General features: G+C 34.5%; 130 protein-coding genes, 11 pseudogenes, 3 riboswitches and 1 other annotated feature (1 of these 145 cut by a window edge). Of the genes and pseudogenes, 33 read left to right on the top strand and 108 right to left on the bottom strand.

Annotated elements, in window-relative coordinates:
• Positions 1–296: the 3' end of a response regulator gene (locus tag ACLBWW_RS18280; RefSeq protein ID WP_447614157.1), read on the top strand. Its footprint begins 1492 nt before the window's first position; 296 of the gene's 1788 nt are visible here — the last part of the coding sequence; its start codon lies off the left edge, out of view; it ends in the stop codon at positions 294–296.
• 259 nt (positions 297–555) lie between these two features.
• Here ACLBWW_RS18280 and ACLBWW_RS18275 read toward each other — a convergent pair whose 3' ends face one another.
• From ACLBWW_RS18275 to ACLBWW_RS18260, 4 genes and pseudogenes are all read right to left on the bottom strand, one after another.
• A complete protein-coding gene (locus tag ACLBWW_RS18275) occupies positions 556–2946 on the bottom strand; it encodes a penicillin acylase family protein (protein WP_098222030.1) in 2391 nt (796 codons plus the stop codon).
• Between the two features lie 82 nt (positions 2947–3028).
• Entirely contained in the window at positions 3029–3781 is a 753-nt protein-coding gene (locus tag ACLBWW_RS18270) for a DnaD domain-containing protein (protein ID WP_048544746.1), read from the bottom strand.
• A gap of 337 nt (positions 3782–4118) precedes the next feature.
• Positions 4119–4664 (bottom strand): annotated as a pseudogene (locus ACLBWW_RS18265) (S-layer homology domain-containing protein); the annotation flags it as partial.
• A 258-nt stretch (positions 4665–4922) separates the two neighbouring features.
• On the bottom strand, positions 4923–5504 hold the full coding sequence (locus ACLBWW_RS18260; protein WP_447614156.1) for a TetR/AcrR family transcriptional regulator: 582 nt from the start codon (positions 5502–5504) through the stop codon (positions 4923–4925).
• 224 nt (positions 5505–5728) lie between these two features.
• Between ACLBWW_RS18260 and ACLBWW_RS18255 the strand changes: the two genes are divergently transcribed.
• On the top strand, positions 5729–6979 hold the full coding sequence (locus ACLBWW_RS18255) for an MFS transporter (protein WP_447614155.1): 1251 nt from the start codon (positions 5729–5731) through the stop codon (positions 6977–6979).
• Positions 6980–7122: 143 nt separating this feature from the next.
• On the opposite strand, the gene ACLBWW_RS18250 is transcribed toward ACLBWW_RS18255, so the two are convergent.
• From ACLBWW_RS18250 to ACLBWW_RS18235, 4 genes are all read right to left on the bottom strand, one after another.
• The gene (locus ACLBWW_RS18250) at positions 7123–7581 is read right to left on the bottom strand and encodes a hypothetical protein (protein ID WP_098069131.1); all 459 of its coding nucleotides are present in this window, start codon (positions 7579–7581) and stop codon (positions 7123–7125) included.
• Positions 7582–7736: 155 nt separating this feature from the next.
• A complete protein-coding gene (locus ACLBWW_RS18245) occupies positions 7737–8693 on the bottom strand; it encodes a DUF3994 domain-containing protein (RefSeq protein ID WP_447614154.1) in 957 nt (318 codons plus the stop codon).
• Positions 8694–8748: 55 nt separating this feature from the next.
• Positions 8749–9078, bottom strand: a complete 330-nt coding sequence (locus ACLBWW_RS18240) for a hypothetical protein (protein WP_048544735.1) — start codon at positions 9076–9078, stop codon at positions 8749–8751.
• Between the two features lie 101 nt (positions 9079–9179).
• Positions 9180–9518 (bottom strand): DUF4064 domain-containing protein, encoded by a 339-nt coding sequence (locus ACLBWW_RS18235; protein ID WP_048544733.1) that lies wholly within the window; start codon positions 9516–9518, stop codon positions 9180–9182.
• A gap of 291 nt (positions 9519–9809) precedes the next feature.
• Between ACLBWW_RS18235 and ACLBWW_RS18230 the strand changes: the two genes are divergently transcribed.
• Entirely contained in the window at positions 9810–10517 is a 708-nt protein-coding gene (locus tag ACLBWW_RS18230; protein ID WP_447614153.1) for a DNA alkylation repair protein, read from the top strand.
• A 76-nt stretch (positions 10518–10593) separates the two neighbouring features.
• On the opposite strand, the gene ACLBWW_RS18225 is transcribed toward ACLBWW_RS18230, so the two are convergent.
• From ACLBWW_RS18225 to ACLBWW_RS18175, 11 genes and pseudogenes are all read right to left on the bottom strand, one after another.
• Positions 10594–11061, bottom strand: coding sequence for a DUF6985 domain-containing protein (locus tag ACLBWW_RS18225; RefSeq protein ID WP_048544729.1), 468 nt, complete (start codon positions 11059–11061; stop codon positions 10594–10596).
• A 66-nt stretch (positions 11062–11127) separates the two neighbouring features.
• A complete protein-coding gene (locus tag ACLBWW_RS18220) occupies positions 11128–11556 on the bottom strand; it encodes an SMI1/KNR4 family protein (protein ID WP_048544727.1) in 429 nt (142 codons plus the stop codon).
• A gap of 64 nt (positions 11557–11620) precedes the next feature.
• Positions 11621–12043 (bottom strand): immunity 22 family protein, encoded by a 423-nt coding sequence (locus ACLBWW_RS18215; RefSeq protein WP_048544725.1) that lies wholly within the window; start codon positions 12041–12043, stop codon positions 11621–11623.
• A gap of 19 nt (positions 12044–12062) precedes the next feature.
• Positions 12063–12206: pseudogene (locus ACLBWW_RS18210) on the bottom strand (SecY-interacting protein Syd); the annotation flags it as partial.
• An 8-nt stretch (positions 12207–12214) separates the two neighbouring features.
• On the bottom strand, positions 12215–12853 hold the full coding sequence (locus ACLBWW_RS18205) for a hypothetical protein (protein ID WP_098633725.1): 639 nt from the start codon (positions 12851–12853) through the stop codon (positions 12215–12217).
• A gap of 13 nt (positions 12854–12866) precedes the next feature.
• A complete protein-coding gene (locus tag ACLBWW_RS18200) occupies positions 12867–13130 on the bottom strand; it encodes a hypothetical protein (protein WP_098079549.1) in 264 nt (87 codons plus the stop codon).
• Between the two features lie 70 nt (positions 13131–13200).
• Entirely contained in the window at positions 13201–13752 is a 552-nt protein-coding gene (locus ACLBWW_RS18195) for an SUKH-4 family immunity protein (RefSeq protein ID WP_098633726.1), read from the bottom strand.
• A gap of 172 nt (positions 13753–13924) precedes the next feature.
• A complete protein-coding gene (imm47, locus tag ACLBWW_RS18190) occupies positions 13925–14713 on the bottom strand; it encodes an Imm47 family immunity protein (protein WP_098069136.1) in 789 nt (262 codons plus the stop codon).
• A 61-nt stretch (positions 14714–14774) separates the two neighbouring features.
• Entirely contained in the window at positions 14775–15266 is a 492-nt protein-coding gene (locus ACLBWW_RS18185) for an SMI1/KNR4 family protein (protein WP_048544716.1), read from the bottom strand.
• Positions 15267–15285: 19 nt separating this feature from the next.
• Positions 15286–15552, bottom strand: a pseudogene (locus tag ACLBWW_RS18180) (DUF7021 domain-containing protein); the annotation flags it as partial.
• Positions 15553–15630: 78 nt separating this feature from the next.
• The gene (locus ACLBWW_RS18175; protein ID WP_002110762.1) at positions 15631–15936 is read right to left on the bottom strand and encodes a hypothetical protein; all 306 of its coding nucleotides are present in this window, start codon (positions 15934–15936) and stop codon (positions 15631–15633) included.
• A 663-nt stretch (positions 15937–16599) separates the two neighbouring features.
• Here ACLBWW_RS18175 and ACLBWW_RS18170 point away from each other — a divergent pair.
• A complete protein-coding gene (locus ACLBWW_RS18170; RefSeq protein WP_447614152.1) occupies positions 16600–17217 on the top strand; it encodes a DUF4241 domain-containing protein in 618 nt (205 codons plus the stop codon).
• 234 nt (positions 17218–17451) lie between these two features.
• Here ACLBWW_RS18170 and ACLBWW_RS18165 read toward each other — a convergent pair.
• The 6 genes and pseudogenes from ACLBWW_RS18165 to ACLBWW_RS18140 form a co-directional block, all read right to left on the bottom strand.
• A pseudogene (locus tag ACLBWW_RS18165) lies at positions 17452–17673 on the bottom strand (hypothetical protein); the annotation flags it as partial.
• 83 nt (positions 17674–17756) lie between these two features.
• Positions 17757–18245, bottom strand: coding sequence for an SMI1/KNR4 family protein (locus ACLBWW_RS18160; RefSeq protein ID WP_098123310.1), 489 nt, complete (start codon positions 18243–18245; stop codon positions 17757–17759).
• Between the two features lie 184 nt (positions 18246–18429).
• Entirely contained in the window at positions 18430–18888 is a 459-nt protein-coding gene (locus ACLBWW_RS18155; RefSeq protein WP_048544706.1) for a toxin-antitoxin system YwqK family antitoxin, read from the bottom strand.
• 199 nt (positions 18889–19087) lie between these two features.
• A pseudogene (locus tag ACLBWW_RS18150) lies at positions 19088–19252 on the bottom strand (pentapeptide repeat-containing protein); the annotation flags it as partial.
• 195 nt (positions 19253–19447) lie between these two features.
• Positions 19448–19831, bottom strand: a complete 384-nt coding sequence (locus tag ACLBWW_RS18145; RefSeq protein WP_048544701.1) for a hypothetical protein — start codon at positions 19829–19831, stop codon at positions 19448–19450.
• A gap of 12 nt (positions 19832–19843) precedes the next feature.
• Positions 19844–21025, bottom strand: a complete 1182-nt coding sequence (locus tag ACLBWW_RS18140) for a cytoplasmic protein (protein ID WP_060487697.1) — start codon at positions 21023–21025, stop codon at positions 19844–19846.
• A gap of 58 nt (positions 21026–21083) precedes the next feature.
• Between ACLBWW_RS18140 and ACLBWW_RS18135 the strand changes: the two genes are divergently transcribed.
• From ACLBWW_RS18135 to ACLBWW_RS18125, 3 genes are all read left to right on the top strand, one after another.
• Positions 21084–21467 (top strand): DUF1433 domain-containing protein, encoded by a 384-nt coding sequence (locus ACLBWW_RS18135; protein WP_046957991.1) that lies wholly within the window; start codon positions 21084–21086, stop codon positions 21465–21467.
• 76 nt (positions 21468–21543) lie between these two features.
• Positions 21544–21915, top strand: a complete 372-nt coding sequence (locus ACLBWW_RS18130) for a DUF1433 domain-containing protein (RefSeq protein WP_048544696.1) — start codon at positions 21544–21546, stop codon at positions 21913–21915.
• Between the two features lie 82 nt (positions 21916–21997).
• Positions 21998–22381 (top strand): DUF1433 domain-containing protein, encoded by a 384-nt coding sequence (locus ACLBWW_RS18125; RefSeq protein WP_000758183.1) that lies wholly within the window; start codon positions 21998–22000, stop codon positions 22379–22381.
• Positions 22382–22633: 252 nt separating this feature from the next.
• On the opposite strand, the gene ACLBWW_RS18120 is transcribed toward ACLBWW_RS18125, so the two are convergent.
• Both ACLBWW_RS18120 and ACLBWW_RS18115 read right to left on the bottom strand, forming a co-directional pair.
• Positions 22634–22990: an Imm3 family immunity protein gene (locus ACLBWW_RS18120; protein WP_048544694.1), complete on the bottom strand. Its 357-nt coding sequence runs from the start codon at positions 22988–22990 to the stop codon at positions 22634–22636.
• 96 nt (positions 22991–23086) lie between these two features.
• Positions 23087–23419: a DUF3895 domain-containing protein gene (locus ACLBWW_RS18115; protein ID WP_048566040.1), complete on the bottom strand. Its 333-nt coding sequence runs from the start codon at positions 23417–23419 to the stop codon at positions 23087–23089.
• A gap of 310 nt (positions 23420–23729) precedes the next feature.
• On the opposite strand from ACLBWW_RS18115, the gene ACLBWW_RS18110 reads away from it, so the two are divergent.
• The gene (locus tag ACLBWW_RS18110) at positions 23730–23984 is read left to right on the top strand and encodes a SunI/YnzG family protein (RefSeq protein WP_000900622.1); all 255 of its coding nucleotides are present in this window, start codon (positions 23730–23732) and stop codon (positions 23982–23984) included.
• Positions 23985–24168: 184 nt separating this feature from the next.
• Here the strand turns inward: ACLBWW_RS18110 and ACLBWW_RS18105 are convergent.
• The 27 genes and pseudogenes from ACLBWW_RS18105 to phaZ form a co-directional block, all read right to left on the bottom strand.
• Positions 24169–24432, bottom strand: a pseudogene (locus tag ACLBWW_RS18105) (Imm30 family immunity protein); the annotation flags it as partial.
• A 177-nt stretch (positions 24433–24609) separates the two neighbouring features.
• Positions 24610–25044, bottom strand: coding sequence for an SMI1/KNR4 family protein (locus ACLBWW_RS18100; RefSeq protein WP_048566036.1), 435 nt, complete (start codon positions 25042–25044; stop codon positions 24610–24612).
• A 114-nt stretch (positions 25045–25158) separates the two neighbouring features.
• Positions 25159–25626: an Imm30 family immunity protein gene (locus ACLBWW_RS18095; RefSeq protein ID WP_447614177.1), complete on the bottom strand. Its 468-nt coding sequence runs from the start codon at positions 25624–25626 to the stop codon at positions 25159–25161.
• A gap of 68 nt (positions 25627–25694) precedes the next feature.
• Positions 25695–26150: an immunity protein YezG family protein gene (locus ACLBWW_RS18090; protein ID WP_098137189.1), complete on the bottom strand. Its 456-nt coding sequence runs from the start codon at positions 26148–26150 to the stop codon at positions 25695–25697.
• A gap of 28 nt (positions 26151–26178) precedes the next feature.
• A complete protein-coding gene (locus tag ACLBWW_RS18085) occupies positions 26179–26646 on the bottom strand; it encodes a DUF2004 domain-containing protein (RefSeq protein ID WP_098137190.1) in 468 nt (155 codons plus the stop codon).
• Between the two features lie 72 nt (positions 26647–26718).
• Positions 26719–27372 carry an SMI1/KNR4 family protein gene (locus ACLBWW_RS18080; protein WP_098137191.1) on the bottom strand — a complete coding sequence of 218 codons (654 nt, stop codon included), beginning with the start codon at positions 27370–27372 and terminating at the stop codon, positions 26719–26721.
• 274 nt (positions 27373–27646) lie between these two features.
• The gene (locus ACLBWW_RS18075; protein ID WP_033687094.1) at positions 27647–28135 is read right to left on the bottom strand and encodes a hypothetical protein; all 489 of its coding nucleotides are present in this window, start codon (positions 28133–28135) and stop codon (positions 27647–27649) included.
• A 341-nt stretch (positions 28136–28476) separates the two neighbouring features.
• Positions 28477–29133: an SMI1/KNR4 family protein gene (locus tag ACLBWW_RS18070; protein ID WP_447614150.1), complete on the bottom strand. Its 657-nt coding sequence runs from the start codon at positions 29131–29133 to the stop codon at positions 28477–28479.
• Between the two features lie 175 nt (positions 29134–29308).
• Complete coding sequence (locus ACLBWW_RS18065; RefSeq protein ID WP_001023210.1) at positions 29309–29740, bottom strand: SMI1/KNR4 family protein; 432 nt, start codon at positions 29738–29740, stop codon at positions 29309–29311.
• A gap of 18 nt (positions 29741–29758) precedes the next feature.
• Positions 29759–30250, bottom strand: a complete 492-nt coding sequence (locus ACLBWW_RS18060) for an SMI1/KNR4 family protein (protein ID WP_088067322.1) — start codon at positions 30248–30250, stop codon at positions 29759–29761.
• Between the two features lie 17 nt (positions 30251–30267).
• Positions 30268–30998, bottom strand: a pseudogene (locus ACLBWW_RS18055) (HNH endonuclease).
• A 90-nt stretch (positions 30999–31088) separates the two neighbouring features.
• Entirely contained in the window at positions 31089–31280 is a 192-nt protein-coding gene (locus tag ACLBWW_RS18050; protein ID WP_048544839.1) for a hypothetical protein, read from the bottom strand.
• A 173-nt stretch (positions 31281–31453) separates the two neighbouring features.
• The gene (locus ACLBWW_RS18045; RefSeq protein WP_048544645.1) at positions 31454–32152 is read right to left on the bottom strand and encodes an SMI1/KNR4 family protein; all 699 of its coding nucleotides are present in this window, start codon (positions 32150–32152) and stop codon (positions 31454–31456) included.
• 22 nt (positions 32153–32174) lie between these two features.
• Positions 32175–32435, bottom strand: a complete 261-nt coding sequence (locus tag ACLBWW_RS18040) for a hypothetical protein (RefSeq protein WP_255286872.1) — start codon at positions 32433–32435, stop codon at positions 32175–32177.
• A 399-nt stretch (positions 32436–32834) separates the two neighbouring features.
• Positions 32835–33983, bottom strand: coding sequence for a suppressor of fused domain protein (locus ACLBWW_RS18035; protein ID WP_098078230.1), 1149 nt, complete (start codon positions 33981–33983; stop codon positions 32835–32837).
• Between the two features lie 5 nt (positions 33984–33988).
• Positions 33989–34579, bottom strand: a complete 591-nt coding sequence (locus tag ACLBWW_RS18030) for an AHH domain-containing protein (RefSeq protein ID WP_095205713.1) — start codon at positions 34577–34579, stop codon at positions 33989–33991.
• 122 nt (positions 34580–34701) lie between these two features.
• Positions 34702–35415, bottom strand: a complete 714-nt coding sequence (locus ACLBWW_RS18025) for a pentapeptide repeat-containing protein (RefSeq protein WP_048544639.1) — start codon at positions 35413–35415, stop codon at positions 34702–34704.
• 19 nt (positions 35416–35434) lie between these two features.
• The gene (locus ACLBWW_RS18020; RefSeq protein ID WP_048544637.1) at positions 35435–36214 is read right to left on the bottom strand and encodes a hypothetical protein; all 780 of its coding nucleotides are present in this window, start codon (positions 36212–36214) and stop codon (positions 35435–35437) included.
• Positions 36215–36256: 42 nt separating this feature from the next.
• Complete coding sequence (locus ACLBWW_RS18015) at positions 36257–38134, bottom strand: ADP-ribosyltransferase (protein ID WP_098221703.1); 1878 nt, start codon at positions 38132–38134, stop codon at positions 36257–36259.
• Positions 38135–38167: 33 nt separating this feature from the next.
• On the bottom strand, positions 38168–38494 hold the full coding sequence (locus ACLBWW_RS18010) for a hypothetical protein (RefSeq protein ID WP_001198193.1): 327 nt from the start codon (positions 38492–38494) through the stop codon (positions 38168–38170).
• Complete coding sequence (locus ACLBWW_RS18005; protein ID WP_098078223.1) at positions 38494–39213, bottom strand: DUF5081 family protein; 720 nt, start codon at positions 39211–39213, stop codon at positions 38494–38496. The genes ACLBWW_RS18010 and ACLBWW_RS18005 overlap by 1 nt, the downstream gene beginning before the upstream one ends.
• A gap of 22 nt (positions 39214–39235) precedes the next feature.
• Positions 39236–39541, bottom strand: coding sequence for a WXG100 family type VII secretion target (locus ACLBWW_RS18000; protein WP_098078221.1), 306 nt, complete (start codon positions 39539–39541; stop codon positions 39236–39238).
• A gap of 26 nt (positions 39542–39567) precedes the next feature.
• Positions 39568–39990: a hypothetical protein gene (locus tag ACLBWW_RS17995; RefSeq protein ID WP_098078218.1), complete on the bottom strand. Its 423-nt coding sequence runs from the start codon at positions 39988–39990 to the stop codon at positions 39568–39570.
• A gap of 307 nt (positions 39991–40297) precedes the next feature.
• Complete coding sequence (locus ACLBWW_RS17990) at positions 40298–40498, bottom strand: NETI motif-containing protein (protein WP_000166305.1); 201 nt, start codon at positions 40496–40498, stop codon at positions 40298–40300.
• Entirely contained in the window at positions 40482–41678 is a 1197-nt protein-coding gene (locus tag ACLBWW_RS17985; protein WP_098069029.1) for an MFS transporter, read from the bottom strand. Before ACLBWW_RS17985 ends, ACLBWW_RS17990 begins: the two co-directional genes overlap by 17 nt.
• A gap of 114 nt (positions 41679–41792) precedes the next feature.
• Complete coding sequence (locus ACLBWW_RS17980) at positions 41793–42026, bottom strand: hypothetical protein (RefSeq protein ID WP_048544627.1); 234 nt, start codon at positions 42024–42026, stop codon at positions 41793–41795.
• 61 nt (positions 42027–42087) lie between these two features.
• Entirely contained in the window at positions 42088–43005 is a 918-nt protein-coding gene (gene phaZ / locus ACLBWW_RS17975) for an intracellular short-chain-length polyhydroxyalkanoate depolymerase (RefSeq protein WP_116442965.1), read from the bottom strand.
• Positions 43006–43179: 174 nt separating this feature from the next.
• On the opposite strand from phaZ, the gene ACLBWW_RS17970 reads away from it, so the two are divergent.
• The 3 genes from ACLBWW_RS17970 (at position 43180) to ACLBWW_RS17960 (ending at position 46172) form a co-directional block, all read left to right on the top strand.
• Positions 43180–43596 (top strand): MarR family winged helix-turn-helix transcriptional regulator, encoded by a 417-nt coding sequence (locus tag ACLBWW_RS17970; RefSeq protein ID WP_000343678.1) that lies wholly within the window; start codon positions 43180–43182, stop codon positions 43594–43596.
• A 15-nt stretch (positions 43597–43611) separates the two neighbouring features.
• Positions 43612–44811 (top strand): MFS transporter, encoded by a 1200-nt coding sequence (locus tag ACLBWW_RS17965; protein ID WP_046957969.1) that lies wholly within the window; start codon positions 43612–43614, stop codon positions 44809–44811.
• 101 nt (positions 44812–44912) lie between these two features.
• Positions 44913–46172 carry a serine hydrolase domain-containing protein gene (locus ACLBWW_RS17960; protein WP_447614149.1) on the top strand — a complete coding sequence of 420 codons (1260 nt, stop codon included), beginning with the start codon at positions 44913–44915 and terminating at the stop codon, positions 46170–46172.
• A gap of 420 nt (positions 46173–46592) precedes the next feature.
• On the opposite strand, the gene ACLBWW_RS17955 is transcribed toward ACLBWW_RS17960, so the two are convergent.
• The 3 genes from ACLBWW_RS17955 to ACLBWW_RS17945 are packed head-to-tail and all read right to left on the bottom strand — an operon-like array spanning position 46593 to position 48519.
• A complete protein-coding gene (locus tag ACLBWW_RS17955) occupies positions 46593–47381 on the bottom strand; it encodes an ABC transporter permease subunit (RefSeq protein WP_048544619.1) in 789 nt (262 codons plus the stop codon).
• Positions 47378–48283, bottom strand: coding sequence for an ABC transporter ATP-binding protein (locus ACLBWW_RS17950; RefSeq protein ID WP_098047980.1), 906 nt, complete (start codon positions 48281–48283; stop codon positions 47378–47380). The genes ACLBWW_RS17955 and ACLBWW_RS17950 overlap by 4 nt, the downstream gene beginning before the upstream one ends.
• The gene (locus tag ACLBWW_RS17945) at positions 48280–48519 is read right to left on the bottom strand and encodes a PLD nuclease N-terminal domain-containing protein (RefSeq protein WP_000690908.1); all 240 of its coding nucleotides are present in this window, start codon (positions 48517–48519) and stop codon (positions 48280–48282) included. Before ACLBWW_RS17945 ends, ACLBWW_RS17950 begins: the two co-directional genes overlap by 4 nt.
• A 122-nt stretch (positions 48520–48641) precedes the next feature.
• Here ACLBWW_RS17945 and ACLBWW_RS17940 point away from each other — a divergent pair, with 122 nt between their 5' ends.
• On the top strand, positions 48642–49187 hold the full coding sequence (locus ACLBWW_RS17940; RefSeq protein WP_098047981.1) for a transcriptional regulator: 546 nt from the start codon (positions 48642–48644) through the stop codon (positions 49185–49187).
• 97 nt (positions 49188–49284) lie between these two features.
• Here ACLBWW_RS17940 and ACLBWW_RS17935 read toward each other — a convergent pair whose 3' ends face one another.
• Both ACLBWW_RS17935 and ACLBWW_RS17930 read right to left on the bottom strand, forming a co-directional pair.
• Positions 49285–49761, bottom strand: coding sequence for a hypothetical protein (locus ACLBWW_RS17935; RefSeq protein ID WP_098069026.1), 477 nt, complete (start codon positions 49759–49761; stop codon positions 49285–49287).
• Positions 49751–49879, bottom strand: a complete 129-nt coding sequence (locus tag ACLBWW_RS17930) for a hypothetical protein (protein ID WP_255256184.1) — start codon at positions 49877–49879, stop codon at positions 49751–49753. Before ACLBWW_RS17930 ends, ACLBWW_RS17935 begins: the two co-directional genes overlap by 11 nt.
• A gap of 265 nt (positions 49880–50144) precedes the next feature.
• Between ACLBWW_RS17930 and ACLBWW_RS17925 the strand changes: the two genes are divergently transcribed.
• Complete coding sequence (locus tag ACLBWW_RS17925) at positions 50145–51491, top strand: short-chain fatty acid transporter (protein WP_048544611.1); 1347 nt, start codon at positions 50145–50147, stop codon at positions 51489–51491.
• Between the two features lie 40 nt (positions 51492–51531).
• Here the strand turns inward: ACLBWW_RS17925 and ACLBWW_RS17920 are convergent, their stop codons facing one another.
• The 6 genes and pseudogenes from ACLBWW_RS17920 to ACLBWW_RS17895 form a co-directional block, all read right to left on the bottom strand.
• The gene (locus tag ACLBWW_RS17920; RefSeq protein ID WP_088110341.1) at positions 51532–51759 is read right to left on the bottom strand and encodes an oxidoreductase; all 228 of its coding nucleotides are present in this window, start codon (positions 51757–51759) and stop codon (positions 51532–51534) included.
• A 126-nt stretch (positions 51760–51885) separates the two neighbouring features.
• A complete protein-coding gene (locus ACLBWW_RS17915) occupies positions 51886–52998 on the bottom strand; it encodes an RNA-guided endonuclease TnpB family protein (RefSeq protein WP_098047982.1) in 1113 nt (370 codons plus the stop codon).
• Between the two features lie 253 nt (positions 52999–53251).
• Positions 53252–53392, bottom strand: a pseudogene (locus ACLBWW_RS17910) (group-specific protein); the annotation flags it as partial.
• Positions 53389–53964 carry an NAD(P)H-dependent oxidoreductase gene (locus ACLBWW_RS17905; RefSeq protein WP_098681409.1) on the bottom strand — a complete coding sequence of 192 codons (576 nt, stop codon included), beginning with the start codon at positions 53962–53964 and terminating at the stop codon, positions 53389–53391. The pseudogene ACLBWW_RS17910 and the gene ACLBWW_RS17905, both read right to left, overlap by 4 nt.
• Positions 53965–53987: 23 nt before the next feature.
• On the bottom strand, positions 53988–54377 hold the full coding sequence (locus ACLBWW_RS17900) for an SWIM zinc finger family protein (protein WP_098047983.1): 390 nt from the start codon (positions 54375–54377) through the stop codon (positions 53988–53990).
• 253 nt (positions 54378–54630) lie between these two features.
• On the bottom strand, positions 54631–54948 hold the full coding sequence (locus ACLBWW_RS17895) for a hypothetical protein (protein ID WP_002096439.1): 318 nt from the start codon (positions 54946–54948) through the stop codon (positions 54631–54633).
• A 40-nt stretch (positions 54949–54988) separates the two neighbouring features.
• Positions 54989–55087: riboswitch (SAM riboswitch) on the bottom strand.
• Positions 55088–55209: 122 nt separating this feature from the next.
• Between ACLBWW_RS17895 and ACLBWW_RS17890 the strand changes: the two genes are divergently transcribed.
• On the top strand, positions 55210–55401 hold the full coding sequence (locus ACLBWW_RS17890) for a hypothetical protein (RefSeq protein ID WP_000545003.1): 192 nt from the start codon (positions 55210–55212) through the stop codon (positions 55399–55401).
• Between the two features lie 168 nt (positions 55402–55569).
• Here the strand turns inward: ACLBWW_RS17890 and ACLBWW_RS17885 are convergent, their stop codons facing one another.
• From ACLBWW_RS17885 to rraA, 6 genes are all read right to left on the bottom strand, one after another.
• Positions 55570–56271 (bottom strand): ECF transporter S component, encoded by a 702-nt coding sequence (locus ACLBWW_RS17885; RefSeq protein ID WP_048544603.1) that lies wholly within the window; start codon positions 56269–56271, stop codon positions 55570–55572.
• Positions 56244–57899, bottom strand: coding sequence for an ABC transporter ATP-binding protein (locus ACLBWW_RS17880; protein WP_098633694.1), 1656 nt, complete (start codon positions 57897–57899; stop codon positions 56244–56246). The genes ACLBWW_RS17885 and ACLBWW_RS17880 overlap by 28 nt, the downstream gene beginning before the upstream one ends.
• Positions 57878–58756: an energy-coupling factor transporter transmembrane component T gene (locus tag ACLBWW_RS17875; protein WP_098047986.1), complete on the bottom strand. Its 879-nt coding sequence runs from the start codon at positions 58754–58756 to the stop codon at positions 57878–57880. The genes ACLBWW_RS17880 and ACLBWW_RS17875 overlap by 22 nt, the downstream gene beginning before the upstream one ends.
• Positions 58757–58778: 22 nt before the next feature.
• Positions 58779–59603 (bottom strand): DUF4430 domain-containing protein, encoded by an 825-nt coding sequence (locus ACLBWW_RS17870; RefSeq protein ID WP_447614148.1) that lies wholly within the window; start codon positions 59601–59603, stop codon positions 58779–58781.
• A 147-nt stretch (positions 59604–59750) separates the two neighbouring features.
• Positions 59751–61505: a DUF4430 domain-containing protein gene (locus ACLBWW_RS17865; RefSeq protein ID WP_447614147.1), complete on the bottom strand. Its 1755-nt coding sequence runs from the start codon at positions 61503–61505 to the stop codon at positions 59751–59753.
• Positions 61506–61843: 338 nt separating this feature from the next.
• Positions 61844–62323 carry a ribonuclease E activity regulator RraA gene (rraA, locus tag ACLBWW_RS17860; RefSeq protein ID WP_098069020.1) on the bottom strand — a complete coding sequence of 160 codons (480 nt, stop codon included), beginning with the start codon at positions 62321–62323 and terminating at the stop codon, positions 61844–61846.
• Positions 62324–62523: 200 nt separating this feature from the next.
• Here rraA and ACLBWW_RS17855 point away from each other — a divergent pair, with 200 nt between their 5' ends.
• The gene (locus ACLBWW_RS17855) at positions 62524–63954 is read left to right on the top strand and encodes a YfcC family protein (protein WP_098069019.1); all 1431 of its coding nucleotides are present in this window, start codon (positions 62524–62526) and stop codon (positions 63952–63954) included.
• Positions 63955–64096: 142 nt separating this feature from the next.
• Here the strand turns inward: ACLBWW_RS17855 and ACLBWW_RS17850 are convergent, their stop codons facing one another.
• The 7 genes and pseudogenes from ACLBWW_RS17850 to ACLBWW_RS17820 all read right to left on the bottom strand — a co-directional run bounded on the left by ACLBWW_RS17850 (position 64097) and on the right by ACLBWW_RS17820 (position 69996).
• Positions 64097–64924 carry an endonuclease I family protein gene (locus ACLBWW_RS17850; RefSeq protein WP_048544587.1) on the bottom strand — a complete coding sequence of 276 codons (828 nt, stop codon included), beginning with the start codon at positions 64922–64924 and terminating at the stop codon, positions 64097–64099.
• A 472-nt stretch (positions 64925–65396) separates the two neighbouring features.
• Positions 65397–66275 carry a 5'-methylthioadenosine/S-adenosylhomocysteine nucleosidase gene (locus tag ACLBWW_RS17845; protein ID WP_098069017.1) on the bottom strand — a complete coding sequence of 293 codons (879 nt, stop codon included), beginning with the start codon at positions 66273–66275 and terminating at the stop codon, positions 65397–65399.
• Positions 66276–66450: 175 nt separating this feature from the next.
• A riboswitch (purine riboswitch) is annotated at positions 66451–66554 on the bottom strand.
• A gap of 216 nt (positions 66555–66770) precedes the next feature.
• A pseudogene (locus tag ACLBWW_RS17840) lies at positions 66771–67085 on the bottom strand (alpha/beta hydrolase); the annotation flags it as partial.
• Positions 67084–67215, bottom strand: a pseudogene (locus tag ACLBWW_RS17835) (helix-turn-helix domain-containing protein); the annotation flags it as partial. The pseudogenes ACLBWW_RS17835 and ACLBWW_RS17840, both read right to left, overlap by 2 nt.
• A gap of 349 nt (positions 67216–67564) precedes the next feature.
• On the bottom strand, positions 67565–68023 hold the full coding sequence (locus tag ACLBWW_RS17830; RefSeq protein ID WP_048544578.1) for a DUF2262 domain-containing protein: 459 nt from the start codon (positions 68021–68023) through the stop codon (positions 67565–67567).
• Positions 68024–68150: 127 nt separating this feature from the next.
• Complete coding sequence (locus tag ACLBWW_RS17825; RefSeq protein WP_098048035.1) at positions 68151–69371, bottom strand: MFS transporter; 1221 nt, start codon at positions 69369–69371, stop codon at positions 68151–68153.
• A gap of 49 nt (positions 69372–69420) precedes the next feature.
• Positions 69421–69996 (bottom strand): TetR/AcrR family transcriptional regulator, encoded by a 576-nt coding sequence (locus ACLBWW_RS17820; RefSeq protein WP_098069016.1) that lies wholly within the window; start codon positions 69994–69996, stop codon positions 69421–69423.
• Between the two features lie 215 nt (positions 69997–70211).
• On the opposite strand from ACLBWW_RS17820, the gene ACLBWW_RS17815 reads away from it, so the two are divergent.
• From ACLBWW_RS17815 to ACLBWW_RS17805, 3 genes are all read left to right on the top strand, one after another.
• Complete coding sequence (locus ACLBWW_RS17815; RefSeq protein ID WP_001183897.1) at positions 70212–70355, top strand: hypothetical protein; 144 nt, start codon at positions 70212–70214, stop codon at positions 70353–70355.
• A 65-nt stretch (positions 70356–70420) separates the two neighbouring features.
• Positions 70421–71179 (top strand): MerR family transcriptional regulator, encoded by a 759-nt coding sequence (locus ACLBWW_RS17810; protein WP_048544575.1) that lies wholly within the window; start codon positions 70421–70423, stop codon positions 71177–71179.
• A 12-nt stretch (positions 71180–71191) separates the two neighbouring features.
• Positions 71192–71848, top strand: a complete 657-nt coding sequence (locus ACLBWW_RS17805; RefSeq protein WP_048544572.1) for a GAP family protein — start codon at positions 71192–71194, stop codon at positions 71846–71848.
• A gap of 257 nt (positions 71849–72105) precedes the next feature.
• Here the strand turns inward: ACLBWW_RS17805 and ACLBWW_RS17800 are convergent, their stop codons facing one another.
• The 4 genes from ACLBWW_RS17800 to ybaK form a co-directional block, all read right to left on the bottom strand.
• Complete coding sequence (locus ACLBWW_RS17800) at positions 72106–73122, bottom strand: alpha/beta hydrolase family protein (RefSeq protein WP_048544570.1); 1017 nt, start codon at positions 73120–73122, stop codon at positions 72106–72108.
• A gap of 13 nt (positions 73123–73135) precedes the next feature.
• Positions 73136–74260, bottom strand: a complete 1125-nt coding sequence (locus tag ACLBWW_RS17795) for a helix-turn-helix domain-containing protein (protein WP_098047992.1) — start codon at positions 74258–74260, stop codon at positions 73136–73138.
• Between the two features lie 314 nt (positions 74261–74574).
• Complete coding sequence (locus tag ACLBWW_RS17790; protein WP_447614146.1) at positions 74575–75426, bottom strand: hypothetical protein; 852 nt, start codon at positions 75424–75426, stop codon at positions 74575–74577.
• Between the two features lie 93 nt (positions 75427–75519).
• Entirely contained in the window at positions 75520–75996 is a 477-nt protein-coding gene (gene ybaK / locus ACLBWW_RS17785; protein WP_048544564.1) for a Cys-tRNA(Pro) deacylase, read from the bottom strand.
• A 340-nt stretch (positions 75997–76336) separates the two neighbouring features.
• Here ybaK and ACLBWW_RS17780 point away from each other — a divergent pair, with 340 nt between their 5' ends.
• Entirely contained in the window at positions 76337–77614 is a 1278-nt protein-coding gene (locus ACLBWW_RS17780; RefSeq protein WP_447614145.1) for a histidine--tRNA ligase, read from the top strand.
• A gap of 162 nt (positions 77615–77776) precedes the next feature.
• Positions 77777–78088 (top strand): hypothetical protein, encoded by a 312-nt coding sequence (locus ACLBWW_RS17775; RefSeq protein WP_048544561.1) that lies wholly within the window; start codon positions 77777–77779, stop codon positions 78086–78088.
• Positions 78089–78209: 121 nt separating this feature from the next.
• Here the strand turns inward: ACLBWW_RS17775 and ACLBWW_RS17770 are convergent, their stop codons facing one another.
• The gene (locus ACLBWW_RS17770; protein WP_000340656.1) at positions 78210–78590 is read right to left on the bottom strand and encodes a winged helix-turn-helix transcriptional regulator; all 381 of its coding nucleotides are present in this window, start codon (positions 78588–78590) and stop codon (positions 78210–78212) included.
• Between the two features lie 129 nt (positions 78591–78719).
• Here ACLBWW_RS17770 and ACLBWW_RS17765 point away from each other — a divergent pair, with 129 nt between their 5' ends.
• Both ACLBWW_RS17765 and ACLBWW_RS17760 read left to right on the top strand, forming a co-directional pair.
• Complete coding sequence (locus tag ACLBWW_RS17765; protein WP_048544559.1) at positions 78720–79403, top strand: NAD(P)H-dependent oxidoreductase; 684 nt, start codon at positions 78720–78722, stop codon at positions 79401–79403.
• Positions 79404–79558: 155 nt separating this feature from the next.
• The gene (locus ACLBWW_RS17760; RefSeq protein ID WP_098190693.1) at positions 79559–79846 is read left to right on the top strand and encodes a DUF1292 domain-containing protein; all 288 of its coding nucleotides are present in this window, start codon (positions 79559–79561) and stop codon (positions 79844–79846) included.
• A gap of 145 nt (positions 79847–79991) precedes the next feature.
• Here the strand turns inward: ACLBWW_RS17760 and ACLBWW_RS17755 are convergent, their stop codons facing one another.
• Positions 79992–81062 carry a pyruvate kinase gene (locus ACLBWW_RS17755; protein ID WP_088110342.1) on the bottom strand — a complete coding sequence of 357 codons (1071 nt, stop codon included), beginning with the start codon at positions 81060–81062 and terminating at the stop codon, positions 79992–79994.
• A 269-nt stretch (positions 81063–81331) separates the two neighbouring features.
• On the opposite strand from ACLBWW_RS17755, the gene ACLBWW_RS17750 reads away from it, so the two are divergent.
• The gene (locus ACLBWW_RS17750; RefSeq protein WP_098847457.1) at positions 81332–81808 is read left to right on the top strand and encodes a XoxI protein; all 477 of its coding nucleotides are present in this window, start codon (positions 81332–81334) and stop codon (positions 81806–81808) included.
• Between the two features lie 71 nt (positions 81809–81879).
• Positions 81880–82812 carry a hypothetical protein gene (locus ACLBWW_RS17745; protein ID WP_098069011.1) on the top strand — a complete coding sequence of 311 codons (933 nt, stop codon included), beginning with the start codon at positions 81880–81882 and terminating at the stop codon, positions 82810–82812.
• Positions 82813–82862: 50 nt separating this feature from the next.
• Here ACLBWW_RS17745 and ACLBWW_RS17740 read toward each other — a convergent pair whose 3' ends face one another.
• The 5 genes from ACLBWW_RS17740 to ACLBWW_RS17720 all read right to left on the bottom strand — a co-directional run bounded on the left by ACLBWW_RS17740 (position 82863) and on the right by ACLBWW_RS17720 (position 87386).
• Entirely contained in the window at positions 82863–83573 is a 711-nt protein-coding gene (locus ACLBWW_RS17740; protein WP_098132335.1) for a hypothetical protein, read from the bottom strand.
• 338 nt (positions 83574–83911) lie between these two features.
• Positions 83912–84670, bottom strand: a complete 759-nt coding sequence (locus tag ACLBWW_RS17735) for an SDR family oxidoreductase (RefSeq protein WP_048544550.1) — start codon at positions 84668–84670, stop codon at positions 83912–83914.
• A 56-nt stretch (positions 84671–84726) separates the two neighbouring features.
• Entirely contained in the window at positions 84727–86385 is a 1659-nt protein-coding gene (locus ACLBWW_RS17730; RefSeq protein WP_098132333.1) for a putative ABC transporter permease subunit, read from the bottom strand.
• Positions 86378–87103 (bottom strand): ABC transporter ATP-binding protein, encoded by a 726-nt coding sequence (locus ACLBWW_RS17725; protein ID WP_048544545.1) that lies wholly within the window; start codon positions 87101–87103, stop codon positions 86378–86380. The genes ACLBWW_RS17730 and ACLBWW_RS17725 overlap by 8 nt, the downstream gene beginning before the upstream one ends.
• 88 nt (positions 87104–87191) lie before the next feature.
• On the bottom strand, positions 87192–87386 hold the full coding sequence (locus tag ACLBWW_RS17720; RefSeq protein WP_048544543.1) for a hypothetical protein: 195 nt from the start codon (positions 87384–87386) through the stop codon (positions 87192–87194).
• A gap of 180 nt (positions 87387–87566) precedes the next feature.
• Here ACLBWW_RS17720 and ACLBWW_RS17715 point away from each other — a divergent pair, with 180 nt between their 5' ends.
• Both ACLBWW_RS17715 and ACLBWW_RS17710 read left to right on the top strand, forming a co-directional pair.
• Entirely contained in the window at positions 87567–87926 is a 360-nt protein-coding gene (locus tag ACLBWW_RS17715) for a DUF3796 domain-containing protein (protein ID WP_033656368.1), read from the top strand.
• Positions 87914–88117: a helix-turn-helix transcriptional regulator gene (locus ACLBWW_RS17710; protein ID WP_048544541.1), complete on the top strand. Its 204-nt coding sequence runs from the start codon at positions 87914–87916 to the stop codon at positions 88115–88117. The genes ACLBWW_RS17715 and ACLBWW_RS17710 overlap by 13 nt, the downstream gene beginning before the upstream one ends.
• A gap of 208 nt (positions 88118–88325) precedes the next feature.
• Here the strand turns inward: ACLBWW_RS17710 and ACLBWW_RS17705 are convergent, their stop codons facing one another.
• Positions 88326–89288, bottom strand: coding sequence for a tubby C-terminal domain-like protein (locus ACLBWW_RS17705; protein ID WP_098631195.1), 963 nt, complete (start codon positions 89286–89288; stop codon positions 88326–88328).
• Positions 89289–89460: 172 nt separating this feature from the next.
• Complete coding sequence (locus ACLBWW_RS17700) at positions 89461–90171, bottom strand: YjjG family noncanonical pyrimidine nucleotidase (RefSeq protein WP_098202103.1); 711 nt, start codon at positions 90169–90171, stop codon at positions 89461–89463.
• A 319-nt stretch (positions 90172–90490) separates the two neighbouring features.
• On the opposite strand from ACLBWW_RS17700, the gene ACLBWW_RS17695 reads away from it, so the two are divergent.
• On the top strand, positions 90491–90916 hold the full coding sequence (locus ACLBWW_RS17695; protein ID WP_098222353.1) for a DUF1648 domain-containing protein: 426 nt from the start codon (positions 90491–90493) through the stop codon (positions 90914–90916).
• Between the two features lie 38 nt (positions 90917–90954).
• Here the strand turns inward: ACLBWW_RS17695 and ACLBWW_RS17690 are convergent, their stop codons facing one another.
• The 3 genes from ACLBWW_RS17690 to ACLBWW_RS17680 all read right to left on the bottom strand — a co-directional run bounded on the left by ACLBWW_RS17690 (position 90955) and on the right by ACLBWW_RS17680 (position 93681).
• On the bottom strand, positions 90955–91977 hold the full coding sequence (locus ACLBWW_RS17690) for a tyrosine-protein phosphatase (RefSeq protein WP_098633684.1): 1023 nt from the start codon (positions 91975–91977) through the stop codon (positions 90955–90957).
• A gap of 89 nt (positions 91978–92066) precedes the next feature.
• Positions 92067–92906, bottom strand: a complete 840-nt coding sequence (locus ACLBWW_RS17685) for a hypothetical protein (RefSeq protein WP_048546481.1) — start codon at positions 92904–92906, stop codon at positions 92067–92069.
• 52 nt (positions 92907–92958) lie between these two features.
• A complete protein-coding gene (locus ACLBWW_RS17680) occupies positions 92959–93681 on the bottom strand; it encodes a GNAT family N-acetyltransferase (RefSeq protein WP_048546483.1) in 723 nt (240 codons plus the stop codon).
• 123 nt (positions 93682–93804) lie between these two features.
• Between ACLBWW_RS17680 and ACLBWW_RS17675 the strand changes: the two genes are divergently transcribed.
• Positions 93805–94644, top strand: a complete 840-nt coding sequence (locus ACLBWW_RS17675) for a DUF2785 domain-containing protein (RefSeq protein WP_000355707.1) — start codon at positions 93805–93807, stop codon at positions 94642–94644.
• A gap of 18 nt (positions 94645–94662) precedes the next feature.
• Positions 94663–95112 carry an NUDIX hydrolase gene (locus tag ACLBWW_RS17670; RefSeq protein ID WP_000540482.1) on the top strand — a complete coding sequence of 150 codons (450 nt, stop codon included), beginning with the start codon at positions 94663–94665 and terminating at the stop codon, positions 95110–95112.
• A 75-nt stretch (positions 95113–95187) separates the two neighbouring features.
• Here ACLBWW_RS17670 and ACLBWW_RS17665 read toward each other — a convergent pair whose 3' ends face one another.
• From ACLBWW_RS17665 to ACLBWW_RS17630, 8 genes are all read right to left on the bottom strand, one after another.
• Entirely contained in the window at positions 95188–95568 is a 381-nt protein-coding gene (locus ACLBWW_RS17665) for a VOC family protein (RefSeq protein ID WP_447614144.1), read from the bottom strand.
• A 45-nt stretch (positions 95569–95613) separates the two neighbouring features.
• The gene (locus tag ACLBWW_RS17660) at positions 95614–96654 is read right to left on the bottom strand and encodes an ROK family transcriptional regulator (RefSeq protein WP_048546489.1); all 1041 of its coding nucleotides are present in this window, start codon (positions 96652–96654) and stop codon (positions 95614–95616) included.
• 122 nt (positions 96655–96776) lie between these two features.
• On the bottom strand, positions 96777–97970 hold the full coding sequence (locus ACLBWW_RS17655; RefSeq protein ID WP_048546491.1) for an MFS transporter: 1194 nt from the start codon (positions 97968–97970) through the stop codon (positions 96777–96779).
• Between the two features lie 69 nt (positions 97971–98039).
• Positions 98040–98603: a maltose O-acetyltransferase gene (locus ACLBWW_RS17650; RefSeq protein WP_048546494.1), complete on the bottom strand. Its 564-nt coding sequence runs from the start codon at positions 98601–98603 to the stop codon at positions 98040–98042.
• Positions 98604–98977: 374 nt separating this feature from the next.
• Positions 98978–101467, bottom strand: a complete 2490-nt coding sequence (locus ACLBWW_RS17645) for an FtsX-like permease family protein (protein ID WP_447614143.1) — start codon at positions 101465–101467, stop codon at positions 98978–98980.
• Complete coding sequence (locus ACLBWW_RS17640) at positions 101464–102222, bottom strand: ABC transporter ATP-binding protein (RefSeq protein WP_048546571.1); 759 nt, start codon at positions 102220–102222, stop codon at positions 101464–101466. Before ACLBWW_RS17640 ends, ACLBWW_RS17645 begins: the two co-directional genes overlap by 4 nt.
• Positions 102215–102364 (bottom strand): hypothetical protein, encoded by a 150-nt coding sequence (locus ACLBWW_RS17635; protein ID WP_000256359.1) that lies wholly within the window; start codon positions 102362–102364, stop codon positions 102215–102217. Before ACLBWW_RS17635 ends, ACLBWW_RS17640 begins: the two co-directional genes overlap by 8 nt.
• Positions 102365–102441: 77 nt before the next feature.
• Complete coding sequence (locus tag ACLBWW_RS17630; RefSeq protein WP_098124447.1) at positions 102442–103440, bottom strand: tryptophan--tRNA ligase; 999 nt, start codon at positions 103438–103440, stop codon at positions 102442–102444.
• 43 nt (positions 103441–103483) lie between these two features.
• Positions 103484–103692 (bottom strand) — a binding site (T-box leader).
• 138 nt (positions 103693–103830) lie between these two features.
• On the opposite strand from ACLBWW_RS17630, the gene ACLBWW_RS17625 reads away from it, so the two are divergent.
• Positions 103831–104988, top strand: coding sequence for a 1-deoxy-D-xylulose-5-phosphate reductoisomerase (locus tag ACLBWW_RS17625; protein ID WP_048546501.1), 1158 nt, complete (start codon positions 103831–103833; stop codon positions 104986–104988).
• Between the two features lie 27 nt (positions 104989–105015).
• On the opposite strand, the gene ACLBWW_RS17620 is transcribed toward ACLBWW_RS17625, so the two are convergent.
• Together ACLBWW_RS17620 and ACLBWW_RS17615 are read right to left on the bottom strand one after the other, a co-directional pair.
• Complete coding sequence (locus ACLBWW_RS17620) at positions 105016–106137, bottom strand: AI-2E family transporter (protein ID WP_048546503.1); 1122 nt, start codon at positions 106135–106137, stop codon at positions 105016–105018.
• A gap of 63 nt (positions 106138–106200) precedes the next feature.
• A complete protein-coding gene (locus tag ACLBWW_RS17615; RefSeq protein WP_000539721.1) occupies positions 106201–106449 on the bottom strand; it encodes a GlsB/YeaQ/YmgE family stress response membrane protein in 249 nt (82 codons plus the stop codon).
• Positions 106450–106585: 136 nt separating this feature from the next.
• On the opposite strand from ACLBWW_RS17615, the gene ACLBWW_RS17610 reads away from it, so the two are divergent.
• Positions 106586–107044, top strand: coding sequence for a GNAT family N-acetyltransferase (locus ACLBWW_RS17610; RefSeq protein ID WP_107134949.1), 459 nt, complete (start codon positions 106586–106588; stop codon positions 107042–107044).
• 42 nt (positions 107045–107086) lie between these two features.
• Positions 107087–107229, top strand: a riboswitch (cyclic di-AMP (ydaO/yuaA leader).
• A gap of 96 nt (positions 107230–107325) precedes the next feature.
• On the top strand, positions 107326–107469 hold the full coding sequence (locus ACLBWW_RS17605) for a hypothetical protein (protein ID WP_000945246.1): 144 nt from the start codon (positions 107326–107328) through the stop codon (positions 107467–107469).
• A gap of 54 nt (positions 107470–107523) precedes the next feature.
• Here ACLBWW_RS17605 and ACLBWW_RS17600 read toward each other — a convergent pair whose 3' ends face one another.
• From ACLBWW_RS17600 to ACLBWW_RS17590, 3 genes and pseudogenes are all read right to left on the bottom strand, one after another.
• Positions 107524–110517: a collagen-like protein gene (locus ACLBWW_RS17600; RefSeq protein ID WP_447614142.1), complete on the bottom strand. Its 2994-nt coding sequence runs from the start codon at positions 110515–110517 to the stop codon at positions 107524–107526.
• 149 nt (positions 110518–110666) lie between these two features.
• Positions 110667–111421 (bottom strand): annotated as a pseudogene (locus ACLBWW_RS17595) (class I SAM-dependent methyltransferase).
• A 41-nt stretch (positions 111422–111462) separates the two neighbouring features.
• The gene (locus tag ACLBWW_RS17590; protein WP_141499215.1) at positions 111463–112005 is read right to left on the bottom strand and encodes a CGNR zinc finger domain-containing protein; all 543 of its coding nucleotides are present in this window, start codon (positions 112003–112005) and stop codon (positions 111463–111465) included.
• A 112-nt stretch (positions 112006–112117) separates the two neighbouring features.
• Here ACLBWW_RS17590 and ACLBWW_RS17585 point away from each other — a divergent pair, with 112 nt between their 5' ends.
• On the top strand, positions 112118–113314 hold the full coding sequence (locus ACLBWW_RS17585) for an MDR family MFS transporter (RefSeq protein WP_098068237.1): 1197 nt from the start codon (positions 112118–112120) through the stop codon (positions 113312–113314).
• Positions 113315–113395: 81 nt separating this feature from the next.
• Here the strand turns inward: ACLBWW_RS17585 and ACLBWW_RS17580 are convergent, their stop codons facing one another.
• Entirely contained in the window at positions 113396–114310 is a 915-nt protein-coding gene (locus tag ACLBWW_RS17580; RefSeq protein WP_447614141.1) for a tetratricopeptide repeat protein, read from the bottom strand.
• Between the last annotated feature and the right edge of the window lie 329 nt (positions 114311–114639).

The following is a 114639-nucleotide window of genomic DNA, read 5'->3' as shown; positions in this document are numbered from 1 at the left end:
TTATTCACAAAGGTGGGACACTAATTGATCAGGGAATGTCTCACAAAATATTTGAGAAGTTTGATGAGCAAAAAGAGACACCACAATCAAAAGCAACCGCTTATGAGCTAACAGCTAGGGAGATAGAAATATTGCAGCTAGTAGCAAAAGGACTTCGATACACTACTATAGCATCAAGGTTATATTTATCCAATGGTACGGTCAGAAATTATGCTTCCACAGCTTACACAAAACTAGGAGTCCGTAACAAAGAAGAAGCTGTTCAAAAGGCTCTAGAAATTGGAATTATTGAATAACAAAATGTTTTGCGATGTATAAAAATGAGTAACAAAGAAAAAGAACACTTTGTGTGGTTTCTTTTGTAACAGAGTAAATAAGGCCCGTTATCGTATAAGTAAATGTTAAAACACTTACTGTTTTGTCATAATAAAATTATTGAATCTTATCCTCTAAAATACAATAGCCTACTATCAATTTAACTGATAGTAGGCTTTTAAAATTATTTAAGAACTGGGTTATGTTCTAGTCTATAAGTTTTCATCAGTGGAAATAGTATCACTTCGGCTGTAAACTTAACACCTTACCTTCTATCCCCTCCGTATTCAATGTAGTCGTATGATACGTTCCATTTACCCAATCATCTATTTGATCATGATACCAATCGCTTCTAAAATGTCCTGATTGTCCTGGCCCTACAATATGATAACCGTTTGACATATCTTTCGTATCAATAACAAATCTCCAAGAAGCTCCGTGATTTACAATACCGTTATCTGCGTAATTCGCTGCTTGAACGGTAACTTGGCTTCCGCCAATTGGAATTGGTTTTTCACGATTAAATGCAAGTAGTGCTAACATACTAGATGATTTTGAGATTGGATGTGTAAAAGCAAGTTGATGGTAATCGCCCCACTTCCACTCCGCAACATTCGGTCCATATTCCTTCTGCAATTTCTTCATTACATTTTCGTACGATGTATGCACAACTTCCGTGAAGCCTCCGTACTTCGTAAACCAAGCGCTATTTTCTCCTGCTACTTCTTTTCGAATCAATTCATCAACAACTTGTGACTTTCCTTCAAATAACTCCATCACATCTTTCGGTATTTCTTTTGAAAATAACGTATTCGAAATCTCTTTCATTAACAAATGGAATATTAATGGTGCTGCTTCATCTTTACTATCGTTAAAATTCCACTTTGTTAATTGTTTTACGCCTTCTTTCTCTACTTCATTTAAAGATGCTTTATTTAACTCTTTTAACAATATAGGAGCAAATTCTTTCCCATATAAATTTTTTTGATCCATCTGTAACTCTTCTAAATCTTTCACCGTATACTTTTCTTTCTCTTGTAAAAATTCTTGAATACGCATTTGTCTATATGGCTGCGCCCACATATTACTAATATGGTACGGATAATTATCATCTACAATTTTATTATTCGCAGTTGAAATAAACCCTTGTTTTGGATTTATTACTTTTGGCAGTTGATCATATGGGATATACCCTTCCCATTCATATTCATCTGTCCACCCTGGCACTGGCAAACTCCCGTCACCTTTTTTACGCACTGGTATATTTCCATTCGCTTTATACGCAATTGTGCCGTCATTTGATGCAAATACAAAGTTTTGAGTTGGAGTATGAAAATCTTGAAGTGCCGTTTCAAACTCATTCCAATCTTTCGCTTTATTCATATTTAATACAGCCTTTAATTCAACAGAAGGTTCCAAAGCAGTCCACTTCAAAGCGAATACTGTTTTTGTTTTCTCTTTTCCTTTATCCGCAAACTCTGAAATGACTGGACCATGCCTCGTAACCGTCACATTATACGGAATTGTTTTCCCGCCTTTTACTTTAATAGATTCATCAACAACTGTAGCTTTTTCCCATTTATCGTTATATAAAAATTCATTTTCATTATTAGGATTTCGCTTCTCAATATATAAATCTTGCACATCAGGGCCAGTATTCGTAACGCCCCATGCTATTTTGTCATTGTGTCCTAATATAACACCTGGCACACCAGCGAAAATAACGCCACTTACATTTAAATCTTTCGTTTCAAGTTTTGATTGATACCAAATAGAAGGCGTCGCAAGAGATAAATGAGGATCATCCGCTAAGATTGGCTTACCAGACGCACTCTTCTCACCGCTTATGACCCAGTTATTGCTACCATTAAACTCTGGGGGAATGATTGTTTTTGCAAAACTTTGTGCTACGTCCACATTTGTATTCTTCAGTTCAGCTAGCAATCTAGGTGCATCTTTCGGATATGTAGGAAATAGCTCATTTGCTTGCTCTTTCGGCAAATTTTTCAGCGCCCAATATCGAAACGCCTGTCCGTGCCAATGTCCACCTAAATCAAACGCCATATACTTTCCAATCGTTAACGTATCAACAATAGACCATTCAGCAGGCTCATAGCCTAATATAGTAAACTCAACTGGCAATTTCTTTTCCGCTTTCGCCTCACGTATAAAAGCGTTCACTCCATCAGCAAATGACTGCAAGGCATATTTCGCTTCCCCGTCATATTGACTAACAGACGCTTCGGCTGCTCGTCGTAAACCGAGCGTTCGAAACAACTTATCTCGATCAACAGCTGCTTCCCCTACAACTTCACTCAACATCCCAGAAGCTTGCCTTCTACTTAAATCCATTTGAAACAAACGATCTTGCGCTTGTACATACCCTTGCGAAAAATATAAATCATGTACATTTTCCGCTTTAATATGCGGTACCCCTTTGCTATCTCGCTTTACTTGAACAGCATGTTGTAAATCCTCTAGCTTTATCGTCCCATCTATCTTTGGCACAGAACTAAGCGTATATATGTTCAAAAAAATTACTGTACAAATAACTAACAAAAGAACGACACTACTAGACCAAATAAAAATTCTCTTACCTCTAGTTCGCTTCTTCTTTATGACGACTTCCATATAACCCCTCCTTTCTCAAACTATTCGCTTCTATTTAAGGAAGCACCTTTTAGAAAAGTTGAAAAACCCATACTTTCTCATACTATGGATCATACAAACTACATACTGCTCTCTTATGTAAACCTTCTTTTCCTTCAATGAAATCTACTCGTCCTTTCTTATACCAATTCCTTAAAATCCCCTTCACATAAGCAAGCGTTCGCTTATTCTGTTCAAACGCAATTTTAAGTGCCTCTAGTACTGTCTCTCCTGAAACTATTTGTATCCATTCCTTCAATTCCTTCACGATATATGGAGATAGATTACTTATATGTCGTTCGTAAAACTTATAAACTTCACTATGCGACGTATCCTCTTCTATCTCTTCTTCCTTCTCCTCAACAACTTCTTGTAAACTACTATTATCCTCTTCTTTCGGCATACCAAAATGCTGCAACAACAATGGAATCTTCCATTCTTCTTCCAGACATTTACGTAAAAACATACGTATGAATTCTTTATTTTTTACAGTCTTTAATTCACGCAACACACACTTTTCTACATTCGTGTTTACAATAGGGTTGTAGTGTAGCCAATTTATTATGTATAACTCTTTCGTTTCCGCATCGTATAAAATCTTTCCGTATTCAATAAACCTGTTCAACAATTTCTCAACAGTCTCCATACTGTAGCCTGTTTCAAGCTCTGCCACTCGCATCGGTAATACGTAAATTCCACATTGCTTCGTTTTCGTACCAGTTAACAAATATATGTAAAAATAACGCTCCTCTGGCGTTAAATCTAATATAAATTCATCTTGCCAAAAGTTCACCTGCACATTACGGTACACCGCCATATATTCCCCTCCTCCTTTTATTCATAAAAAGACAGAATTCAACCCTTCAATATACATATAGGAATGAGCGCTTTGTTTTTGCAGTTGAATTCCAACTTTTTTTAACTACTACAACGCGGTTTTATTTTTTCGCGCTTTTTTGTTCTTGTAGTTGTTTTTGTTTTGTATTGTTTTTTCTTAGTGATTTATTACTTGGTAGGTGCTTATAAGGGGCTTGGAAGGGGCTTCATAGAGGCTAAAATAAAAAGGAGCTGTTCCAAATTTTCATTTTGGATAGCTCCTTTAAAACCCTTATTACTTTTTCTTGTACCAGTACAAACTACTACATACAATTCATTTATTTCTGCATAGAGTTTAACATCTTCACTAAAAAGGCAGCTGCTTCACCGCGAGTTGTTGTCCCTTTAGGGTTAAACTTGTTATCTCCAACACCAGTAACTACCTGTAAGCTGTATAATCGCTGAACAGGCTGTTTGTATGCGATCAAATGTTGATCTGTAAATGGTAATGTGACTAAATTACCTGTAACACCTTTATACTGTAATGCCTTGTCAATCATAACCGATGCTTCTTCACGAGTGATTGGTGCATTCGGGTCAAAAATACCTCCACCACGACCGCTAATAATTCCTGCACTTGCACTTCGCTTAATACCATTATGAAGTGACGGATGCGCTTTGTTAATGTCTACAAATGACTTATTTCCTTCTGGTAATTGAAGAGCATTTGAAATTAATGCAGCAAACTCAGCTCTTGTTACATTACGATAAGGCGCAAATACACCATTTCCTTCACCCTGCATAATTCCTAGACTGTTCAGTTTACGAATATGCCCTTCAAACCATCCACCTGTAATATCATCTTTTGGTTTTTTTACTCTCTTCTGCTGATATTGCTAAAGGAGCGCTCCCTAACATTACTAAACTTGTTGATAGTTCCATTACTCTTTTTTATGATTGTATTCATTGCTGTAATCGATACCTACACTGTTCGTGTAAATATCTCAAACCTCTCTTTCTATTCTCACTCTTGCAAGACTATGAATCTACTATATAAATAATTATAACAAGTCGATTTCTTATGTTAATAAGGAATCGACTTTCTTATTATCTAATTTGCTGATTAACACCTCACCCAAAGATCATTTTACTAACGATACTATTATTGATACCGAATTATCTATAACAGAACGTTCTGGACGTGATTTCATTAACACTGTTAATCCAATTAAGGACGTGACTAATGTTTGCGCTACTGCTTTAGCGTTCAAATCACTTTGAAGTTCTCCTGATCGAATTCCTTTCGTAATTAATTCTTGAAAAACAACTGCAAGATACATTTGATGTTCTCTAGTCAGTACTTCAAATTTTTCATTATGAGGAGCAAGTTCGACCATTGTGTTAATACAAAAACAACCTCTACTGAACTCTTTTTTATATTCCTCTTCCACTATATTTTCAAAAAACGTCCGAATTGTTCCTTTTACAGATTGTTCGTTTTGAAGTTTTGTTCGTATATTAGCCGCATGTAAATTTGTGTATCTCCTTAATGCTGCTTCAAATAACCCTTCTTTATCACCAAAGGCTGAATATAAACTCGGCTTTTGTATTTCCATTTTAGCAGTTAAATCGCTTAATGAGGTAGCTGCGTATCCCTTCTCCCAAAAGAGTTGCATAGCAGCATCCAAAGCTTTTTCTTCATCAAATTCGCGTAGTCGTGCCATTTAAAACAATCTCCTTTCTACATCTAGTTATTAAGATTACACATCACCATTTGTGTACCAATCAGTATAGTATATATCGTATTAAATTATAAACGATGTGTCAAAAAATCACATTAACCTCAAAATACACTTGACATATATGTTTCTTCAAGATTATATTTTACTTACAAAATAACATACCGTTCGATACATTATTTTCGATAATCCAAAAAGGAGCTGATTTTATGAATGGTAAAGAAAAAATGATAACTATTCGAAAACATACTCACACTCAGGTACATTCACCTGTTCATGCAACAATGTCTCGTTATATGACTCTATTATTCGCAATAGCTTGCGGAATGGCTGTGGCAAACATATATTTCGCTCATCCACTACTTGATTCTTTATCAAATGAATTTAAGATTAGTCATTCAACTATCGGTATTGTAATTACTATTACTCAAGTTTGTTATGCATTTGGATTACTTTTATTCGTTCCACTTGGTGACTTATTAAACCAAAAGAAAATAATAATTGTCCAAATGCTTTTATCCGTTATCGCTTTAATTATAATTGGAGTCGCCCCCTCAACCATCGTACTTTTTATAGGTATGGCCTTAGTAGGAATTCTTGCAACTGTTACGCAAACACTTGTCGCATATGCATCAATTTTAGCTAATCCAGCAGAACGTGGACGCATAGTAGGTTTCGTTACAAGTGGCGTTGTAATAGGTATACTCCTTGCTCGTACATTTGCAGGCATATTAACGGATTTAGCTGGATGGCGGTCCGTTTATCTCACCTCTGCTATCCTTTTACTCTGCGTAACTTTTTTGTTACACCGAAATTTACCTACTCTTGAACATAAAAAAGTGACAACTATGTCTTACCGAAAATTAATCTACTCTGTTCTCTTATTATTTATAGAAGAACGACTTTTACGCATTCGCGGAATATTAGCATTGCTTATTTTCACTTCATTCAGTATTTTATGGACTTCTTTAGTATTGCCACTAAGTGTTACACCACATAATCTTTCCCATACAGCTATTGGTGCGTTCGGTCTTGCTGGAGTGGCGGGTGCATTAGCTGCTACTAAAGCTGGACAATTAGCTGATAAAGGATTCGGACAAAGAACAACTGGCATAGCCTTATCATTATTAGTACTTTCATGGCTCCTAATTAAATTTATAAACCACTCTCTATTCTTACTAATTTTCGGCATTATCCTTTTAGATTTAGCTGTGCAAGCTGTACATGTCACCAATCAAAGTATACTGTTCACAGTGCGTCCCGAAGCAAGAAGTCGAATCACTGCCAGTTACATGATTTTTTATTCCATCGGTAGTGCAACAGGTGCAATTCTTTCAACAAATACGTATGCAAAATATGGTTGGGATGGAGTATGTATATTAGGTGTATCTGTTAGTGCTTGCGCTCTTTTATTTTGGATAATAACCTTACGGCGATCATCACAGCTGAACGAAGAATAATTCATTTATGTTTCATACGTGTTTTCTACAAGACTATAGAATAGCACTTATTTTTCAATACAAATCAACGGCATTTTCATATAAAAAATGCCGTTGATTCATAATTTCATGATAAGGGACCCTATACTATCGAAATACATCTATTACAAATTCCCTTTAACGTTTTCAACAATCTCATTTATCGTATTCCGATCAAACTTATCACTAATTTCGTATGACTCACGGTCTCCTACTAATTGTACACCTACAATATCATTGCGATCCTTACCATATTGCACTTCAATAATAGCTCCACGCTCTATTTGTTTCCAAACGAGACTTGCTTCATCTTTATTATCTAAAATCATACAGTCCTCAATATTTTCATCAATTCCTATTAACTTGTTGTCATCTATAAATCCAACCTCGTATTGTTGACGCTCTTTCGCTTTGCTACTTACTAATATACCTTTGCTACCATATGAGTAATCCATATAATCCTTTTTCTCAGATTGTACCGCTTTCGTCTCTTGTACTTTAGTTTTTTCAGCATTCCCACAGCCCATGATAAGACTAATTGGCATCACCGTAGTTAGTACTACTCTAGTAAATTTCTTTATCATTTATAAGCAACTCCCCATACTTACATTTAAATTCCGTTTATCAATTTATTAAAAAATAACATGATATAAAATAGGCAAAGCCAACGATAAAATATTCGTTGCATTCCCACAATTTAATTAAGGACCAGGCCATTTAAACCTAGTCCTACATAACTTTACCTTTGCTTCACATACTTAATTGTATTGAATGAAGTCTCATTAAATAATCGTAAGTTTTCCCCATCATAATCTTGAACTTTATATGCTATTTTCTTTTTTTGAATTGTATCTTCTACACCGTCTACTAAACGTTTATTGAGATGTAAATAGATTGTAAAAGCTTCCTTATCATATTCCCAAGTTCCTTCAATATAATTCTTTTTATTTGGATACTCACCTTTACCATACGTTTCAAATGTCTTATCACCTTTTAGAATGAGTGACATAATGAAACCGTCTGTTCCTTTGAATCCCCAATTACCGATTAATTCCGTACCATCTTTCACATTCTTCATAACATTATCCGTATTAATTCCAGCTTTCTTATCTAACTCTTTCAAATCTTTCACAGATACTGTACCATCACCGATTTTAATATCCCCTTCAAGATCTTTGAATGCCTTAAGCCAGTAAATATCTCCTTCTTTCACTAACTTTTCGGATTTCTCGATTAACTCTTTATCAGTTTTATCGCCTTTTTCTCTTTTTTCTTTTCGGGTGAATACTTCATTTATTAAAGAAAAAGACTCTCTAAAATAACCAATTGCTTTTTCAAAATCCTTTTGTTGATTTACATACTCTGCAGGGGGATCTATCGACTCGAATTTATCTAACATTTTATTTAATTCTTTCACACTATCTACTACATCTGATTTCTTTTTCTTACCGTCAAAAACCTCTCTTGTAATATTGTTATGCTCCGCAAACGACTTATCAAACTCTACTCCTAATTTATACACTTTATTAGGATAGTCTTCCTTTGAAACTTTTTCTTTCTTACTATTAGACTTCGATTCTTTTACTTTAGACTCTTCCGTTTTCTCCTGTTTAGAAGTGTTCGTTTTCTCAGACACTCCACAACCAAATAACAACATGACCGGAACTGCTACCCCTAGTAGTTTCTTTGCATTCATGACTGATTTCTCCTTCTACTTAAATAGATTACTCTTACTATACCCATCCTCTTTTTTATCTTGTAAATAAAGTTACAATCGCAATAACTCCTAAAATCGGTCCCCAATATTCCATTTTTATAAAAAATAGTGAATGCTTTTTGTTAAACATAACTTTTTCACCAGTTTCGGCATCTATATAAACTTTCCCATTTGGCTTATTAATATATTTTCCTAAATACCAAGACATAACCCCTGATATAATTAACATTACCGCCATTGGCCAACTATGGTCTTGAAAATATGTAGCGTCCCTCGTTATAGATCCAAAGATAACCTTACCCAAAAGAGTATTAATAATTACAATAATTGCGACTAAAAAACCCCAACCAGACCAAATAATCATCTATTTCTCCTCCTAAAGCGTACAACTTTGTACCTTATGTTAATTTGAACTGCAAACGAAAACGTTTAAAAAACTGAATATTCATACGTTAATAATTACATTTAGCTTACATTCGATTCTAACTTTAATGTTCTAAATGCAAATGAACCAGATATAATTTGTAAAATTGTCGGAATAAGTAAAAAGAATAATGACATAAATAACATAACTATAGGAATCACAATCATACAAACTCCATAAACTTTATTATTAACCTTGTTTACTAAACATGATAAAATAAGCAACCCTATTTGAACCGTTAAAATAATAGAATAATAAGCTAAAAGTTCATAATCAAAACCTTCCATAATATTAAACGCTACAACTATTAATAATATGGAAATAATGATTCCTATAATGCCACCAATTAAACCTAGTACGAATTCAAGCGTTCTTTTCAATTCAATCCCCCTTTTATGAACCACTAACAACTTGTATATTTTTCCCATTCACCATCATACCAAATATTTATTGGAAAAACTATACATACTTTTCATTCTCCCTTACCTTACAGTGACCTACTTACCATTATAGATAGCTTGTAGTAGTTACAAAATCAAAGCCTTCAAAATTACTAACTGGTTTTGATACCTTTAGAAGGTAGACATACCTCTTGAATACAATTAGTATTAACATAAGAAATACGAAAGGCTTAAAAAGGCTTTCACATGAAGAAAGGAAGTTGCACAACTATGGATTTTAAAACAGTTATGCAAGAACTTGAATCTCTAGGTAAGGAACGAACGAAAAAAATATACATATCTAACGGTGCGCATGAGCCAGTTTTTGGCGTAGCTACAGGTGCCATGAAACCAATCGCTAAAAAAATAAAATTAAATCAAGAATTAGCTGAAGAACTTTATGGCACAGGCAACTACGATGCTATGTACTTTGCAGGTATTATCGCAGATCCAAAAGCTATGAGTGAATCTGATTTTAATCGTTGGATGGATGGGGCGTATTTTTATATGCTATCTGATTATGTAGTAGCAGTAACTTTATCGGAGTCAAATATTGCACAAGATGTTGCTGATCAATGGATTGCAAGTGGGGACGAGCTTAGAATGTCTGCGGGCTGGAGTTGCTACTGCTGGCTTTTAGGAAATCGCAAAGACAATGAATTTTCCGAAACTAAAATTTCCGATATGCTTGAAATGGTGAAAAATACGATCCATGATTCGCCAGAACGAACAAAATCTGCTATGAATAATTTCCTAAACACCGTGGCAATTTCATATGTACCACTACACGAAAAAGCAGTCGAGACTGCAAAAGAAGTTGGTATAGTTGAAGTCAAACGTGCTAATAAAAAAAGCAGTTTGTTACATGCTTCCGAAAGTATTCAGAAAGAACTTGATAGAGGAAGACTAGGTTTCAAACGTAAGTATGTAAGATGTTAAACAGATTCGTATCTAGGTGTCAATTCGAGAAAGGTTGACACCTTTTTCATTCAGGTTATATATCCCCTAACTTATATTAAAAAATAATATCCTGATAACCTACTTCCATTACCTTTTCATTTAATAAACGAACTCCTACACCATTTTCTATATCCCACGTACAATTAAATGTAATTCCAACCTCTCGTCCTTCCGTAATATCTGCATACGGAACAACAATACCATCTAAACTGATCATCTCTAGTATTTGATCAGTTGTTTCAACTAATGGATAATTTTCTTGCACTCTAATATCATATCCTAATTCACATCGCCTTTGTTTGTAATAGTCTAATATAGACTGTAATAAACTTATTTGTACCTCTTCCCAATTTTTTATTAATGATTGATACGCTGCATACTGCTCTTCATCAAACATCCCATCTTCTTCACCATCTATCATCAAATCAATCTCAGTTACATTGCCTATAAAAGTTATAGGCATACATTTAGCCCAAGCATAATTATATTCAATCTCTCCAAAAACTGAATCGTTTACTCTCATTTACCCGTCATTCCTCTCACACTTATTACTAAGGTATCCCTACCTATTGTTAACTTCCATCAACACTTAACACTTGAAATACTCTTTCAAAAACACATAAAACGTTGGCCAACTCTCCTTTAATTCTCCATTTAAAAGTAATTCATCTCCACCTTCAAAATTTACTGAGTAAACTTTATCAGTTACACTATCAAGTACCAATGCAGCATTCGCTGTCATTTCCGTTAAAACTAAATACTTATTAGGAAATCCTAGTTCCTGTCGAGCAATAATTGTGTAGTATTCAATATTATTCTCTTCATCTATAATATCAAGTAATTCATAAGGAACGTGCTCGTCCCAAAATGGTCCTGCAAATCGATGATAAAACTCTCTAAATGTATTAGACACTTCTACACCTAACCTATTTATTACTTCATTCACCTGATCTTTATCTTCTCGTTTATATATATCTTCTTCCAAAACTTCTTCTAAACAATTTGGCAAAGCTTGCATTCGTATCCCTCCTTTATAAGGTTTATCCATGTATTTATGAAATAAATTAGCAACTCTGTACAAACTACCTGTACGGCATAGAACCAATAAATGTAACCTCTAAACCATCAAACATATCTTCTCTTTTCGCTTCATTATATTTAAAATCATAAAGAACAATAACAAAGTTAATATCGTTCGCTAAACTATCTCCATTTACTAGCTTTTTTATTTTAGGAATAATTCGTTCACTATAAGAAAAATCACTTAAAATATGTTCAACTTCCCTTTTATTATTCTCATAAAAACAAATTTCAATATTATCTTCATCATAATAACCGAATTCAAAGCTCGTCCCAAACTTTGAATGAACTGAATCACCATCTATCGTGTAATCTATATCGACATAATCCTCAAGATTTTGGAGTGATTTAGAAATTCCAAACCAAACTGAAACCATTCCACTATATTCCACTTTCCCACCCCATCTAGCCGGTCTATAATTCATATAAACATTCTTCACTTTACTATTTTTGTAACCTCAAACTAGAAATTAACTCATTTAAACTATTCGAAACCTCTGTAAACGACCCGCGTTCAAATTCCTCAAATTGAGTCTTTCCACTTACATTATTTAAAACAACTAGTGAACCATTTCCTTCTACCCTTATCTAGTCCCTTAATAACTCGTGATTAAGTCTTCGCCTTCATATCTAGGGTCTTTCTCCACTTTACCATCTTTTGTTTTGATGACTTTTAGTCTACCTAACCACTCTGCTCCGTTATACGTCTCCTCACTTACCCATACATTATGCTTTTTACCATCTACCTCAACTACTAATGTTGGGTGTGTAAATATGAATTCCTCCTCTACATGCCTACCTACTATTTCTGCATGTAATGATGTACCTTCTTCAACTAATTTACTATTCTGATACCCTTCGATAATAGGTAATCCAATAAATACAAAGAATATCAGTCCAAATACGATTACTTTCTTCTTTGTACTCCATTTATTCTTTTCTTTCAATTCCTTTTGTCTTGCTTCTCTTTCTTCGCGTTCATCCAAACTCTCATTTAAAGCGTCTTCCCACACCTTAATTTCTGCTTCGATTTCCGCTTCGGCTCTTGCTAGTTTTTCTAGTTGTTCATCGGTTGCTACCATCTCATATGAGTTATCTCCAACCACACGAATTTCAGCACCATTTTCTTTTACTTTCCGCAAGTCTTTCTCTGTACAATCAAACTCTCGAATAATTTCCCCTTGTGTGTTTACAAGTTTAACGTAAATGTTTTTTTTCTCCTTCTTCTTAAACATCTGAACTCCCCCTTTATTTGTCTCCTATCATAGATAACCCTACTGCAATTAAGAGAAAGAAAACGATAATAAGGAAAGTCTTCCCTTTGCTTACTTGTGTTGTACAACCCTCCAAGACAGCCCATATAAGAATTGGGAAAAGAAGACTACCAAGGAGAATGTCAACCAACTTGTTACTACTCTTCTTTAGTGGTTTTTCTTCTTCTACTATCGGTTTTATCTGAACAGCTTCTTTTCTTATTTGTTTCGGCTTCTTTTTCTTGCGTCTATGATTCACCCAACATACCCCTTTTAGAATAACTTTTTACAACTATAAAAATACCGGAATATCCCCTTTTCACTTCCACTTATTCATATAAGCTCTCAATTTCAATACACCAAAAAGAACCCTTTTCCATACACTTATCATCAATTTTTTTCAATTCTTCCTTCAACCAACTTATTGTACACCCTGGTATATTATTATCGATAAAGGCATCCTCACCATTTATCTCTACTGCCTTATCAATCATTTTTGAATATACTAATAAGCATGCTGCAAATTGTTGTATAGAAGAATTCATAAACACTTCTTTATACGCATCACTATTACTTAGAAATACTATTTTTTCTTGTTTTTCAATTATACAAATTGGATCTCCAGAACTTGTTGTTCCTAAATACCAATATTTTCGAAACTCTTCTGGCATATGAAATACATTTATAATAGACCTTACGAAAGACTGAGATGAAGTAAATTCTAAATATGGTGGCGGTGTTTCCGGTAAGCCTCCTATAGACAAAAATCGTTTCACTTCAGCTGAAAAGTTTTTGTTTATTAATTCTTTTTCAGGAAATGTAATGAGTGGGCCATCTTTATTAACATCCCATTTCTCCCGAAAATCCTCTGGTAGTATCATTTTTTCACCTTCTTAATGTGTTTATATCTTTTAAGATTTAATTGGGCTACTAATTGTTTTTTTACTTTTCCACATAAAAAAATACCTTCTATTAAAGCTTTCCGTTAAAGTAAAAATCACTCCTTAACAGTATGCCATAGAATGTTTTATATTCATCACATATATCGTTTTCTTATACGACTACATGTCCATAAAAATACTTTTTACCAATCTTCCATTCTTTCTTTGTTAGAACATCAATATATGACATCAACTCTCTATTTTTTTCATTTGTTATTATCGTATCGTATTGAATAGGACATTTGATTCCACTCCAAATTGATAAAACGGAAGGTATAGTAACAACATTATAAGTAGTTCGATCTCTTAAAGAACTCATAACTTCCGAAACTAACTCCTTTGCCAAATCTCCAGGAAAAGATAGTCTATTACGATAATAGTATTCTTGCGTATCGTTATTTTCGATAAAACCAAAATAAGCTTCATTAAATTCTTCTAACGATACTTCATAATACTCGTCCTCCATTCCAAGCATCCATGAAAGTTCATTTCTTATAGCTTTTTCAACAAAGGTATCTTCCCACTCTTCTAGTAACGCTAAAAGATATGGTACTACATGATACGAAAGAGTTTCACCAGCACTTACTACAAAATTATGAACTCCATCCTCTGAAGCACTTGAAAGGAATTTCAAATTATTCGTTTCTAATAAATCATCGTGAGTAGCTACTGAACAAAATAGTCTAGTGCATAAATGCAAAACAAGCTCATTTCCAGTACTATTCATAAGTTCAATTAGTAACCCCTTTACGGAGAAATCACCTAACTTTAACAATTCGTTAATTAAAATAAAGCATTCTGTCTCTGTTGTACTATCCCTTAAGTTAGACTTAAGAGTTTCAATTGTATGATTAGAAACTTCTCCATACCAAATATCTTTTTTTAGATGCTCTAAATCCATCGTTCTCCCGCCTTTTATTACTGCTTACATTTATACGAACCATTTCATATTAATAATATTATTAATCATGTAACTTATTTAAAAACTCCGTAAAATTATTAGCAATATAGAATACATTTTCTCTCGCTACTTCCTCTGCTTCCTCAGCCGTAATCCCTTCACTTTCCATCAATGTTTCCTTTTCCCATGCCCCCTCATGTTCCCAAAAGACGACAATTGGATCTTCTTCATGATTTTTATAATCAAAACAAATTAAATTTCCTGCTGGATCAAATGCGAATGGCACCAATTCATTTGGCAGAGTAGAAATATACTGGTTATATACTTTAACGATATATTCACTACTATCTACATCATAAGAAAGTAAAGTTCCAAATACCTTTGTTATCGTATCTATTTCAAATTTATAAGGTAATACAGCTGAACCATTATTATTTGTAGCACATTCTACATAGTCACTTGGAAATATATACCCTATCTCTTTTCCCACATTGTTTATATATTCTGCTGAAACTGGCTCATCCGGTACTGGCCATGTTAAGTCATTTCTCATTTAACTTCACCTCCTAACAAATCACATCACGTTTATCCAAAATAACTAATTGCATCATCAACCATGCAAGTCGTATGTCTTCTTTTGTAATCGTTTCATTGTTATGTAAGTCTTTCCACGCAATCAAATCAATTGACGCAGTCCACAAAATGTTGTCACCGCCTTTTGATGCACCGATTCCTAATGCCCCTGTGACAGCCGCTATTTCAATCACATTTTCTAAGAATCTATTTTCAAATCTACTTATTTCACTTGATTTACTCAATTTCGAATACATTCCTTTCATCACCCACAGGCATAAGTACTTTGTGAGTTTTCCTGTTTTATTATAATTGGTCATGGTAAAGCCTATATAGAATTATAGCTATAATTCTATATAGGCTTTTTTTTCACCTGGAATTTTAAATTTATTTACATCATATTCTTTAATTATATATACTTTTATAGCTTCAAAATCTTTACCAAAAGCAAGAGATGGATTTTTTAAGAAATATATTATTTCTTCCTCGTCATAAATTCGGGCTTTAATTATTTCTTTGTCCGAGTGAAACGATAAATTGACTCCTTTGTAAAAATATTCGTAGTATCCCTCTTCATCCTGCTCACTCTTATCTTCAAAAGGAACAGATTCAATATGATATATATTCCCATTTACATTTATTGATTTCATACAGCATCACTCCCTTTTCAAGAATATTCATAAGAAATTAAATAATCTCTGTCAATCATACCAAAAATAAGGGATTTACTTTTAGAATTTATAAAAAATATATAGGATTAAATTAAAATCTTTATATTATTTTTCATATTACTTCATTATCTCTGTACAATTGTGTAATGTGTCACAGAAGTAGACATATTGCAATGAGTTGCAGTGAAGGGGAATATCCTTTGAGAATATAAAATAAGAAGATCAATCTAGAAAGACTATCTAGTTCGATCTTCTTTTATTGAATTTTTAATTAATGCATTTTTACTCTTAAAATAATATAATCAACGGGTAGATTATTATTTACATCCTCAAAACTGGGTCTAATTTTAAAGTCAAATTCATTTGTTATATTTTTCAATGAATAAAGGTTTGTTCTATCTACACTTGTACGGGGGAGCAACATATCCGAAAACGTAAAACGCATGAAGAATATGTTGCGGAACTATTAGAAAACGCGGGTACGATATGCCGCAGAGGTTTTAGAAGCTCATGGCGATAATATCAAAGTTATAGGAACATATAAAGGCGCTAGAAATACCATAGAACACAAATGTAACTCATGTAAAAATATATGGGAGGCAGCACCAACAAATATTTTAAAAGGAAAGGGAGAGAAACATTATGTCAAAGTTATTACGTGAATTATCTAAACCGGATAGTGAGGCCCTGCGTCCCGAAGCACTAGAACAGTTGAAAGTTACTTCAGGTAAAATTGTTGCTTGTGATCCTCTTATTTTTAATGAAAATCACTTCGAACAAACAATTCAGCCAGGTACATATCCAATTGTTGCTTGGTGGTATAAGGAAGATGGAGTCATTGCTGGTGCTGAATTGAAATTGTCGGAGTCAAAAGTGGTAGGATGGAAGATGGCAACAAAACCAGGACAAAATGTCAGTGAACTGGAAGACGGATATATTTTTGGTTACCCAGTTGATACAGGCTTAGGGTGCTTTGCAGATGTTGAAGCAATTGGTAAGTTAGAAGAAATAGAAGACAGGTTACAACAAGAACTAGGAGAAGAATTTACTAGTTTGTATGATGATCTTATAGATGACATACTAACCGAACATGATGAAGATTGGGGAAATTGCGTGGTGTGTGAGGAAACAGGAAGTAATATTATTATATTCCGTTCAGGTTATGGAGATGGATTTTATCCTTCCTATTGGGGAATTGATGAAGCAGGAAAAATCGTTTCACTTGTTACTGATTTTCAAGTGCTACATGAGGAAAATTGAGGACAACATCAATAATGATATAAGAGTCAATATTTTTTCTTTTACAGCGTCAAATATTCCTCGTCCAATATTTGTAAATAACCCGTGGGATAATCTCCTTATGTACTACTGGTTCTGATAAATAGGGTTATATTCTTAAGTGAATATAACCCGTCATTAATTCTCGTTGTTTATTAACAGTTTTTTATTTAAATAATTTATTAACTCTACTGATGTAGAGTTAATAGTGCACTGTTTATCATGATAGAGGTGAACTTCAGATACTCTACGCTCCGAAATTACTTTTTCTATGATTTCCTGGCGATTATATTCTACCTGCACCGTTTCACAGTTTCCCCAATGAGTAGGAGCGGATTTTTCGTTTGACTCAAATACATCTAGAAGACGATTCAATATCTCTTCCTCGTTAAATGCTACTGTAGGATACATTGCGATTGTAAAATTATTCGGTTTCATTTTAATCCCCACTTTATTAGGAACGAGGTTATGTAACTATTTTCATTTATCACTGCCAGATAAGTTTGAATCCTTTCCCACTATTAATCATGTAACTTATTTAAAAACTCCGTAAAATTATTAGCAATATAGAATACATTTTCTCTCGCTACTTCCTCTGCTTCTTCAGCCGTAATCCCTTCGCTTTCCATCAATGTTTCCTTTTCCCATGCCCCCTCATGTTCCCAAAAGACGACAATTGGATCTTCTTCATGATTTTTATAATCAAAGCAAATTAAATTTCCTGCTGGATCAAATGCGAATGGCACCAATGCACTCGGTAATGTGTCATTGTAGTCATAGAATACCTCAATAATATTTTCATCATCATCCATATCATAAGTTAGTAATGTACCAAAAACTTTTCTCTTCCCCTCAACTTCAAATACTTCTGGGCTAACATGTGCTCCGTTATTCTTCATTACACATTCTATATAATCTAAAGGAAAATGAATGCCCAACTCTTTTTCCACATTCTTTACATTTTCTCGCAATAAAGGCTTATCTGGTGATCTCCATTCTACTTTATTCATCTCCTACCACCCCACTGAATCTCCTCAAGTCTTTTTCTCATTTATATTTGTTTGTTCGCGCCATAAACATACTTCTATATTTCGATACCTCTTCACATTTCATATATATCTTTCTACGACTATCTCTCAATCGAATTACAATTTGTTATTTTATCAACATTCAATATTCTTAATGTAATGCTTCTTACTTGTTTAAACCGCTACTGAATTTTTCCGCATATAATATATCGAATTCAGTTGGTTCTATTTTTTGTTCTACAATATTCCCTTGTTCATCATACTTTTTAAAAGTCATTTCACGTCCCGCAATACATTCAGACTCATGCTTCTTCATTCCGTTTTGAAAAAATTCAACATGGCAGCCTTCAACCGTGCTTCTATTCATATTGCTGATTCTTTTTATATTTCCATTCATATACAACTCCACATACTCTCCTTGTTTAACACCATTTTCTACATAGAAATAACATTCTATATTTCCATTCTCATAAACATCATAAGCTAAGCCAGTAAACAATTTTTCTTTACCATCATCTGCACACTCTACTATTCCTAGCCCATAAGGTCCCCCATATTCTAAACACTCTTCAAACTCAATGCCATTCTGTATTATATACTCCTTCGTTAACACACCATTTAACATTTTCAATCCTCCTTTACAATATTAGCTAATGGTTAAGCTATTATGTAAAAGTAAGTTTTTATCGTAATATAATTCTATTTTTATTATGTAATTTCTATATACAATGAGAGGAATTTTCTAATATTCGTTTATAACGTATGCTATCCATCATAGACCTTTAAATGTTCAAAATTAATTTACTTCTCACCATATTTCATATTTACTTTTTCATACTTCCTTCAAACTTGGCTCCTACTATCTTTGCTCCCTTCCAAACTGTACCGTCAAGTTTAGCACCAGTAAAATTCGCATCCGTAAAATCCCCATTTAAAAGGATCGCTCCTGTTAAATTTACATTTCCCAAATATGCTTTTTCAAAATTTCCTACTCTAGCCTTTCCCCTTAAGTCACTCTCACCTTCAACGAACTCATATATTTCTATACAATTTGTATTATTTATCCATTCATATAACTTATCACCAGACACACTTTTCTGTTCAATCCAAATCTCGCATTTACATATTGCATCTCTTTCAGTAAATTAAAGCAATAGAAACTATCTTTAGTTTTTCCTCTTCTCTTATTTTTTCCCACAACTGTTTGCTAAGTGAACATGTTCATTAAAAATGTTGTTGTTAATTTGTTTTTCATATTTCTTTAATTCTTCATTGATTTTACTGCCAGTTTTACTTTCAAAACTTTTCTCTAATTCTGCTGCTATATCTCTTAGACTTGTTTGTAATTCATGAAATGCCCCTATGTTTTTTTGAAGAGCATATGTATCTTCTTTTATAATGTCTATTGATTTAAACCCTACTTCTGTTTTTAACATCATACGCTGCATTTCTCTTTCAATCTGTTTTTTAGCAGCTTGTAACTCCTCAACAACCTGATCCGCTAAATCTCCTGTAACACTTTCGATTTGCTTTTCTATCTTTTTAATTTCCTCCATAAAACCCATCATATAATTCTCTCCTTATCTAAACTGAAAATTCCCCGCTAATTGATTATCTTTATCCCTAAGTGAATTTGCTGCATCACTAATTTCGTCCCCAAATCTACTTAAACTTTTTTGTTCTTTTCTTAAAAGATGAATTAATTCTTCTGCCATGTATACATCGTGAAAATAGTCATTTCCACCTTCTTTCGTTTTGGCAATTCGTGAGATGGCTTCATCTATTTCATAGGCTTCTAATAGATGATATTTCCCACCTGGCCCTGTTTCATATTTTAATTGACTTTTCAACTTTTGAACCGCTTCAGCCTCTCTTCTTTGAAACTCTTCTATATTTTTTGCTATATCTGATAATCGATTACTGAGCATTTGAATTTTTTGTGCTTGTCTTATAATATCTTCAGGTTCTAATTTTAATAGGGGACTTCCATTTGAATGAAAGGATCCCATAAATGTATCTCTGCCGTGTCCGTCCATAGTTAAACGTGTAAAAAGTCCTTGTTTTGTATCGTTCTGTCTCACTGTGTATTGCTTACCAATTAGAGGTGCACCGAATTGAGTGTGGTTACCAATCGGGTCATTTTCATGTGTATAATCAGTTGCTTTATTTTCCATTTTTCCTTCATTTACTCGTTTTTTTGCTTCAGGACTTAGTACACCATAGGGATTTGGTGCAGCCCATGTAGTTGCATAACAATCTAATTCTGCAGCGATAAGGTCCGCTTCTGCACCACCTTTACTATGTCCAGTAGTATGAAGAGAAGAAGGGTTATATTTTGCTACGATGTCATTTTTTGCCCATTTTAATCCAGTATCAAATGATGTTTCAGAATCAGGTTTTATAGTTTGACTGTTACTTGGAGTAATTACTTTAGAATGTGTTTTAATTCCAAACGTAATCTGATCGATATCTGTTTCGAAATCTGCTAATTGCGTAGGCTCTGTTCCACGAAATGCTAGGATTATATCATCATAATGTGTTGCATTTTCATCATATTTGTCTGCTGGTACTACTGCGATAGCTTCTAATCCATTTTTTACTTTTTGACAATCTGCATCAATTGATTCTATAACTACCCACTTTTTACCATCTGCCATTTTTATTTCTTTACCTTTTTCTAAAACTTGGTCATCATAAACTTGATCTGCTAGTTCGAAATAATTTTCATCTGTCGCAATTGGATTCTTTTTAAATTCACCCATATGTTTCAACTCGTTTCATGGTATATTTTAACTATATTTAAATACAAGGGGATTTTCTATGAAGAAAAAAACGGTAATTATTTTATCCATTATTTGTATTATAGCAGGAGGGTATTTTACAATGGAATACTTAAAACAAAAAGAAGAAGAGGCAAAGTTTTGGAAAGTACAAGAAGCAAGGGTAGAAAAGTATATTCGTTATAATATTCAGGATGTAAAATCGATTACGTTTACAGAAAAGAGTGTAAGTCCTATGGGAGTCCCTAGATTAAAAGGCTATATAAATAATAATAAAGAATTAGATTTCATAGCTCGTATAAGTACAACTGAAAACTTTGAAGGCCAATTTACGCGTTCTGGGAAATTAGGAAAACTGATAAAAGACCCTGAAAAATCGGTATCCGAAATTGAAAAGGAGGAGAAAGAAAAACATCAAGAGTAGTCTTTGCACTACTCTTATTTTCTGTATCCTATTTTAAGAAGAGTGCAATGGTAAGTTTTTTATAAGGGGATTTTTTATGAAGAAAGTAATGATTTTATCCATTATTTGTATTATAGCAGGAGTTTTTTTTACAATGGAATACTTAAAACATAAAGAAAAAGAAGAAAAGTTTTGGAAAACACAAGAAACAAGGGTAGAAAAATATATTCATTATAATATTAAAGATGTGAAATCTACTACGTTTACAAAACATGAGGTGAACCCGATGGGAATCCCTACTATAAAAGGATATATAAATGGTGATCAAGAATTATGGTTTGTAGCAAGTATTAGTACCACAGAGAATTTTGAAGATCATTTTGGACGTTCTGGAGAATTAGGAAAACTTATAAAAGATCCTGAAAAATCCGTATCCGAAATTGAAAAGGAAGAGAAAGAAAAGAAATAAGAATAGTCTCTGCACTACTCTTGTCTTCCCTACCCCATTTTAAGAAGAATGCAATCGTAAGTTTTTCATAAGGAGATTTCCAATGAAGAAAGTAGTTATTTTGGGCGTATCTGCTTTGTTACTCATGGCAGGAGGATTTTTTACTTTGGAATACTTAAAACATAAAGAAGAAGAGGAAAAGTTTTGGAAAGTACAAGAAACAAGAGTAGCAAAATATATTCATTATAATGTTAAAGATGTTAAATCTATTACATTTACAGAACACGAAACTAGTCCTATGGGCATACCTAGACTAAAAGGGTATATAAATAATGACCAACAATTAGATTTTGTAGCTCGTATTAGTACTACTGAAAATTTCGAAGATAAATTTGACTGTTCCGGGGAATTAGGAAACCTTATAAAAGACCCTGAAAAATCCGTATCCGAAATTGAAAAGGAAGAAAAGAAAAAAATCAAAGAGTAGTCTTTACGATTACTCTTTTGTTTTCCTATAAAAAATAAACCAAAAGTTGGTTATTTGTAATATAGTAATAACCATTTTACTATCTATAAGATAAATTTTTTTATTTTTGATAACCATATGACTATTAATTTCTTTATTTTAGTCTTATTCTTTTTCCAACCTTTATTATCTCTCATCCATCTTACGTTTTATGTATGCAGCGATTTCTATTCTCTTGTTTAGCTATGTCTCTTACATTTGCAGAAACATGAATTATTCAACCAAAAATTTATAATCACTCTTTATATTTTTTAATTCTTCTATTACATTATTTATTTTTATCGATAAATCTTTTATTTCCTCTACTGTCAATTCACCTTCTGCCTCTTGAAGATTAAACATACTTAGCCTCTTTGTTATACCTTTAACACGCCCAACAAAAACCATATGATGATTGACTGCTATTTCTCCTATGGCAGTATCAACGATAACATCTTCAATCTTTCCTAAATTATCAAATTCATCCGCTAGCTTTGCTATAGCATATCGATACCCTCTCTCTTCATCTAATAACTCTTCATACGCCTCCCGGATTGCATGAAATAATTCATTATACTCCCAATCTTTCATACATCCTCCCTCAAAAAAATCCCCACGCTTATGTGAAAATAATCTTTCAACACAAATATGAGGACTTCCTTATTTCATTACTATACTTTATACATTTTATTCGTTAGAATCTTCGTCTTTCAATTTATATACTCTATCTCTTTTCTCATCACTTTTGACAAAAATAAGCTTTTCTTCTTTAACAAAACCTTCTAACAGTAAGCATACTTGCCCGTATGCTTTAGGCTTATTCGTTGTGAATCTCTCATCTGATATTTTACCAGCTCGTATTAATTGTTCGCATAACTCAAGTGCACTTATTTCTTCAGAATTAATTAACTCTAAAATATCCTTTTGTAAGGGCGATAAAGGTACGGGAATCTCAGCTACCTCCACCTTTTCTGGTTTGTTTTCTTCTTCAAATAAATCTTCGAATGAAATTTGATTCATACTTCTTTTCCTTTCTAACGATTGATTTGTATAACATGAACTGAATCCTATAGCGTATGTATTATTATGTATTTACCTTTTTTCATAAATCTCAAACTCATGTACATCGTTTCATATAGTATATTTCGATTATACCAAATATACGTTCTGTTTTCTATTGTAGAATTCATTATAATAGGAATGAAAGTAATTATGAACATTTTTCTCGTTGTTAGTCGTATAACCCCTGTAAAAAAATAGAAATACAATCTATAAATTTGTATAATAAAATAGCACGAGTGAAATTTTATTATAGAAAGGTTCTGGTAATATGTTAGGTATTCATGTTGAAAAAACAAAAGATGAACTAATTATTTCATGGCAATTCTCTAAAATTCATATTCCATTATGTGAAATCACTGAGGTAACGGAAGATAATACATATGCTGGTGTTGAAGAAAAAAGCGTAATCCGAATTGGAACAGCATATGGTACAACTGATCGTATTTTAATTAAGACAGTAAAGCAAAATTATTTACTATTCACTACTAATAGAGTATCCATTTTAAATAAAATAAAAGCTTAATTGTTTTTCTTCCTATATTTAAATGTTAAACGCCTACATTCTATTATAGGAAACGCTACAAAAGATTCGTTGATTGCTCCTGCTCCTAATTCGGAAGCATATGGTGAAACTATATAACACAAACACCCTAGCTCTTCGCTAGGGTGTTCTTAGTTTTATCTATAATACAGTAGTTCTACAATTCTTATTTATTTTTATGAACTCCTTGTAATTGACTAATAACCTCATTGGCAGTGCCCTCAAATCTTTAAGGGTTATTAGTAATAATTTCATTAAGTAAATCAATTACTTTTAGTTGTATATCATAATTCATTCCTACAAGTACTTTAGCATACTCACTTCTACATAAATCACTATTTAAAATTCTTTTGTTTAGTAGCATTGCTCACTCTTTTGCACTTTCAACCATTTTTGGTAAAGCTTTAGGCATCTCCGTTAAATATTTTCCGAAGCTCCCCTAGCTAGTTTTAACCATTTTATTTATCTAGATTGATATTTTAACGAAGTATATCAAGGCTATTTGCAGATTCAAATTCAGCTAAATTTTCATATTCCTACACGCAAAATTTAGAGTTATTTTATATAAATTTATTAAATAACCTCTTTACAAATCTATCTTTTGCTATTAATTCAAATAGATTGGTAATTGATTTAACCATTCTTCAAAATTATCGGCTTCCTTAGTTACACCATGTTCTTCATGAAAATAAAAGTAAACTCCCGTTTGCTGACCCTCTTTTGAATGAAGACAAAAGTAATCTCCATTACCTATACTATAAAAAGGGATTAGTTCGTTTTTCCAAAAACCTTCTTTCATTTCATAATCATAAATAAATTCAATAGTATCATTTCCGTTCGTTTTACCACTAGAAACATTTAAAATATCTCCTGGAAATACATATTCAGACATTAGTTCAATAAAGCATTTAAATTCTTTAGGAAATTGACAACCAAATTTTTTCTCCAGTTCCCTCCAATCATTATCTGAAGGGGAATCTAAATCCTCTAATTCTTTATCTAACATACTGTCTAATAAGTTTGCAATTTCATCTTTTCCCACAAACTATCCCCCCTTATACTAGAAAAAAGGCTGAATTCTATTTTATTTACAAGTATTCTCTCGATTAAAGTCAAATGATACTGAATATGTGTTCTTTTTCATAGTATCCCCTTATCACAATTTCTCTAAGATTGAATTTCCTTTTTCTAAATATAAATCTGGGTCGTCCTCTTTTATCTCAAGAAGAATCCCTTTAATTATTTGCTTTGCTGAACTATTTATATTTTCTAAAACATTCATATACGATACGACTAAATCTTTTGAATGTAAAAGTGTCCGATGAATTCTTTCCGCCCAGAATTCTGCATGAGGTAACATTTTAGGAATACTAATAGCTAATTTGTATAGCCCTTCCTCTCGCCCGGAATGTTCAGCAATATAAAAAATCGTTTCAATAAGGTAGTCACCCGCTGATGGCTCAGCAATATCATCATCAAAAATTATACAAAGATCAGGAATTATATCATTTGTCCCTTTATTCGCTAATTCATTGAGAATACTCTCAAAAACTTCAATATCATCCCCTTCATTCTCTAGAAAACGCATTTTATATAAAATGGCTATTTGCTCATTAAAATCCATTGATTTCTCCATTTTCTACTCCCACTCATTATCTATTTAACTAAGATATAACTATTACTGTACCCCTTTTAAAGGTTATTATTTTTCACTTCCTCAAACCACTCATCAGCAAAATCATCCGCCGTTTTTATATCATCATTTGTATGGATTAAATCATACTCATATTCAGCTTTAAACTTACCACTCTTAGTATCGTATATTAATTTCATCTCAGTTGGCATATCTTTTTCGTATTCTTTGCATAACATTTCAATTCCTTCAATATCTTCACTTATAATTTGTAGAACCTGAAACATTCGTTCTGGAGATACATCATATCTTTTTTCCCCATTTTCCAATGCATCATTCACCTTGTGACACTCTACATACTTATTGTTAATGAAATAAAAGAAACTACTAGAAATCATATCTTCTTCACATGAAGCGTACACATATACTTTATCAGCTCTATTTTCAACATATTCCATACATATAGATATCATATCAGCTTGTAATTCACTAAACTTTTCCTCAAATTCTTTCATACTACTTTTTCACTCCTTAGATTAAAAGTTAAATAGCAACGTCTTGATACCCCACTTCAGTTACTTTTTCATTTAGTAGACGTATTCCTAGTCCATTCTCTGTATCCCACGTACAATCGAAAGTTATCCCAATATCTCGCTCTTCATGAATATCTCCATATGGGACTACAATTCCAACTAAAGTGATTCTCCTAAGTAATTGGTCAATAGTTTCGATATACGGATAATTTTCATTAAATCCAATATCATACCCTAATTGTTGACGCTCTTGCTTGTAATAGTCTAAAATTGCTTGTAAAAAAACTTGCTGCAATTGTTCCCAATTTTGCAATAATGAATTATAAGCAGTATATTGTCCTTCATCAAACTTACCGTCTTCTTCACCTTTTACTATCAATGCTATTTCAACTTCTTTTCCACAAAATTCAACGTTAATGTCCTTAACCCATCCATATGTATACTCAATCTCACCAAAAACTGCATCATTTATAATCATTTTTAACTCTCCCTATTTACTCCCTTGGATCCATATCGATTTCTCTATTCGTATGAAAGTTACCCTCTGATATTAACTGTTTTTTCCAGTCGTTTCTATACTCAGTATAGTACTATCAATTGCTAATTTTTCAATGAGTTTTTTCGCCTTCCCGTATGGAAATCTCTCTACTAATATATAAGGAAAATTTTTTGAACCCTTTAGCAAATCAATTGCGGAAATCTCAAGCCCTAATACGCTCTTTATTCTTATTAAATCTTTCAAACCTTCATTAGGAGTTTTCACTAACACTATATTACAAATATCAGATGACTTATGTATTGTTTTCTGTTCTATTTCACTTACACAACCACTATTCACCCATTTTTTAAAATCAGCGGTAATTACAGTAGCATGGCTTGGATTCATGTCCCCAGAATCAATTACTACCACCTCTTTTTCCTCTGCATGTTGAGCCATTAAAAATACATTACCACCACCGTCATCACCAATTGAGACATACCCCCTCGCATACTCATCTACCTCCCAAACCTCGTTCCTCTCTGCAATATGCTCCGTACCATAAATAAGTAACCCACCACCTATTGAAAAGCCATTTGCACATCTCAATAATTCCTTATATACATTAGGTAATGTAACATTCATGCGATTTTCTACTACTTGAATTTCAATATCACTCGCTGCCGACTTTTCTATCAAATCTGGAATATTAGATAGATTAATCATTTAATAATCCCTCCTAAACTATCAAGATATTTTTACGTATCACCCGTCATCTCTCTATAATCGTTTCACAATAGAGTTCATTAAATTTATAAAGTATGTCGGTATGTAAGCCTTCATTTTTCATTTGGTAAGTAGACAATCATTTTCCCTTTCATGTACTCACCTTTCCATCCTCCCATTTTATATACCTTAAATACCTTTTCATAAAGTGAAACTTTAATCAGTGGGGGTTTTGTTCATCCCTCGCTGATTATTAGTTGAACCAATCGGGCTTTTACGGGCAGTTGATCCCCCACCTAACTTCTTTGCTTTCGCTAGATTTTGAGGTGGGGATCTTACTGCCCGTTAATGCGGGATAAAAATTATCCACCTTTCCATTTACTAAACGATTTATTGCACACATCTCAAGGTCTCTTTCTACTTCTTCGAGAATATTTATATAATCAATAGAAATAAACTCCTGATAATAATTATAGTTATCAGAAAAAACTTCATATAACATATCTTTTTTTGATTCCATATTAGGGTTATAAGTTCCTTCTAATAATTTTGCACTTTCATCCGATTTCATATCATCCCAAACGATTTGGGTAACGTCCAAATCTTGAGACCAAGCCAATTCCTGTGCTTTATCAAAATCATGAATCATTTCAATGTCATGTAATAATTCATGTAACTTTATATCATTCCTATCAAATAAGCTTCTTTTTTGTATATACTCGATAACTTCCTCAACTAACTTAGTATTTTCACCATACTTCATCCCTGTAGCCACCTTTCCCGTCGTCCTTCGTTCCCATTCTCCATACTGTATTCACTTATGGATATTCTTATGGATATTCTTTTGAATTTCATTGATTTTTTATAAGTATCTTTACTCATGCAGAGCTGCCTCGAAACCCCAATGCCCTAAAGTCTAATTAAAAACAACTCTTAATCCTAGGTTTTACGATAAATAAAAAGAATCTATTTTGAAAAAAGATTGATCAAAATGGATTCTTCTCCAGCAAATTTTTGTTTCCGCTTTATAAAAATTCGAGCATTTTCTGCATGTATCGCTCCATCATCGTGCCTGATTGTTCCCTCTAAAGTGAAGAGGCACTATTAAACTTTCTTAATATACTCATACACTTCTTTAGGTTTTATATTAAGCATGTGGGCAATCTCCGTTATTTTCTTTCCTTCTTCCTTCATCTTTTTTACTTTTATCTCCATTGTTTGCTCATATTCTTCTGCAATATCAAATAATGGACTTAATAAAGAGTTCCACATTTCAAAATCAGTAAATTTATTGCTTTCCAAAAACTCATTTAACAATATATCCAATTCTTTAGTTTGTATCATTCTTTTACCTTCTAACACTTGTTTCTCAGTTAGAAAATCACCTATATCTTTCATAAAATTAATAAATGATTCCATGGAATCTGCAAGAAAATCGTCACCACTCCAACTATCCATTCCGTGCATGAGTGAAGATATAGGGTATCCTTCCTCACTTAAGTCAATAATAATTGGATCTCCACACATAGTTTCATATGCAATAACAATCCAATTTGCATCCCAAGTATCTTCCTCATCGGTTACAAGTGAGTTTCCATCGGTGTCAATGCTGTATCCTACTTGAAATTCATCTAATTGCTCAAAAGAACATACATCAAAATTTACATACTCTCTAATTTTTTTATATTCTAAGTTAATAAGTTCTAAATTTCTCTTTATCTCTACTTTTTGATGATAAGAATTAAATTGTATCATTGTCATTTTTACTACATCCCTATTCATACTTTATATGTATTCTTTTGTATCTGGTTGTTTACTAACAAACTAAGCCAAGAATATTAATAATAGATATTGTTATTTTTTCTTTGCTGTATTCCCTACAGTTATTAGAAAACAAATTACAATGAAACTATAACACCAAATTCTCTACATGTTCTCAAATGTCTAATAAGATATTCACACCAACATTATTTACTAATAACTCGGTTAAAGATGGTGCAATTTTAACTGCATCCTCCATGTCCAAATTTCCAAAACTGTTATAGTATATACCAAAACCATCTTTACCTTGTAGATAAATTAATGCACCCCCACCTTCATCATCACCAATTGCGAGTGAATGAAGAAGGTAATTCTGCACTTTATAAGCTTCATTCATTTCTATGCAATCCGAAGCTCCCCATATCCTAATATACATTTGGTCATTAACATTAATTTCAACATTTGAAGCTAGCTGAATCATTTCTATATATTCTGTAGGTACATCTATTACTGAGAAATGCTGAAGCGCTTTAATTTCTTTTTCTTTCGAAGGAGGTTCTTTTGTATCAACAGTATACATAGCACTGATATTATGTAGTATGTTCATTTTAATTTTAACTTTCTATTAATCATGTAACTTACTTAAGAACTCTGTAAACGTATTAGCAACAAAAAATACATTTTCTCTTGCCAGTTCTTCTACTTGTGCTTCTGTTAAACCTTCTTGACGCATTAACATTTCTTTTTCGCCAGCATTCTCATGCTCCCAAAAAACTACAATTGGGTTTTCTGTATTATTTTTATAATCTAAACACATTAAATTTCCAGCTGGATCAATTGCAATAGGGAATACTTTTTGCGGAAGCGTAGGTTTGTATATTTCATACTTTTTAACAATGTACTCACTACTTTCCTCATCAAAACTAAATAAACTACCAAAGCAACGCTCTACATTGCCTACTTTAAATTCTTCTGGTAATACACTCGCACCTCCATTTATTTTTACACAATCAATATAATCTTGAGGTAACTGGAAGCCTAATTGTAATCCAATTTCTTTAATCTTAGTTTCTGATACTTCTGCATCAGCATATTCCCACTCTAAATCTTTTCTCATCTCATACCCTCTCCCCATCATTTATTCCCACCAATATGATTAACTGCCCCATGAATATCTTCTAATACTAATTACATCTTTCCAGGAACCTGATGATGGTGCCAAGTAACCTCCTTTATTCTAGTTCTTCCCTTTTCAATCTGATCAAGCTGTTGTGGAGTAAAAAGTTCTCTTGATACTTTACCTTCTTCAATTGCCTTTTTTAATATCCTTGTACACTCTTTAAACTGATCTGTATCTTTCATAACATAATATTCTTCCTTTAATTTTAACGTAAATTTTAAGTTATCTCCTTTAAAAATAGGAAAACCTAACACATCATAGTCTACACCCTGCACATGTGTTCCTCCTGCCAATCCTTTATTAATTATATTATTTTTAGGTGAAGCGTTTAAAAAGTCATCAACATATCCTACTACTGATTTAAACTCTTCAACACTATCATACCCAAATTCTTTGATAGTAGTATCATCTACTTGTTTTAAGAAATCTTCAACACTATCATATCCCTTAGGCACAATTGATCTATTAATCAAATTTCCATCTCGTCATTATTTTTAATTACTTCGTCAATTTCAGATCTATGAACAGCGTTACCCGTACCCTTAACCCCACCACTCTCCAAATTCGAGATCCTACTCTGAATACTCGCCTTTGAGGCATCATGGGCTTCTTGGAATTTCCCGCTATAGTTCGTTCCAGTTCTAACGACACTTCCATCTGGCAGTATTTCTATACCTTTAAAGATTAGGGATACGGAGTCCGCACCTTTTGCTAATGTATTTTCAATTATATAATACTAGTAATTTCTGTTAACCTTAATTCATAAAAATAATTTTTAAACATTTATAACATGCCTATCTAATAAAAAAGCGCTTGTTGTCTTTCGTAGACAATCAAGCGCTTTAAGTTCATTTGTTTTTAAGCAGCATAAATTTGTAAGTTTTGTAGTAACAGTATGACACCTTCTGTACATCATGACAAATACTATGTTAAAACTTACGAGTTTGTACGAGTTTGTTAGTTTAATATACACTCCATGTGTTTATATTCATCACCCAGTAAAATGTCAGCTCGCCTAATCTCGTACTTTGTTTTTTCGACGTACAATGAATTAAAGAAACTATTCAAAGTTGTATAAACTCTACCTACTAAATTAGGATTTTTTTATTTATATAAAAACTTTGCAACAGAACCTTTAAACTAAACTTCAAATCCAATTACTATCCATTCATCAACTATGTCCCAAAAATTCATATTATATCTAGGCTCTTTATTCGTCCACCATAAAGTCGCATTATCATTATTAGAATTCTTATAATCTACTGCAACATAACCACCCATACCACTTTTAAAGAAACCAAAAGTAGTTTGTAAATCAATTTGTAAAGGCTCTTCTAACTCCTCAATAATACCCCATTCATCATCATCAAAAAAAGTTACATTTTCTAAAGGAACTAAACCCATAGATTGACTCGCATAAAAATAGAAACCATTATGAACAGTTCGATAAAAATTTCGTATTGTTGAAGGAATCTTATCCCAAGATTTTTCTAATTCTTCATTATTAAACTCATCTTTGGGATTTCCCCCCTCATAATATAGAATTTCACCATTATCTGTTTTAATAGTGTATAAAATTGAATATCTACCATTTATGTCCATAAGCTCTACTTCCTCAAGGTGCCTAGACAAATAAGAAATAGTGTTTCTTAATTCCACTCCTACTTGCTCTTTCCATATCGATAAAATAATCTCAACTCTCTTGTCTACGTTTTCTTCTTGAAACAATTCATACCATGAATTTGGTATTTTCCCACAATCAAGTTTATTAATCTCATGGCATGATATAAGTTGTGCATTTCTTTTATATTTTCTTAAAAACCCAAGTTTTTGTTCCATAATGCTATGTCATCTCCTTTATTTATCTATATCCTTTTTTATTTTCTTCAACAAAATCATCCATTTGTTGTTGTAATTTCATTTCTAATTCTTTTTCCTTCTTTATCATTTCTTCTCTAAACTTAGGGTCAACTTCAATATTTTCTTTCTTATAAATTGTCCAATCAGAATAAGATTTAGACCCCTTAGATTTATTGGCTGCTTCACTTAATCCTAAAAAATTCTCTTCATTATTTAAAACTTTAAGTTGTTGTTCTTTTGTTAGTTTATCAAAATTCTCCATCTTCGCTATATTTTTCATTGATACGATATGATCAGCTTGAAGTCTACCTGTAATATACTTACCAGGTAAAGCAGGGTCAGGCGTTCCTATTTTATCCTCAATGCCCTCGTTAACTTTTTCTCGTAACTTTGCAGTAGGCGTTCCATCTCTTAATTCATCATATAATTCCTTTGAGATTCTTCTTTCCCCGTATCATCACCCGTACCCTTAGTGCACTTATAAAATTATAATTCTCTTTTCACTTTTCGTTCTAAAATCAAAAAAGTACTCTTCTTCTCTTGTAAAACAAGCAAGCACTAAGTTAAATAAACAAAAAAACAGACCAATCATAGTGTTATCTGACTATAATCGGCCTGTCTAACGTAGCATTATTACGTTAAATAATATCTATAATTCTTACTATAAACCAACATTTACCCTGTTTATATCTAAAACATCTGAGATACCTTTCTCATTCATTTTTTTAAGTAGGTACTCATAACCCTTTTCTAACGCCAGATTTCTTTCTTCTTCATAAATAGGAACAAGTGTATAAATATTTATATCTCCTTGTTCAACTTGAACTTTATCTAGTCCGAATTCTTTGGGACGACATACCATTATACATGATAATTTTGTATTCGATGCAAATGGTTGTGGGGGTTCTCCATTGGGAAGAATAACTCCTTCAGCAAGCCATCCATCATAAATATGTGGAATATGAGCTACTTTCCTTAACCATTCAAGAGGCCAATAATAGTTTTTGTCCTCCATATTCTCTTTCCCAACTACCCAACTCGAAGGCAATTTCAATAACAATTCTGCATATTTAAACTCGCTTTCTTCATTTGAATAACCCATAGGTACATCACTCATACCTGTAGTTACCATAGTTACAAAATCTTTATTCATTGACGGAGAAATTATATGGATATTGACTGAAACTTTACTACCAGGAACAATCTCAATTATAGTATTTTGGATAGTTCCAAAGTATTTAGTTACATGCTCTAAGATTTCATCATGATAATCTTGATTATTATCATTTACTTCGGTTATAGTAGTATTCAATTCTTTTTGGTTCTCTAATAACTTTACAATTTCTAATTGACCCTGTTCCCTTGCAAAAGTTAATGCATCTATATCTTTCATGGATTCACCACTATATTTAACTTTTGTATCTATCCCACTCTCAATTAACAGTTTTGCAATATCAACATGCTCATTACTAATTGCACCAAACAATGGATTCCTTTCGGGCTCACTTGTGTCCATATCAGCTCCACATGACAATAAATATCTTACTATATCAATATACCCTTCAGAAGCAGCTTCGTTTAATGCTCCACCACCATATACACCACCTAACGTATTTATATTTGACCCAAGTTCTACTAGTTTTTTTACTATATCCAACTTCCCTCTAGAAGCAGCAACGTGAAGCCATGTCCCAAAAGGTGTCATCATATTTAAAAGTTCTTTATTAGAACCAATTAATTTAGCCACCTCTTCAACATTGCCATTTTTTATAGATGACCTGATTTCTTTTGCAACCTGCTTACTATCCATCTTAATTACTTCCTCCTTTTTGCAATATCTCCAAGTTTATTAAGCATTTCTAATATATCATCTCTATCTCCACCAGCATCTCTTACTTTTTTTAGGTTATCAACAACATTTCTAAGCGCTTCAATACCATGCTGACCTTTAACCCTATTGGGAGCCCAAACAAGATTTTCAAGTCCTAAAATCGGATCAATATCATATTCCTTTAATATCTCTTGCCCCTCTTTAACTAATTCTTTTTGGGCTTTTCCATTTCCCTTTTTAAATACAATATGATGCGCATGCGGATCATACATATCTTTTGGAGGATCTCCTATATTCTTTTTTAAATAAGCTCCATAATCAATTTTGTCTACATCCTTAGTAACCTTACCCGTACCCTTAACCCCACCACTCTCCAAATTCGAGATCCTACTCTGAATACTCGCCTTTGAGGCATCATGGGCTTCTTGGAATTTCCCGCTATAGTTCGTTCCAGATCTAACGACACTTCCATCTGGCATGATTTCTACACCTTTAGCGAATGGGGTTACGGAGTCCACACCTTTTACTAATGTATTTTCAATTATATAATATTCACGACTTAATCTATCTAACAATCCTTAAAAATAATCTATATTGATTTTTACTTATTTATCAATCTCTAATATCTCTAAGAAAAAAGCACTCGCTACCAATCATAGGTTTTCGAGTGCTTAAATGTATATACTTCCCATCATATTTAAATCATTTTTAAGACTTGTTCCTTAACATCTTCGTCAAACTTGGCTCCTTCTACCTTTGCTCCCTTCCAAACTACATTGTCAAGTTTAGCACCGGTAAAATTCGCATCCGTGAAATTCCCATTTAAAAGGATTGCTCCTGTTAAATCTGCGTTTGTAAAATCAGCATTTCTAGCATTTACTTCTGATAAATTTGAATTTCCTAAATATGATTTTTCAAAATGGCCTTCTGTAAGATTCGCGCTGCTGAAATCCGTTCCCGTACAGTCGGCCTGTTTTGCATCTATTTTATATAAATTTGCTCGTCGAAAAGTAGCATGATTTAATATCGTTCCAACTAATTCTCCATATGAAAAATCAACTTCATCAAAACATGTTTCAAAACAACTACTTATATTTACCTTTGCATATTTCATATTGGCTTTAGAGAAATTAGCTTCACCAAATCTACAATCTGCAATATGTATTTCCTCTAAATTACAGCTTCTGAAATCAGCAAACTCAAAATCACAATCAAAAAACGATGCTCTCATTAGTGAAGAAGCTCTTAAATGGACTTGTTTTGCCATGATACCCTCTGCCATCACCTCTGACAAATCAGAAAAAGTAAGGTCTAAATTGCTCATATCTAGCCCATCTATAATTTCATCATTGTATTGAGATTGATTTAATATTTCCATGACTCTTATTCTATCATTATTTTTCTCATCCATGATTAAAAATTCCTTTCATTTAACTTTCCAGATACTCCTTCCAAGCAACATTTGGAGAATAAGTTACAACCATTCGACTTTCATGAAAACTTGGCATGGCCATTACTTGAGCTGGTTCTAAGTATTTCATTACATGTAACCAACTATCAAGTAACATATCTATATCGGCTTCTAATGGATTTTGTAAAAGATCTATACAAATCCCACCCCAATCCAGCTCTGATACGACAGCTGGGCTATTTAGTAATAATTCCTTATCAAACATGTCTAAAATATGACCACTCAAATATGTTCTAGCGCCTATCCCCAAAGGACCGTTAGGAAGAAACCTTACCGGTATAGGTAAGGCAGACATATTCATCCACATATGTAACCGTTCACGTTCAGTATTCCATGGATAAGACGCTTTCCAAAAAATTTGCGACACCCCAAAACGTGGTTTTACAATTTCTGCGATTTGATCGGATAGCTCAAAAAAAGCAGACCATAAACTTTTAGGTATTGATTTATGAAACTCAAACTCAAGATATGACCTATGACTCCAGTTAACTTTAAAGCTTCCTCTATAGTGCACTGCTTTATCACGATACAAGTGTACTTCTGATACTTTACGTTCCAAAATCACCTTTTCAAGAATTTCCCCACGATTATATTCTACACGTACGGTTTCACTGTTACCCCAATGAGTAGGAGCAAATTTTTCATTCGAATCAAACACGTCCAAAAGACGACCTAGTATCTCTTCCTGATTAATCGATACTGTAGGATACATTGCAATTGTAAAATAATTAGGTTTCATTTAAATCCCCCTTAATACTAAAAAGTAAAGTTACATACTTATCTATATTTTTATCCATATACCTCCACCTGGGATATCTGGGTGTGTTTCCCACTTATGTGTCACTTTACCACTATTCGGATCAGTATAGAAAATGTCACTCTCCTTCGCTAAAGGTCCACTTGGTCTTGGATGAGGAGGAATTCCATTCAAATCGGGTTTATCACTTGATATTGTCACAATATGACTTCCACTTTTATCTTCGAGCATCTCTCTTTCAGCACGCATTTGACTGTCATTATGAATAACGTGTTCTTTGTCACTTATTTTGTGTTTGTGATCATGAACTAAATCGATTTCATCCTTAGCATTACGACCTATACTATCTGGACGCGTAAGATGCCCTTCACTGGATGTATACGTAACAACCTTGCCAGAGTTATTGTCCTCTAATGTACGATTTAGGTGTTCTCCCAAAGCTTTTCTCCCTTTTATTTCTTCTTCTCTTCCACGCTCTTGGCTCTTTCTTAAATTTTCAGTCCTAGCATCCCAATCTTTACGCTCTAAAGGTTGTCTCGTTTCTTCACAATGACGATCATATCTAATATCATCTGCTGCTTTATAATCTCCTCGCGCTTTAGCTTCATCTATTTTCTTTCGATAATATTTTTCTCTTTCCTGAGTTAGCGTAATTTTATTTGGGTTTACGTTACTACCCGTACCCTTAACCCCACCACTCTCCAAATTCGAGATCCTACTCTGAATACTCGCCTTTGAGGCATCATGGGCTTCTTGGAATTTCCCGCTATAGTTCGTTCCAGATCTAACGACACTTCCATCTGGCATTATTTCTACACCTTTAGCGAATGGGGTTACGGAGTCCACACCTTTTGCCACTAGACCTTTAATGAAGTAGTCTGCATCATTAATCTTACCTACGGTTTTCCAGCCTTGTATTTTTAAATTTTTTAATAGATTATTTTCCTTAAGCGATTGTACCACATTTCCACCCAAATTTGGATTAAAACCAGGCATTCCTTCTTTGTATTTTAATAATTTCGCTAAATCAGCCAATTCACTCGTGTCTTTGAATGCTTTTACTCCTTTTCCTACTGCTCCAACAACTGGGATTGCGTCTAATCCGCCAAAAATGATGTTTCCTACCCGCTCTTCTTGGCTCAATTTCCGGTGTGTTCCCCAGTCTTCTCCGTCGATACCACTTTTGATTTGTACAGCGCCGTATACAACTGCCGCAGCGGTTCCGAGTGGTGGGCAAAGGATTGTTGTGATGATGATTCCTAGGCCTATTCCTATGTCTCGCACCATTTCTAGTTTTTTCTGTTCATCTTCTATCGATTTGTATTCAAATCCTCGTGTGGATGGGACTACTTTCTTGTATTCTTCATAATTTAATTTTGCATCTGGGTTTTGTTTTTTTAGTTCTTTGTATTCCTCTCTCAGTACGTTATCAAATGCAGGTGAATCTCTAAAAATATCTTCTACTGTTATTTTATCTTTTTTTGTTTTTATTGTTTGTGGTACACTTCCGTACCCTGCGTGCGCATCTGGTAATACTGTCGTTGTTGTGGAGCCAATTCGGTTATCTGTTTCGAAACTGAGAATAGATGTATCTCTCATTTTTTGAGCGAATTTATCCATTTCTACTAAAAAAGGTTTATCTATATGTTCAGAGACCAATCGCCCTGCTTCTCCGCAATATCTTTGTAATGTCGAATAGCTATCAAGTAATTCCCCGATTTTTTGCGATTGATCTTTTGGGTTAAAATGTATACTGCCATCTGAGTCTAAATCTCGTATTCTTCCATCAATTTTTTTCAATAATTCATTTGCGCGCTGTAATTTTATGAGTGCATCTTTTGTAATTCGATTCATACCATCCCCCATGTTTTGCCATGGTTCAGGTCTATATTTCACATCCATTTCGTTTTCATCCCCCCAGCCGTATGGTGATTTCTACAACTTACTTAATATTTCACGTAATTGTTCGTCCTTTTCAAGCATTTCTACACATGCGACCCTTACAAGTCTCGCCGACCTAGAATAGTGTTCAGCAAATTCAAGTGTTTTGTGTAATATATCAGGATATTTTTCAATTACTCTCATCGCTTCACCTTTTTGATAAAAATCACTGCTTAATAAACTCTCAATATTCGTTCCAATGACGTCTACATGGATTTTATATATATCTTCTAATTTCATTACTATATCAAGTAGTTCTTGAAAATTAACTAATACTTCTTCTCCACCACCAGAACCACCGTCTCCCATTGATACTTGCATTATTCAATACCTCCTAACGAAAATTGTCTCGGGTCAATTAATTTTTTATACGGCATTTTTAACACGTCATACAATTTCTTATTCACCGCATAGAGGCTCACCCAGTCATATCGATTACGTTCTACATCTATTTGAACGTAATCTTCTCCTTCAGTGAAATATAAGAAACATTCCCATTTTCCTCCTCTATTACTACGAGGCCTCTTATACGTTTCTATCGCTATAACATCTTTATTTGATAAATCTTTTTCCTCAAATGTTTGTTGTTCTGTTTCTGTCATTCTCTTTGAGAAAAATGTATCTTCTATGTCCCTCGGTTCTCTCAATAAGAAAGGGATGCGTGTTAATAAGGAAAAATATACGTCTGGCTTTGGTATGTAGTCGATCTCGTATTTTTTATTTGGTTCTATTTCTGTTAATACAGCCACTCGGTCTTTATCCTCTTTCAAAAAGCCAATTAATACATTATTCATTCTCGTGTATTCATGACAATTTTCATATTCCTTTAATAGCTCAATTATTTGAAAAGCTGCAGGGGTAATTCCATTTTCACTTGTAAGTAAGCCTTTTTCTTTTAAACTCGTAGTTGCTTTCGTGACACATTCTTCATCAAGTAAAATAATTACGTCACGGTTTGGCAATCCAAATATATCCGTAACCCCAGCTGCACCCGCGAGAACATATAATTCAGCAGGTGCAAAAACCATTTCTTTTCTCATTCTTTTATCCCTCATTTCTCCATCACAATTTTTTTATCGCCCTTACTTCCGATATATCGCCATACGTTTGAATACTTTTCTCTAACTCTTTCAAAGCTTTCGTATGTCCTTCAAATGCCTCTACCATTTCTGAGTTATATTGAATGATTAAATCTAGATAACTTAAAAAGGCATCTCTCGTTTTTCCATTCCAGTTCGCACATGTAACGTACGCTTTTAAGTTTTTCGCTTGATTTAAAGAATCCTTCATACCATTTTCAATATTTTGCGCGTAAGAAATGGCACTTGCTGTGTTACTTCCTATAATTTCAACCTCTTTACCACTCATGTGGATTCCCTCCATTCTTCTTATGCTTAATGGATAAAGTTTTCAAATTCCTTTTTCTTTTCTTCAAAAGCCTTGTTCGCTGCAGCGTATGCTGACGCTTTCTCCGCTTCTGCTTTCGCTTTATATTCCAAATACTTTGCATAAGCTGTACTTTTTGCAGATCCAACATCGCTTAATGCACTTTTAAAATAGGATAATACTGTATGTAAGTCTTCATCCTTTTCATGACGTTTTTGTTCAAATTCAACTGCCGGAATTTTATTAGCTTCTAAGCCATTACTTTTACTCTCATAATCTCTTTTCGCTGATTCAGCCTCTTGAATGAATTGTTTTAACTCTCTTTCTTGATCTTTTAAATAATCATGTAAATCATCATATCGATCTCGTTTCCTCGCGCTTTCTGTAAAACCCGATGCATTTAAAAAAGCATTGTACAATTCATCTAACATCTTTCTCCCCCTTTAGCACAATAACTACGTAGTTAAATTCGTATATTTAAACATGAATATTCATTACATTGAGAATTTATAAATAATTATTTTTGCATATTGCTATTTTATCAAAGGGGTTTTAACATTTCCATATTTTATAAAAAGCTTTCGCATTTTTCTTCAATTTTATGTAGTTAATTCCTATCTATACTACCTTTACAAATGAAGATCGTTTAGCCTAGTCTTTCATTAGTCAGTTAAAAAAAGCCACCCAACTCAAATGAATTGGGTGGCTCTATACTATAAAGAGAATTTGCTATTCGGATTACTTCAATTTCCCTTCAAAAACAATTTTTCTACCGCACGGTTCAACTTCTGTTTTGCCGTTTTTCTTCACTTCATGAAAGATTGGTTCTTCCATACGACGAGATGGTGCATAGCCTTCTTGTTCCATACGTGCTAAGCAGTCTGTAATTGTTTCGTTTTCGAGTACTTCAAATTTCTTTTTATTAGGTTGTTTTGTCATGCCCTAACCTACTTTCTATTTTTCTTGATGCGAATTGATTCTTCATGTAGACCATATATACCATTGCGAGAATTCCCATTATAATCATAACCGCAATAAAAAAGCTTGTATACTGTATTTTTTCTATAAATACGCCTCCTAATACAGGTCCCAGTATACTTCCTAAACTAAAGGCGATTCCAGATAATATATTACCTGCTGGCAATAAGTGTCTCGGTAATAAATCTGTCATAAATCCAAGCCCTAAAGAGAAGCACGATCCAATGACCATACCCGCTAACAACATGCAGGCAAAGATGATCCAGTAATATTGATCAAATACGGCTGCCAGCAAGAAAATGCCCGTACTTATGCTGAACGTCCACGTTAAAATACGGTCCCTTCCGTATTTATCACTCAATATACCGAGCGGAATTTGTGTAATAATGCCCCCAACTGCAAATGCTGGTAATAAGAAGGATACTTCTGAAACAGACCATCCTTTACGAAGCGCGTATACTGGTAAGTTACTGTTTAACATTGCTTCCAGTACGCCATATGCAAGTGGTCCCAGTAGCGCAATCCATCCTAATCCAACAACTTGTTTATAACGAGAAAATGATGATTCGCTCTTCACTTCTCTTTCATCTTGCGCTGGGAATGCATTTTTCGTTGGAAGTAATAGGAGCCATCCTATTAAACAAAGTATCGTAGATATCATAAACGGCGTCGCAAGACCATATTGAACAGTGCTTGCTAAATACGGACCAACGGCAAAACCAATTCCGAAGAATACACCGTATATCGATACTTGTCTACCTATTTTGCTTGGATCGGACGTTGTCGTAATCCACGTTTGCGTTCCGACATGAAGCATATGATCTCCAACTCCGACTAGAAATCTAAGAATAAACCATACCCAAAATGAAAAAGTTTGTGTAAAGAAGAATAATGAAATAATAACGAGAAACCCACCAATAACGATAATTGGCTTCATTCCAAACTTTTGCATCGGTTTTTCAAGAAACGGTGAAATAACTAATATCCCAATGTATAATGCAGTCGCATGAATACCGTTAATACTTGAACTTACCCCTTCTTGTTCAAAAATCATTGCAATGGCCGGTAAAAGCATCCCTTGTGATAAACCTGAGATTGCTACAATCCCAACCATAATCCAAAATGTAAAACGCATTGACATTCCCTTTCCCTCTCCTTCTCACGCTTTCCACTTTTCATTATAAACTGTTTCTTCAAATGCGTGTACGAATATTATGAATAAAAAAGAAGCTAAAAGAATGAACCTTTTAGCTTCTTATCCTTCCCATACTTGCGCTTTCACATTGTTATGGAATTGCTTGAAATATGGATGTTTATAAAAAGCAGTTTCATACACGTATTGCTGTGTACTAGCAATTGGTGGATGCGGGTATTGCATTTGTAATGGAACTACAGATGGTGAAACTTGCATATACATCGGAGCTATCATTATTTTTGTATATATATGATGATTATATGGCGAATAAGCGATTAAAAATGGTTTATGCATTAATACTCTCCCCTTTTACATACAAATGTTATAGTATATGCAACATTTCTCATTTCGGGGATTATTTCTCTTCTAACCAATCCTCCACATGTTTTATAAATACATCTAAACAATCAATAAACGGCGAATGACCGCAATCCTCTAACACTTTCAACTCTGCATTCGGCAAATGTTTTGCTAATTCCTCACCGACTACTTGCGGTACGACGTAATCTCTGTCACCTTGTATGACAAGTGTCGGCGCTTTAATATGATGAATTTGCTTATTTCCCTCTACAACCCCGTTATGTTCATCCGAAATGTTAAATGTAATGAGCGCATAATTTACATCTACGAAATTACGCTGTGTTAACATATCATCTAAATACTTTTCGTAACGATCCGGTTCAGGTTGATTATGTGTATATATTAATAAATTCCATATTGTACGGTAATATAATTTATTCATATTTTTTATCGCGTCTAGTACTGGAGCAATTTGTACGGGATCTTGTGCGACCTCTTCTTTCGTCTTTACTAAACTTGATACGATCGGCTGCCCGTTAATATCTTTTTTAAAAATTGGATATCCCTTCATGCCCACTGATTCTACTAAAATTAACTTTTCGACAAACGTTGGATGATTCGCTGTAAATTGCATCGCAACACCACCGCCCATTGACCAGCCCATTAATGAAAATTTTTCTAGTTTTAATTGATCAATAAATAGTTTTACATCTCTTGCAAAGTCTTGTAATGAATCTATCGATTGATTATACGTTGATTGGCCAAATCCTCTTAAATCAAGAGCGTAAATATGGTATTGATCTTGCAGCTTTTCAATTACTAAATCCCAATGTTGTGACGATGTCATGTTTCCGTGAATGAGTACAAGAATTTCTGCATTTTGCCTTCCAACTTCCTGATACGCAATCGTTTCTCCATTCGATAGTGAAACAAACTCCATTGTTGCAGGCTTAATCATCACAAGTTCCCCCATTCTATTTAATAGAAAGAAAATTCTTTACTTACTTAAAGAATAGCATGCAGAATATATGTTCGCAACATAAAACCTATACGAATTTTTTACATAAATCAACATGTCTATTACTAGACAATTATAATGAAAAAGTATATAGTTAGCTAGGTAACTAATTTGAAAGGATCAAAATACATGGACGAAAAACAACATTTTTTTCACATTGTCAGCCAGACTTCTCGAAAATTCACAAAGAAATTTAATGAACGCGTATCTCCAACTGGGTTATTTAGTGCGCAATGGGCTGTTATTTTCCGCATCAATCAAACTGGTTCTTGTACGCAAACAGAATTATGTCAGTATTTAAATGTTGAATCACCAACGATGACTCGTACGTTAACACGTATGGAAACAATGGGATGGATTATTCGTACAGAAGGAAAAGATCGCCGTGAAAAGCTTATTTCTTTATCAGAAACAGCGATAAAAATGATTCCGGTATGGCAAGAAGAAGTTGATACTTTTGAAGAAAAGACGCTAGAAGATATTAACGAAGATGAGTTACATCAAGCATTTCAAGTGTTACAACAAATTATTAAAAATTTAGATTAAATTGGAGGGATGACGATGCAAAGTGAGAAACTTTGGACGAAGGATTTCCTCGGAACTTGTTTTAGTAGTCTATTTCTCTTCTTAACATTTTATATGCTTATGACTACTTTGCCTGTCTACGTTATAGACAACCTAAAAGGAAAACCTGAGGAAATCGGTTTAGTTGCAACTGTATTTCTTATTTCATCTGTTTTATGTCGACCATTTACAGGAAAATGGCTCGATGATTTAGGAAGAAAGAAAATATTATTTATTTCACTTTCATTATTTTTAGCCGCTACTGTTATGTATTTCGGTGCGCAAAGTTTATTTTTATTACTTTCCCTTCGCTTCTTACATGGTATTGGGTTCGGTATGGCAACGACAGCAACAGGTACGATTGTCACAGATGTTGCGCCAGCTCATAGACGCGGCGAAGCACTTGCCTATTTCGGCGTATTCATGAGTCTGCCGATGGTAATTGGTCCTTTTTTAGGTTTAACAATTATTTCTCATTTTTCATTTACTGTATTATTTATCGTTTGTTCCGTATTTTCATTACTTGCATTTTTATTAGGACTACTTGTAAATATTCCGCATGAAGCACCAATAAAGAAACAAAGACAAGAAAAAATGAAATGGAAAGACTTACTTGAACCATCTTCTATTCCGATCGCTCTTACAGGATTTGTTTTAGCCTTTTCTTATAGTGGCATTTTATCCTTTATTCCTATTTATGCAAAAGAGCTCGGTTTAGCTGACATTGCAAGTTACTTCTTTATTTTATACGCACTTGTTGTTGTAATTTCTCGTCCATTTACAGGTAAGATTTTTGATCGCTTCGGTGAAAATGTACTTGTTTACCCAGCTATCATTATTTTCACAATTGGGATGTTCATTTTAAGTCAAGCACAAACTTCATTTTGGTTCCTTGGCGCAGGTATGCTAATCGGTTTAGGCTACGGTACATTAATTCCTAGCTTCCAAACGATTGCAATTTCTGCCGCTCCAAACCACCGACGTGGTTCTGCGACAGCTACTTACTTCTCATTCTTTGATAGTGGTATTGGCTTTGGTTCTTTCATTTTAGGTATCGTCGCAGCGAAATCCAGTTACCATAACATGTATTTTATCGCAGCTATTATCGTTGCCTTCACTTTACTTCTATATTATGGATTACACGGACGAAAACAAAAATTCAAGAAACAGCATACAGATGGAAAAGTTTCCGCTTAACATGAATAAGGAAAGTAAACTTCCCCGTTTACTTTCCTTATTTTGTATTTCTTTTAATAGAAGCGTATACTTATAATAGAAATAAAAAAGGAGGGACCGATATGAAACTTAAAAAATCTCCCCTACTCTTACTCATAATCACATTCATATTTGTAATTACAGGGCTCGGTTTTACATACTTCAAACATAATAAAACAATCCCGTCGAAAAATAACGTGACGAAGAAAAATTGGTTAGATGATCCTTACTTACGTTGGTCGTACACACATATGAAAGAATTCACTTTAATTAACGAGGTAAATAATAACCCGGATCACGTTTCCCACTTCTCTACCGCATCACAAAACTTAGACGATTTTGCTGTGGAGCGTAGATTTGGACATACAACTCCTCTAAAAAAACTTTTAGACGATAATAAAACGGATGCTTTTGTCGTTGTACATAATGGACAACTTGTTTATGAACGATATTTCAATGGATATAACGAGAGTGAACCTCATGGCATGGCATCATTAGCAAAGGTTTTTACCGGTGCAATTATACAATCTCTCGCTGAAGAAAATCGTATTGACTTAGAAAAAACAGCTGACGCATATATAAAAGAATTAAAAAATACACCGTTCGGTAATGCCTCGCTTCAGCAATTATTGGATATGCAAGTTTCTGTAGAATACCCTACTCACGGATACGAACATCCAGCGTTAGAAAATCAAGATGCACAACTATATTTAGCGAGCAATATTTTACCTAGAGGTAAAAACTACGACGGTCCGATGAAAATTTATGATATGTTACGAGAAGCAGAAGAAACTGCACCGCCTGGTTCCGATTTTTCTTACGATAACGGATCAGCTGAAACACTCGCTTGGGTGATTCGAAAGATCACTGGTAAATCATTAGCTGAAAATGTTAGCGAGCGCATATGGTCTCAAATTGGTATGGAAGAAAATGCTTATTATGTCACCGATGAAACAAAAGTTGAACAAGCTAGCGCTGGTTTAAATGCAACTGCTAGAGATATGGCTAGATTCGGGCAATTACTATTAAACAACGGGGAATATAACGGAAAACAAATTCTCCCTTCTACTATTACTGAAGATATAAAAAATGTCCAAGAAGGTGAACTTGCAGTTGGCCCTGGAGCTTCCATTTCTTATCATAATCAATGGTGGATTCCGCACAATGAACAAGGTGCTTTCGAAGTGTTAGGCAGTTATGGACAAACACTTTACATCGATCCGAAAGCAAATATGGTCATTGTCCACTTCTCTTCTAACGCTACGCCAAGTAATGAAATCCATTCAATTTACTCAAATATGTATATTGATATTGCACATCATTTAGAGAAGCTTCCACAGTAGTGGAAGCAGGAGTTTAAACCTTACATTTATGACTATTTGATTGAACACACGATCTGTTGTGTTGAAACATCAATATATCTAAAAAAGGAGCTCTCTTGATAAAGAGAGCTCCTTTTTTTATTTCTTCTTCTTTTCTGTCGGTTGACTTTGTTTAGCGAAATTAGATGAATCATCGAAATTTGGTTGCTTTTTACCAGCATTATTACTTCTACCTTTTCCCATATGTAATGCACCTCCCCTCATCCTTACTATTCCCAATAAAAAAATCCTCTTGCATCCAGAATTTTTTTATTGCCCCTTATTCATAAGGCATCACTGTTCTCGTAGTACTTCCAACACTTTCAATTCGAAAAGCTTCCACAGTAGTGGAAGCTTTTTCTTGTTGGGGTGTTTTACTTAAAACCATTACCCTCATCACGGTTATTCATCATTAAACTTTTTACTAGCAATCCAATAATACGTTACGAAGAGTGTAAATAAAATCCAAACTATAGTTAGTAATCCAGTAATTATTGCGTTTGAATTTACTCCCCCCGTAACTAACGTTTCCATTGCATACTTACTCATACTGGCTGGATTAAGCTGATCCATTATTGGATTCAAACCGACGATTACTCTACAGGCTAAAAGGAAAACAATTGAAATTAACGCAATCATACCTTGACTGTGAAAAATAGCACTTATCATTGTTGTGAAAGATACGATAAAAAGAACCCAAATTAGATAAAATAGTAATCCAGTAATTAGTTGTGCAAATGGAACAGCAGTAAAAAGATAATTTACATATAGATAAGAAGTAACGTATCCAATTGTTACACTAAACGCTACCATTAAATAGTTCGACACTATTTTCCCACCTACATATGAAGTAACAGTAACGGGTCTTGTTAAAATAAAAGCCAACATACCATTTGCTTTATCTGTTTGAATAGTACCCATCATAGAAATCACTAGAATCATAAGTCCAAGCTGATCAAACTGAGATCCCAAAGTACTCGCTAATACTTCACCCCCTTGTTGCGCTGCCATATTCGGATCAATAGTAATTCCCTGTCCTCCACCTAACGCTTCTAAAATTGATGGCAAATAATGAGTTACTATCGGTTGTGTTGCGCCTAAAAATATAAAAACAATTGGTAGCCAAATAATCTTAAAATCACGTAACATTTGAACACATTCTTTTTTTATCAATACAATTGAGTTATTCATTTTTGCACCACCAATTTCAAGAAAATTTCTTCTAAAGTATCGTTGCTCATTTCAAATTTAACGATGTCCACTTTATGTTCGAGTGCATTTTGCAATAACATATTTTTATTTATTTCAATACTTTCAACCTTCACTTTGATTTTAAGCCCAACCACTTCAACGTCCTTCACATACGGTAATTTTTTTACAACTTCAATCCACTTTTGATCTTTAGCTGTTATTTCAATCATTAATTTATTTTCACTATTCCGGTGTAAAAGTTCAGTAATTGTTGTATCTTCTATCTTTGTTCCATCTTTAATCATGACAAATCGTTCACAGATTTCTTCTGCATCACTTAATATATGGGTTGATAATAAAATAGTCGTATCTTTTTTTATTTCTTCAATGAGATTTAATACTTCCCTTCTACCGATTGGATCTAATGCGGATACCGGTTCATCCATGACAATCAGCGAAGGTTTATGCAGTAATGCTTGTGCAATACCGAGTCTTTGTTTCATTCCTCCAGAAAAGGTACTCACCTTTGAACCTTCTTCTCCACTTAATCCAACTTTCTCCAAAATTTCTGGTATAGACTTTGACAACACTTCTTTTTTCACCCCTGAAAGTTGCCCCATAAACATAAGGGTTTCTCGCGCCGTCATCCAATGAAAAAAATTAGGGTATTGCGGTAAGTAGCCAATTTCTCTTTTCATTTTTGATATTTTTATCCCATTCAATAACACTTCACCAACATCTGGATTAATAATATCCGAAATCACTTTTATTAATGTGGATTTCCCTGCTCCATTTGGTCCGATTAACCCTACACATTCCCCTGATTGCAGTTCCATCGAGAAAGTATTGACAGCAATTTTCCCTTTAAATGATTTTGTTACATTTCTAATCTCTAATTTCATAATTTCTCACTGTCCTTTCTCCCTATAACAAAGTACAGAATAGGTCCCAATACGTTAACAAAAATAATAATTAGCGTCCATACAAGTACATTTTTTCTTGTTTTTCTATTTCGGTATAAATCAATTAATGCAATGAAAACTAAAAGTGCCCCGACTGCAATAACTGGCAATATAATGGGTAGAAAAGCCATAATATCAATGTCTTTAAGATCATTCAATCCATAATGTATTTTCATTGTCATCACTCCTTTCAAATATCATTATCATTATTGATAATGATAAAATAAAAACGGATGGATTGCAATCATTATTCTCATTATTTATAATGAGAATAAAAAACAATACATAAGGTGATATAATGAGTAATAAAGTTGAAATTTTAATGCATCCTGTAAGAATGAAAATTTGCCAAGTGTTAATGAGAAATAAGGAAGATGGGCTAACACCATTAGAAATGGTAAAAATCATTAAAAATGTACCACAAGCAACACTATATAGACAGCTACAAACTATGGTTGATTCTGGTATCGTCCATGTAATTAAAGAAAAAAAGGTGAAATCTGTTTCTGAAAAATATTACGCAATCAATGAAGAAGATGCAAAAATTGAAGGAAGTGAATGGAAAGGCTTATCTGATGATCAAAAGTTAAACTACATTTCCTACTACCAGTTATCACTTATGACACAATATCAAAGTTACCTTAAGAAATTAGAGGAACAAAACAGTCAAGAAGATAAGGCTACTTTTTCTGTAGTAGAATTAAAGCTAGATGAAGAACACTTTGGAAAGTTTCAAAATGAACTTAACGAATTAATGATTAAATACTACAATAGCCAAAGTAAAAACGACGAAATTGAGGCTTCGATTCGGACCATCGCTATTACAATTATTCCAGAAACGTAAACTACATACCCCCATTTTGCCTGTCTAACTTAACTTAGTGCATTCTTCTAAATAAAAGTGAGCTATTTAACACTAACATGTTAAATAGCTCACTTTTTCAATCTAAATTAATACTTTTAATAAAATCAAAATGATTTTCATCAGCTAATTTATCGATATAACCCGTTATATACAAATTCGCTTTAGTCACTTCTGTATTCTTAAATTCAGAATAAAAATCAGGAGAAAATGATACTTCCAAAACAACACTATCCCCAGGTTTAACATTTAATTTATTACCTTTAGCTAACACTTTAAATGGATTAGTTGTTTGAGCAGATTTTGTTGGGGATTTAGGAAATGAAAACATAACATTATTTTGCGCAATAACATAATCGGTATTATTCGTCATTTTTATTTTATAAGATATTTCAGTGTTCGTATTTGTATTTTTAGAAAGTAATTCATACACTATTCCCTTTTCAATATCTGCTTGTTTAAAAGTATTATTATTTTCACTAGAACAAGCACTCAAAATAAAAAACAAAACCAATATGATTATTCCACATTTTCTCGCTGATCTATTACCACCCATTCGTACACACTAAATTCTCTTTGTATTGTCTTGTGATTGTAACTAAAGAATTTGGAAAAACTGAAGTACTTAACGAAGCAATTAAAGAAGATCCAATAAACAATTTCGTTTTGTTCATTACAACACCCCCCTTTTTTCCAAAATTAAGAATATTCACCACTATTTTACAACTGATATTATTTCAAATCAGTAGTTATTTTGAATTCCCTTTGTGTTTTTTGGTGTAAATACTAAACATTTATATGCTATAGTAGTACATTCGCAATAATCTTGCTCTTATTTTCTCTACTTGTATAATTATCTTATTTTTCAGTATATTAAAGGTAATCCCAAAAACAACCTCGAATAATTGTAATACATATACATAAGGAGGTTGATCTATTTTGTTTCGTTCTTTTACAAATGGTTGCGTTGCCTTAGTGCAACGTTTCTTGCCCGAACCGTTTATTTTATCATGTTTATTAACTGTTTTTGTTATCTTCTTCGGCATGTTTGCAACGCACCAAACACCTGTGGAAATGATTAATCACTGGGGTAATGGCATTTGGGGGCTTCTCGCCTTTTCTATGCAAATGGCACTTGTACTCGTGACAGGATCTGCTTTAGCAAATGCTCCTCTTATTAAAAAAGGATTAACGAAAGCTGCAAAACTACCGAAAACGAATGGACAAGGTATTATTGCCATTTCAATCGTAAGTTTACTAGGAGCATACATAAACTGGGGATTTGGTATTGTTGTATCTGTTTTATATGCAAAAGAAGTGGCCAGGCAGCTTGAAGGATTAGATTATAGACTAGCAATCGCTTCTTCTTACTCTGGATTTCTCATTTGGCATGCGGGGCTTTCTGCTTCTATTCCTCTTACGTTAGCAACTGGCGGCGAAACGTTAATTAAAACGACAGCGGGAAGTATAAAAGAAGCGATTCCAATAACAGAAACATTATTTTCACCATACGCACTCGTTCCAGTTATTATTTTTCTCGTTACGATGCCTCTCATTAATAAAGCGATGCATCCAGATGAAAAACATACGATAACGGTAGATCCTAGCGTATTTCATGAAGAAGCTGCCGCTCAAGAAGTAGGGAACAATACGTTCGCTGAAAAAATGGAAAATAGCATCATTATTACACTTTGTGTTGGATTGTTAGGTCTCATTTATATTTTCAATTACTTTTATACGAAAGGCTTTAACCTTACTCTCGATATCGTGATTTTTATGTTATTAATTGCTGGACTTATTTTCCACCGTACTCCGATTCAATATATTCGCGCTTTTTCGGACTCTACGAAAAGTGCTTCTGGCATTTTACTTCAATTTCCGTTTTATGCTGGAATTATGGGAATGATGATTGGAGCAAATAGTGACGGACTTTCACTTGGAGGAGCTATTTCGAATTTCTTTATTAGCATTTCAAACGAAACGACTTTCCCACTCTTTACATTTTTAAGTGCTGGCATCGTTAATATTTTTGTTCCATCTGGTGGCGGTCAATGGGCTGTGCAAGCACCAATTATGATTCCAGCTGGTGCCGAACTTGGTGTACCTGCTGCAAAAACAGCAATGGCCATTGCGTGGGGCGATGCTTGGACGAATTTGATTCAACCATTCTGGGCATTACCGGCATTAGCTATAGCTGGTTTAGGTGCTCGTGATATTATGGGATTTTGCGTTGTTAACTTACTATATGCAGGATTTATCATTAGTCTATGCTTCTTATTTATTTAAACGAAAAGCTAGTTTTATACTAGCTTTTTTACATAATAAATCACTTATTTCCCACGCAATTTATTACGTCCTCCCACTCCATATCCGTAAGATATAACGCCTCAAATGCAAAAAATTCTTCACATACTTTTTCAATTAAATGTGGATTGTTTTTAAGGAAATTCCACTGTAATGCTTTAGGAAGAAAATATGTATCATACTCTTTACTTCCTCTTACTACCTCATCCACTTCACTTTCACAAATTCCTCTTAGTGAACTACCCACCACTTAGTACCTCTTACGAGCTTACCCCGAGTGGGGGCTTCTCGGTTCATCGCTACTTTTGATAGCTAACGAATTTGCCCTAGGACAGCCGAGCTAACTCCCTTGTTCCAAAGGTTCTTTTGTTACTATTTATGCCAACACTAATAAGCGGATGGCTTCCTTTTTGATATTGATCGCTGCGTTATAGTCACGACTGATTGTGAGTCCACACGAACACGCATATGTGCGTTCACATAATGGCATTTCTTTTTTATTTCCACAACGACTACACATCTTTGTAGAAGGAAACCATTTATCTATTTTTACAAGCTGTTTTCCTTGTTCTTGTAGCTTATATGCTAAAAATGTCGTGAACATCCGCCAACCGTTATCCGCTACACTTTTACCAAATCTAAGTGCTCGTGACATTCCTTTCATGTGTAGGTCTTCGATTGCTACAACGTCAAAAATCGTAGCTAATTCTTTAGACTTGTGATGAAGGAAATTTTTACGTTGATTGGTTACCTTTTCATGCAATTTCGCTACACGAATGCGTTGTTTATTCCAGCGCTCTGAACCTTTCATGCGTCTTGATAATACTCGTTGCGCTTTTGCTAATCTGTCTAACATCTGACGATAAAAGCGAGGATAATTGGCTTTCTCATCTTCGCTACTCACATACAATTCAGCCATTGCGAAGTCTAATCCAACTACACTTTGTACTTCTTTTTGTACAATCTCTTTTTCATATTCAGTCAAGATGGACACATAGTATTTACCAGTAGGTGTCATCGAAATCGTACACGATTTAATGATATGATTTAGCGGGATTGCCCTATGTTGCTTCAGTTTCACTATTTTCAGTTTCGGTAATTTGATATAACCATGAAATAACATAATATTTCCGTTTACTCGATTCGTTGTATAAGATTTTCTACTCTTTTTACTTTTGAATGTAGGAAAATCATTTTGACCACTAAAAAAATTCTTATACGCAGCTTGCAAGTTTAATTGCGCATTAGCCAATGCTAAAGAATCGACTTCTTTCAGCCATTCATACTCTACTTTGTATTTCGCAGGAGTAGGGAATTTTTGTTTCTTCAGTTCTTCCTGGTTCTCTTTATACTTTTCATATACTTCTTTTCGTTCAGCCAGCATTTTGTTATACACAAAGCGTACACATCCGAACGTTTTACGTATGAGATGTGCTTGTTCTTCTGTTGGATACAGACGAAATTTGTACGCCTTATTATACTTTGCCATATCCACTCACCTCATTTTCTGCTTCATTTCCCATAAGCTATGATGGTGATCACACAACCTGAACACTACAAGATTATTATCTACTTTCATTGTTATACCAAAATCCCCCTCTTATAAGACTGATTATATCAGAGGTGAAATAAATAGGAAAACCAAATGTTTGGCTACGCCAAACCGAAATTCATCTCCCACCTGCCGCTAGACTATCGTCTTTCACATGCCTGAGGAAAGAGACTTCTTTCGGATAATATGTTAAATAATCATTTCTTAATTGTATTTGAATTTGAAGAAACGTTTCACTACATTTCTTCAATTGGATTAAACAATTAATATATGTACGAAAAAGTTCATTATCATAATTGCAACACTTTATTATACGTTCGATTTCACTCATAATGTACGAGCCTTTTCTTCTATTTGTAATAACCACTTTTCCCGCTTCTCTACTTTACTCGTTTTCACAGATTGAAAAACTGATCGTTTTATATGGCGAATGCCGCAAAAACGTAACACACCTCTCTTCATCATAATCCAATCCACTGATCTATATAGTAGCGCGACATACCATAACGGTGAGTCTAATGTATTAATTACCCATGCCTTCTTACCTTTCAATAACCCTTTCGGCAGGGCCCCTTCATATTTATAAGCAAATCCAGCTACAAAAATACGATCAATAAATCCTTTTAAAATAGCAGGCATCCCCCACCACCATACTGGATATATAAAGAGAAGAGTATCTGCTTCTTCCACTAACGTTCTGTACCGAGCTGTTTCTTCTTCATTTACTAAATCACGTCTTTTCTTCTCTTCATTAAATACAAGGACTGGATCAAATTGCTCCTTATATAAATCAAGTACCGTAACCGAATGATTAGTTTCTTGTAATCCTTTTTGCACATGCTTTAATATCCCCGCATTAAAACTGGAAGGACTAGGATGAGCGTATACAATTAGTACATTCACTACAAAACAACTCCCTCTATAAGTTAAAGTTTCCCCTTCTTTAACATCTTCTCTACAATTTGTACGTTTTTCGAACTTTGTAATAAACGATTTAATACTGTAAGTAACTCTTCCTTTTCTAAATCTTTCAGTTTCTCTTTTACCGTACTTTCACCAGCACCTTGAATATCATAAACAACTGCCGCCATATGCTTGCAAAGATTCTCATAAGGACACTCGCAGCTACTTTCTGTAAAATCTTCAAGGTCAATAATTACTTCATAATTTCCTGCATTTCCAGTAACGAAAGCAAATATTTTCTTATCGTGTATTTCAACATCTTCTACATGTCCATCTTCATAATATTCGTATCCTCTATCTACAATGTATTTCGGAATCCATTTCGTTATATCCTGTAATAAATAAGCGTACATAACAACACCTCTTCCTTTAATTCCCTTTTGACTTCCACAACCCCTGCATGTTATTCTAATAACTGTCAAATAGCAAGTCTATATGACAAAACGACTGACACCTATTCGGCGGAGGTGTCTCTTTTCATTTGCAGCCGATATGAAGTGCCTCTTTCAGGCACATTCAATCTTTGACACTACACACTCAACACCATTCCCTTGTATCAGGCTGCTTAAGCAGTCTTTTACTCTACATACTTCAAAAAAAGAGAGCTTAGCTCCCTTTTCCCGCCTTATAAAATACCCCTTTTTCAGTATAGAGATATTCATCAGCTAATGTAATTTTCCCATCCAGTTTCAGTTCATCTAATAGTCTTGATAAATAAAATTGATGTAACATCTTTTTCGTGAATTTTCCTTCATGATGCGAAACGATATGTTCTTGAATATCTAACAATGATATTGGCTTATCTTGCTCTATCATATATTCATAAACTGTACTACGCAGTTTTACGTATTTTTCGAGTGTCACAGTACTTCGCAACCCCTTTCTTCTTAATATAAATTTTCGTAATCGGTTTTTTTGCAACAAAAAAACCTCTCCGATAAGAAGAAGTTACGTATATATCTTCGTCTTATCTCCCAGAACAAATATGTTCTGCTGGAATTAGCACCTGCATCGCGGTTGCTGGGTTTCATCGGGCCAGTCCCTCCACCTCTCTGGATAAGAAAATATTCACTTAATTCTTACTATACGTAATTTCATTCTAATTGTCAAACAAATATAACAAATTATATTTTGTTCCTTACTGTTCATACTATACATATATGAATATGCAAGGAGGATTATGAAATGCACGAAAATGCTCGCGGATATGTCCAAAATTCTTTTCAATCATTACAAGAAGCAAAACATTGTTTAGAAGAAGCGCTACAGACTGTTGAAAAAGATTTTAATCGCGCTCGTATTGAACAATCACTTTATGCGATCGAACAAGCTATTCAACGTTGTGATTACACGGTTCATATTTTAGAACAAGATTGAAAAAACTTCCCATCATAAGGTGGGAAGTTTTTTCAAATGGCATACTTCATAATTATTACCGTTATAATTAAAAAATATACAGAAAAATGCTCCTTACAATATGTAAGAAGCATGAAAGAGGCAAACGAATATGTAAGTCGCGACCCTACCTTATATGAGTATGCTTTTCTATACCATGTTATGCTTATCTAATATGCCGTATTTCTTTTTAAATCTCGTAAGAATCGTAATCCAAGACGTACTAAATAATAGTAAGAACACAACATTTGAAATTGCATGGCTCAAATCGAAATAAAAACTTGCGATATAATACGAAATGACTGTTTCCCACGTTGCTTCACGTATAAAACCGAGAAGCCCCCAGAAATTCATGATCCAGCCAAATAAAAAGCCCACGAAGAACCCGTATAGTAGTCTCCCCCATAACTTTTTCATTAAAAACGTATTACGAAGTAAGCCTGCTATAAAACCAATCATACCCCATGAAAACATTTGCCACGGCGTCCACGGACCTTGCCCTAAAAAGATGTTAGACACAATCGCCGCTGTTGCCCCGATCATAAATCCAGTTTCGCTTCCAAACACAATTGCAGAAACGATAATAACAAAAGAAGTCGGTTGTACACTTGGTAAAAGAGAAAACGGTACACGGCTAACTGCTGCAATTGCCGCTAACACGGCAACGAGAACAATTTCACGTGAAACAAACACCTTCCTTTCAAAACGGATATAGAAAGGTAACATAATAACGACTAATAAAAACAAACTACTTAACATGTAATAACCATCCATGATAAGTGTAGTAAAGAGTAATGTACCTATTATAACTGCAAAAATACATATTATGAATGCAACATATCGTTTGGACACGCTTCGTACACATCCTCCCACGTTAATGCATATGGCAATTCTTTTCGAATGAATCGATTGATAGATGTTGTATAAAAGAAGTTTCCACTAAAAAATTCTTTCGGTGCATCATTCATAATGACTGCTCCGTCAAATAACATCATACATTGATCAACGTATTTCGCTGCAAACTCAATATCATGCGTTGCCATTACAATTGTTGTACCTACTTTTTGCAGTTTTCTAAATAGCTCTCCTACTCTTTCTTTCTTCCACGGATCTAATCCTTTTGTCGGTTCATCAAGTAGTAATAAAGTTGGCTTTGTTAATAACGTTGTACATAATGCAAGTAGTTGTTGCTCTCCCCCGCTACAATCATGTGGATGGCGTTCTTTAAGTGCATATAGCCAAAACTTTTTAAGCTGATGTTCTGCTATTTCTTTTCCTTGTTCTCCGTATAATTCACGTGCACGCTCATACACTTCTTCCCACACTGTATCAAATGTAAAATGATAATACGGATGCTGTGATACATACCCAATACTTTTAAATCGTTCTTTCGAATCAATTTTATGTATCACTTTCCCATTCCACTTTACTTTCCCTCTTCTCGCTTTTTGTAACCCCGCCAAAATCGTTAACAGTGTAGACTTCCCTGTCCCATTTTTCCCAACGAGTGCTACCCATTTTCCTTTTTCAATCGATACGGTTAAATCTCGTAAAATAAGTGGACTATTTTTTTCATATTGAAAAGATATATGCTCTGCACTTAAAATAACTTCGTGCTTTTCACTTTGTGCTATTGGCTCATTCACATAGGATATCTCTGAAAAATTATTCAGTTTCATTTGCGCTTCTCGCACTGTAAACGGAATATCTTCCACGTTCCATTCTAAAAATAATCTTGGAATTTGCGGAATAAATGGACGGAATTTTTCAACTTCCCACATGTTCGCTATAACCGTTTTAGGATTTCCATCATACACGATTTGACCATTATTCATACAAATAACACGTGTAGCAAGTGGTACCACCTCATCTAAACGATGTTCACTTAAAACGATCGTAATGCCAAGTTCTTCGTTAATTCGTTTTAACAATCCTAAAAACTCTTTCGCAGCAATTGGATCTAACTGCGCCGTTGGTTCATCTAATAATAATAATTTCGGCTGCATAACTAATACCGCAGCTAAATTGACAAGCTGCTTTTGCCCGCCAGATAACGTATGAACAGATTGATGCAATAAATCTTGAAATCCTAAGAAGCTAATAAGCTCTGCTATTCGTTTTTGAATAATCTGTGATGGTAACCCGATATTTTCTAAAGAAAATGCTAATTCTTGAATGACCGTATCCATTACGAGCTGATTTTCTGGATTTTGAAATACCATACCAATTTCTTGGGCAGATAACAAATCCGGTACATTTTCTAATAAAGTACCATCATAATATGTATCCCCAGTACGCTTACCAATTGGAAGTAATTCTTTTTTAAAATGTTTTAATAAAGTCGTCTTCCCGGATCCTGATCCTCCAGCAAGTGTAATAAACTCTCCTTTTTGAATAGAAAGAGAAATATGCTGTAACGCATATTCGTTTTCATCAGCATATACAAATGATAAATTGTTCATTTCTGCATGCGCCACCATATCCACTCCCTTCCTTCCATTATAATTGGTAGACTAATAAACATCGTAAATACGCCAAACATCATTCCATCGTATTGCTGAAATAGAATAGACTCGACTTTTGGATAAATGATTAACTTTCCTCCGCCATACGTACTACATATAATAGCAATGATAAGTAGAATACTTAAATAACTGAGCGTGTACCAATCTCGTCTTTCCATTCTATACCGAATATATGTCGTACGCTTCGTTACACCAAATCCACGGGCTTGCATAGAATCTGCTGTTTGCAGCGCATCTTCTAATGAACAAATTAATAATACTTGCAGCAATTGCATACCATTTTTCACTCGTTCCACAATTGAGCCTGCATCTACTTGTACACCTTTTGTCTTTTGAACGAGTGTTATTTTCTGTAATCGCCTCATAAACAAAGGAACAAATCTCACTGTAATCATCGTTAACAATGCCACTTTCGGTGAAATTCTAGAAAACAAATATAAAAATTTATGACTTGAAATAATATCATTATACGAAGCAAACGTAAACATAATCGCAACTAGTAATAACCCCATTACTACTCCAAACATAATCGCCTCAAGCTTAATACGGCTATCACCTAACCAAAATAATGTAGTTCGACCTCTATGTGTTAATAATGAATTAAATAAAATGACCATAAAAAAGAAAACGATTGTGCTCGGTAACATCTTTCTTATCTTTTCGCTATTCCCTTGCATCACATTGATTATAACGATTAATAGTATTGCTCCAATTAAAAAAAGAGGATGAAGACACATCATACATAGTATCATCACCCCGATATAATAGAAAAAATTCACAAAAGGATGTAAAGAAGAAAAACTTATTTTCATAGTCCTTTACCGAATGCCTTTCTTATTTTAATACATACACCCACTCGATTGTATCTCCTGGCTTCACTGTCACTACACCCGCACTATGGTTTGGAAACGAACCGTTCACACGATATTTCCATCCACTAGTAGCTGTAATATCTTTTTCATATAAATCATTAATCCCTTTTACATAAACATCGCCTTTAGATCCACTCGCATCCACATCTAAACCTGTACGCTGCAATACTTTATAAACAGTATCGCCTTCTTGTACATCCATTTTTTTCGCACCTAATAAGTATCCTTCATTACCTTTTACTGAGATCGTAACTTGTTTTGCTTGTGGTTTTGGTGGTTCTGGTGGATTAGGTGGCACTGGTTTCGGTGGTGTTGGAAGAGTTACGTCTTTTCCACCTTTATTCGGATCCTCTTTTTGCTCCTGCTTCGGTGTTTCTTTCGGCTGATTCACAACCTTCGCTTCTTCTTTTACTTCTTGCGCTTTCGGTTGCTCTTGTTGTTTCTCTTCTTGTGCTTTTTGTTGTTCTGGTTGCTTAGTAGCAGGCTGTTCCTGAGGTTTCTCTTCTTTCTTTACTTCCGGTTGTGCCTGTGCCTTTTCTTCTTTCGGCTTCTCTTCTACTTTTTGTTCTTGTTTCTCTTTCTGTTCGTCTTGCTTATTTTTCTCTTGTTCAGCTTGTTTTTCCTCCGGCTTTTCTTCCGGTTTCGCTTCATCTTTTTTCTCTTCTTGTTTTGCAACCTCTTCTTGCTTTGGTTCTACTTTCTTCTCAGGCTTTACAGCTGCCTCTTCACATCCGGCAAGTAACCCAAGTGAAAGCATTAAAGAAATCAACCACTTCATCTTACTCATGTTGTCTCTCACCTTTCATAATAAAGTGAAACTTTAATAAGTGGGGGGCTTTTCCACCCCCCACTTATTATTAGTTGAACCAATCGGGCTTTTACGGGCAGTTAATGCGGGATAAAATTAGGAGCAAATGATTGCTCCTAATTTTTGTTAAGCTGCTTTACGTCTCCATAATACATATGCAGAAGCAATACATAATACACCCATACCTACTTCTGTAGCTGCACTATGAGAAGATGCTCCTGTTTTTGGTAACGTACTACCGTTTCCTGACTTTTTGCTTTTAACCGGTTCATTATCGACAACAACTTTTAGAGTGTCATCTTTCGTTTCTTGTTGTACTTGCTTTTGTTCTTCTGGTTGTTCAATAACTTCTTTTTCTACTACAACATTTTCTGAATCCACATTTGGTTTCTTATCGATTTCAGGAACAGATACAGTTGACCAGTCATAAATCGATTTTTCAAGATCTTTAAACTGAAGTAGTGCTAATAACGCTTGCTCTGTAGCCATTCCGCTACCGTTTTGATCACTTGGTAACCATTTGAATTCACCATTTGGAAGTTGATATGACAGTAGATTTTGCACTGCCTTATGTAGACGGTTTTGATCTACATCTTTCACAAGTGATAGTCCAATAATTGCTTGCGCAACACTATTAGAGTTTTCTTGTCCATCAGCAGAAAAACCACCATTTTCTAGTTGCTCTTTATATAAATAGGCAACAGCTTTTTCTACAGCTGTCTTCACATCTGGTCGATCTTGATATGGAGCTAATGCTGATAAAACCATACCTGTTACATCAACGCTACTAGCACTGTCTTTACTGCTTGCGCTATCGTAAGTCCAGCCGCCATCTGTATGCTGTGAGTTTAAAAGCGCATCTACTAAAGCAACTCGATTCCATTTTGAATTCACTGGCACTTCATATTTCTTCGTATCAAATGCAAGTAAAGCAAATGTATAACCTGTAACAGAATTTACTTTATCTGATTCATACAATTTTTGAACTAAATTATGTTCGCCAACCTTTGTAGGGTCTGCTTGCATTGCATTCATCATAATAATCGTTCTAGCTAAATCTGTCGCTGAAAAACGGTTAATGCGCTTTTCTACTTTTTCAGTTACTGACTTAACATAATTTAATTTCGCCTCAATTGGAACATTCTTTCCAGAAAGAGAAAGGCCTAAAGCTACCCAATCACTTTCAATTCCATCTTGTAACATCTTTTCAGATGTCTTAGAGATCGCGTCATTTACTTTCGCTGCTGGAACTTGAATGTTCTCTTGCTTTGGTTGTTCTATCTTTTCATCATTTGTTTTTGGTTCTTCTGGTTTTGGATCATCTGTCTTTGGTTCTTCTGGTTTTTCTTGTTTTGGATCATCCGTTTTTGGATCATCTGTTTTTGGTTCTTCTGGTTTTGGGTCATCTGTCTTTGGTTCTTCTACAGTTTTACAAGTACCAAATTTATCTAATGTTTGCTGTAATGTTTCCTGGCTCATATTGCTCCAGTCTGCAACAAAACGAAAGACAACAACATCTCCAGACTTTAATTTATAACTATCTGCTCCAACTTCTGCAGATTTATCATTTACATCATACAACCAGCCGCTTGTGTCCCCAGCCATTAAGCCGTCAATGCCTTTAACATACGTTCCAAGCGACATCGTCTCTGCTGTTACTTTGTCCCCCATGACTTTTTGCAGCAAACTTAAAGCTGTTTCCCCATCTGTAATTTGCTCTTCTTTCGGGCATAACATAATGCCCTTTTGTGATTCACCAATAATTGCAAGTTTTGCTGTATTTCCTTCAGCAAACGTAATATGTACTGTATTCGCAAAAGAAACAAATACGAGTGTAACTGCCATTAACGACGTAAGCAGCCATTTTTTCAACATTGCCATCCCAAAATTTCCTCCCTTACTACTATTCACACAAAAAAAGACCCTTCAAGGGCGTGCAATTGACACTCTTTTTTTGTAAGTGTCGAACAAACTGTGCAACACCTCCTACCCACATCATTCGCGGCTATATTTGTATAGGAAAAATAATTTTGTTTATGAACGTATCATTGTGATAACATTCACTTTTCTAGGCACTACTTACTTCCATTTCAGTTATCGTAAAACGATAAACCTATACATTCTGTTAATTATAAATTTCTGTATTATTTTACTATTGACAAAGAATTTTGTCCATGCTTTATCGGATTTATTTTCTAAGAATAGTAACTTACTAACCATTAACGATGCAAACTCTTTTCACTAATAATGACGCCATCTTCATCCACATACACATATTCATTCGGCTTCCATTCAACTTGCCCAAATTGCAATGAAATATTTCGTTCTCCTTTCCCTTCTTTTACACTTCTATTCGGCATTGTCCCTAACGCTAAAATACCTATATTAATGTTCTTTAGTTCACTAGAATCACGAACGTATCCATATACAATAATTCCTGCTAGCTTTCTTTCCTCCGCAATAGCTGCCAAATTATCACCGAGTAACGCACAATTCGTAGACGCTCCCCCATCAACAACTAATACCGTTCCTTCTGGTAATGTTTGCAACCCTTCCTTCACTAGTACATTATCATCCTTCACTTTCACCGTTGCAATTTTCCCGTGAAATTGTTCTTTCTTCCCAAAAGATCGAAAAGACTGGCGACATATTTGTAATTCTTTTTCAAACTCATCACATAGATCCGTAGTTTTCCACATCTTTTTCCCTCTTTTCCTTTTACTTTCTATTTAACATATTCTTGGATTATTTTCGTTTCCCTGTCTATTGTTGCGATAATTTATATATGCAGGAAAAGGACACAAAAACTATTGCCTTAAGAAGCCACCTTTATTATAATCTATTTCACAGATAAATTTCAGAATATTAAAAATTAATTAGGTGAAAAAGGAGGGGTTTTATGCAATTACAAACTGAAGTAAAAAAACAACCTAGTAAACGAAAGTTTAAAATGCCTGATGCGTATGTACTACTATTTTTTATTGCTTTACTATGTGCCATTGCTACATATTTCGTTCCTGCTGGAGAGTTTAAAAGAGTTACAAACGGTACTGTTACAACGACAATACCAGGAAGTTATCATTCCGTTCCACAATCGCCGGTAGGGTTTGTTTCTTTTTTTACCGCTATTGAAAAAGGAATGACACTTGCTGCTCCTATCATCTTCTTAATTTTATTTACAGGTGGAGCCATCGCCATTCTTGAAAAAACAGGCGCTCTTGACGGTTTAATCTATCATGTTATTAATAAATTTCGCAATCAGCAATTACTTTTCATATGTATTGTCGCTGCACTCTTTTCTATTCTCGGAACGACTGGTATTATCGTTAACTCAGTTATCGGCTTTATCCCCATCGGTATCATCGTTGCACGCACATTAAAATGGGACGCTATCGTTGGTGTAGCAATTATTTATTTAGGCACTTATGCTGGTTTTAATGCTACTATTTTATCTCCCTCACCTTTAGGCATTTCACAAAAAATTGCAGAACTTCCGATGTTTTCGGGGATTGGTTTACGCACAGCAATTTATATCTCTTTTTTAATTGCCACCATTTTATATATTAATTGGTATGTAAAACGCTTAAAACAATCGAATAAAGGAAGCATACTCGGAGACAACTGGTTTCCAAGTAATGCTCTTTCAAGTGAGAAAGAACTAGAGAAAACTGAAGTTCCTTGGACAATACGTCATAAATTAATTTTACTCGTTTCAGCTTTATCATTAATTGCATTTTTAATAGGCGCTTTTCGTCTACATTGGACAGACGCAGAAATGACCGCTACTTTTATTTTTATCGCAATTACAGCGGGAATAATAGGTGGCATGAAAGCAAACGATATCGCTTCTACTTTTCTAGCAGGCTGCCAAAATCTCATATACGGTGCTTTGATCGTTGGAATGGCTCGTTGTATTTCAGTCATTTTAGAACAAGGAAAATTACTTGATACAATCGTTAACCAACTCGCACAGTCTCTCGAAGGACAAAGCCCGGTATTTGGCGTTATCGGCATGTATGTAAGTAGTGCCGCATTACATTTCCTTATTTCATCCGGTACAGGTGAATCTGTTATTTTCATTCCGATATTAGCTCCGTTAGCTGATTTCATGCACATTACGCGCCAAGTTACAGTACAAGCTGTTATGCTTGGAGAAGGTGTAGTAAACTGCCTCAATCCAACTTCCGGTGTTTTAATGGGCGTACTCGCAGCGAGCGGCATTTCTTACGGCAAATGGATTCGCTTCATGGCTCCACTTGCATTCATTTGGTTTATCATCGGACTTATTTTTCTTATTGTTGGGGTTAATATTGAGTGGGGACCGTATTAAAAGACTCATATTATACTTTACTTAATAAAATATCGATTCTATTCTCCAATCCTATAAAAATCACTTATTCTAGTATAGATATAAACAGGGATTGATCATAGTGATCAATCCCTTCTCTCAAAGTAAAATACCTTTAAGTATTTTACTTCCAAATTTTATTTACCCATTCCGGATGATCAATAAAAGGATTACGATTATGTTGATATTTCGTAAAAATCACTTCATTACGCTTTCGCTCTAAATCATCTACAGGGTCTTGTTCATTCCATTTTAGTAAAACGGATAGTTTGCCCATGTATGGATCTTTATTATTATTCACCTTTTCATTTAATTCTAAGTCTATTTCGCCGTTATCTCCTTCATAACGAACAGCCATGTAAAATAGCATTCTAGCGATATCTCCTTTTACACTATCACGAGGTTCCCAAGAATCACTATCATATTTACATTCTGTCGCTTCTGAATGATTCACGCCACCATTATCAAAATCCAGATTTCCACGTGAGCTATTTACAGATACATCCGTCGCTCTTAAATGATGCAAATCTGTTCCAGCTCCTGCAGTCGTTCCAAAATCACCGTGAGATTTTGCCCAAACATGCTCGCGGTTCCAATTATCAACTCCTGAGCCATTCGTAAGTTTCCCTTGCGAACGCCCAGTATATAAGAGTATCACATTGTTTTTATTATTTGGATCTTCATCAGTATCTCTTAGTGCTTCCCAAACCGCACTGTATGATAACTTTGTATGATCATCAATAATATTATGAAGTTCCTTCTTTAACTCTAAACCCGTTTTTCCTATTGCATTATTATAATATGTATCATCATAGCTTTTTACAGTAATCTCTTGTGGTGATGCAGAAGCTACTTCACCGTGTATGATATCTGTGAATGATAGAGATGCAGTACTTAAAATAAAAAATGAAGATAGTGTAACCATAGCAAGCTTTGTATTTCGAAACTTCATATACCATTTCCCCTTTAAAATATAATTTGAAGCTATTAACTAAAAAATGCTTTCTAACCCAAAAAAACTTTTAGAAAGCCATACCCATCCTTTTCTTTTTATTTAATACAAAACTCTATTGAGTCTGTATTATTTCCACACTTTTGGTTTATCTACTTCTCAACGAATATCCTTCTCTAGTAAAGATTATTAAAATATTCTTTACAATTAAAAAGTAGTTTAATGTTAACTTATAAATTTCAATTTTTTCATGCAATTATGCATATTTGATCAATCGTTCGACTTTTCCTTTTTCTATAATTGTCTTTATTTTTTGGTGTAAAACCCTTCTTCCTCTGAAAAATAATTACAAAAATAGATTGGATACCATGTAAGGCACCAATCTATTTTAATTAAAGAAACTTTGGTAATTCTGAGTTCACAACACATTGCGCAGTAATGATAACATTTTTATATTGAGACAGAACTACTACTATTTATTTGGTATCGAATCTATATACTTTTTAACTACTTCATATACATATTCTTGATTTGCCGCCGCTGTATTTGGATTGTATTTTCCGCCGTTAGTTTTATTGTTAGATAATACTCGAATCCCTAAAAATGGTACGTCATAAGCTTTTGCGATTTGCGCTGCGGCAGCACCTTCCATTTCTTCAACAGATGTACCGTATTTTGTATGGAACCATTTAATTCTATCAACTTCATTATTCCAAAGATCTGCTGAACCTATAGTCCCTTCAACCACTTTACCTTTTGTATATTTATCTTTTACCGCATTAGCTGCTGCAAGTAAATCCTTATCTCCCTCGTAGTATCGGATTTTCTCAGCATTTGGATCTTCTCCTGCACTTCCTTCAGAAGCCATTAAGTCCATTGAAATCCATTTTGTCGGTTCAATCCCTTGATTCTCATCCATATTTGTTGTTTTTAATGAACCTATGTTTGCTACTTGTTTTCCTAAAACAATATCAAATACGTTTAAATTTGGATCGTGTCCACCTGATGTTCCTTGGTTAATAATCGCCTTAGGCTTATATTTTTCAATAGCCACTGCTGTAGCGGCTGCTGTATTTTCCATTCCTTTACCTGTTTTCGCTACGATTACAGGATAATTGTCGACAATGCCTTTATAAAATACGAAAGTTCCAGACTTTTCTTCTTTCACATTTTTTAACCTTTTTGCAAACTTCTCAGCCTCTATCGGCATTGGCCCTTGAATTAAAATAGGTTGTTGATTACTTTTTGCCTCAACTTGTTTTGGAGTCACATTACATCCCGCAAGTATTGATAATGACAATGCAACGGTAGTTACTAGGGCAGCACATTTTTTCAACGTATTCTTCTTCATAAATAATCTCCTCTTTCTCTTGTTGTTTTCTATACTCGATGCTTTTAGTCCAAACAAAAAAGTTCTAGAAATTGTAGAAGAATCTCTACTTTCTAGAACTACGGTAGTCAAAGTTAATTAAGCAAAAGATAAAACAAATGCCAAATTATAGATCGGTAGCGCTCATGAAATAGCACGGCCGAATACTTTAACCCGTAGTCCAGTTCTTTCATTGGGAACTAGGTAGAAACGCTCGGACCATATTACCGAGTATATACGAGTGATGATGTATAAAATTATTATATTGGTAATATATCAAACTTTTAGTGTGCACGCAATCTAAAAGTGAACGTTTTTATTAAAAGTATTTTTAATGTTCGTTTTTAATAGGTTAACTAATCATATTCCCCATTTTAAAATGGGAAATATCACAAAAAACTTACAATCCAAATACTAAACTAAATCCACCTACAACAACCGACCTTGTATCAACAATTGATTTTCCTCACTTCCGCCTTATATTGAGCTGGAAATCTTATTCCCCTCATATTGCGAGATAAAATTCGCACTTATCCAATTCACAATTATTTCTTCTAGCATCGGGTGAAGTGGCTTTCCCGCTCCCTCTTTATAGTTCTTTTGAAGCTCTAATACTTTAAAATCCCTTTCAAAACTTTTTAAACTATGATCCATATTTTTTGCTACATGTACCTCAGAATCACCTTTCACATAATGACCAATTCGCTTCGCTTTTTCTGGATCAGCCTGAATGTCTTTATCACCAGCGATTGCTAGTACTGAACATGTTACTTGTTTTAAATCTTTATAAATATAGTTCTTTCCGTTCAGCCAGCATTTTATTATACACAAAGCGTATACATCCGAACGTTTTACGTATGAGATGTGCTTGTTCTTCTGTGGGATACAGACGAAATTTGTACGCCTTATTCTGCTTTGCCATATCCATTCACCTCATTTTTCGCTTCATTTCCCATAAGCTATGACGGTAATCACACAACCTAAAAGATTATTATCTACTTTCATTGTTATACCAAACGTTACCTCTTATAAGACTGATTATATCAAGGGCGAAATAAATAGGAAAACCAAATGTTTGGCTACACCAAACCGAAATTCATCTCCCACCTACCGCTAGACTATCGCCTTTCACACGCCCCAGGAAGGAGACTCCTTTCGGATAATACGTTAAAACTATGCAACTCTCTACCTAGTATTTCACCGTTATCTTATAATAATGACAAAAAAGATTGATTATAGTAATCAATCCTTTTTACTTTCACCGCTCAAAACTAAATCTCTGCATCTAATAAATTGTACTCATTGTCAAAAGAAGCATGGATTCTATGTCCACCAAATACATCTCCATCATTATATTCGCAATATATATCATTTTCTCTAATTACAATGTCCATAAGAGTAATAGATTGCTCAAATGTTTCTTTCGTCATATCATATTCGCCTGCATCTACAGCATCCCAATCTAAATGTTCATCATTCTCATCATATTCAGGCCAAAAATCATTTTTATACTCTATTAATTCTTTCGCTATAGCGACCTTAGCTTTTTTATCAAATTCTTCTAAACATACATAAAGCTTTTCTGCTCTTTTCATCATTTCATGTACATGTACAAGCTCTTTTCCAATATCCAATCCCCAATGTACTTTTCCTTCGTTTTGTTCATATGTATGAAAAGTTTCATTAAAGATAAACATTCCAATTAATTCACTTTTTATTGATTTTTCCATGATTTCATTTCCTTTCTATCTGTGAAAAAGAAACTTTAATTAGCTTGATAGGCATGTGAAGATCCCCTTGCCTATCAAAGGTATCCCAAACTAGATTTTAACCCTGACTTTTTAGAGACATAAATAGTCATGATATGAACTCACTTTTGGTTTTCGATAATTTTTTTGTATTATTCTTTATGAAATGAACAAATAAGGCGATTAAAGGAAAAGCTGCTCCAATGAGTAAAGTTACTTCACTATTAAATTTATAGTACGTATAACTTCCAACCCATGAACCAACGGCTCCCCCCAAAAAGAAGATGGTCATATATAATCCATTCAGTCTGTTTCTTATCTCGGGATTCAAACTAAAGATAACTTTTTGACCTAATAATAAATTTCCTGCTACACCAATATCGATGCAAACGCCTGAGATAAGTATTAATATCATACTAAATAGTGAATGATCTTGAACAAAAAATAATAGTATGATTGATAATAATACAAGCGCCATTGATACATTAGTCATTGTAAAAATATAACCTTTATCTGCTATTTTACCAATAGTAGGAGTTAATAAAGCTCCAGCTATTGCAACAAAGCCAAACAATGCAATTTCATTATTTGAGTAATGTAATGGTTCTGCTCTTAATAAAATTGGAATAACTGTCCAATAAAGACTGAATGTCGCGAATAAACATGCGTGATAAAAAGCTCTTTGTTGTAACGATGAAGTATGTATTAATAGTTTTACCATAGAAGCTATTAAATTTTGATATCGCATGTTACTAGTTGATACCACTTCATAGTCGGGTAAAAATTTTATAATTAACAGTAAGATAACAACTAAGACTATTAATGAAAAAACGAATACCATTCTCCACCCGAACCAGTCAGCTATTCCGATAGATAATGGGCGAGCAATCATAATGCCAATCAATAAACCACTCATTACTTTACCGACATATTTCCCAGTCTCTTCAATAGGCACAATCCTCATTGTTAGCGGAACTAACATTTGAGCCGCACAGGCTCCAATACCAATTATAGTGGTTAATAGTAAAAAAATAATTCCATTTGTCGAAATTAGCGTACCAATTAATGAAAGAATAGTTAGCCCGATAAGAATCCCTATTATTTTCTTACTTTTAAATAAATCTGCCATTGGTACGATAAAAAACAATCCCAATCCATACCCAATTTGCGTCAAAGTAGTGAGCAATCCAGATAAATCCGAGGAGATATTCAAGTCTTTTGCAATGAATTGTACAATTGGTTGTGCATAATAAATATTTGCAGCAAGTGAGCCACAACTAATCGCCAAAATAAATATTAGAAAATTTGTCTTGTTATTCAACTTTACCATTCCTTTCTTTTTCGGAACGTTCGTTCCAAAATCATTAAAAAAAGAAAGACTATAGGTCTGCAATAGTCTTATCCACTAGACGATAGGCTAAATTTTTCTCTTTTTTATATTTGGACATTACATTCAGGCTATGATTTAAACTTAATAAAGAATATGCAACTAATTCAGTATCAGCCTCTTGTGAAATTTCCCTACTCCTTTTTCCTTCTTCAATGACTTGCTTAAATACGTTTTCCAGTTCATTAAAATCATTTATAAGTATTTCTTCTATGGCAGGATCAATTTGTCCAATAAGCAGTGAAGAATTTGTTATTATACAACCTTTTGGAATTTCATCTGAATAACATTTTTCAATATGTTGATAAAAAAAGGATGTAAGTGATGCTTTCGTGTTTATCCCACTAAAAAGTAAATTTCTCTTTTGAGAGCCATAGTTTTTATAATGTTCCAAAACTAGTTTAAATAGTGCATCCTTATCTCCAAAACTATCATAGAGAGTAGATCGACTTATGCCCATCGTCTCAATCAGATCTGATATATATGTAGCATCATAACCTTTCTCCCAGAATAAATGCATCGCTTTATTTAAAGCATGTTCTTTGTTAAAACTAATCTTTCTACCCATTTAACAACACCCCCTATTATATAATTTAGTATAAATATTCCGGAACGATAAGTCCACAAAATATTTCAAAATTAACTCTTCCGTTAGAAGGTTTTATAAATTTATTAATACAAATCAAAAACACTTGAAGTTGACGTTGGGTCATTTTATATACTGTTAAGTAGCTACTATTTCGCAATTTCATAAAAGAAATTAGAAAAATAGGAGGTTTTTAGATGCAACAAGGCGATATTATTATTTATGGATGTGTCATTATAGGTGCAGGGATCGGACTGACATTGGATTATGCATTTCCTGGTGTACTAATTGGATTAGGATCAGGTTACTTACTTAAAAATCTTTTTAGTAAAGAAGAATAGATGTGGTATGAAGAAAATAATCGTTAACGATAAAATCTTAACGTTCAGAAAGGTAGGTTTATCAGTTGATACACATTAATAAAGTTGGAGAACTGGCAGGCGTTACAGTAAGGACACTGCGTTATTACGATAAAATCGGATTATTAAAACCAGCATCAAAAACAGAAGGTGGCCATCGTTTATATACAAATGAAGAAATAAAAAAACTACAGCAAGTTCAATTTTTAAAAAAAGTTGGATTTCCGTTACAAGATATTAAAAATATGCTCGACTTCAATGAATGGGATTGGTCGGATAGTTTACAGAATCAATTATCTTACGTAATAAAAGAGCAGGAACATTTAAAGAAAATAGAATTATCCTTACGGGAATTGATAAATGGAATTGCGATAGAAGGAGAAGAAAGCTGGATTGCGATTCAGAAGATTATGCAATTATCCAGCAAAGATAAAGATATACAACAGTATTATCGCGAATCTGTATTTAAAGAAAAAGAAATAAAATTATTGGAAAAGGTTCCTAAAATGTCAAGTGACTGTTCTGATTCACTTGAATGGATTGCTCTCATCGGCCAGTTAAAACGTTATATGAAGGACGGTCCAAAGGCAACAAAAGTTCAAAATATCATGAGAAGAATGGAGGAAAAACGCTTAGAAGAATTTGAAGGTGAGGATGAATTTCTAAATAAGCTTTGGGAGATAAGGATGTCTCCCAAACAATCAGAGAAACTTAGTTTATACCCAATTGATCAAGATGTGCTTCAGTTTATGAACGAGGCATATGCCATTTTTATGAATGAAAAAAATAAGCCTGAGCCGAAATAAGGGGAAATCACGATGGGTACAGAACAACTTCTCCTAATAGGCGGATTAGCTATATTGGACACGCTAAGCCCTACTACAATAGGAGTAACAATATATCTACTTTTAACAGATAAAGAGCGTCTCACGAAACGTTTATTCGTTTATTTATTGACGGTAGCTGGATGTTATTTTGTTGTTGGAGTTTCACTCATGCTAGGGTTAAATTTTTTATTTGAGATTATTTCTGGCGTATTTCAAAACCGAATCGTAAGCTGGACATTATTTATTATTGGAGCCCTATTATTCATCGCAAGCTTTTATATTCCACCAAAGAAAAGTTCAAAGCTCCCTTCACCAAAATCAAATAGCATTCTTTCAATAATTGCACTCGGATTCACTACTACATTAATTGAAGCGGGAACTGCCTTTCCTTATTTTGCAGCAATTGGCATACTAACTACTTCTAATCTATCATGGGTAGAATGGTCTTCTATTTTAGCTGGATACAACTTTATTATGGTATTGCCCTCTCTCGTGCTATTTCTCTTCTATCTCCTGTTTGGTCGGTGGATGCAAAAACCTCTCGAGAGGCTCCGAATGAAAATCGCTAATAGTACAGGATCAGCTCTGTCATGGATTATGTGTATAGTTGGCTTCCTCTTAATATTAAATAGCCTGGATTATTTGTAGAGTGTTGTATAATTGTTCTAACTTTATTTTGAGCCTACACCTATATTGATCTAGATAAAAGTTTTGAAGCGGAATATGAATTTATACTTCGAACCTTATACAAACACCCCTCTACAGAATTTAGTAGCATATCAGATTGAATAAGAGGATTTTCTATAGCGATCTAATAACAAAAGTTTATTATCTTACTATAGAATGTACAATCAGGGAGATGTGCTTGAACTTATACCTATTATTAATCTAAACCAATCCGTCTTTTACAGACAGTTACTCTCCTTTCCATCTCCCTCATATTCACTTAATGTTGATGCAGGGATCTTATGCGAGATAAAATTCGCACTTATCCAATTCACAATTATTTCTTCCAGCATCGGGTGAAGTGGCTTTCCCGCCCCTTCTTCATAATTCTTTTTAAACTCTAAAGCTCTGAACTCCCCTTCAAAACGTTTCAAACTATGATCCATATTTTTTACTACATGTACTTCAGAATCACCTTGCACATAATCACCAATTCGCTTCGCTTTTTCAGGATTCGCCTGAAAGTCTTTATCACCAGCAATTGCTAGTACTGGACATGTTACTTGTTGTAAGTCTTTATAGATGTCATGCTGGAAATGCTCTCTAAACCATTTTGCATTCATTGGCTTAAAACCAATTTTAACAATATCTTTTTTGGAGTTTATCATTTTCTCTGTTGCTTTTTGCGCCTGCTTTTCTCCTCGTTTCTCAATATTGAGAAGACGCATTAACTTTCCTTTTATTCCTTTTTGCTCTTTTAACTCCTTATAAATAATCTCTCTTTGTCTTTTCGTAGCTTCTTCTAACGATTCCGCAGCTCCTGTAAGAAGTATGAGTCCATTAACTGGTGTTCTTGCGTTTACTACAGTTGCTAACATACACCCCTCACTATGACCAGCTAAAATGATATTTTCCGGATTAACAAATGGTTGTTCTTTCAAATACGTAATAACAGCTTCTACATCGGATACTAAATCCCACATCCCAGCTTTCATAAATTCACCCCTACTTGCTCCAACACCACGTTTATCAAAACGTAATGTAACCACTCCGAGATTTGTAATTAGATGTGCCAAGTCTTTATACATATTCCCTTTCATATTCAGTGGCATTATCGTTCCATCACGATCAACTTCTCCAGATCCAGCGATAATAACAATCGCCGCATACTTCCCGTCAGCTTTCGGTTTAGTGAGTGTACCTTGCAAAGTAAATTCACTATTTATCGCTACTTCATATTCATCAAAGGCCATCATATTTATCCTCCCTCTATTCTTTTATATCCAATTTAAATTTCAAACTCGCTATTATATTTTTGTACTCTCTTACATCTTTCATAGATGCGAAAATCGGGTTCTCCACAATACCTTGTAGCATGCTTCGCTTTATAATCTCTTCATTTCTAACCGTTTTAGCACCGAGCGGAAATTCTGCAAACCATTCATCAATCGCATCAAAATATGAATCGCCGTGTAAATGCAGGCTATTTACTGTGAAACTAGCTGCACAAACTGCTACATATTTCTGCAACATTTCTAATGCTCTTTCAAAATTGCCTTGCATACAATATACTTGTGCAGCAGCATAGTATATTTTTAAAGTCATATTAGGATGTAATGTTTCTATTTCATATATATCTATTAACATGAAAGCTCTATTTAAGATTATCTCTACCTTTTCAGCGCTTGAGGCATTTACTACTACATAATTCGGTATTGTGGCAACGAGTTGTATTAAATGTTGGTACATACTAATTTGCATCATTTCATTCGCCTTTTCAGCATTTCCAAGCATTTGATACGCTTGTGCGATTAAATCCTCTTCTGGAAAATTAGGACGTATCGTTTCGCCAAGTAATTGAAGCACCTCATTTGGTCTATTGAGTATAAGATAGCAAGTTGCTTGAAACGATACCGCCTCTTTCACAAGAGAAACATCATCACTTTCTTCCTGCACCCTGCTAAAAAGAGACATTGCTTCTTCTAAAATTTCAATTCTTCTATCCATATCCGCTGTTAACATGTGATGATTAATAAAAAGTAGTCCCATTTGAAGTAATAGCGGAAAACAAGAATAATATTTTTTGATTATTTCTCTGCACTCCTTCATTACCTCATCAAACGGTTCTTCACTAAAAGCTTCCGCTAGTCTATGATATAAATCCTTAATATCTTCCTGTTCCATTTGCGGTTTATAACTGATTAATTCATCTATACTTATGTTAAAGTACGATGCTAGCAGTGGTAAAAATGTAATGTCTGGATAACTCTGCCCCGTCTCCCATTTGGAAACAGACGCCTTCGTAATTCCGATATACACCGCTAACTCTTCCTGCGTAATTCCCTTTTCTTTTCTCTTATCCGCAATAATTTTATGAATATGAATCTCTCTCACTGTATCACCTCATACGTTTATTATATGTACTATATTCTATACAAAATATGGATTTAAAGTCGACTTTCGTTAACAAAATCAACTGTTAGGAAACATCTCTCTAAAATGAAAGGCAGGAACATATTTGATATGTCCCTGCCTTTTTATTGTGGGGTACCGATACTAACCATCTAGTTAAGATTTTGACATGCTTCAACATCAAATATTTTATCTCACTACAGTTTTCTATGAGAATCCAGTGAACAGATTATTTGTATAATTTTCGAAAGCCGAAGTTAAAAACCCTTAGTTTCTTGCTCACTTAAAGCACTACATTAATCTAGAAATTCAAGTGATTCCAATTTTTCAATTATCATTGACTTATATTTGATAGCTTCATACTGTGAATTATCAATTTTTGTCTTTTTTATATTTAACATATCAAATATTTCTCTTTCAATATCTCTTCTTGCTTCTAAAACTTTAATTGTTCCGTCTAAACCGTGATAGCCTTTCATCTTCCCATACCCTTGATTTGTATAATACTCAATAAATCCAGCAGACCATTCTTTATCTCTTTCATTAAATACCTTTCTGAATGAGAATTCCAAATCATCTTGTTCTATATAAAACAATACTGGATTTAATTTCTCTATAATTTTCTCTAATGCATTAATATAACTTATAACTTTCTCTTTTTTTGCACCATATTTAACCATCCCGATTGTTAATGGATTTTGTATGAAGCAACATTCAAAAATATAAATTTTATTTTCGTTGTTGGCTATTTCAACAAAATTCCTCCATTTTCCAGTTATTAATTCAATATTCCTCTCTAGCGGTAATTCATATATATCATTTTTAAAAATGGTATTTAATAAATTTTCAGGAAAATTAGAGCTGTATTCATTTTTAATTTTTTTATATGGCAATAAATAATTGTTTTCTCGCTTCGTGACTCTATCACTAATTACTTCCTTAAAATTACCACTATTCACTAACAAACTTTCGAATTCAATTTTATCAAAACAAGATACCCCATCATAATCAGCAGGGTGATCTGGATTCCCTTCAAGAAATAACTCAGCGTCAATATTTTTTTCAATTAGAATATCGTAAAGCAAGCTTGCAGTGGTGGATTTCCCAAAGCCAGGAAGCCCTTCTACTATGATTAATTTCGTATTCAAAAAATCTACACCTTTCAAAGACAAAACGGACTAATTATCCTATAAATCTTTATCTAAATTTAATAAAACTAGAACTTCTTTTCCTATGTATCATTATTTCGTTATTTCACCAAACTGCGCTCTCGTTACTTTCGCTAAGTCATCCACTTTCAGCTCGATTTGTATACCAATCTTCCCGCCGCTTACAATGATCGTTTCAAGCGATTGAGCAGTCGCATCAATGCATGTAGAAAATAACTTTTTCATTCCTACTGGTGAACAACCACCGCGAATGTATCCTGATACTTTCGTAATATCTTTTACAGGAATCATTTCAATCTTCTTTTCGCTGACCGCTTTTGCGGCAGCTTTTAAATTTAGTTCCTCATCTACCGGGATGATAAACACATGATAATTTTTACTATTTCCTTGAGCGATTAACGTTTTATATACTTCTCTCACTTCTCGTCCAATTTTCCCGGCTACTGATACGCCATCAATTTTTCCATCTTCCGGATCATATGACATCATCGAATATTCGATCTTTTCTTTATCTAATATTCGCATCGCATTTGTTTTATCTTTTTTCATGGGTTTCTCCTTAAAAGGTTATTTCATATTATTAAGTTTTATTATACACCTTTTTCCATTTATCCTACATAACTTCACGTATATTTCAAAACTAAAAATATTGATAATTCAAAAATCATCTGATATAATTTGGAAAAACTTATGTTAAGGAGAGATTTGTCATGCGAAATGTTAATACTTCTTTCCAACTTCATCATCATACGTAACGCCGTGTATCCGAAGAAAAATTTTTCTTCGTGGGTACAGGGCTTTTCCTGTTGACCCACGAAGCGTTCATAAAGCTATGTGGGTATTTTTATACCTGCATAGCTTTTTTAAATTTTAAAAAGGAGTGATTACAATGGAAATGAAAAATGTAAAAGGAACGAAAGACTATTTACCAGAGGAGCAAGTGTTGCGAAATAAAATTAAAAGAGCTTGTGAAGATACGTTTGAACGATACGGATGTAAACCGTTAGAAACACCAACGTTAAATATGTATGAGCTTATGTCTTACAAATACGGCGGCGGTGATGAAATTTTAAAAGAAATATATACACTTCAAGATCAAGGAAAACGCGAACTTGCCTTACGCTATGATTTAACCATTCCATTTGCAAAAGTCGTGGCAATGAATCCGAACATCCGCCTCCCTTTTAAACGGTATGAAATTGGAAAAGTCTTTCGAGATGGGCCCATTAAACAAGGAAGATTTCGTGAGTTCATTCAATGTGACGTTGATATAGTCGGTGTAGAATCTGTCATGGCAGAAGCGGAACTTATGAGTATGGCGTTTGAACTGTTCCGAACGTTAAAATTAGAAGTAACGATCCAATATAATAACCGAAAATTGTTGAACGGTATTCTCCAGTCTATTAACATCCCTACTGAACGAACGAGTGACGTCATTTTATCATTAGACAAAATCGAAAAGATTGGGATTGATGGTGTACGAAAAGATGTACTTGAGCGCGGAATTTCTGAAGAAATGGCTGATACAATATGTAATACCGTTTTATCTTGTCTAAAGCTTTCGATTGATGACTTTAAAGACGCTTTCAATACTCCACTCGTTGCCGATGGAGTAAACGAACTACAACAATTACAGCAATATTTAATCGCTCTCGGAATAAATGAAAATGCTATATTCAATCCATTTTTAGCGCGAGGACTTACAATGTATACAGGTACCGTATATGAAATCTTTTTAAAAGATGGATCGATTACATCTAGTATCGGTAGCGGTGGTCGATACGATAATATTATTGGGGCATTCCGTGGTGATAATATGAGCTATCCAACAGTCGGTATTTCATTCGGCTTAGACGTTATTTACACAGCACTCTCGCAGAAAGAAACAATATCATCTACAGCGGATGTATTTATCATCCCACTCGGGACAGAATTACAATGCTTACAAATTGCCCAGCAATTACGTTCTACAACTTCCTTAAAAGTCGAACTCGAACTAGCAGGCCGCAAATTAAAACGTGCCCTTAATTATGCAAATAAAGAGAATATCCCTTATGTGCTTATTATTGGGGAAGAAGAACTTAGTACAGAAACCGTTATGCTGCGGAATATGAAGGAAGGTAGTGAGGTGAAGGTTCCCCTTTCTTCTTTAAATAGTTATTTATAATACGAACCACCCTCGTTTGGGTGGTTTTTCTATTTTATAGATAACGAAACCATTAGTTAACATAAAACAATTATATTCTACTAAAAATCACAAGTATTTAATATCCAATTACCTATTATTTTTGGTAATATATAGATATTAATTGTTTTAGGAGGATTTACTTTGAAAACTTACATACAAGCACTAAAGTGGACTACAGGGATCTATCATCTATTATTACTTCCTTGCTATTATATATTTCCAAGTCTTGTTAATCTAGACTGGATACCTTTACTACTATTGATTGCTTTACATATTACTACTATTTTATTAGCTAACAAAGCAGGCATGAATACGTACGCTCATTATATAGGTATTATCGTTACTCTAGTTGCCTTCTTTCCTTATATAGACGTCGTTCTACATATTATAGCAGCTGTTTTCCTTTTATTAGATGCAGCTTCTACTACTAAAAAGGAAGTTTTTAATTCATAGCAAAATCAACAGCACATCCCCAGAATAGATTCACATGCATTTTAATTACAACCAAAATTTAAGAAAGTAAAAAATAAAAGGTTTCTTCACATATGGAAAACACCTTTTATTTCTACAACTCTTAACTATTATTTTTCGTATTTCTACTCTCCAAAACTTTCTCCATATTATGAGTTGCCCATTCCATCATTAATAGAATCATTGGACGTAGTGATTCACCAAGCTCCGTTAACGAATATTCTACTTTTGGCGGCACTTCACGGTATACTTCACGATGTATAATGCCATCTGCTTCAAGTTCTCTCAGCTGCAGTGTTAACATTCTTTGTGTGATATTAGGTTTTAATCTTTTTAATTCATTAAATCTCTTTGTACCATCTAATAAATGATACAAAATAACCCCTTTCCATTTTCCGCCAATAACCTCAACCATAGCTTCCACTGGACAAGAATATTTATTTAAAAATGGGTAATTTATATTATTTTCGTTTGAACAATCCATCATAAGTCCCTTCCCTTACCAATAGTATCTTTTTTGATACTATAACACATAAATGTGCGTACTTGTATCTATGTTACTTTAAAAATATAATTTACTTACAAAAATAAATTAATGAAAAGAGGAACTTTTATGACAAATACAAAACAAATTACAAAAGAGAAAATTATGGAGGCTTTCCATTTCAGACATGCATGTAAAGCGTTCGATCCTATGCAAAAAATTTCAGAAGAAGATTTTCATTTCATTTTAGAAACAGGCAGATTATCCCCTTCTTCTTTCGGATATGAACCTTGGAAATTTGTTGTCGTACAAAATAAAGAAGTAAGAGAAAAACTCCAACCATATTCATGGGGCGCTGGTGGTCAACTTGCAACAGCTAGTCACTTTGTCATTGTTCTTTCAAGAAATATTAAAGATATGCATTATGATGCAGAGTATATTAAACATATGATGAACGATATTATTGGATTACCTGAAGACACTCAAAAAATTAGATATGAATTCTTCAAAAAGTTCCAGGAAACAGATTTTAACTTATTACAATCCGATCGTGCTGTATTTGATTGGGCATCTAAGCAAACTTATATTGCTTTAGGTAATATGATGACGAGTGCAGCTCAAATCGGCATTGATTCTTGTCCAATAGAAGGATTTGATAAAGAGAAAATAGATTCTTTACTTCGTCAAGAAGGCATTATCACTGGCGATAATCTTGAAGTATCTGTTATGGTTGCCTTTGGTTACCGTAAAGAAGAGCCAAAGCGTGATAAAACAAGACAAACTATGGATACAATTGTTGAATGGATTAAGTAATATAGCACTCACAAATAAAACTCCTTCTAGCTAAATACTTATTCTATTGAAGAATCAGTTGTTTTTCTAATGTATGAAATTGATTTTTCATGGAAAGATATGTTAGTATGTATACAGTTTGAGCGCTCTATTTTTTAGAGTCGAACAGGAGGAGAATGGATATGTCTGATATTGAAGTTGGCGAAGTGTTTACTCTCAGTGATGAGAATAATGAGGATCAGGAAGTAGAAGTACTCGGAGCGATGGATGTCGAAGGCGCAGAATATATTGCAGTTGCCTTCGTAGAAGACATTCAAACAGAATCTGAGGAAGACATTGATATTTTCTTTTTAAAAGTAGAAGAAGATAATGAGTTTTCATACATTGAAAATGATGAAGAGTTTGATAAAGTATCTGCTGCTTTTGATAAAATTTTGGACGAGCAAGAGCAAGAGCAAGAATAATAAGAATGAAAAACACGAGGGTGGATGCATATCCGCCCTCTTTTTATTTATCCCGCTATTCGCCGAGCAGTAAAAGCCCGATTGGTGAGGGCTGATAATCAGTGGGGGATGGACACCCCCCCCCACTGATTAAAGTTTCACTTTATCACTCACCCAAAGACTTATGCAACAATTCCAGTACATCTTTCATCACAAATGGCCCCTCTTTTTTCACATGCTCAGCGAATTCAGAAACGAGACGTAATGTTCTTACACTTTCAATCGGATGCTCGCCTGATGCACTTTCAGCAGAAAGCATAACTGCATTCGTTCCGTCCAGTACAGCTTGAAACACATCAGTTACCTCAGCCCTTGTTGGAATAGAATGATCTACCATAGATTGAAGCATTTGTGTTGCTGTAATAACATATGTATTCGTTCGATTACATTCCTGAATCATCATTTTCTGCAAGAGCGGAATAAATTGATACGGTAACTCTACTCCTAAATCCCCCCTTGCAATCATAATTCCGTCTGCTTCTTTACATATATCTTGAAAATTCCCGATCGCTTCCATCGTTTCTATTTTGGCAATTACATTAGGTGACGTTTCTTTGTACTGTTGTATATAATCTCGTATTTCTTTTATATGACTAGGTTTCCGTACGAAAGAACATGCGATAAAATCAACATCCTCTTCTAGAAGAAACTGAATGTCTTTTTTATCTTTCTCTGTAATAGCTGGTAAACTAACGATTGCCCCTGGTAAATTCACCCCTTTATGAGATGAGATATTACCACCTGTTTTCACCTTTGTTTCTATTTTTTCCGTACTTATCTTTTCAACGATTAACTCAACTTCGCCATCGTTAATTAAAATTCTACTTCCAACTTTCACATCATTCGCGATTCCTGCATAATCAACATTTGCTTCTCTATTGCTCCCTGTAACTGGTTGCGTATGTAAAATAAAAGAATCTCCCGCCTGAAGTGTAATTTGTTCTCCTTTTACTTCACCTAACCTTATTTTAGGACCTTGTACATCGCCTAAAATTTTAATAGAATCGTCTAACGATTTGACTAAACGAATGATGTCTTTATGACTTTCATGCGTGCCATGTGATAAATTCAAGCGCACTATTTTCATACCATTGTTTATTAACTGCGCTAACGTTTCTTTATTATGACTTGCTGGCCCAATTGTACAAACTCGATCGATTGTCATTTTTATCACCATCCTTTTTTAGATAAGTTTCCCACATAACCTTAAAAATAACAGAGATCATGTAATGAATAGATTTAAATTTACACGAATTTCATAAAGTTAAACCTGTTTCCCTTGCTAGCTAAGCATTAGAAGATATATTCGATTTTTTGCAAATGAAGAAATGTTGAATCAAAAGTAAAAGAACAGTTAAGTATGGGACAAGTTATTGAGAGTTTCAAAATTCTCATATATTGTATGAATTGAGTTCGAACTCAAAATTAAAAAAGGTGGGAAAATTAGTGAATATGAAAAAATCTTTAACGGTGACAACTTTAGGGTTAGCGGTTTTAGGTTTTGGTTTTACTAATAACGCAAGTGCTTCAGAGGTGGGCACTGCAGACAAGCAGCCCGTTTTGGTTAACAATGATGCTGTTCAATCAGCAAAAACATCTAATGTTCCTAGTTTGACTGTTGCAGCTGCACCTAAGAATGACTCTAATATTAGCGTGTATACTCCCTTTTTTGGTAACCCATATGCAGTTGCTAAATCGAAATCAACTACGATCGAAGACTATATTTATGCAAAAGCAAGAACTTTCAATGGCGATGGCTCATTAGTGAATATGAAAAGTAATAGTGCCAAAAAATCAACTTATGTAAGTGCTACAGCGACCAACACAAGTGTTTATTATGGAGATGATTACGCTATTGGTAATCATACCTATAAATTGAGTGGTTATAATGATGTGAATCACGAAACTAAAGCTTCCTGGTAAGAAAGAGAAAAAAGATATGCATCTTGCATATCTTTTTTCTCTTATATTTTAAATATATTGAGGTGCTATTTATGAAACAAATGTATATTATTATCAGTGTTATACTTATTTCATTAATTATAATTTATGTTTTGTTCCCTACTTCAATCATACAACCACATACATCTCCTAAAGAAAATAAGCGAGAGCAACAAACCAATACTATTTCTTACGGATTGAAGAATACTAAAGGTCAACATATTAATAATGGTAGTAAAATTACTATGGAGAATAATAAAATAAATGTATCGTTATCATTCATACATAATGTTGATGAAGACCGAAAATATGGATTAATTGTCCTAGAAGATTACGAACAAAAACCTTTTAAAATAGAAGAAGCTGCTAATGAAGTATCACACTATTCTTTTGATATGAAACCAAATAGTTCAATTACTACGAGAATCTCTTTACACACTTCTCCTAATGCAAGTGAATTAACCTTTTTAATAATTAAAAAACCTGAATATAAATTAAAAGATAATGACTTAAGTAAAGCGGTTATATTAGAAGAAATTTTAAGTATGCGATACTCAACAAATCCCCCTCAGGAGGGAAGCGAAAAAATAAAGCTCACCTTTATAGATCCAAATGCTATTTTAAAAGATGGTCTTTATGAACCATTATTTGTTACGAACAATGAAGAGAACTTACAAACTGTCTTCTCTGATAAAGAAGGCAGACAATTAACCTTATCAAATGGTAATGAAACAAAAGATGAAATGACTTACGCAATCGTGGCATTTAAAGATTGGGAACAAGTTGAAATATTTAATGATAAAAAAGTCGTTTATACTGCGGTCGCACCTGAAACGAGACAAATTTTCAATTTTACATTGCCTTCAGTGGATCAGGAAAGTAATTTTCAGCTCGTCGCTTTTCCATTTCCTTATAAAACTAGCGAAGAAGATTATGTCAGTCAACAAGCATTCGGTTCATTTCGTATCGTAATTGAAAATAAATAGACTTTTACAAAAAATACAAAAAAGCCTACTTCCACAGTAGGCTTTTCAAACTACGAAAGTTTCGTTAATAACTGAGTTAAATCTTTTTTCGTTTTCGTCGTTAATGATTTCATTTTATTAATATCTATCTTTTCTTTCTCCGCTCCTACAATTAACGGATACATACTTTGTCCGATTGTTTTATATTCAGCTGGATGAGATGCTTCTAACTCTTTCTCGATTACATCCCACTTTTCATTAATTTGTTTTCCAAGTTTATTTACTGTTTCTAATTTCGGATTTGCAGCTAATTGCTTGTCTAAACTATCAATCAATGCAGCAACTTCTTTTACATTTGTTTTCACAGCTACGCTTTTCTTCGGATCTTTCGTTGTTTTTCCGTTTGAGTTTGTACTTGTACTTTGATCTGTTGTTTTTCCGCTAGTCGTTTCGTCATTCATTTTTCCTGTCGTCTCTTTTTCTTTTGTTTTCACATTCTCATTTTGAGATGACGTTTTACCGTTACTCTCTGTTCCTGATGATTCTTTCGTATTTTTTGCATCCTTATCTGTTTTTTCATTTGAAGAAGTATTTGTATCTTTTTCAGTATCTTTCGTTATTTTTGACGTCTCATCTGCACTTGTCGTTTTTGATTCTCCTTCATTTTGCGCTGTTACTTGCTCTTTCTTTTCTGTCTCTTTCTCTGCTGAAGGACTACAAGCTGCCATAGTAAGCATTGTACCAATTGTTATCGATGCGATAGCGACCTTTTTCATTTTCATATAAATCCCCCTATGTTTACTTTATTTATCCTCCCCTTTACGATTCGATTTCCCCTTAAAAAATCCCTTTTCACATGAATCACCATCTTTCCGACAGTAATCTTCATAATAATACGTACAAAAACTGATAAACCCATTTGAATATTCGAGTTTCTTCTACTTCATTTTTCTTCTCTGTAGTAAAAGAAAAAGAGTATATTGTCAAATGAATAATTACTATCTTCATATGACGATATACTCTCCTATCAAATTTTTATCTTTCTTGACATTTTATTTAAACAAAAAAATAAAATTTTCTTTTATTTTTTTGTTTCTCAACAATTGTTAACATAATATATTTATGAGTAACCACCGTTCGAATGAATGACTTGCCCCGTAATCCATTTTGCTTCTTCACTTACTAAAAAAGAAATTAAGCGTGCTGCATCTGACGGTTCTCCTACTTTACCTTGTGGGAACTTCCATACTAAATGATGCTTCAGTTCCTCTGTAATCCATCCTGTATTCGTCGGTCCTGGATCAACAGCATTCACTGTAATCCCCTTCTCCATCGCAACTGGTGCTACTGATTTTGTAAATGCTTCAATTGCTCCTTTCGTTGCTGCGTATGCTAGTTCATCAGGCATTGGCCCTAGTGACTGTCCTGAAGTAAGGTTAATAATACTTCCATTCGTTTTCAGTGCATAATGTTTTATAAATAATGAACTTAATTGCATAGTAGCGCGGACATTTACTGTATAATGTTTATCTAGCTGTTCTACATTTAATTCTTCAATTCTCGTATGTGTAGAATACGCTGCATTATTAATTAAAATAGATGGATCACCTAAACGTTCTGAGACCATATAAAACAAACGATTTGGCGAATACGACTGCGATAAATTGATTTCTGCCATTTCACATCGAACACCTAAACTTTCAATCTCCTCTTTCAACAAAAAGGGCTCTTTGTCATGCATTCCCCACGGCATCGCTTTATCATACTGAGACCAGTACGTGAAAAAAATGTCTATCCCTTTTTGAGCAAGCACCTTGCATACAGCTGCACCAATTCCATTCAGACGAGTTGCCCCTGTTACAATTGCTATTTTCTTCACCTTTTCTCCTCCATCTATGGATAAATCCCCTGCACGAATACAGAGGATCTATCTTTTTATTCAATATTTGATAATATGCGTTCTGCACCTAATTTTAAAATTTTAATGAAGATATAATTTACAATCGTAAACATTACAAATAAAACGATAAACATAACCCACAGTCCTACTTGAAGGAAGAAGTATAATAGACTTACTCCCGCTACAATAACTAAAGCTATAAAAATATTAGCTAAAAAGTTCCACAAAGTTGTATATCGGCTCTTAAATAATTTCTGCTCTGTATCCCAATGTATATCTGCAGTTTGTGCATCCCAGCGTGTACCAATTAAATTAATTAACAGTAAACCGTTTGCACTTAGTAAAAACCACAGTAACATGAATACAGGAGAAATCCCAGCTACAACTGCCATCGTAATACCGAAAACTGCTAAAATAATCACATTAATTAACCAAGCAGTAATTGCTTTCGCAAAAAAGATATCCGAAGCTTTTACAGGTAAATAACGATTCACAAACCATGAACTTCCATCTCGTGAAAATGATGTTGTTGCGATAACATTACTTCCCATTAAAAATAACGATGCACAAAGACCAACGCCAATCGCAAGACCTGCTGATTTTGGATTATCAATATACCCTGTGATCCACTTTAAATTTCCATCTTGCACGAATAAAACAAAGAATAACATAATCGGCATAACGAAAGTTTGTACGATACAATTTAAGAAAAATTGCGGTGTACGGAATAACGTTTTAAATTCTTTTTTCACATACGCTTTTAAATGTGAACTTTGTACCGTTGATTTCTGTAAGCCTTCTGCTGAAATAACCTCTTTTTTTGCTGTACTCGTTGAAAGTCCGATAACCCCTTTTAAATATGTACGCTCTGCAATGTAATAAAACAACACAAAGAATACGAATGAAATAAGTGCAAAGATGATTACGTATAAAGGACCCTTCCAATTTGCATTTTCTACTAATGCTACTGCTCCAAAATATGTAGTTGGAAAATAGTTTGTCATTTGTACTAGAAGAGAAGATTGGTGGTTCGCAAGGTAATTCGTAATTGCATCTTCAGAAAACGAGCTTTTATTTTTCCACTGTAAAAATACATTAATTCCTACAATAAATAGTATACTGACGATTCCAATAAATATATTTCCTCGGTCTTTATTTTTCGCTATATTCGTATATCTCATAATAACTGTCATCAGTAACGAAGCTAATACTAACGGCACAATCGGGAACAGTAAGTAAATAAAAATCATGTATATGTAATAGGTAATAAATGCGCTACTTTTTAACCCGTACGTAATAAAGATTGGTAATAAAATGAATGAACTCATTACGTATTGTGTAATTAATACCGTTAAAAATTTTGCCGAAATAATCTGGGCTGGTTTCAATGGTAACGGTAATAACATTTCAATGTCATTACTATAGTAAAATACAGTTAAAATGTTCGTTATACTCATTAAAAATACCCATATACTCGCAATCGCAAGTCCCATTGCGATAATCATTCCTGGGTCTTGCCCTAAATGTTTCATACCTTCATACATTCCGTGCGTGATAGAACCAAATATTAAAAATCCTACAAATAAAATGGCTGCAAATGAAAATACATACGCCCATCGCTTCTTCTTATCTGTTATGAAATCTGCATAATTTAATTTCAATAATACTTTCGTTAACGTCCAAATTTTACTCATTGCCCGTCATCTCCAAGAACATTTTTTCAAGTGATTCATTGGATTTAAAATGATCTCTCATTTCATCTAAATTCCCCTTAAACTGAAGATTTCCCTTATTAATAATTGCAACGCGGTCACATATTTTTTCTGCCACTTCTAATACGTGTGTCGAGAAAAATACGATTTTTCCTTTATCCGCATGTTCTCTCATCATTTCTTTTAAAATATATGCAGATTTCGGATCAAGCCCCGTTAACGGTTCATCTAAAATCCATACATCTGGCTCATGCACGAGCACACCAATAATAACGATTTTTTGTCTCATACCGTGCGAGTAACTTTGAATTTGATCCGATAACGCATTGTAAAGATCAAATTTCTTCGCTAAAGACTCGATTCGTTCTTGGCGTACTTCTTTCGGCACTTCATACATATCTGCCATAAAGTTTAAATATTCAATTCCCTTTAATCGTAAAAACATATCTGGGCTATCTGGAACATAACCAAACGTCTTTTTCGCTTCCATCGGATATTTCATAATATCTTTACCGTTAATCGTAATCGTTCCTTTGTCCACACCATGAATACCAGTAATCATCTTAATTGTCGTTGATTTACCCGCGCCATTCGGTCCTAAAAATCCAAAGATTTCTCCGCTAGGCACAGATAAACTTAAATCTTTTACTGCATAGGTAGACCCATTATAACTTTTTGACACATTCGTAATTTCAATCATTCCATCCAATCCTTTCCTTAATTACCAAATAACTATATTAATATTATAGCATACTTCTATTTTTAGATTTTTATATTTTTTCAGTTTTTTAACCTTTAAAATAAATATACACGCCTAATCCAACGATTAAAACGACAGCTAATATAATATAAATCATCGTCAGCCGTTTAATATTCCCTTTTGTCGCTTTACTATAATTCGCATCACCATTGCGCCCAATTAATACCGTCGCCACTACAGTAATGACTACAAGTAATACAACGATCATGATCCCAGTTAACATTCCTTCCTCCCCCCTCCTTACAACCATTTTACAATATTATCCTCTTTATTTCGCAGTATATTTCCTCTTTTTACTATTATTATGAAAAGAATTGGAAAACTATTATTACTATACATTTTTATATGTGATATATTTATAACATAACGTGATTTATTTCTAACACTGAAAGGAGAATCTATCGTGAAAACAACTTGGATAAAATATTTAGGATTTCTCGGTTTCTTCGGTTTCCTCGGCTTTTTTTATGAAAAAGGATTGTTTACTATGTTTTGTTTCTTCTCCTTTTTCACAACGTATAGAACGGTTCAACACGATGAACTATTTGAACAAATCGTCAATAAATCGTGCCGCAATGCATTTATCGTTACATTACTAACGACCGCTATCATTATGTTTATTGAAATGTTATTTCCAAACCCGGCGCTACAAGAGATTGATATCGCTCTTATTTTCAGCACACTCATTCTTACGTTCGGCTTCTCTATGTTCTTTTATGATAAACCTGTTGATGAAATGGAAGATGCGCCATGGCGTTCGTAACGAGAATAAAAGAATACCGCGCCAAATCGAACATGACACAAGAAGATTTAGCGAAAACTGTTGGTGTACGTCGTGAAACGATAAGCCATCTCGAAAAAGGAAAATATAACCCTTCCTTACAACTAGCTCACGATATAGCGAAGGCACTTCATAGTACGATTGATGAGATTTTTATTTTTGAGGATAAATAATGTGAAACTTTAATCAGTGGGGGTTTTCTTCACCCCCCACTGATTATTAGTTGAACCAATCGGACTTTTATGGGCAGCCCGCCCCCCACCTAAATTCTTTGCTTTCGCTACGTTTTGAGGTAGGGGTCTTACTGCCCATTAAAGTGGGATAAAAAATACCGGCATTCTTTTCACAAAGAATACCGGTATTTTTCATTTATTCAACTAATCACCCATACAGAATCGCATGAAATACGCCTAACAATAAATATTGATCCTCTATATAATTCTCATCATATACATTCATCTCAATATCATACATATCTTCCTCAAGACGAATATTCCAATCTGCGATTACATAGCCGTTTCGTAATAACTTTCCAAGCCCAATTGAAGTTTTGTGAACAACATATTCTTCTCCCTTATATGTAAAAGTAAATAAGAAATTTGCATCTAATAACTTTCCGTCACATACAAGTATTTCATGCTCTGCATCATTATTATCGATATACGTTACTAAAATCCTTCTTTGACGCTGCCTACTTACATCCTTTGCAACGACGCGAATATTGTCCTTACTATCCTTTATTTCATAAATGATATTACTACCGACTTTCGGAATAAAGTCTAGCACTTTCATCAACGTATTTTTATAATAGCCCCGTACTGCGCCTACTCTTTCGCTTTCATTATAAACCTCTATTGGCGTCGTATCCGCCTTACTATCACACAGTCGCTTGTAAGAAAGCTGCATCATTCGCTCTCCTCTTAAGTACTGATCAAACGTCACAGGATATTCTATCGCGCGCAGTTCCTTATTTAGCTCATTTAAATAACGCCCAACACTTTCTACTAATGCTGTAGTGGATATACGCTCCTTAAGTTCAAATTGCTGCCAACTGGAAGCTACTCTCCACTGATCTTCCTCTTCGTATAAGAATCCAAGAATTACTTCCTCACGATCACTCGTTTCATAATTCAACTGTTCGTTCTGCCCATGTTGCACTTGTTCCATCCACTGTCCTAAATAAATACCAAGCTCTGCAACCTTCATGCACGACTTCTGGAACAGTACGCTGTCACCGACAAGAATCGTTACATCCCCTTCAATAAAGCCATTTGCATAAGCGGTATACCGTGGCTCTTCCTTGTGCGGAATACTCTTGTCTAACTCAAATAAAAACGTTAACATTCTTTACTCACCTCTAGTTATTACACCGATCGTACCTATAAATTGAACCCAACTCAAATTATATCGACGATTTTTCCAATATATCTACCGTAACTCAAAATATATCAACGATTTTTTCGATATATCGACGATTCGACAAAGAATATCGACTTATCGACAAATATCAACACATTTAAAATGAAACTACCTTTTCTTCCGCCACTTCCACAATTTCTAAAATTTGTAGCAGGCTCTCCACTTCATAAGTCGGCTTAACACTTGCCCTATTTTCTTTCAAACTTGGATTATACCAACACGTATCAATGCCGTAATCTTCTCCGCCTTTCATATCAGAAGTTAGCGAATCTCCAACCATCAATACACTTGATTTATCAGTAATTCCAAACTTCTCAAATGCATAATCAAAAATCTCACGTGCTGGTTTTTGATGACCAACCTCTTCTGAAATAATAATATGATCAAAGAAATTACATAAAGGCGAATTTCCAATTCTCGATTGTTGCACCTTCGTATATCCATTCGTAATAATACCTAACTTGCAATCTTGTAGTTTCTCACATAATTGTACTGCACCTTCTATAAGATGTACTTCTTTCCCTAAGTTTTCAAGGTATACATCACTAAATTGCTGCGCATCTACTTCTATATTATGCAGTGCAAATAATTGTCTAAATCGATCTACCGCTAATTCACTTAGTGTAATCATTTTATTTTCTAAATCTCTCCATAATCCATTACTAATCTCTTTATAACTTGCAAGGTAATCATTATACCCTGTAGGCATGCCAAACTGTACAAACGCGTTATGTAATGCGTTTCTTTCCGTCTCAGGAAAATCTAATAATGTATCATCTACGTCGAATAATATAACTTTGTATTTCATTATGCTCTCCTCAACTAGTACGTTATTTACAACTTGTATTTTCTCATTAATCGTCTCTTAAGTCGAACTTTTTCCCTTTACGAATAATAGCTGTACAGCAATCTTAAAGTTGTTTCAGACACACGAATCATGTTATTCAAAAATAATTAATTGTGAAAATACTATAAATTTGAGATAATTTGGATAATGAATCCAATTTTTTAAAAGGGAATACAGGAATAGAAAGGGGCGAAAAGACATAGTAAATTCATGGGGAAGACCTAAAATACAAATCCCAAAAACAAAAAGTGAATGGGTTGGAGATATCATTGGATATTCACTGTTCTTTGGTTCAATCATTTTTTTGATTATCATTTGGGGAAGATTACCCGAGGAAGTACCTGCACATTATAACGCATATGGGGCTGTAGATCGCTGGGGATCAAAGTGGCAACTTTTGCTTCTACCAGGAATTGGGGCATTCATATTCCTTTTAATGCAAACTTTAGAAAAGTTTCCAGAAGTTCATAACTACCCACAAAGACTGAATGAATCGAATGCTCCGCTGTTTTATTTAAATAGCAGAAAAATGCTTAATCAATTAAAAAATGTCTGTTTACTTATTTTTGCTTTCATCCAATTTGAAACAATTTCAATAGCTTTAGATTGGAGCGGCGGTTTCGGAAAATTATTTTTACCGATATTGTTAATTGGGACAGTTATTCCAATTGTCATAGGAATAATAAGACAACGAAAAATTTCATAATAGAAACAGGAGGCTAATCCAATTAGCCTCCCTCCTCATTATTTATCCTCTAGCAATAACACTTTCATTTCCTCTAACGACTCTTTCGTAAAGCCGAGTGCCTTTTCAGCATACGATTCAACTGAACCGTATTGCTTTTTCACTTCATCAATCGCAGCTTGTAAATATTCAGCGCGCGCTTCAAACATTGCGCCTAATATTGCTCTACTTTCATCGTTTTGAAGTTTTGCACCTAAAAAGGCCATCATTTTTTCATTTAATTTTTCACGGAAGCCGTTACTTAGTAAATAGTCTTCCATTACTGTTTTTTCCGGTACACCTAGTAAAAGTAATAATAGTGCTGATCCGAATCCAGTACGGTCTTTTCCAGCTGTACAGTGGTTTACTAACGGTAAGTTTTCTGGGTTTTGTGCTAAGTTTAAGAAGCTCACGAATGCTTCATTACCACTTACGAAATCTTGATTCATTTTCACAAGATACTCGCCTGGTTTCCCTAACATAGAAAGGTCACCAACTTGGAAAAATTCATTTATGTTCAAGTCTTTCGCCAAGTCTTGCATAACTGGTAAGCACACTTGACGAGCACCTGTAATCTCAGGATTCGGCTTATGCTTCACTTCAAAATCTGTACGGTAGTCACAAATTAACTTTAACCCAGACTTTTTTAAATAGTCGATATCCCACTCTGTTAGTCCTGCTAATTCTTCAGAACGGTACAACTTGCCCCATTTTACTTTACGGCCTTCAGTCGTTTCATAGCCTCCCATATCACGGAAGTTAAACGCGCCTTGTAATGGCAATCTACGCTCAGCTACTGTCACTGCTTGTCCATTACTTCCTACTATTCTAAAATATGGACGCTCATTTTCACTCGGGTTTTCAATTGTACATGATGATTCTCCATTTACCGTTGCAAGTAATTCTCCAGTTTCTTCAATATGATCTGGTGAAGTACTCCAATAAATACGAACTTCTTCTATATTATTTTCCCACTTTATATATAACGTATTATCTTCATTTCTTTCTACAGTCGCTTGTAACCAATTTCTTTGCTGCTCCATTCTTTCACCAACGCTTTCTCATATAATCGAATCTTTCTTTATTGTATTATAGAAATATCTATTTTGTCGTTCTCATTTTTCTTTTTATCTTACAAATAGGCAAAAAGTTCTTTTACTTGTTCATAAGTTGTACACGGATTCCCTCGAAATACGTATGTAATTTGTTCATCACCTAAATCTTCATATACAACTGTCCCGCGATCAGGGTGCGAATAAAACTCTAATCCATTTATAACTTGTTTTGGGCCATAGTTCATTGTCCAAGAAGAAACAGGATAGTACGCATTGTTTTTATGCCGACAAACCCAAAGTGCATATAGTTTACTATCCTCATCCCAGTATACATACTGTATTTCATCATTTCCGAAACCAACTGATTCAAGTTTCCAACTTAACTTTTCATAAATTGATAATTTAACATAGGATACGTCTTCGGGAGCATTCCACTCACGACATCTTCCTATCTCACCCATTTCACCTCTCTTCGCTTGAAAGCTTAATAAGTGAAATGGTGTATGTAATATCCTTTTTGCAAGCTCCATATTTACCGGTTGTAATTCAATTAGAAATCGTTCCATTTCATCTTGGTTTACATATCCGCTATCAACAGAAACTTCAATTTGTGTTTTCCATCTAGATGTAACGTAACTTTCTTTTCCTTTATAATTTACACCTTTCCAATACACAAGCCATTTATATTGAAAACAATCTCCTTTTGCTTGAGAAATACAACTATCCGGAAATACTGGCTCCATTATATCTAGAAAAAACTCTTTTACCCGAAACATTCCAGTTGGAGTAACAACCTGAAACCAAAAAGTTTCCCACTTTTCACCTTCATAACGTTCTGAAACCTTTTCAACTTTCCAATTCTCTAACAATACATGTGGATACAGTAAAACGAATGAATGCATGGATTGCTTTAACATATATAGTCCCCTCCCGCTATACGAGTTCGAGAGTATACACCATTCATCCTCCCTAAACCTTCCTCACATATCGCTCAGTAGAACTTAATAACTGACATCCATTCTTTTCAAAAACATCCTTCATCCACTCATTTTGTACATTTGTCTCGCCAATATAATATGATGCGCCTATTTCTTTTAAGACAAACATTGCTCCTGTAAAGAATACCGTTTCATACCCTTTATTTCGCATATTTGGAGCGACTGCGAAATACATGAGTTTTCCTTCTTCTAACGTCCCCTTTTCAATATGCGGGATTACAATTCCTACCGGCTCTTCACCTACACTCGCTGTTAAACAATGCTCTTTCCATTGCTCACCAATTTCTTGTAGCATCATATTTACAAATTGATCATAAGTGACGTGCTCTTCCGTCATTTCGTTCCAAAGAGAATAAAATGTATCTTCTCCTACTTCTTCAATCAGCTTAAAATCAATTTCACTTCCTACATCTTCTACTTCATATATATCCTTAAACACAATCATGTTTTCAGTAACATATTCAAATAAATACGTTTCAAAACATTTCTTATACACATCGTAATTTGGGCTTTTTGAAGAAATCTCAAAATGTAAGTTTTCTATTCCCTCTTTTTTAGCCTCAGCAACGCAATATTGCATCATTTCCTTTAATTGCTCTTCTGTAAAAGACTCTGCATTATTTTCTTTTATCATGATAGAAGAAGCATTTCTTCTTATTTTAAAATGTTTTTCTAACTGTTCTATAGTCATCATATACTTCCCTCATCTATGTCATACTCGAATTTCTACTTGTTCTCCTTGCATGAGCAGGATTGTCCTTGAATATATAGAATACTAGAAAACATCGCATCTTTAAAGTGCGGAGGAGGTTCTCCATTGGATATTACAACGTTACAACAACAGTTAGAGCTTATACAACAAAATGACTATACGCAACTGCAACATATAGATATAAATGAGTTAACGCTCAATATGCTTCAGTATGTCGGAACGACTGATAGTTACGTTCGTTACCAACTTATATATAAATGCTTTTCCTATTTCATTCATCATGAATTCCTTATGGATGATCAGCTGAAATTACTTCTGCAAACTTGTTTAAGCGATGAGTATTTATATTGTGATATTCACTCCCCACATACAGATGGGGTTTTCACACGTTCTTACACTGTTTCGTTAATCGCGCTAATACTCCAATTCGCTAACTCGCACTACTTTTTCACAGAGGAAGATATTGAAGAAATAAAAAACAAACTCATTTCATATACAAACTTAGAAACGGATTTTCGAGGCTATATTGAAAATAAAGGATGGGCTCATTGTCTTGCCCACGTATCAGATGCCTTTACTGAAATTGTTCACAATTCCTATACGACCTTTGAATGGTATGAAGAATTAATTCATTGCTTATTAAATAAAATTTTTATCCCATCTGATCTTTTTCACAATAACGAAGACGAACGCATTATTACGCCGTTACTAGCAATGCTGTATCATGACTTTCCACAAGACGAGTTAGTCTCTATTATTCATAAAAAAATAAAAAGGCTTCCTCAAATTAGAAAACGCCTTTCGCTTAATGAGTATTGTATTTTATGTGCCAACATTAAAACCTTTTTACGCACATTATTTTTCAGAACGAAAGATGATCATAACTTAGCATTTACAGCACGTAAAACAGAAAGAATGTTAAAAGAACTTCCTAACTATTATTAAAATATAAGGAGAACAACTATGGGATATATTGAAGACATGAGAAATTTAGTAGGTAATCAACCACTTATTTTAATCGGTTCACACGCCATTATATTAAATGAGAAAAATGAAATATTACTGCAGCTCCGTACAGATTTTAACCGCTGGGGTATTATTGGTGGTGCCTTAGAATATAACGAAACGTTAGAAGAGACTTTAAAGCGAGAAGTATATGAAGAAACGGGACTTATCATTAAAAATCCAGAACTATTCCGTACATACTCAGGACCTGATTTCTTTCAAATCTACCCAAACGGCGATCAAGTACACGGTGTACTCGTTGTTTATATTTGCCGCGAATTCAATGGTGAACTTGTATGCGACCAAACGGAATCGAAAGAACTACGCTTCTTTCCGCTTGATGAGTTACCTAGTAATCTTCCTCCTGTTATTGAGAGAATTATTAAGGAGTTTCAGCACTCCAATTAAAAAACATTACATATTTTTATAGAAATAAAACAAGCTCATTTCCCGTCATGATAACGCGAAATGAGCTTGTTTATGTTAGATTGTTATCTCAATCTGATTTCCTTCAGGGTCGCTTACTACACTTTCATAGTAACCATCCCCTGTAGTACGTGGGCCGTTTAATACAGGGGATCCTGCTTCTCTTAATATATTAGTTAATTCATTCACCTTTTCTTTGCTACCTACAGAAAAGGCAATATGCGCATATCCTATTGTTTGTGTTTGTGTATTATCGTCTATCCCTACCTGCCTCATAAGTTCTAGACGTGCTCCACCTTCAAAAGTTATAAAATAAGATTCAAACTGCTTTTTCGGATTGTGATATAAGCTATTTTCTTCACCACCGAAGTACTGTTTATAGAAATCACGCATACCTTCTAAATCATTTACCCAAATTGCTACATGTTCAATTTTCATAATCGACACCTTTTCTTTTACAGTATTCAACCAACAATTTGATATTTAATTTTCTTTGCTTGCTCTTATAATCATCAGATCAAGTCCAAGGCTTTTTAATCCATATAAATAATCTTCTTTCCAATCGCTCACTGTTATTTTCGGAATATGTTCCGCTGGAATGTACTTCGGACAAGTTTTTACAATTTGATCTATTACAAATTGGTTCACTTCATCATCACAAAAGATAAAGGCATGCGGGTTAATAATAGCTATACATGTAGCTATTAAACGAGTAATAGCATCTATATTATATTGCTCTGGATTATTTGAATCTCTTACTGCATCTTCACTTCTCAAAGATTGTAAGAAGTTTTTATTATCATACTGTGGAACGAAAGATATCTCCCCTGAGAAAAAGGTACTCCCTCGTACCACATCTCCATTTATCATAATTCCCGCCCCTGGGCCGTTTTGACCTGAATACAAATATACAAGAGATGATTTATCATTATTTCCAGTATTTTTATAATAGCCAAGGACTGCGGCATTCATATCATTTTCTATTACTACAGGTATAGAAAACAGATCCTCCAAATGACTTTTCAAATTAAAATTTTGGAACTTTTCATAACCAGGTATATAAAAAATACGACCATTATCAACCGAACCAGGCACACCAATTGATATAGAGCTTATTTTCGGGAATGTAGCTATAAGACTTTCAATATGTTTAGATAATAGATTTACGCCAGTATCAATTAATACACTTGAAGTACTTCCTTGTTCTTTTACTTCCCCTAAACAGTTAAAAATGGTATAGTTTGTTTCATTTTTCTCTAAAAATATCGCTAATCCTAACATATATTCCGGATTATACGCATATCGTTTCGCTCTTCTTCCGCCACTTGAATCATCTAAACCGACTAAAGTGACTTCACCATCTTGTTTCATATTTTCTATAAATTTACTTATCGTTGGAAAACTAATTTCTAATGTATTACTAAGTTCAACTTTCGTCGCACTTCCTTGCTCTAGAAGAGCCGTACGAATGCCGCGAAAGATCGTCTCTTTAATCGATTTTTGAGTAACAAATTGTTCACTCAAATCGCTCACCACCTTAATCAACATACTTATTAAACACTTTTAATAAGTTGCGTTGACAATATATCATACATCATTTTCTAAAGCAATAGAGATGATATATTTCCGCTGCATGCAATCCTTATTTAGCTCGGTGTATTCTCTCTCGTAATAGACGATACAATTCCAGACAAAAGAACAAATAATAAAACCGCTAGCAAGGCATTACGTATTCCGAATGCTTCCCCAAGTATCCCTAAAAATGGTGGTCCGACTAAAAAGGCTGTATAACCAATGATAGAAACTGCAGCAACATTAGAAGTCGCATTTTCACGGTCATTTCCAGCAGCTGACAGACCAATTGGGAACCCTAGCGCTGCACCAATCCCCCACAGTACTACGCCAAATGCTAGAAAATACGAATTACTCCCAAATATTACGATTGAAATTCCTAGAATCGCCATCATAATAGTGGCACGTACGACAGCGACACGACCGAATCGATCAAGGAAATAGCTGCTACACATACGAGTTAACGTCATTGCTAATACAAAAATTGCGTACATAATAGAACCTGCCACTATACTTTGCTCATGTCCATCTACCATCACGATAGGTAGCCAATCATTTGCACTACCTTCTGCAAATGCCATTCCAAGCACAAAAAGACCAATTAAAAGCACCTTTTTTTCCATACGTAAGGAAGTACGCTTCTCTCTCCTTTTGTTCCGCGATTTCTCCTTCTTTCCTGTTCCATGCGGAAGAAAACGATACACCATACATACAAGTAATAGAAACATGACCGAAATCACAAGAAACTGATACAGAATCGGGATGTGAAGCGACGCTGCGACAGAACCACTGAGCGCGCCTACTAAAGTTCCTACACTAAAAAAGCCATGGAATTTCGGAAGAAGAGTTGTTCCTAATTTCTGCTCAATGGAAGAACCTTCTACATTCAATGCGACTTCTGCCAATCCGTAGCCTACTCCAAATACTAGTAAGCTACTAAAAGCCCCCATACTAGAAACAAAATAAATATTTATACCTAAACAAATCAATCCAACAATCATAAAAAACATACTGCCTATAATAACGTCTCTAGCTCCCTTACAGTCAATGAAGCGGCTTGCACTCAGTAAACCAATTATTGAACCAACAGATAGTCCGAACAAAATCCAGCCCATTTCTGCATTTGACACTGCTAACATATCTCGAGTAGCTGCTGTTCTTGAAATCCATGTAGCAAACGCGACACCTGGCAAAGCAAATAAGAGAAAAAGAGCGTTTCGAGAGGCAAGTAATGTCTTTGTATGATTGTCCGCACTATATTTCTCCATATGAAACACCTTTCACATTGTCTATACGATAAGACACCAGTTTATTCATATACCCGTAAAAAACGATTTCTATAAGTCTATCGTTTTAATAACTTTAGCTGGATTACCACCAACAACTACATTATAAGGTACATCTTTTGTCACAACTGCCCCTGAGGCAATTACAGCGTTGTCTCCAATTGAAATACCAGGGTTAATTATAGCTCCCCCGCCAACCCAAACGTTGTTACCAATCTTTACAGGCTTTCCATATTCTTTACCAGAATTCCGTTCCACCGGATGTAAAGGATGAGTGGCCGTATAAATATGGACACCTGGTGCAAACATACAATTATCACCGATTCGTACTTCACAAACGTCCAAAATCACACAATTAAAATTTGCGAAAAAGCTCTTTCCAACATGGATATTGTAGCCGTAATCACAACGAAAATCAGGATTAATTTGGGCTTTCCCATCAGCTGAAGAACCTAAAAGCTGATTTAATAATGTAAAACGTTTTTCATCTCCTGTCTCCATCGCCTCGTTATAAAGGCGTGTTAAACGTTTTGCCTCCACCCTATCAGCCACTAATTCTTCATCCTCCGCAACATACATTTCTCCCGCTAACATCTTTTCTTTCTCTGTTTTCATACAATCCTCTCCCTCGTTATAGAATGAATTACACTTATTAAACAACTTTAATAAGTGACTTTAATTATACTTATTAAACAAGTTTAATAAGTATCCCTATATTAGCATATTTTTTAATATGTGCAACTAATAAGTTTTGAAAGGAAATGTGAATTCTTACTTCACCTAATGATATTACTTGGTGACATTTAACTAATATAATGATTTATCCATAGTTTTTCATTAAAACCGTTGAGACTCATCGTTACATGAAATCCTCTCCTTTAGGCGCTATACTATATGTTTATTAATGAGCAAACCAATATGCAAATCAAGTGTTAATAAAAAAGAGATTGACCCAAAAGTAGCTGAATAACTACTTGGGTTAATCTCTTTCATTTATTATCCTTATTTAACTCTTCTACAATGTTCCTTTTCCCTATTCTATTAGCAAAAGGTATAAAAATAATAAGGACTATTCCGAACATCCCCGCTATTACCGTTACAATAAGTTTGAAATCAAAAAATAAAGGTGTACGATCTATTATACTTACCATGTAGGTTAATAATATGCCTATAACAGCCCCTAGTATAATCCCAATAAGTACATATAAAATAACTTGCGTCAAAATAACTTGTACAATCCCTTTTTTCTTAACTGTTATTGCTCGTAAAATAGCAAACTCTTTTCTTTTAGATTGAATATTATTTATAAGTGTATTACATACCCCTAATGTTACACTAAACAAAATTACTATAATAACAACAATGAAGATGGACCACCTTTGCTGAAACATTAAACTAGATTGTTTTAACGATTGAGTATAACTACTTATTTTTAATTGTGGATATTGACCTTTCAATTTCTTTAATTGCTCCAACGTCTCCCTCTCATTATTTGAACTAATAAATGCACGCTCAAAAACTGTATAATCTTGTTTATATGTTACATTACTCCAATCCATAAGTACTGAAGGAGAATTCGGTAGCTCATTAACAATTAATCCGATTTCTACCTTACTAGTCGATCTAACTTTTTGTTCCTGTTCTGAAAATAGACCCAATTGAACGATATCACCTACATGAAGTTTATACCGCTCCGCTAACTCTTTTGTAACAATTATACTATTCTCCAAATTGGCAGGTACTTCTGGCAGTAATCCTTGCTTTTCCATTTCCTTTAAATCACCTAAATTATAGTCAAAAGTAATATAATTTTCACCTTGTTTTAATTCTGCCAGTGAGTTCGTACTAATTGTACTAGCTCCTTTTACACTACTTATTTCTTTAAATATATTTTGTGTATGAGGTAAAGTAATGGTTGAATCATTATTCAAACGATTTTCCACAACAATATGTGTTGGAAATTCTCGTTTTAAATATCTTTCATTATTTTTTTGCATCGTTTTAAATATAGTGGAGCCGAAGACAACTATCACCATCATTGTACTTATCATTAAGATAACAAATGTATTTTTCCTTACTTGCGGAATTACATTTTTAATAGCAACAAATGTATTCCTTCCAAATATTTTTTTCATCATAGGTAGACATAATTCTAATATCGAAGAAAGATAAATAGGAAATAAAACATACAATCCTAAAACGAGAAATATAGATCCAATTACTATCACTATCGCCTGCGTATCTCCTGTATTTGCTACAAAGCCACCAAAAACAGTTAAAAATATACTACTAATTAAAAGGACTTTCCCCATCATACTGCGTGTTTTTTCATTAGAAAAGTCGGATTCTTCATTTTCGCGCATAAGCTTTACTGGTAATATTTTCGAACTTCTGTATGAAGGATATAACATAAACAATTCAATAAAAAAGATACTACAAATCATTGTTACAATCGCTATTTTATAGTCAAAACTCATCGAATTAATTTGAAAAGCAAATAACTGTTCTAGCCAACTTTGTAAAAAACGGTTACTTATTACAGCTAGTAACAAACCAAATATTCCACCAAAGAAATTAATTACACTACATTGAATAAATATAACTTTAAACATTTGTTTCGTTGTTGCTCCCATTGATCGCATAATAGCAAATTGGTTTTTATATTTATATAAAAACACTTCAAAATTAGATATTAATAATAACGATGTAATAATAAGTATTAATACAGATACAATAACTATAAAAATATGTAATGACGCTAAGTTACTTTTTAAAAACTCATCTTCCTCAGCAATATCGATTCTTAATTCTTTGTCTATTTTATGAATTTGACTAGCTAATGCTAATACATCGGCATTCTCTTTTGCTTTTATCAACACATAAGTAGCCTCATTGTGTTTACCTGTTTTTTCATATACGTGCTGTTTCACTGCACCTTCTGATAAAACAAGTATATCCGGAGCTGAACCTCCAGCTTCTATATCAGGTAACACTTCTTTTACTACATATGATTTATTTTCTATTTCAATCCTTTCCCCAACTTCTACTTGTAAAGTTTCCGCTAATCCATCATTTAATGTTACTTCCTCATTTGATAGATTTTTAGAGAAGTGATATCGACTTTTAGATAACGAATCATTTTGAACACCTACTGTATAAATAGCTGTATTCAATTTATTCACTTGCAAATGATTTACTAATACTTTTGACATGTATTCAATATTTTCTTGTTCCTTAATATTTTTTAGTAAAGATTTATCCATCAATTTATTTTGATCAGGGTTATATCCAACAGATAAATCCATATCTCCATATACATTTTTCACTTCATTTATTACAGACTGCTTCGCATGACTCGAAAATACAATCATCGTAACAATTAGACAAACAGCTAACATAACACTAACGATAGAGGAAATAGCAGTAAATTTATTCGTCTTAAAAAAACGTAAACTTAATCCTCGTACTGATTTTATCATTTTGATTTCTCCATTATTTTTTTAAATTTATCTAAAATGATATTCATATCATTTACTCCATGAGAACACGTATAATCATCAACAATTTCTCCATCATGAAAGAAGAGAACCCGATCTGCATACGTAGCAATGTGAGGATCATGAGTAACAAGAATCATACTTTGATTGAATCTTTGTTTCATATCGACTAGTACCCGTAAAATATCATTAGACGTATTGAAATCTAAATTTCCAGTAGGTTCATCTGCAAGAACAATTGGAGGGGATGTTATTAACGCCCTACCAATTGCAACACGCTGTTGTTGTCCCCCAGAAAGCTGAGTTGGTCGATGATTTCTCCAATTTACTAAGCCAAGAACATCTAATATTTTATTTGTTTTTTCTCGTATCTCTTCTTCTGAATCAGCTGATAATATGAGGGGTAACGCAATATTTTCTTCTACAGATAAATCCTTTAATAAATGAAATGACTGGAAGATAAATCCTATGTTATCCCGCCTGTACTCCGTCGCATATGGTTCAACAAACATATTTGTAGGCACTTCACCATTTACATAGATAACCCCCTCATCAGGCTTATCTAGAGCACCAAGAATGTTTAGTAATGTACTCTTTCCAGATCCACTCGTTCCCATTATGGCAAGGAGTTCTCCTTTATTTAACTCCAAAGTTACATTTTGTAACGCCCTAACATTTGTATCTATACTCTCATATGTTTTACTTAAATCTTGAACTGCTAACACAACTTCACTCATCATTATTCACCTCAACATTATTAAGTTTTATTCCCTCCACCAAATTAACCTGAATTAAAATTTTTTCTTTTAAATTACTAGGTGGTACAATTTCTGTTCCTATTTGAACTAGCAACATTTTTAATTCGAGAATTGTAACCATTTTTATCCCTCCTCACTCTATATTGGTAACAAATTGGGATTTCGTTCGATTTTTTTTGTAAAAAAATAAGGGAACGCTCAGCGCCCCCTCTCAAATCCAATCCGTTTTTTAATTTCTGCTAAATTTATCTTCGCAATTTCACGCGCCTTCTCAGCACCTTTTTCTAACGCTTCATATAATAAATTCGGCTCATTCATATACATCTCATATTTCTCACGAGGTCCAGCTAATTCGCGGTCTACAACGCGAAACAACTCGTTTTTTACATCGCCCCATCCAATACCAGTTTCATACTTTTCACGCATCGACTGTATTTCATCTTCTGTCGCAAATTCTTTATAAATTGTATATAACGTTTCTAATTCTTTCGGTTCATTCGGAAGTGAGGAGTCTGTTTTGATTTTAAATATTAACTTTCGTAGTTTTTCTTGTTCTGCAAATAATGGGATTACATTTCCGTAACTTTTACTCATCTTCCTTCCATCAAGGCCAGGTAAAATGGCACCTTCTTCTTGTATGACATAATCCGGAAGCGTAAATGTTATGCCGAATGTATGATTAAAATATGACGCAATATCACGCGCGATTTCAATATGCTGAATTTGGTCTTTCCCGACTGGTACATGAGTAGCTTGAAATAATAATATGTCAGCTGCCATTAAAATCGGGTACGTATATAATCCCATATTCACTCCAGCATCTACCTCTAACCCTGCTTCTTTATTTTGCTCTACTTTCGCTTTATACGCATGAGCACGGTTCATAAGACCTTTCGGAGTTAGACAAGCTAATATCCAAGCTAGTTCTAAAATCTCTGGCACTTCTGTTTGTCGGTAAAAAATAACATCTTCTCCAAGTCCGAGTGATAACCAAGTAGCTGCTACCTCTTTCGTATAACTACTGAACTTTTCTGAATCATGCACAGCATTTAACGCATGATAATCCGCTATAAAATACAATGCGTTTCCTTCATTATTCTTTGACATTTGCAGCGCAGGTTTAATCGCACCAATATAATTTCCTAAATGCGGATAACCAGTTGGCTTAATTCCTGTTAACATTATTTTTTCACTCACACTAACCCCTCCTTTCTCAAAATAAAAAAGCCCCTCATCCTTAAAAAAGGACGAGAGACTCCCGCGGTACCACCTTAATTAGCTATCATTAATAGCTCACTTCAACTTCTTAACGTGAAGTAACCGTCTTTGCCTACTCATTTCAGCGAGAAGCTCCGGAGCCCATTCCATATTCATCCCTTACTGATTTCCACCACACATCAGCTCTCTGAAAAGTTTCGAATATGTACTCTTCTCTTTCATTGCTTTTCGTTATTTTTTTACAGTTTATCACATTCCCTTTCCAATTAAACCCTAATTTCCTGTTTTATATGGCAGGAATTTTCACCTTGATTGTCTAATAATATATAGGTTTGCAGAAATACTCGAAACAACTTTGGAGGTTTTTTCATGGTAAAATATATATCCATTTTAGGTTCAACGGGATCCATTGGCACATCTGCATTAGATGTCGTTTCCGCTCATCCTGAACATTTTAAAATCGTCGGTTTAACCGCAAATTATAATATCGATCTTCTCGAAAAGCAAATCGAATCGTTTCAGCCTCGTATTGTAAGCGTAGCGACAAAAGAATTAGCGGACACATTGCGTTCTCGTATTTCAACAAATACAAAAATTACATATGGAACTGATGGTTTAATTGAAGTATCTACCCATCCTGATACAAATCTTGTATTAAGTTCAGTTGTCGGTGTTTCAGGTTTACTCCCAACAATTGAAGCATTAAAGGCGAAGAAAGATATCGCCATCGCTAACAAAGAAACTTTAGTTGCAGCTGGACATATCGTAACCGAACTAGCGAAACAAAACGGATGCCGCCTAATTCCTGTCGATAGTGAACATTCAGCTATTTTCCAGTGTTTAAATGGGGAAAATAATAAGGAAATCGAAAAATTAATTGTTACAGCTTCTGGCGGCGCTTTTCGTGATAAAACACGTGAAGAAATGAAAACATTACAAGCGAAGGATGCTTTAAAACACCCAAACTGGTTAATGGGGGCAAAACTAACGATAGATTCTGCCACGTTAATGAATAAAGGGTTTGAAGTGATGGAAGCTAAGTGGCTATTCGATATTCCTTATGAAAAAATTAATGTTATGATTCATAAAGAAAGTATCATTCACTCTTTAGTAGAGTTTATTGATGGATCAGTCATGGCACAGCTCGGTGCCCCTGATATGAGAATGCCGATTCAATATGCATTTCACTACCCTACTCGACTACCTTCATCCTATGAAAAATTAAATTTATTAGAAATTGGTAGTTTGCATTTTGAAAAACCAAATTTAGAGAAGTTCCCCTGTCTACAATACGCATTTGAATGTGGCAAAATTGGCGGTACAACTCCAGCTGTATTAAATGCAGCGAACGAAATTGCAAATGCACTATTTCTTAAAAATGAAATTGCATTTTTCGATATTGAAAAAACAATTTACAATACAGTTGAAGCTCATCATAATGTAAAAGATCCTTCACTCGATGCTATATTAGAAGCTGATCAATGGGCACGCCAATACGCAAATCAATTATTAATAAAAAAGAGCTAAAACAGTTTTATCTGTTTTAGCTCTTTTTTACGTATTCAACTTAACAAATCTATAACTATGCGTTACTAACACTTTTAATATCGCATATCCTGGAATTGCTAAAATAATCCCCATAATTCCAAATAAATTTCCGGCAGTTAAAATAATAAAAATGATAGTAATTGGGTGAATGTCTAGCTTTTTCCCCATAACTTGCGGAGAAATAAATTTACCTTCTGCTAATTGTACGACCATCATAACGATAATTACTTTTAACACCATTGCTGGCGAGTCAATAAATGCGATAATTAATGCTGGTGTAATTGCAATGATTGGTCCTACGTACGGAACGATATTTACAATCATTGCTAAAATAGCGAGTAATACCGCATATTTAATACCAATAATAAGGTAACCGATTAATAGCATAATACCGATAAACAAGCTAACGATAATTTGTCCTCTAATATACGAGCTAATCGCATAATGCATATCATCTAGTATTCTCATCGCTGCTGGTTGTCTTTGCTCTGAAATAAACTTTAAAAAGTGGTTCGGTAATTGTTCACCATCTTTTAAAAGATAGAACAATATAAACGGAACCATTACAAACGTTAAAACGACCTCTGTAACAGTACTTAAAAATCCAGTTACATTTCCAGTTACTGATGATAGCGACTTCGTAAAATCAACGGTGTAGTCTTTTACCATACTTGCTACATCAATATTTAAATTCTCTTGAATTTTGCCCAGTAAATTACTTTCCCCGAATCTACGTGCTGCTCGTTCAATTTCATGACCGAAATACGGTAAGTTATCTATTAATGCATCAATTTGATCTTTAATAATCGGGATTACTGTTACAACTAAAAATACAAATAATCCTAGTACTATTATATATATAGAAGCGATTGATACGATTCTGGAAACACCTTTCTTTTCTAAAAGCGAAACGAATGGATGCAAAATATAAAATAGCACTCCCGCTAATAATACGGGGAAGAAAATTGTTTTTAAAAAGACGATAAACGGAGTAAAAACAAAAGAAATTTTCGTTAGCAGTAATATGTTAATAAACAATAATGCAAAGCCGAGTAACACCGCTAAATAATTTTGTTCTCTAAAAAACTTTTTCAACTTATCTCTTTTTCTAATATTTAATTTCTCCAATGAAACCACCTCTTCGAATGATGAAAAGCCCTTATTCAGGGCTTTTCATCATGATCTATATCTTTATTTTCTTGCAGCTTTCACTACAAATGATACAATAAGAATTAATACGATTGCACCTAATAATGCTGGCACGACATGAATCCCACCAAATGATGGCCCAAAAGATCCAAATAGCCTACCACCTAATGAAGCACCTAACAAACCTGCGATAATATTTCCAAACATACCACCCGGAAAATTTTTACCCGTTATAGAACCTGCAATTGCACCTATAATAGCACCAACTATTAATGTGATAATCCATCCCATTTTTAGTCCTCCATTTCTATTATAGTGTATTTCTTTTTAATACTAAATTATTATGTAACTATTATAATTATTATATCCAATAAAGAAAAATCTTGTCAAATCTATGAAAATAAAGCCTATAAGGAGGTTTTACCCTATGATTCAAAAATTAATAACAACTTCTCACAACACCGCTACTTCTATTTTAAACATTCAAATACCCGCTTATGAAATTGAGGCAAAATATATAAATAGTACGGCTATTCCTCGTCTTTATGATACTGTAGCCGATATTCAATTATGTGATGAAATTTTTTACGGCTATTTTTATGAAGATACACTTGCTGGGTTTATTTCTTTTAAAATGGATGAAGAGGAAGTTGATATTCATCGTTTAGTAGTATCCCCCGATCATTTTCATAAAGGAATCGCCACAAAACTACTACTTTATGTATTTGACATGTTCTCCCCTTCACAAACATATATTGTACAAACAGGGAAAGAAAATACACCTGCTCTGTCTTTATATAAAAAACATGGATTTATTAAAATAAATGATATTATATTACCTGATGGAGTGGTTTTAACCTCACTAAAAAAAATCAGAAAACAATAAACAGTTTGACTAATTAATTTATTTATGTTATCTTTTACTTTATAAAACCTTTTGCTGAGTCCAAATTTTGGAGCGGGGGAACCATTTTTGTAGCCATGCTACTTGGGGCGAATCTTTTTTAAGTAGGGAAACTCTCACTTCCCGAGTCCGACAGCTAACCTCGTAAGCGTAATGGGAGAGGAAGGTGCTTTTTGCCTATGTTACAAAGTGTACCTCCTTAATTATAAATATGGAATCGATACCAATAGACACCTATATTTATAGAAAAGGAGACATGTATAATGTTACGTTTATCTGATCACGCAATAAAAATGATGGAGCAAAGACTTCGACTCGAACAACATCGCACATATCAAGCAAATAAAGTTGTAGATAACTTACATCACAAATACTTCTTTCAACATATTTTTCAACCGAAAAGATAAAGAAAAAAACACAAGGTGTGTCTGTATAGACATTCCTTGTGTTTTTTATATTTCTTATAAAATTCTCACTACATTTAAACTTGCCGTAATCGCACCTGCTATAGTCGTCACATGCCCTACACCTAACGGACCATTTTGTAATACTAACGTGGAATTAGCACTCGTTACATTGACAAGAAGTGTATTTGAAATGGCAGGTTCGATTACTACAGTTGATGTCGTTACGTTTTGTATAAAACTCCCTGTTAGTTGAGCTCCATTTAATAATAATCTGACAGATACTGTCTCATTCCCAGCACTTGCATCTCCTTGAAAATAATAACTTACCAAATATATTCCTGGCGTAGATACGGTAACCGTTGTGGCACTAGTTAAAGATACACCTGTTCCATATACTGTAGATCCACTATTAATTGGAATATTGGCATTGGCTGCAATGGCACTCGTTGATGTAGAAAAGAAATAGCCGCCACCTGTTGATATAGCAGATGATCCAGTTGCTCCTGTTAAACCGGTTGGGCCCGTGACACCTGTTGGGCCTGTTACTCCCGTTCCCCCTGTTGCTCCTGTTATTCCTTGTATTCCTTGGATTCCTGTCGGTCCTGTTGCACCAGTCGCTCCAGTCGCTCCGGTTGATCCGGTTGCTCCCGTCACACCTTGTGGACCTTGAATTCCTTGGATTCCTTGTGGACCTGTTATTCCCGTCGCTCCAGTTGCTCCCGTCGGACCCGTTATCCCCTGTGGGCCTTGGATTCCTTGCAGACCTTGTGGACCCGTTACTCCCGTCGCTCCTGTTGCTCCCGCCTGCCCCGTTACCCCTTGTGGACCTTGGATTCCTTGGATTCCTTGTGGACCAGTTGCTCCCGTAGGTCCTGTTGCCCCGGTTAGACCGGTTGGACCTGTTGATCCGGTTATTCCTTGTATTCCTTGAGGTCCAGTTGGGCCTGTTGGACCAATCGGACCTTGGATTCCTTGCAGACCTTGAATGCCCTGTGGACCCGTTGGACCTTGTATCCCTTGTATTCCCTGAATTCCTTGCGGGCCTGTTGCACCAGTTGGACCTGTTGGACCCTCTGGACCTTGTACTCCTTGTATTCCAGTCGCTCCCGTTGGACCTATATCTCCTTGTGGCCCCTGAATTCCTTGTATACCTTGAGGGCCAGTTGGACCTGTTATTCCACTTAGACCTTGCACTCCTTGTAAACCTTGAGGACCGGTTGGACCGAGTGGACCTTGGATTCCTTGCAGACCTTGTAAGCCTGTTGGGCCAGTTGCTCCCATTACTCCTTGCTCACCTTGTATGCCTTGTATTCCTTGCGGGCCTGCCTGCCCGATTGGACCCTGCGCGCCTTGCACGCCTTGCGGGCCGGTTGGGCCGGTTGCTCCTACCGGTCCCTGTAAACCTTGTAAACCTTGTAAACCGGTTGGGCCTGTTACTCCCATTACACCTTGGGGTCCTTGAATACCTTGATCACCCGTTGGACCTGTTGCCCCCATTGGTCCCTGCACTCCTTGCAAACCCGTTAAACCTGTTGCTCCTGTTGGTCCCTGTACTCCTTGCACTCCTTGAATTCCAGTCGCTCCCGTTGCTCCTGTCGATCCCGTTGCACCAGTTGCTCCCGTCGGACCTGTTGGACCTCCTGGTGATCCTGCTGGACCCGTTGGACCTGTTGGGCCTCCTGGCGGACCTGTTGGACCCGTTGCTCCTGTTGGACCTGTTGCAGATCCCGTTGGACCAGTTACTCCCGCCTGACCTGTCGAGCCGGTTGGACCTGGATCCCCTTGCAAGCCAGTTGCCCCTGTTGGGCCTATTACACCTTGCACCCCTTGAATTCCTTGAGAGCCGTTTGGACCGGTTAGACCCATCTCACCTTGTGGACCTTGTAAACCTTGAATGCCAGTTGCTCCTGTTGGTCCCATCGGCCCTTGTTCCCCTTGTATTCCTTGAGAACCTGTTGGACCAGTTGGACCAATCGGCCCTTGAATGCCTTGTATTCCTGTTACCCCTTGTAAACCACTACTCCCTAAATTACCTTGAACACCTTGTATACCCGTATTTCCAGTTGGACCAGTTGGACCGATTTCTCCTTGCACTCCTTGTATACCTTGTATTCCGGTTGGGCCGGTTAGACCAATTTCTCCTTGCACTCCTTGTATACCTTGTATTCCGGTTGGACCTGTTTCTCCCATTGGTCCAGGTATTCCTTGTATCCCTTGAATACCTGTTGGACCAGTCGAACCCCTTTCGCCTTGTATACCTTGAACACCTTGAATTCCTTGCGGGCCTTGAGGACCCATCGGACCTTGACTACCTTGAGCACCTTGTGGTCCTGTTAAGCCAGTTGGACCAGTTGGGCCAATTTCTCCCTGCACCCCTTGCACTCCTTGAATTCCTGTCGGACCTGTTGGACCAGTTACACCTTGTATCCCTTGATCACCTTGGTGTCCTTGCTCTCCAGTAATTCCTTGTATTCCTTGTGGACCTTCTTCTCCTTGTATACCTGTAGTTCCGTCCTCCCCTTGTATTCCTTGCGCACCTTGAGGACCTTGTGGACCTGTTACACCTGTAATACCAGCTTCACCTGTCACACCTTGCATTCCTTGTGCTCCCGTTTGTCCTCGTTCGCCTATTTCTCCTTGTATCCCTTGGACGCCTTGTATACCTTGACTACCAGCAGGGCCTGTAATTCCTTGTATTCCTTCTAGTCCTTGTAATCCAATATCGCCAACAGGACCTTGCTCTCCAATTAATCCTTGAGGACCTTGTAAGCCGACTGGACCTGTAATTCCTTGCTCTCCAGTATCACCAATGGCACCTTGTATTCCTTGAGCTCCTGTTGTTCCTCGCGAACCTTGTATGCCTTGAATACCTTGAGAGCCTTGTGGACCCGTTGCTCCTATATGTCCAGTGATTCCCGGAGGCCCGACAGGACCTTCATGCCCTCCAGTTGGACCAGTTGGACCACTATTACCAGTAGGACCCGTTGCTCCTATAAGCGGAAGAGGCAGTGCCACTCCAAATTTTTTGCACTTTCTATGACGACGCACAACAATCCCCCTTCCCCAAAAATAATTACACCTTTTATATGAAATGCATTTTTATAAGAAAAGTACACCTCTGACCTCATTTTTAAAAAAATAAAGAAGCCTATCATTTCATCTATTTGAAATGATAGGCTTCTTTTTATAAAAACACTTTACTTTCTCGCCTTAATAATAAAAGTAGTTGGCACCATTCTCGCTTTATATAATGAATAATATTTCGTAGACGGCTCAGCTCGTTCTCCATCAAACGAGGTCGCTGGTTCAGGCTCTTCTATTCTCTCAATTGTAAATCCCACTCTATTTAACTCATTTATGTATGTACTTATTTTTCTCTTATATAATGTCGCTTGTACATTTTCTCCTTTAAATGTTTCAAACGTAATAAGAGTTTCCTCATGATAAGAAGACTTTAAAGCAATTTCTTCTGTACCATACTGTAAGTTTGAATATATGGGATGCTCCCAGCTAAAAATAAAACTTCCTCCCGGCTTTACATACGAATAAATTAGTTCCAACGTTTTTCTTAAATTCGAAGTCCAACCTAATGCATAAATGGAATATACAATATCAAAATACCCTTTCGGAATATCTCCTTCCTCTTCCATTGCTCCACATATTAACTTTGGATTCCAACTCTTTAACGTTTCATTCGCTGTTTTAATTTGTTCACTTGAAAGATCAAGACCCCATACTTCCTCTGCCCCATGTTCTGCCATATATTGCAACGAATGCCCACTTCCACATCCAATATCAAGAACCTTTTTATTACTAATTGAATCGAACAAATGAATCTCATCTTCAGACGCGGTATACGGACCATACTTCGGTAAACAATCCACTTGAAAAAATATGGTGCCACTGTATCCCAACACTTTTTATTTAAAGTTAACATTTGTGTCCCTTTCATATTCTACATTCCCCCATCCCATTTTCTTCCCCTAATATAAATTACACATTATAACCTGATCTTCCTTTTCTCTTCGCCCGGTAATTTTTCACTTTCGCAATCGTACCGCACGCTCTTCCACCTTCTTCTCCAGCATACATACCGCACCATCTTTTACTTCCATTTCGCGAATGATCATAAAATACCCAGCGACAATCTGGGCATGCTTTTAACCTCCCCCACAAATTTTCTTGAATTGACATTAACACAATGCTTAATACTTTTGTATATACATTCTCTTCGTGCACAGGCTCATATGTAATACCTTTCATATCTTCCTTTACATGTACATGAAATGGGTATTTCTCTAACCACTTTTGCAATGATCCTTCGCCTTCAACCGTTAACCGAATATCTTCTCGAAAACTTTTTAATTCCTCTATCGTATGAAATGGAACCTCTTTATGAAAATATTTTTTCATAAAGAGGTTTATATCCTCTTCTGTTTGCAGCATATCAATTGGCTCTCTCGTATCGTTTGGTATTTTCCATGTATTTAAAAATTCCCGAATATATTCTAATTCATTTGGTGCATTTTGATTCAATTTCATCCACCTTCTTCTTAAAATTTACTTTTTTCTGACTTTATGTATAATTATAATATAAATTAGTTAACCATTAAATAATTTTACTGGTTACAACATTAGGAGGAGTTCTATGAAAAGTTTCTCAATACCGATACGTTTCATGCTTATTTCTTCATTCTTTATGTCTTTTGGGTATTTTGCAGTATACGCATTTTTAGCTATTTATCTATTAAGCTTTCTTCATTTTTCTGCTGTCCAAGTAGGAACAGTGTTGACGGTTATGACAATCACATCAAGAGTTATCCCTTTATTCTCAGGATTAATTGCTGACAAAATAGGCTATATCATTATGATGATAGCCGGATTATTTTTAAGAGGAATCGGATTTATCGCTTTAGGAATATGCTCTGATTTCTATACAATTTCTATTTCTTCTGCACTTATTGGCTTCGGAACTGCATTTTACGAACCTGCTGCGCGCGCCATATTCGGCTCACAACCAGCTCATATGAGAAAAAATTTATTTACATATTTAAACCTTAGTTTTAATTGCGGTGCAATAATCGGACCAATTGCAGGAGGGTTCTTACTCTTACTCGATCCAATCTATGCTTTTTCTCTAACAGGATCTCTTATGCTGTTATTCGCTTTTATCTTTTACTTACTTAAAAATCACTTCCAAGTCACTACTGAAAACACGTCTATTACATTAGGGCTACAGGCTATCTTACAAAACAAATCTTTCCTTTTGTTTTCATTTATTATGATTTTCTTCTATATTATGTTTACTCAGCTTACTGTCGCACTTCCACTTCATATGAAAAACATTAGTAATAGCAATCCGCTTGCTACACTCGTTATTACGATAAATGCAATAACAGGCGTCATATTTATGGTATTATTTCGTAAACTATTTCATAAATACAATACACTTTCGATTATTAAATACGGTGTTTTATTAATGAGTTTTTCTTTTTTACTCATTCCTTTATTTCCACACCCATATTGGCTATTTATTTGTGTAATTTTATTTACAATTGGCGAAACACTCGTATTACCTAACGCTGATATCGCTATTGCAAATTACAGTAACGAATCATATACAGCTACTTACTTCGGATTTTATCAACTATCACTCGCATTTGGTTTTATCATCGGTAATTATACCGGTACATCTTTTACAGCCAACTTAAGCGGAATGTATACACCATGGCTTATTTTCGGTGGAATTGGACTTATCGGTTTTATTTCACTACATATTTTAAATATTAAAAAAGGATTCTCTAAAGAAGATATATACCTATGTAATAATACAAAACACCTTTAACACATTACAATTGAGATGGTACCTTTAGACAACCAGCCTATAATAAAAAATTCGACCATCATATGTGACAGTCGAATTTTTTTATTCTTCATATTCAAGATGATTATGTCTTTTACAACCAAACAAATAACAAGCCCCTATATGATAAGTTTCAAATTCTAACCCTGGAACATATCCAGATTTGATACGTTCTATCATTTTTTTATAACAATTATTCTCTTCTGTATATTCCTCAATTAACTCTTTCTTATCTTTTTCTGTCCAGTTTTCTTCTACTTCTTCATTCTGAACATCTTCTATTTCTGCTGTTTTCGCTTCGATAGATTCCCGTATAACTTCATTTATACGGGTGAAATTATTAGCTTTATATAAAGCATAAACAAATCTACCAATCCAATTGGGGCTTTTCCAAACTTCTTTATATCCCTTTTCGAACCATTCAATTGCTTCTTTATAGCAATTCAACTCAACATATAAATCTGCTACATGAATTTCTCCTAAAAAATCATCAGATCTCCTGTAAAAAACATCTAACTTCTCTTTCGCTTCTGTCGTTCGCCCTAAATCAATTAAACATTTTACATAGCTATACATGATATAGTCCGAATCCCCTGAAACTCGCAAGAAAAATTCCGAAGCTTTTTCTAACTCTCCAAGGTTATAATGCGCTACAGCTACATTGTGAAATGCTTCACCCGATGGTTGCATCGAAATAGACTTTTGTAATACTTCTTTCGCTTCTTCCCACTTTTCTTGTTTCGTGTAAATTTCCCCTAAGATGTTATAAGGAAAGTATGAGGAAGGATTCAACTTAACAACTTCTCTTATTAATTCAAGAGCTTTATCATCATCCTCTTCCTCATAAAAGTACATCCAAGCAAGATTATTGAGAGATTGTACACCTCTAGATTCATGTACAGCTCGTTGAAACAGTTCCATTGCTTCCTCATATTCATTTTGTTCAAACATTTCAATTGCCTTCTCGTTAATGTTCAAGTAACTACCTCCGAAGTGAATGAATTCATCTATTCCACATCGTTATTTTAATATGAAAAAATTGTAATTTCCATAAAAATAAGTTCTTTCGCCTGTCTACATGTCATCATATAGTTGGATAGCCAATTCATAATGATTTTGACAACACTGCTTTCTACAGAAAATATATACCTACTGGAAAGATACTGATTTAAAACAATAAGTAAACTTTTCAAAACCCTTAAATTGGATATACAGCTCGTTTAAATTTACATATTATGGTACAATTAAAAAGAGTGCTAGCTAAACAGTTACGTTCCACACTAGCAGTCTAGCAATGCCAAAATCAA

The sequence above is a fragment of the Bacillus sp. M5A3_1b genome (genome assembly GCF_053345335.1).
The sequence above is the reverse complement of the archived record's forward strand: the minus strand, read 5'-3'. Positions and strand labels throughout refer to the sequence as shown.

Excerpts from the sequence above, each read along its gene's own strand:
- ACLBWW_RS18275 (WP_098222030.1), bottom strand. The coding sequence starts at position 2,946 with ATGGAAGTCGTCATAAAGAAGAAGCGAACTAGAGGTAAGAGAATTTTT.
- ACLBWW_RS18270 (WP_048544746.1), bottom strand. The coding sequence starts at position 3,781 with ATGGCGGTGTACCGTAATGTGCAGGTGAACTTTTGGCAAGATGAATTT.
- ACLBWW_RS18260 (WP_447614156.1), bottom strand. The coding sequence starts at position 5,504 with ATGGCACGACTACGCGAATTTGATGAAGAAAAAGCTTTGGATGCTGCT.
- ACLBWW_RS18255 (WP_447614155.1), top strand. The coding sequence starts at position 5,729 with ATGAATGGTAAAGAAAAAATGATAACTATTCGAAAACATACTCACACT.
- ACLBWW_RS18250 (WP_098069131.1), bottom strand. The coding sequence starts at position 7,581 with ATGATAAAGAAATTTACTAGAGTAGTACTAACTACGGTGATGCCAATT.
- ACLBWW_RS18245 (WP_447614154.1), bottom strand. The coding sequence starts at position 8,693 with ATGAATGCAAAGAAACTACTAGGGGTAGCAGTTCCGGTCATGTTGTTA.
- ACLBWW_RS18240 (WP_048544735.1), bottom strand. The coding sequence starts at position 9,078 with ATGATTATTTGGTCTGGTTGGGGTTTTTTAGTCGCAATTATTGTAATT.
- ACLBWW_RS18230 (WP_447614153.1), top strand. The coding sequence starts at position 9,810 with ATGGATTTTAAAACAGTTATGCAAGAACTTGAATCTCTAGGTAAGGAA.
- ACLBWW_RS18225 (WP_048544729.1), bottom strand. The coding sequence starts at position 11,061 with ATGAGAGTAAACGATTCAGTTTTTGGAGAGATTGAATATAATTATGCT.
- ACLBWW_RS18220 (WP_048544727.1), bottom strand. The coding sequence starts at position 11,556 with ATGCAAGCTTTGCCAAATTGTTTAGAAGAAGTTTTGGAAGAAGATATA.
- ACLBWW_RS18215 (WP_048544725.1), bottom strand. The coding sequence starts at position 12,043 with ATGAATTATAGACCGGCTAGATGGGGTGGGAAAGTGGAATATAGTGGA.
- ACLBWW_RS18205 (WP_098633725.1), bottom strand. The coding sequence starts at position 12,853 with ATGTTTAAGAAGAAGGAGAAAAAAAACATTTACGTTAAACTTGTAAAC.
- ACLBWW_RS18195 (WP_098633726.1), bottom strand. The coding sequence starts at position 13,752 with ATGATACTACCAGAGGATTTTCGGGAGAAATGGGATGTTAATAAAGAT.
- imm47 (WP_098069136.1), bottom strand. The coding sequence starts at position 14,713 with ATGGATTTAGAGCATCTAAAAAAAGATATTTGGTATGGAGAAGTTTCT.
- ACLBWW_RS18185 (WP_048544716.1), bottom strand. The coding sequence starts at position 15,266 with ATGAGAAATGACTTAACATGGCCAGTACCGGATGAGCCAGTTTCAGCA.
- ACLBWW_RS18175 (WP_002110762.1), bottom strand. The coding sequence starts at position 15,936 with ATGAAATCAATAAATGTAAATGGGAATATATATCATATTGAATCTGTT.
- ACLBWW_RS18170 (WP_447614152.1), top strand. The coding sequence starts at position 16,600 with ATGTCAAAGTTATTACGTGAATTATCTAAACCGGATAGTGAGGCCCTG.
- ACLBWW_RS18160 (WP_098123310.1), bottom strand. The coding sequence starts at position 18,245 with ATGAATAAAGTAGAATGGAGATCACCAGATAAGCCTTTATTGCGAGAA.
- ACLBWW_RS18155 (WP_048544706.1), bottom strand. The coding sequence starts at position 18,888 with ATGTTAAATGGTGTGTTAACGAAGGAGTATATAATACAGAATGGCATT.
- ACLBWW_RS18145 (WP_048544701.1), bottom strand. The coding sequence starts at position 19,831 with ATGATGGGTTTTATGGAGGAAATTAAAAAGATAGAAAAGCAAATCGAA.
- ACLBWW_RS18140 (WP_060487697.1), bottom strand. The coding sequence starts at position 21,025 with ATGGGTGAATTTAAAAAGAATCCAATTGCGACAGATGAAAATTATTTC.
- ACLBWW_RS18135 (WP_046957991.1), top strand. The coding sequence starts at position 21,084 with ATGAAGAAAAAAACGGTAATTATTTTATCCATTATTTGTATTATAGCA.
- ACLBWW_RS18130 (WP_048544696.1), top strand. The coding sequence starts at position 21,544 with ATGAAGAAAGTAATGATTTTATCCATTATTTGTATTATAGCAGGAGTT.
- ACLBWW_RS18125 (WP_000758183.1), top strand. The coding sequence starts at position 21,998 with ATGAAGAAAGTAGTTATTTTGGGCGTATCTGCTTTGTTACTCATGGCA.
- ACLBWW_RS18120 (WP_048544694.1), bottom strand. The coding sequence starts at position 22,990 with ATGAAAGATTGGGAGTATAATGAATTATTTCATGCAATCCGGGAGGCG.
- ACLBWW_RS18115 (WP_048566040.1), bottom strand. The coding sequence starts at position 23,419 with ATGAATCAAATTTCATTCGAAGATTTATTTGAAGAAGAAAACAAACCA.
- ACLBWW_RS18110 (WP_000900622.1), top strand. The coding sequence starts at position 23,730 with ATGTTAGGTATTCATGTTGAAAAAACAAAAGATGAACTAATTATTTCA.
- ACLBWW_RS18095 (WP_447614177.1), bottom strand. The coding sequence starts at position 25,626 with ATGGATTTTAATGAGCAAATAGCCATTTTATATAAAATGCGTTTTCTA.
- ACLBWW_RS18090 (WP_098137189.1), bottom strand. The coding sequence starts at position 26,150 with ATGAAAGAATTTGAGGAAAAGTTTAGTGAATTACAAGCTGATATGATA.
- ACLBWW_RS18085 (WP_098137190.1), bottom strand. The coding sequence starts at position 26,646 with ATGATTATAAATGATGCAGTTTTTGGTGAGATTGAGTATACATATGGA.
- ACLBWW_RS18080 (WP_098137191.1), bottom strand. The coding sequence starts at position 27,372 with ATGATTAATCTATCTAATATTCCAGATTTGATAGAAAAGTCGGCAGCG.
- ACLBWW_RS18075 (WP_033687094.1), bottom strand. The coding sequence starts at position 28,135 with ATGAAGTATGGTGAAAATACTAAGTTAGTTGAGGAAGTTATCGAGTAT.
- ACLBWW_RS18070 (WP_447614150.1), bottom strand. The coding sequence starts at position 29,133 with ATGACAATGATACAATTTAATTCTTATCATCAAAAAGTAGAGATAAAG.
- ACLBWW_RS18065 (WP_001023210.1), bottom strand. The coding sequence starts at position 29,740 with ATGAACATACTACATAATATCAGTGCTATGTATACTGTTGATACAAAA.
- ACLBWW_RS18060 (WP_088067322.1), bottom strand. The coding sequence starts at position 30,250 with ATGAGAAAAGATTTAGAGTGGGAATATGCTGATGCAGAAGTATCAGAA.
- ACLBWW_RS18045 (WP_048544645.1), bottom strand. The coding sequence starts at position 32,152 with ATGGAACAAAAACTTGGGTTTTTAAGAAAATATAAAAGAAATGCACAA.
- ACLBWW_RS18040 (WP_255286872.1), bottom strand. The coding sequence starts at position 32,435 with ATGGAGAATTTTGATAAACTAACAAAAGAACAACAACTTAAAGTTTTA.
- ACLBWW_RS18035 (WP_098078230.1), bottom strand. The coding sequence starts at position 33,983 with ATGGATAGTAAGCAGGTTGCAAAAGAAATCAGGTCATCTATAAAAAAT.
- ACLBWW_RS18025 (WP_048544639.1), bottom strand. The coding sequence starts at position 35,415 with ATGGATGAGAAAAATAATGATAGAATAAGAGTCATGGAAATATTAAAT.
- ACLBWW_RS18020 (WP_048544637.1), bottom strand. The coding sequence starts at position 36,214 with ATGAAACCTAATTATTTTACAATTGCAATGTATCCTACAGTATCGATT.
- ACLBWW_RS18015 (WP_098221703.1), bottom strand. The coding sequence starts at position 38,134 with ATGGATGTGAAATATAGACCTGAACCATGGCAAAACATGGGGGATGGT.
- ACLBWW_RS18010 (WP_001198193.1), bottom strand. The coding sequence starts at position 38,494 with ATGCAAGTATCAATGGGAGACGGTGGTTCTGGTGGTGGAGAAGAAGTA.
- ACLBWW_RS18005 (WP_098078223.1), bottom strand. The coding sequence starts at position 39,213 with ATGAGAAAAGAAATGGTTTTTGCACCTGCTGAATTATATGTTCTCGCG.
- ACLBWW_RS18000 (WP_098078221.1), bottom strand. The coding sequence starts at position 39,541 with ATGAGTGGTAAAGAGGTTGAAATTATAGGAAGTAACACAGCAAGTGCC.
- ACLBWW_RS17995 (WP_098078218.1), bottom strand. The coding sequence starts at position 39,990 with ATGTTAGATGAATTGTACAATGCTTTTTTAAATGCATCGGGTTTTACA.
- ACLBWW_RS17990 (WP_000166305.1), bottom strand. The coding sequence starts at position 40,498 with ATGACAAAACAACCTAATAAAAAGAAATTTGAAGTACTCGAAAACGAA.
- ACLBWW_RS17985 (WP_098069029.1), bottom strand. The coding sequence starts at position 41,678 with ATGTCAATGCGTTTTACATTTTGGATTATGGTTGGGATTGTAGCAATC.
- ACLBWW_RS17980 (WP_048544627.1), bottom strand. The coding sequence starts at position 42,026 with ATGCATAAACCATTTTTAATCGCTTATTCGCCATATAATCATCATATA.
- phaZ (WP_116442965.1), bottom strand. The coding sequence starts at position 43,005 with ATGGGGGAACTTGTGATGATTAAGCCTGCAACAATGGAGTTTGTTTCA.
- ACLBWW_RS17970 (WP_000343678.1), top strand. The coding sequence starts at position 43,180 with ATGGACGAAAAACAACATTTTTTTCACATTGTCAGCCAGACTTCTCGA.
- ACLBWW_RS17965 (WP_046957969.1), top strand. The coding sequence starts at position 43,612 with ATGCAAAGTGAGAAACTTTGGACGAAGGATTTCCTCGGAACTTGTTTT.
- ACLBWW_RS17960 (WP_447614149.1), top strand. The coding sequence starts at position 44,913 with ATGAAACTTAAAAAATCTCCCCTACTCTTACTCATAATCACATTCATA.
- ACLBWW_RS17955 (WP_048544619.1), bottom strand. The coding sequence starts at position 47,381 with ATGAATAACTCAATTGTATTGATAAAAAAAGAATGTGTTCAAATGTTA.
- ACLBWW_RS17950 (WP_098047980.1), bottom strand. The coding sequence starts at position 48,283 with ATGAAATTAGAGATTAGAAATGTAACAAAATCATTTAAAGGGAAAATT.
- ACLBWW_RS17945 (WP_000690908.1), bottom strand. The coding sequence starts at position 48,519 with ATGAAAATACATTATGGATTGAATGATCTTAAAGACATTGATATTATG.
- ACLBWW_RS17940 (WP_098047981.1), top strand. The coding sequence starts at position 48,642 with ATGAGTAATAAAGTTGAAATTTTAATGCATCCTGTAAGAATGAAAATT.
- ACLBWW_RS17935 (WP_098069026.1), bottom strand. The coding sequence starts at position 49,761 with ATGGGTGGTAATAGATCAGCGAGAAAATGTGGAATAATCATATTGGTT.
- ACLBWW_RS17930 (WP_255256184.1), bottom strand. The coding sequence starts at position 49,879 with ATGAACAAAACGAAATTGTTTATTGGATCTTCTTTAATTGCTTCGTTA.
- ACLBWW_RS17915 (WP_098047982.1), bottom strand. The coding sequence starts at position 52,998 with ATGGCAAAGTATAATAAGGCGTACAAATTTCGTCTGTATCCAACAGAA.
- ACLBWW_RS17900 (WP_098047983.1), bottom strand. The coding sequence starts at position 54,377 with ATGTACGCTTATTTATTACAGGATATAACGAAATGGATTCCGAAATAC.
- ACLBWW_RS17890 (WP_000545003.1), top strand. The coding sequence starts at position 55,210 with ATGCACGAAAATGCTCGCGGATATGTCCAAAATTCTTTTCAATCATTA.
- ACLBWW_RS17880 (WP_098633694.1), bottom strand. The coding sequence starts at position 57,899 with ATGGTGGCGCATGCAGAAATGAACAATTTATCATTTGTATATGCTGAT.
- ACLBWW_RS17875 (WP_098047986.1), bottom strand. The coding sequence starts at position 58,756 with ATGAAAATAAGTTTTTCTTCTTTACATCCTTTTGTGAATTTTTTCTAT.
- ACLBWW_RS17870 (WP_447614148.1), bottom strand. The coding sequence starts at position 59,603 with ATGAGTAAGATGAAGTGGTTGATTTCTTTAATGCTTTCACTTGGGTTA.
- ACLBWW_RS17865 (WP_447614147.1), bottom strand. The coding sequence starts at position 61,505 with ATGGCAATGTTGAAAAAATGGCTGCTTACGTCGTTAATGGCAGTTACA.
- rraA (WP_098069020.1), bottom strand. The coding sequence starts at position 62,323 with ATGTGGAAAACTACGGATCTATGTGATGAGTTTGAAAAAGAATTACAA.
- ACLBWW_RS17855 (WP_098069019.1), top strand. The coding sequence starts at position 62,524 with ATGCAATTACAAACTGAAGTAAAAAAACAACCTAGTAAACGAAAGTTT.
- ACLBWW_RS17850 (WP_048544587.1), bottom strand. The coding sequence starts at position 64,924 with ATGAAGTTTCGAAATACAAAGCTTGCTATGGTTACACTATCTTCATTT.
- ACLBWW_RS17845 (WP_098069017.1), bottom strand. The coding sequence starts at position 66,275 with ATGAAGAAGAATACGTTGAAAAAATGTGCTGCCCTAGTAACTACCGTT.
- ACLBWW_RS17830 (WP_048544578.1), bottom strand. The coding sequence starts at position 68,023 with ATGGAAAAATCAATAAAAAGTGAATTAATTGGAATGTTTATCTTTAAT.
- ACLBWW_RS17825 (WP_098048035.1), bottom strand. The coding sequence starts at position 69,371 with ATGGTAAAGTTGAATAACAAGACAAATTTTCTAATATTTATTTTGGCG.
- ACLBWW_RS17820 (WP_098069016.1), bottom strand. The coding sequence starts at position 69,996 with ATGGGTAGAAAGATTAGTTTTAACAAAGAACATGCTTTAAATAAAGCG.
- ACLBWW_RS17815 (WP_001183897.1), top strand. The coding sequence starts at position 70,212 with ATGCAACAAGGCGATATTATTATTTATGGATGTGTCATTATAGGTGCA.
- ACLBWW_RS17805 (WP_048544572.1), top strand. The coding sequence starts at position 71,192 with ATGGGTACAGAACAACTTCTCCTAATAGGCGGATTAGCTATATTGGAC.
- ACLBWW_RS17800 (WP_048544570.1), bottom strand. The coding sequence starts at position 73,122 with ATGATGGCCTTTGATGAATATGAAGTAGCGATAAATAGTGAATTTACT.
- ybaK (WP_048544564.1), bottom strand. The coding sequence starts at position 75,996 with ATGAAAAAAGATAAAACAAATGCGATGCGAATATTAGATAAAGAAAAG.
- ACLBWW_RS17780 (WP_447614145.1), top strand. The coding sequence starts at position 76,337 with ATGGAAATGAAAAATGTAAAAGGAACGAAAGACTATTTACCAGAGGAG.
- ACLBWW_RS17770 (WP_000340656.1), bottom strand. The coding sequence starts at position 78,590 with ATGGATTGTTCAAACGAAAATAATATAAATTACCCATTTTTAAATAAA.
- ACLBWW_RS17765 (WP_048544559.1), top strand. The coding sequence starts at position 78,720 with ATGACAAATACAAAACAAATTACAAAAGAGAAAATTATGGAGGCTTTC.
- ACLBWW_RS17760 (WP_098190693.1), top strand. The coding sequence starts at position 79,559 with ATGGATATGTCTGATATTGAAGTTGGCGAAGTGTTTACTCTCAGTGAT.
- ACLBWW_RS17755 (WP_088110342.1), bottom strand. The coding sequence starts at position 81,062 with ATGGTGATAAAAATGACAATCGATCGAGTTTGTACAATTGGGCCAGCA.
- ACLBWW_RS17745 (WP_098069011.1), top strand. The coding sequence starts at position 81,880 with ATGAAACAAATGTATATTATTATCAGTGTTATACTTATTTCATTAATT.
- ACLBWW_RS17740 (WP_098132335.1), bottom strand. The coding sequence starts at position 83,573 with ATGAAAATGAAAAAGGTCGCTATCGCATCGATAACAATTGGTACAATG.
- ACLBWW_RS17730 (WP_098132333.1), bottom strand. The coding sequence starts at position 86,385 with ATGAGTAAAATTTGGACGTTAACGAAAGTATTATTGAAATTAAATTAT.
- ACLBWW_RS17725 (WP_048544545.1), bottom strand. The coding sequence starts at position 87,103 with ATGATTGAAATTACGAATGTGTCAAAAAGTTATAATGGGTCTACCTAT.
- ACLBWW_RS17720 (WP_048544543.1), bottom strand. The coding sequence starts at position 87,386 with ATGTTAACTGGGATCATGATCGTTGTATTACTTGTAGTCATTACTGTA.
- ACLBWW_RS17710 (WP_048544541.1), top strand. The coding sequence starts at position 87,914 with ATGGCGTTCGTAACGAGAATAAAAGAATACCGCGCCAAATCGAACATG.
- ACLBWW_RS17705 (WP_098631195.1), bottom strand. The coding sequence starts at position 89,288 with ATGTTAACGTTTTTATTTGAGTTAGACAAGAGTATTCCGCACAAGGAA.
- ACLBWW_RS17700 (WP_098202103.1), bottom strand. The coding sequence starts at position 90,171 with ATGAAATACAAAGTTATATTATTCGACGTAGATGATACATTATTAGAT.
- ACLBWW_RS17690 (WP_098633684.1), bottom strand. The coding sequence starts at position 91,977 with ATGGAGCAGCAAAGAAATTGGTTACAAGCGACTGTAGAAAGAAATGAA.
- ACLBWW_RS17685 (WP_048546481.1), bottom strand. The coding sequence starts at position 92,906 with ATGTTAAAGCAATCCATGCATTCATTCGTTTTACTGTATCCACATGTA.
- ACLBWW_RS17680 (WP_048546483.1), bottom strand. The coding sequence starts at position 93,681 with ATGATGACTATAGAACAGTTAGAAAAACATTTTAAAATAAGAAGAAAT.
- ACLBWW_RS17670 (WP_000540482.1), top strand. The coding sequence starts at position 94,663 with ATGGGATATATTGAAGACATGAGAAATTTAGTAGGTAATCAACCACTT.
- ACLBWW_RS17665 (WP_447614144.1), bottom strand. The coding sequence starts at position 95,568 with ATGAAAATTGAACATGTAGCAATTTGGGTAAATGATTTAGAAGGTATG.
- ACLBWW_RS17655 (WP_048546491.1), bottom strand. The coding sequence starts at position 97,970 with ATGGAGAAATATAGTGCGGACAATCATACAAAGACATTACTTGCCTCT.
- ACLBWW_RS17650 (WP_048546494.1), bottom strand. The coding sequence starts at position 98,603 with ATGAAAACAGAGAAAGAAAAGATGTTAGCGGGAGAAATGTATGTTGCG.
- ACLBWW_RS17645 (WP_447614143.1), bottom strand. The coding sequence starts at position 101,467 with ATGATAAAATCAGTACGAGGATTAAGTTTACGTTTTTTTAAGACGAAT.
- ACLBWW_RS17640 (WP_048546571.1), bottom strand. The coding sequence starts at position 102,222 with ATGAGTGAAGTTGTGTTAGCAGTTCAAGATTTAAGTAAAACATATGAG.
- ACLBWW_RS17635 (WP_000256359.1), bottom strand. The coding sequence starts at position 102,364 with ATGGTTACAATTCTCGAATTAAAAATGTTGCTAGTTCAAATAGGAACA.
- ACLBWW_RS17625 (WP_048546501.1), top strand. The coding sequence starts at position 103,831 with ATGGTAAAATATATATCCATTTTAGGTTCAACGGGATCCATTGGCACA.
- ACLBWW_RS17615 (WP_000539721.1), bottom strand. The coding sequence starts at position 106,449 with ATGGGATGGATTATCACATTAATAGTTGGTGCTATTATAGGTGCAATT.
- ACLBWW_RS17610 (WP_107134949.1), top strand. The coding sequence starts at position 106,586 with ATGATTCAAAAATTAATAACAACTTCTCACAACACCGCTACTTCTATT.
- ACLBWW_RS17605 (WP_000945246.1), top strand. The coding sequence starts at position 107,326 with ATGTTACGTTTATCTGATCACGCAATAAAAATGATGGAGCAAAGACTT.
- ACLBWW_RS17585 (WP_098068237.1), top strand. The coding sequence starts at position 112,118 with ATGAAAAGTTTCTCAATACCGATACGTTTCATGCTTATTTCTTCATTC.